Annotated in this window: 102 protein-coding genes, 4 pseudogenes and 1 riboswitch (1 of these 107 only partly in view); of the genes and pseudogenes, 52 read left to right on the top strand and 54 right to left on the bottom strand. The window is 66.8% G+C overall.

Annotation, left to right across the window (positions count from 1 at the left end; all coding sequences use genetic code 11):
- Together AB0H61_RS12095 and AB0H61_RS12100 are read left to right on the top strand one after the other, a co-directional pair.
- Nucleotides 1-1315: the 3' end of an FAD-binding and (Fe-S)-binding domain-containing protein gene (locus AB0H61_RS12095; protein WP_357303173.1), read on the top strand. It extends 1496 nt beyond the left edge of the window; 1315 of the gene's 2811 nt are visible here — the last part of the coding sequence; its start codon lies beyond the left edge, outside the window; its stop codon occupies nt 1313-1315.
- A gap of 388 nt (nt 1316-1703) precedes the next feature.
- Nucleotides 1704-2651, top strand: coding sequence for a DNA-3-methyladenine glycosylase 2 family protein (locus AB0H61_RS12100; protein ID WP_357302463.1), 948 nt, complete (start codon nt 1704-1706; stop codon nt 2649-2651).
- Between the two features lie 28 nt (nt 2652-2679).
- On the opposite strand, the gene AB0H61_RS12105 is transcribed toward AB0H61_RS12100, so the two are convergent.
- Together AB0H61_RS12105 and AB0H61_RS12110 are read right to left on the bottom strand one after the other, a co-directional pair.
- Complete coding sequence (locus tag AB0H61_RS12105; protein ID WP_357302465.1) at nt 2680-2886, bottom strand: hypothetical protein; 207 nt, start codon at nt 2884-2886, stop codon at nt 2680-2682.
- The gene (locus tag AB0H61_RS12110; protein WP_357302467.1) at nt 2886-3167 is read right to left on the bottom strand and encodes a hypothetical protein; all 282 of its coding nucleotides are present in this window, start codon (nt 3165-3167) and stop codon (nt 2886-2888) included. The genes AB0H61_RS12105 and AB0H61_RS12110 overlap by 1 nt, the downstream gene beginning before the upstream one ends.
- Before the next feature lie 472 nt (nt 3168-3639).
- Between AB0H61_RS12110 and AB0H61_RS12115 the strand changes: the two genes are divergently transcribed.
- The 4 genes from AB0H61_RS12115 to AB0H61_RS12130 all read left to right on the top strand — a co-directional run bounded on the left by AB0H61_RS12115 (nt 3640) and on the right by AB0H61_RS12130 (nt 5353).
- Entirely contained in the window at nt 3640-4542 is a 903-nt protein-coding gene (locus AB0H61_RS12115; protein ID WP_357303175.1) for a helix-turn-helix transcriptional regulator, read from the top strand.
- Nucleotides 4539-4745 carry a DUF397 domain-containing protein gene (locus tag AB0H61_RS12120; RefSeq protein ID WP_357302470.1) on the top strand — a complete coding sequence of 69 codons (207 nt, stop codon included), beginning with the start codon at nt 4539-4541 and terminating at the stop codon, nt 4743-4745. Before AB0H61_RS12115 ends, AB0H61_RS12120 begins: the two co-directional genes overlap by 4 nt.
- Nucleotides 4746-4779: 34 nt before the next feature.
- Entirely contained in the window at nt 4780-5001 is a 222-nt protein-coding gene (locus AB0H61_RS12125; RefSeq protein ID WP_357302473.1) for a DUF397 domain-containing protein, read from the top strand.
- A 154-nt stretch (nt 5002-5155) separates the two neighbouring features.
- Nucleotides 5156-5353, top strand: coding sequence for a hypothetical protein (locus AB0H61_RS12130; protein ID WP_357302475.1), 198 nt, complete (start codon nt 5156-5158; stop codon nt 5351-5353).
- 81 nt (nt 5354-5434) lie between these two features.
- Here AB0H61_RS12130 and AB0H61_RS12135 read toward each other — a convergent pair whose 3' ends face one another.
- The 5 genes from AB0H61_RS12135 to AB0H61_RS12155 form a co-directional block, all read right to left on the bottom strand.
- Nucleotides 5435-6181, bottom strand: a complete 747-nt coding sequence (locus AB0H61_RS12135) for a succinate dehydrogenase/fumarate reductase iron-sulfur subunit (RefSeq protein ID WP_357302478.1) — start codon at nt 6179-6181, stop codon at nt 5435-5437.
- 2 nt (nt 6182-6183) lie between these two features.
- On the bottom strand, nt 6184-8124 hold the full coding sequence (locus tag AB0H61_RS12140; protein ID WP_357302481.1) for a fumarate reductase/succinate dehydrogenase flavoprotein subunit: 1941 nt from the start codon (nt 8122-8124) through the stop codon (nt 6184-6186).
- 29 nt (nt 8125-8153) lie between these two features.
- Nucleotides 8154-9023: a hypothetical protein gene (locus AB0H61_RS12145; RefSeq protein WP_357302484.1), complete on the bottom strand. Its 870-nt coding sequence runs from the start codon at nt 9021-9023 to the stop codon at nt 8154-8156.
- A 448-nt stretch (nt 9024-9471) separates the two neighbouring features.
- On the bottom strand, nt 9472-9759 hold the full coding sequence (locus tag AB0H61_RS12150; protein WP_357302487.1) for a hypothetical protein: 288 nt from the start codon (nt 9757-9759) through the stop codon (nt 9472-9474).
- Between the two features lie 303 nt (nt 9760-10062).
- Complete coding sequence (locus AB0H61_RS12155; RefSeq protein ID WP_357302489.1) at nt 10063-11022, bottom strand: alpha/beta hydrolase; 960 nt, start codon at nt 11020-11022, stop codon at nt 10063-10065.
- A gap of 398 nt (nt 11023-11420) precedes the next feature.
- Here AB0H61_RS12155 and AB0H61_RS12160 point away from each other — a divergent pair, with 398 nt between their 5' ends.
- Nucleotides 11421-11915: an SMI1/KNR4 family protein gene (locus tag AB0H61_RS12160; RefSeq protein ID WP_357302491.1), complete on the top strand. Its 495-nt coding sequence runs from the start codon at nt 11421-11423 to the stop codon at nt 11913-11915.
- Nucleotides 11916-12045: 130 nt separating this feature from the next.
- Here AB0H61_RS12160 and AB0H61_RS12165 read toward each other — a convergent pair whose 3' ends face one another.
- Both AB0H61_RS12165 and AB0H61_RS12170 read right to left on the bottom strand, forming a co-directional pair.
- Nucleotides 12046-13995 (bottom strand): acyl-CoA dehydrogenase family protein, encoded by a 1950-nt coding sequence (locus AB0H61_RS12165; protein ID WP_357303177.1) that lies wholly within the window; start codon nt 13993-13995, stop codon nt 12046-12048.
- Nucleotides 13996-14144: 149 nt separating this feature from the next.
- Nucleotides 14145-15326: an AAA family ATPase gene (locus tag AB0H61_RS12170; RefSeq protein WP_357302495.1), complete on the bottom strand. Its 1182-nt coding sequence runs from the start codon at nt 15324-15326 to the stop codon at nt 14145-14147.
- Nucleotides 15327-15472: 146 nt separating this feature from the next.
- Between AB0H61_RS12170 and AB0H61_RS12175 the strand changes: the two genes are divergently transcribed.
- The 3 genes from AB0H61_RS12175 (at nt 15473) to AB0H61_RS12185 (ending at nt 17172) form a co-directional block, all read left to right on the top strand.
- A complete protein-coding gene (locus tag AB0H61_RS12175) occupies nt 15473-15730 on the top strand; it encodes a hypothetical protein (RefSeq protein WP_357302497.1) in 258 nt (85 codons plus the stop codon).
- 203 nt (nt 15731-15933) lie between these two features.
- Nucleotides 15934-16104: riboswitch (cyclic di-AMP (ydaO/yuaA leader) on the top strand.
- Between the two features lie 15 nt (nt 16105-16119).
- A complete protein-coding gene (locus AB0H61_RS12180; protein ID WP_357302500.1) occupies nt 16120-16761 on the top strand; it encodes a C40 family peptidase in 642 nt (213 codons plus the stop codon).
- Nucleotides 16762-16764: 3 nt separating this feature from the next.
- Entirely contained in the window at nt 16765-17172 is a 408-nt protein-coding gene (locus AB0H61_RS12185; protein ID WP_357302503.1) for an RNA-binding S4 domain-containing protein, read from the top strand.
- Nucleotides 17173-17179: 7 nt separating this feature from the next.
- Here AB0H61_RS12185 and AB0H61_RS12190 read toward each other — a convergent pair whose 3' ends face one another.
- The 3 genes from AB0H61_RS12190 to AB0H61_RS12200 are packed head-to-tail and all read right to left on the bottom strand — an operon-like array spanning nt 17180 to nt 24365.
- Nucleotides 17180-18952 carry a fatty acyl-AMP ligase gene (locus tag AB0H61_RS12190; protein ID WP_357302506.1) on the bottom strand — a complete coding sequence of 591 codons (1773 nt, stop codon included), beginning with the start codon at nt 18950-18952 and terminating at the stop codon, nt 17180-17182.
- Nucleotides 18949-24084, bottom strand: coding sequence for an SDR family NAD(P)-dependent oxidoreductase (locus AB0H61_RS12195; RefSeq protein ID WP_357302509.1), 5136 nt, complete (start codon nt 24082-24084; stop codon nt 18949-18951). Before AB0H61_RS12195 ends, AB0H61_RS12190 begins: the two co-directional genes overlap by 4 nt.
- Complete coding sequence (locus AB0H61_RS12200; RefSeq protein WP_357302512.1) at nt 24081-24365, bottom strand: acyl carrier protein; 285 nt, start codon at nt 24363-24365, stop codon at nt 24081-24083. The genes AB0H61_RS12195 and AB0H61_RS12200 overlap by 4 nt, the downstream gene beginning before the upstream one ends.
- A gap of 128 nt (nt 24366-24493) precedes the next feature.
- Here AB0H61_RS12200 and AB0H61_RS12205 point away from each other — a divergent pair, with 128 nt between their 5' ends.
- Together AB0H61_RS12205 and AB0H61_RS12210 are read left to right on the top strand one after the other, a co-directional pair.
- A complete protein-coding gene (locus AB0H61_RS12205) occupies nt 24494-25456 on the top strand; it encodes an MBL fold metallo-hydrolase (RefSeq protein WP_357302515.1) in 963 nt (320 codons plus the stop codon).
- 49 nt (nt 25457-25505) lie between these two features.
- Nucleotides 25506-28193 (top strand): LuxR C-terminal-related transcriptional regulator, encoded by a 2688-nt coding sequence (locus tag AB0H61_RS12210; RefSeq protein WP_357302518.1) that lies wholly within the window; start codon nt 25506-25508, stop codon nt 28191-28193.
- A 14-nt stretch (nt 28194-28207) separates the two neighbouring features.
- Here the strand turns inward: AB0H61_RS12210 and AB0H61_RS12215 are convergent, their stop codons facing one another.
- Nucleotides 28208-29299, bottom strand: coding sequence for an RNA ligase (ATP) (locus tag AB0H61_RS12215; protein WP_357302521.1), 1092 nt, complete (start codon nt 29297-29299; stop codon nt 28208-28210).
- Between the two features lie 380 nt (nt 29300-29679).
- Between AB0H61_RS12215 and AB0H61_RS12220 the strand changes: the two genes are divergently transcribed.
- Nucleotides 29680-30297 (top strand): TetR/AcrR family transcriptional regulator, encoded by a 618-nt coding sequence (locus AB0H61_RS12220; RefSeq protein WP_357302524.1) that lies wholly within the window; start codon nt 29680-29682, stop codon nt 30295-30297.
- A gap of 115 nt (nt 30298-30412) precedes the next feature.
- On the opposite strand, the gene AB0H61_RS12225 is transcribed toward AB0H61_RS12220, so the two are convergent.
- The gene (locus tag AB0H61_RS12225) at nt 30413-31018 is read right to left on the bottom strand and encodes a cysteine hydrolase (RefSeq protein ID WP_357302526.1); all 606 of its coding nucleotides are present in this window, start codon (nt 31016-31018) and stop codon (nt 30413-30415) included.
- A 76-nt stretch (nt 31019-31094) separates the two neighbouring features.
- Nucleotides 31095-32666, bottom strand: coding sequence for a fatty-acid--CoA ligase FadD5 (gene fadD5 / locus AB0H61_RS12230; protein WP_357302529.1), 1572 nt, complete (start codon nt 32664-32666; stop codon nt 31095-31097).
- A gap of 379 nt (nt 32667-33045) precedes the next feature.
- Between fadD5 and AB0H61_RS12235 the strand changes: the two genes are divergently transcribed.
- The gene (locus tag AB0H61_RS12235; protein ID WP_357302532.1) at nt 33046-34023 is read left to right on the top strand and encodes a nitronate monooxygenase family protein; all 978 of its coding nucleotides are present in this window, start codon (nt 33046-33048) and stop codon (nt 34021-34023) included.
- A 61-nt stretch (nt 34024-34084) separates the two neighbouring features.
- Here the strand turns inward: AB0H61_RS12235 and AB0H61_RS12240 are convergent, their stop codons facing one another.
- Nucleotides 34085-36457, bottom strand: a complete 2373-nt coding sequence (locus tag AB0H61_RS12240; RefSeq protein ID WP_357302535.1) for a lysylphosphatidylglycerol synthase transmembrane domain-containing protein — start codon at nt 36455-36457, stop codon at nt 34085-34087.
- Between the two features lie 144 nt (nt 36458-36601).
- Nucleotides 36602-38023, bottom strand: a complete 1422-nt coding sequence (locus tag AB0H61_RS12245) for a PLP-dependent aminotransferase family protein (protein WP_357302538.1) — start codon at nt 38021-38023, stop codon at nt 36602-36604.
- Nucleotides 38024-38086: 63 nt separating this feature from the next.
- On the opposite strand from AB0H61_RS12245, the gene AB0H61_RS12250 reads away from it, so the two are divergent.
- Entirely contained in the window at nt 38087-38422 is a 336-nt protein-coding gene (locus AB0H61_RS12250; protein ID WP_357302540.1) for a cupin domain-containing protein, read from the top strand.
- A gap of 80 nt (nt 38423-38502) precedes the next feature.
- Entirely contained in the window at nt 38503-39363 is an 861-nt protein-coding gene (locus tag AB0H61_RS12255; RefSeq protein ID WP_357302543.1) for an SDR family NAD(P)-dependent oxidoreductase, read from the top strand.
- 37 nt (nt 39364-39400) lie between these two features.
- On the opposite strand, the gene AB0H61_RS12260 is transcribed toward AB0H61_RS12255, so the two are convergent.
- Nucleotides 39401-40189 carry a 2OG-Fe(II) oxygenase gene (locus AB0H61_RS12260; protein ID WP_357302545.1) on the bottom strand — a complete coding sequence of 263 codons (789 nt, stop codon included), beginning with the start codon at nt 40187-40189 and terminating at the stop codon, nt 39401-39403.
- 112 nt (nt 40190-40301) lie between these two features.
- The gene (locus AB0H61_RS12265; RefSeq protein WP_357302547.1) at nt 40302-41459 is read right to left on the bottom strand and encodes a lipase family protein; all 1158 of its coding nucleotides are present in this window, start codon (nt 41457-41459) and stop codon (nt 40302-40304) included.
- 226 nt (nt 41460-41685) lie between these two features.
- Between AB0H61_RS12265 and AB0H61_RS12270 the strand changes: the two genes are divergently transcribed.
- Both AB0H61_RS12270 and AB0H61_RS12275 read left to right on the top strand, forming a co-directional pair.
- Nucleotides 41686-41934, top strand: a complete 249-nt coding sequence (locus tag AB0H61_RS12270; RefSeq protein ID WP_357302549.1) for a hypothetical protein — start codon at nt 41686-41688, stop codon at nt 41932-41934.
- 40 nt (nt 41935-41974) lie between these two features.
- Complete coding sequence (locus tag AB0H61_RS12275) at nt 41975-42574, top strand: GDSL-type esterase/lipase family protein (RefSeq protein ID WP_357302551.1); 600 nt, start codon at nt 41975-41977, stop codon at nt 42572-42574.
- A 60-nt stretch (nt 42575-42634) separates the two neighbouring features.
- Here AB0H61_RS12275 and AB0H61_RS12280 read toward each other — a convergent pair whose 3' ends face one another.
- Nucleotides 42635-44119, bottom strand: a complete 1485-nt coding sequence (locus AB0H61_RS12280; protein WP_357302553.1) for an AarF/ABC1/UbiB kinase family protein — start codon at nt 44117-44119, stop codon at nt 42635-42637.
- 107 nt (nt 44120-44226) lie between these two features.
- On the opposite strand from AB0H61_RS12280, the gene AB0H61_RS12285 reads away from it, so the two are divergent.
- Nucleotides 44227-45000, top strand: a complete 774-nt coding sequence (locus tag AB0H61_RS12285; protein WP_357302555.1) for a GntR family transcriptional regulator — start codon at nt 44227-44229, stop codon at nt 44998-45000.
- A 220-nt stretch (nt 45001-45220) separates the two neighbouring features.
- Here the strand turns inward: AB0H61_RS12285 and AB0H61_RS12290 are convergent, their stop codons facing one another.
- From AB0H61_RS12290 to AB0H61_RS12300, 3 genes are all read right to left on the bottom strand, one after another.
- Nucleotides 45221-46342, bottom strand: a complete 1122-nt coding sequence (locus AB0H61_RS12290; protein ID WP_357302557.1) for a nitronate monooxygenase family protein — start codon at nt 46340-46342, stop codon at nt 45221-45223.
- A 271-nt stretch (nt 46343-46613) separates the two neighbouring features.
- Nucleotides 46614-47969, bottom strand: coding sequence for a wax ester/triacylglycerol synthase family O-acyltransferase (locus AB0H61_RS12295; protein WP_357302559.1), 1356 nt, complete (start codon nt 47967-47969; stop codon nt 46614-46616).
- A 134-nt stretch (nt 47970-48103) separates the two neighbouring features.
- Complete coding sequence (locus tag AB0H61_RS12300; protein WP_357302562.1) at nt 48104-48727, bottom strand: class I SAM-dependent methyltransferase; 624 nt, start codon at nt 48725-48727, stop codon at nt 48104-48106.
- A 257-nt stretch (nt 48728-48984) separates the two neighbouring features.
- On the opposite strand from AB0H61_RS12300, the gene AB0H61_RS12305 reads away from it, so the two are divergent.
- Entirely contained in the window at nt 48985-51723 is a 2739-nt protein-coding gene (locus AB0H61_RS12305; RefSeq protein WP_357302564.1) for an IPT/TIG domain-containing protein, read from the top strand.
- Nucleotides 51724-51726: 3 nt separating this feature from the next.
- On the opposite strand, the gene AB0H61_RS12310 is transcribed toward AB0H61_RS12305, so the two are convergent.
- Nucleotides 51727-52611, bottom strand: coding sequence for a DMT family transporter (locus AB0H61_RS12310; RefSeq protein ID WP_357302566.1), 885 nt, complete (start codon nt 52609-52611; stop codon nt 51727-51729).
- Nucleotides 52612-52736: 125 nt separating this feature from the next.
- A complete protein-coding gene (locus AB0H61_RS12315; RefSeq protein ID WP_357302568.1) occupies nt 52737-53459 on the bottom strand; it encodes a haloacid dehalogenase type II in 723 nt (240 codons plus the stop codon).
- Between the two features lie 257 nt (nt 53460-53716).
- Here AB0H61_RS12315 and AB0H61_RS12320 point away from each other — a divergent pair, with 257 nt between their 5' ends.
- Both AB0H61_RS12320 and AB0H61_RS12325 read left to right on the top strand, forming a co-directional pair.
- Nucleotides 53717-54280, top strand: a complete 564-nt coding sequence (locus tag AB0H61_RS12320) for a dihydrofolate reductase family protein (RefSeq protein WP_357302571.1) — start codon at nt 53717-53719, stop codon at nt 54278-54280.
- A 143-nt stretch (nt 54281-54423) separates the two neighbouring features.
- Nucleotides 54424-54756 carry a hypothetical protein gene (locus AB0H61_RS12325; protein WP_357302574.1) on the top strand — a complete coding sequence of 111 codons (333 nt, stop codon included), beginning with the start codon at nt 54424-54426 and terminating at the stop codon, nt 54754-54756.
- Between the two features lie 94 nt (nt 54757-54850).
- On the opposite strand, the gene AB0H61_RS12330 is transcribed toward AB0H61_RS12325, so the two are convergent.
- Nucleotides 54851-55207, bottom strand: a complete 357-nt coding sequence (locus AB0H61_RS12330; protein WP_357302577.1) for a helix-turn-helix domain-containing protein — start codon at nt 55205-55207, stop codon at nt 54851-54853.
- Between the two features lie 99 nt (nt 55208-55306).
- Here AB0H61_RS12330 and AB0H61_RS12335 point away from each other — a divergent pair, with 99 nt between their 5' ends.
- Nucleotides 55307-56170, top strand: a complete 864-nt coding sequence (locus tag AB0H61_RS12335; RefSeq protein WP_357302580.1) for an NAD(P)-binding domain-containing protein — start codon at nt 55307-55309, stop codon at nt 56168-56170.
- A gap of 81 nt (nt 56171-56251) precedes the next feature.
- Here the strand turns inward: AB0H61_RS12335 and AB0H61_RS12340 are convergent.
- Nucleotides 56252-57064 (bottom strand): annotated as a pseudogene (locus AB0H61_RS12340) (hypothetical protein); the annotation flags it as partial.
- Between AB0H61_RS12340 and AB0H61_RS12345 the strand changes: the two are divergent.
- Complete coding sequence (locus tag AB0H61_RS12345; RefSeq protein WP_357302582.1) at nt 56952-57878, top strand: LysR family transcriptional regulator; 927 nt, start codon at nt 56952-56954, stop codon at nt 57876-57878. The pseudogene AB0H61_RS12340 and the gene AB0H61_RS12345 sit on opposite strands and share 113 nt — an antisense overlap.
- An 82-nt stretch (nt 57879-57960) precedes the next feature.
- Here AB0H61_RS12345 and AB0H61_RS12350 read toward each other — a convergent pair whose 3' ends face one another.
- Nucleotides 57961-58548, bottom strand: coding sequence for a TetR/AcrR family transcriptional regulator (locus AB0H61_RS12350; protein ID WP_357302584.1), 588 nt, complete (start codon nt 58546-58548; stop codon nt 57961-57963).
- A gap of 156 nt (nt 58549-58704) precedes the next feature.
- Here AB0H61_RS12350 and AB0H61_RS12355 point away from each other — a divergent pair, with 156 nt between their 5' ends.
- Entirely contained in the window at nt 58705-59745 is a 1041-nt protein-coding gene (locus AB0H61_RS12355; RefSeq protein ID WP_357302586.1) for an aldo/keto reductase, read from the top strand.
- A 58-nt stretch (nt 59746-59803) separates the two neighbouring features.
- Here AB0H61_RS12355 and AB0H61_RS12360 read toward each other — a convergent pair whose 3' ends face one another.
- Nucleotides 59804-60724 (bottom strand): DUF2306 domain-containing protein, encoded by a 921-nt coding sequence (locus AB0H61_RS12360; RefSeq protein ID WP_357302589.1) that lies wholly within the window; start codon nt 60722-60724, stop codon nt 59804-59806.
- Between the two features lie 828 nt (nt 60725-61552).
- Here AB0H61_RS12360 and AB0H61_RS12365 point away from each other — a divergent pair.
- Nucleotides 61553-61875, top strand: a pseudogene (locus tag AB0H61_RS12365) (DUF664 domain-containing protein).
- A gap of 242 nt (nt 61876-62117) precedes the next feature.
- Nucleotides 62118-62633 (top strand): annotated as a pseudogene (locus tag AB0H61_RS12370) (alpha/beta fold hydrolase); the annotation flags it as partial.
- A gap of 95 nt (nt 62634-62728) precedes the next feature.
- On the opposite strand, the gene moaA reads toward AB0H61_RS12370, so the two are convergent.
- From moaA to AB0H61_RS12385, 3 genes are read right to left on the bottom strand one after another with little or no spacing between them, the layout of a single operon-like run.
- Nucleotides 62729-63703 carry a GTP 3',8-cyclase MoaA gene (gene moaA / locus AB0H61_RS12375; protein WP_357302592.1) on the bottom strand — a complete coding sequence of 325 codons (975 nt, stop codon included), beginning with the start codon at nt 63701-63703 and terminating at the stop codon, nt 62729-62731.
- Complete coding sequence (gene fdxA, locus AB0H61_RS12380; protein ID WP_357302593.1) at nt 63703-64017, bottom strand: ferredoxin; 315 nt, start codon at nt 64015-64017, stop codon at nt 63703-63705. The genes moaA and fdxA overlap by 1 nt, the downstream gene beginning before the upstream one ends.
- Before the next feature lie 27 nt (nt 64018-64044).
- Nucleotides 64045-66339 carry a molybdopterin-dependent oxidoreductase gene (locus AB0H61_RS12385; RefSeq protein WP_357302596.1) on the bottom strand — a complete coding sequence of 765 codons (2295 nt, stop codon included), beginning with the start codon at nt 66337-66339 and terminating at the stop codon, nt 64045-64047.
- A 296-nt stretch (nt 66340-66635) separates the two neighbouring features.
- Here AB0H61_RS12385 and AB0H61_RS12390 point away from each other — a divergent pair, with 296 nt between their 5' ends.
- On the top strand, nt 66636-67280 hold the full coding sequence (locus AB0H61_RS12390; protein WP_357302598.1) for a helix-turn-helix domain-containing protein: 645 nt from the start codon (nt 66636-66638) through the stop codon (nt 67278-67280).
- A 52-nt stretch (nt 67281-67332) separates the two neighbouring features.
- Here AB0H61_RS12390 and AB0H61_RS12395 read toward each other — a convergent pair whose 3' ends face one another.
- Nucleotides 67333-68295, bottom strand: coding sequence for a LysR family transcriptional regulator (locus tag AB0H61_RS12395; RefSeq protein WP_357302601.1), 963 nt, complete (start codon nt 68293-68295; stop codon nt 67333-67335).
- 105 nt (nt 68296-68400) lie between these two features.
- On the opposite strand from AB0H61_RS12395, the gene AB0H61_RS12400 reads away from it, so the two are divergent.
- Both AB0H61_RS12400 and AB0H61_RS12405 read left to right on the top strand, forming a co-directional pair.
- Nucleotides 68401-69294, top strand: coding sequence for an NAD(P)H-binding protein (locus AB0H61_RS12400; RefSeq protein ID WP_357302604.1), 894 nt, complete (start codon nt 68401-68403; stop codon nt 69292-69294).
- Between the two features lie 65 nt (nt 69295-69359).
- Nucleotides 69360-69725, top strand: a complete 366-nt coding sequence (locus AB0H61_RS12405; RefSeq protein WP_357302606.1) for a darcynin family protein — start codon at nt 69360-69362, stop codon at nt 69723-69725.
- A 125-nt stretch (nt 69726-69850) separates the two neighbouring features.
- Here the strand turns inward: AB0H61_RS12405 and AB0H61_RS12410 are convergent, their stop codons facing one another.
- Nucleotides 69851-70147 (bottom strand): hypothetical protein, encoded by a 297-nt coding sequence (locus AB0H61_RS12410; protein ID WP_357302609.1) that lies wholly within the window; start codon nt 70145-70147, stop codon nt 69851-69853.
- Here AB0H61_RS12410 and AB0H61_RS12415 point away from each other — a divergent pair.
- The 3 genes from AB0H61_RS12415 (at nt 70140) to AB0H61_RS12425 (ending at nt 72481) form a co-directional block, all read left to right on the top strand.
- The gene (locus tag AB0H61_RS12415) at nt 70140-70523 is read left to right on the top strand and encodes a hypothetical protein (protein ID WP_357302612.1); all 384 of its coding nucleotides are present in this window, start codon (nt 70140-70142) and stop codon (nt 70521-70523) included. The genes AB0H61_RS12410 and AB0H61_RS12415 overlap by 8 nt on opposite strands.
- Nucleotides 70524-70673: 150 nt before the next feature.
- The gene (locus AB0H61_RS12420; RefSeq protein ID WP_357302615.1) at nt 70674-71858 is read left to right on the top strand and encodes an FAD-dependent oxidoreductase; all 1185 of its coding nucleotides are present in this window, start codon (nt 70674-70676) and stop codon (nt 71856-71858) included.
- Between the two features lie 107 nt (nt 71859-71965).
- On the top strand, nt 71966-72481 hold the full coding sequence (locus tag AB0H61_RS12425; protein WP_357302618.1) for a hypothetical protein: 516 nt from the start codon (nt 71966-71968) through the stop codon (nt 72479-72481).
- 76 nt (nt 72482-72557) lie between these two features.
- Here the strand turns inward: AB0H61_RS12425 and AB0H61_RS12430 are convergent, their stop codons facing one another.
- Nucleotides 72558-73841, bottom strand: coding sequence for an MFS transporter (locus AB0H61_RS12430; RefSeq protein WP_357302621.1), 1284 nt, complete (start codon nt 73839-73841; stop codon nt 72558-72560).
- A 131-nt stretch (nt 73842-73972) separates the two neighbouring features.
- Between AB0H61_RS12430 and AB0H61_RS12435 the strand changes: the two genes are divergently transcribed.
- Complete coding sequence (locus AB0H61_RS12435; RefSeq protein WP_357302623.1) at nt 73973-74932, top strand: LysR family transcriptional regulator; 960 nt, start codon at nt 73973-73975, stop codon at nt 74930-74932.
- Nucleotides 74933-74949: 17 nt separating this feature from the next.
- Here the strand turns inward: AB0H61_RS12435 and dnaB are convergent, their stop codons facing one another.
- The 5 genes from dnaB to rpsF all read right to left on the bottom strand — a co-directional run bounded on the left by dnaB (nt 74950) and on the right by rpsF (nt 79981).
- Nucleotides 74950-77583, bottom strand: a complete 2634-nt coding sequence (gene dnaB / locus AB0H61_RS12440; RefSeq protein ID WP_357302626.1) for a replicative DNA helicase — start codon at nt 77581-77583, stop codon at nt 74950-74952.
- A 674-nt stretch (nt 77584-78257) separates the two neighbouring features.
- Nucleotides 78258-78710 (bottom strand): 50S ribosomal protein L9, encoded by a 453-nt coding sequence (gene rplI / locus AB0H61_RS12445; RefSeq protein ID WP_357302628.1) that lies wholly within the window; start codon nt 78708-78710, stop codon nt 78258-78260.
- 17 nt (nt 78711-78727) lie between these two features.
- Nucleotides 78728-78979, bottom strand: coding sequence for a 30S ribosomal protein S18 (gene rpsR, locus AB0H61_RS12450; protein ID WP_067786801.1), 252 nt, complete (start codon nt 78977-78979; stop codon nt 78728-78730).
- 88 nt (nt 78980-79067) lie between these two features.
- Complete coding sequence (locus AB0H61_RS12455) at nt 79068-79601, bottom strand: single-stranded DNA-binding protein (RefSeq protein WP_357302631.1); 534 nt, start codon at nt 79599-79601, stop codon at nt 79068-79070.
- A gap of 92 nt (nt 79602-79693) precedes the next feature.
- Entirely contained in the window at nt 79694-79981 is a 288-nt protein-coding gene (gene rpsF, locus AB0H61_RS12460) for a 30S ribosomal protein S6 (protein ID WP_109523030.1), read from the bottom strand.
- 182 nt (nt 79982-80163) lie between these two features.
- Between rpsF and AB0H61_RS12465 the strand changes: the two genes are divergently transcribed.
- Together AB0H61_RS12465 and AB0H61_RS12470 are read left to right on the top strand one after the other, a co-directional pair.
- A complete protein-coding gene (locus AB0H61_RS12465) occupies nt 80164-81543 on the top strand; it encodes a hypothetical protein (RefSeq protein ID WP_357302634.1) in 1380 nt (459 codons plus the stop codon).
- 55 nt (nt 81544-81598) lie between these two features.
- A complete protein-coding gene (locus AB0H61_RS12470; protein WP_357302636.1) occupies nt 81599-82561 on the top strand; it encodes a DUF389 domain-containing protein in 963 nt (320 codons plus the stop codon).
- A gap of 113 nt (nt 82562-82674) precedes the next feature.
- Here AB0H61_RS12470 and AB0H61_RS12475 read toward each other — a convergent pair whose 3' ends face one another.
- On the bottom strand, nt 82675-83454 hold the full coding sequence (locus tag AB0H61_RS12475) for an SDR family NAD(P)-dependent oxidoreductase (protein ID WP_357302639.1): 780 nt from the start codon (nt 83452-83454) through the stop codon (nt 82675-82677).
- 261 nt (nt 83455-83715) lie between these two features.
- Here AB0H61_RS12475 and AB0H61_RS12480 point away from each other — a divergent pair, with 261 nt between their 5' ends.
- Nucleotides 83716-84546, top strand: a complete 831-nt coding sequence (locus AB0H61_RS12480; protein ID WP_357302642.1) for a helix-turn-helix transcriptional regulator — start codon at nt 83716-83718, stop codon at nt 84544-84546.
- 198 nt (nt 84547-84744) lie between these two features.
- Here the strand turns inward: AB0H61_RS12480 and AB0H61_RS12485 are convergent, their stop codons facing one another.
- From AB0H61_RS12485 to AB0H61_RS12495, 3 genes are all read right to left on the bottom strand, one after another.
- Complete coding sequence (locus AB0H61_RS12485; protein ID WP_357302644.1) at nt 84745-85359, bottom strand: Tellurium resistance; 615 nt, start codon at nt 85357-85359, stop codon at nt 84745-84747.
- Nucleotides 85360-85468: 109 nt separating this feature from the next.
- Nucleotides 85469-86578: a DUF475 domain-containing protein gene (locus tag AB0H61_RS12490; RefSeq protein WP_357302647.1), complete on the bottom strand. Its 1110-nt coding sequence runs from the start codon at nt 86576-86578 to the stop codon at nt 85469-85471.
- A 129-nt stretch (nt 86579-86707) separates the two neighbouring features.
- A complete protein-coding gene (locus AB0H61_RS12495; RefSeq protein ID WP_357302649.1) occupies nt 86708-87283 on the bottom strand; it encodes a TerD family protein in 576 nt (191 codons plus the stop codon).
- Between the two features lie 145 nt (nt 87284-87428).
- On the opposite strand from AB0H61_RS12495, the gene AB0H61_RS12500 reads away from it, so the two are divergent.
- Genes AB0H61_RS12500 through AB0H61_RS12525 form a run of 6 tightly spaced genes read left to right on the top strand, consistent with a single transcriptional unit; the run spans nt 87429 to nt 93714 of the window.
- Nucleotides 87429-88646 carry a hypothetical protein gene (locus AB0H61_RS12500; protein ID WP_357302652.1) on the top strand — a complete coding sequence of 406 codons (1218 nt, stop codon included), beginning with the start codon at nt 87429-87431 and terminating at the stop codon, nt 88644-88646.
- A 13-nt stretch (nt 88647-88659) separates the two neighbouring features.
- A complete protein-coding gene (locus AB0H61_RS12505) occupies nt 88660-89871 on the top strand; it encodes an HpcH/HpaI aldolase/citrate lyase family protein (RefSeq protein WP_357302655.1) in 1212 nt (403 codons plus the stop codon).
- On the top strand, nt 89868-91391 hold the full coding sequence (locus AB0H61_RS12510) for a phosphoribosyltransferase family protein (protein ID WP_357302658.1): 1524 nt from the start codon (nt 89868-89870) through the stop codon (nt 91389-91391). The genes AB0H61_RS12505 and AB0H61_RS12510 overlap by 4 nt, the downstream gene beginning before the upstream one ends.
- A gap of 45 nt (nt 91392-91436) precedes the next feature.
- A complete protein-coding gene (locus tag AB0H61_RS12515; RefSeq protein WP_357303179.1) occupies nt 91437-92561 on the top strand; it encodes a cysteine protease StiP family protein in 1125 nt (374 codons plus the stop codon).
- A gap of 3 nt (nt 92562-92564) precedes the next feature.
- Nucleotides 92565-93404 carry an HAD family hydrolase gene (locus AB0H61_RS12520; protein ID WP_357302661.1) on the top strand — a complete coding sequence of 280 codons (840 nt, stop codon included), beginning with the start codon at nt 92565-92567 and terminating at the stop codon, nt 93402-93404.
- A 55-nt stretch (nt 93405-93459) separates the two neighbouring features.
- Entirely contained in the window at nt 93460-93714 is a 255-nt protein-coding gene (locus AB0H61_RS12525) for a hypothetical protein (protein WP_357302663.1), read from the top strand.
- Here the strand turns inward: AB0H61_RS12525 and AB0H61_RS12530 are convergent.
- The 5 genes from AB0H61_RS12530 to AB0H61_RS12550 all read right to left on the bottom strand — a co-directional run bounded on the left by AB0H61_RS12530 (nt 93701) and on the right by AB0H61_RS12550 (nt 98525).
- A complete protein-coding gene (locus AB0H61_RS12530; protein WP_357302666.1) occupies nt 93701-94753 on the bottom strand; it encodes an alpha/beta hydrolase family protein in 1053 nt (350 codons plus the stop codon). The two genes, AB0H61_RS12525 and AB0H61_RS12530, sit on opposite strands and share 14 nt — an antisense overlap.
- 122 nt (nt 94754-94875) lie before the next feature.
- Nucleotides 94876-96384 carry a hypothetical protein gene (locus AB0H61_RS12535; RefSeq protein WP_357302669.1) on the bottom strand — a complete coding sequence of 503 codons (1509 nt, stop codon included), beginning with the start codon at nt 96382-96384 and terminating at the stop codon, nt 94876-94878.
- A gap of 43 nt (nt 96385-96427) precedes the next feature.
- The gene (locus AB0H61_RS12540; RefSeq protein WP_357302670.1) at nt 96428-97192 is read right to left on the bottom strand and encodes an AIM24 family protein; all 765 of its coding nucleotides are present in this window, start codon (nt 97190-97192) and stop codon (nt 96428-96430) included.
- Nucleotides 97193-97195: 3 nt separating this feature from the next.
- Complete coding sequence (locus AB0H61_RS12545) at nt 97196-97891, bottom strand: AIM24 family protein (RefSeq protein ID WP_357302673.1); 696 nt, start codon at nt 97889-97891, stop codon at nt 97196-97198.
- A gap of 10 nt (nt 97892-97901) precedes the next feature.
- A complete protein-coding gene (locus AB0H61_RS12550; protein ID WP_357302676.1) occupies nt 97902-98525 on the bottom strand; it encodes an AIM24 family protein in 624 nt (207 codons plus the stop codon).
- Nucleotides 98526-98778: 253 nt separating this feature from the next.
- On the opposite strand from AB0H61_RS12550, the gene AB0H61_RS12555 reads away from it, so the two are divergent.
- Entirely contained in the window at nt 98779-100101 is a 1323-nt protein-coding gene (locus AB0H61_RS12555; protein ID WP_357302679.1) for a TerD family protein, read from the top strand.
- A gap of 26 nt (nt 100102-100127) precedes the next feature.
- Nucleotides 100128-101696 (top strand): TerD family protein, encoded by a 1569-nt coding sequence (locus tag AB0H61_RS12560; protein WP_357303182.1) that lies wholly within the window; start codon nt 100128-100130, stop codon nt 101694-101696.
- A gap of 4 nt (nt 101697-101700) precedes the next feature.
- On the opposite strand, the gene AB0H61_RS12565 is transcribed toward AB0H61_RS12560, so the two are convergent.
- The 3 genes from AB0H61_RS12565 to AB0H61_RS12575 all read right to left on the bottom strand — a co-directional run bounded on the left by AB0H61_RS12565 (nt 101701) and on the right by AB0H61_RS12575 (nt 106887).
- A complete protein-coding gene (locus AB0H61_RS12565; RefSeq protein ID WP_357303185.1) occupies nt 101701-103401 on the bottom strand; it encodes a glycosyltransferase 87 family protein in 1701 nt (566 codons plus the stop codon).
- Nucleotides 103402-103520: 119 nt separating this feature from the next.
- Nucleotides 103521-105710, bottom strand: a complete 2190-nt coding sequence (locus AB0H61_RS12570; protein ID WP_357303188.1) for a transglycosylase domain-containing protein — start codon at nt 105708-105710, stop codon at nt 103521-103523.
- A 757-nt stretch (nt 105711-106467) separates the two neighbouring features.
- Nucleotides 106468-106887, bottom strand: a complete 420-nt coding sequence (locus tag AB0H61_RS12575; protein WP_357302682.1) for a DUF5318 domain-containing protein — start codon at nt 106885-106887, stop codon at nt 106468-106470.
- Between the two features lie 194 nt (nt 106888-107081).
- On the opposite strand from AB0H61_RS12575, the pseudogene AB0H61_RS12580 reads away from it, so the two are divergent.
- From AB0H61_RS12580 to AB0H61_RS12595, 4 genes and pseudogenes are all read left to right on the top strand, one after another.
- Nucleotides 107082-107270 (top strand): annotated as a pseudogene (locus AB0H61_RS12580) (DUF1707 domain-containing protein); the annotation flags it as partial.
- Nucleotides 107271-107318: 48 nt separating this feature from the next.
- Nucleotides 107319-107717 (top strand): DUF1707 domain-containing protein, encoded by a 399-nt coding sequence (locus AB0H61_RS12585; protein WP_357303190.1) that lies wholly within the window; start codon nt 107319-107321, stop codon nt 107715-107717.
- Nucleotides 107718-107841: 124 nt separating this feature from the next.
- Nucleotides 107842-108399 (top strand): PadR family transcriptional regulator, encoded by a 558-nt coding sequence (locus tag AB0H61_RS12590; RefSeq protein ID WP_357302685.1) that lies wholly within the window; start codon nt 107842-107844, stop codon nt 108397-108399.
- Nucleotides 108392-109489: an inositol-3-phosphate synthase gene (locus AB0H61_RS12595; protein ID WP_357302687.1), complete on the top strand. Its 1098-nt coding sequence runs from the start codon at nt 108392-108394 to the stop codon at nt 109487-109489. Before AB0H61_RS12590 ends, AB0H61_RS12595 begins: the two co-directional genes overlap by 8 nt.
- A gap of 165 nt (nt 109490-109654) precedes the next feature.
- On the opposite strand, the gene AB0H61_RS12600 is transcribed toward AB0H61_RS12595, so the two are convergent.
- Nucleotides 109655-110167, bottom strand: coding sequence for a TIGR04338 family metallohydrolase (locus AB0H61_RS12600; protein ID WP_357302689.1), 513 nt, complete (start codon nt 110165-110167; stop codon nt 109655-109657).
- 10 nt (nt 110168-110177) lie between these two features.
- Entirely contained in the window at nt 110178-111023 is an 846-nt protein-coding gene (locus AB0H61_RS12605) for a DUF2786 domain-containing protein (RefSeq protein WP_357302692.1), read from the bottom strand.
- Between the two features lie 171 nt (nt 111024-111194).
- On the opposite strand from AB0H61_RS12605, the gene AB0H61_RS12610 reads away from it, so the two are divergent.
- The 3 genes from AB0H61_RS12610 (at nt 111195) to AB0H61_RS12620 (ending at nt 114542) form a co-directional block, all read left to right on the top strand.
- Nucleotides 111195-112496 carry an ABC transporter substrate-binding protein gene (locus AB0H61_RS12610; protein WP_357302694.1) on the top strand — a complete coding sequence of 434 codons (1302 nt, stop codon included), beginning with the start codon at nt 111195-111197 and terminating at the stop codon, nt 112494-112496.
- A 140-nt stretch (nt 112497-112636) separates the two neighbouring features.
- The gene (locus AB0H61_RS12615; protein WP_357303191.1) at nt 112637-113569 is read left to right on the top strand and encodes a sugar ABC transporter permease; all 933 of its coding nucleotides are present in this window, start codon (nt 112637-112639) and stop codon (nt 113567-113569) included.
- 70 nt (nt 113570-113639) lie between these two features.
- Complete coding sequence (locus tag AB0H61_RS12620; protein WP_357302696.1) at nt 113640-114542, top strand: carbohydrate ABC transporter permease; 903 nt, start codon at nt 113640-113642, stop codon at nt 114540-114542.
- Nucleotides 114543-114794 lie beyond the last annotated feature (252 nt).

Consider the following 114794-nt stretch of genomic DNA (forward strand, 5'->3'; position numbering starts at 1 on the left):
GCGAATTCCGGTCGTCGGCTTCGCCTTTCCGCATGACGACGGGGACCTCGGTACCGCGGTGCACCGTTGCGTGGGCGTGGGAAAGTGCCGCGCCGATACCCGCGCCACCGGTGGCTTCATGTGCCCGTCGTATCTCGCCACCGCGGATGAGAAGGACAGCACGCGCGGCCGGGCCCGGGTGCTCCAGGAGGTGGTGCGCGGCGCGCTCCCCTGGTCCTCGGACGCGGTGTCGGAATCCCTGGATCTGTGCCTGTCCTGCAAAGCATGTCGCTCCGACTGCCCGGCGGGCGTGGATGTGGCGACCTATAAGTCCGAGGCCCTGTACCGCCGCTATCGAGGCCGCCCGCGCCCGATCGACCACTACACACTGGGCTGGTTGCCCCGCTGGTTGGCGTCGGCGACCCGGATGCCACGCGCGGCCAACGCGTTGGCGCGAATCGGCTGGCTGCGTCGAATCGGGCTGCGTGCGGCGGGGGTCGACCCGCGGCGTGCGGTACCGCGGCTGGCTGAGCGGAGTTTCCGTGCGCGATGGCGCGATCGCGCGAAGAATGCGGCGGCACAACCGAACCCGTCGCGGCCACCGACGGTATCCGCCGCGGGTGATGGCGATGCGGCTCCAGAGGTGATGCTGTGGATCGATACGTTCACCAACGCATTCGATCCCGAGATCGCGCTGGCCGCCGTGCGGTTGATGGAATCGCTCGGCTATCGGGTACTGGTGCCTCGGCGGCGCGTGTGCTGCGGGTTGACCTGGATCAGCACGGGCCAGCTGGACGGTGCTCGGGCCCGGCTGCGCGCGACGCTCGACGCGCTGGACGAACACGTCCGAGGTGGCGGCCTCGTGGTCGGGCTGGAGCCGTCGTGTACCGCCGTCCTGCGCGCGGATCTGCCGGAGCTATTGCCCGACGATCCCCGATCGGGACCCACCGCCGCCGCCGTGCGCACCCTCGCGGAGTTCCTCCTCGCGCAACCCGACTGGCGCCCGCCCGCGCGGCCGGGTACCTCGGTGGTGGTCCAGCCGCATTGCCATCAGCATGCCGTACTCGGCTTCGATGCTGATCGCCAGATATTAGCTGATATGTCCGTTAATGTGACAGAGGTCACCGGTTGTTGCGGATTGGCCGGAAATTTCGGAATGCAATCCAGCCATTACGACATTTCGATCGCGGTGGCGGAGAATGGTTTATTACCCGCGCTCCGAGCCGCCGAATCGGGGGCGACGTTGATTGCCGACGGTTTCTCATGTCGTACTCAAGCGGCCCAGCTGGCGGCCTGTGGCAGCCGACATCTCGCCCAATTCCTCTTGGGCGAGTAGGGCTTTGGTTCGAGTCGGAGATGCGGTGACGCACCTGCCGCGGAGGTCGCGGCGAGTGCGCAATGGTCTCAGCTGCCGAAGGGCAGGGTGCCGGGCGGGATCTGGTAACCCGAACTACCGGCGGAAACGCCGCCCCATGCGCTGAGCAGCCAGTTGAGCACAGTGGTGATCATTCACAACCTCCATGGTGTCGATTGCCAGCCATTCGCTGATCGCATCGAATCGTCAGAACAATATCGCCATATTTACTTATCGCGTTACAAATTAGCGCAGAACTGCTGTTATATCGAATCCGTATCGAATAGTCGGGGCGTATTGCCCTGTGACGGCACAACGGAAGAGGCCAGGTCCGCGCAGCCATCGCGGACGGGGCGAGCACAATGGTCGAGTGCGAGAGCAGGCGGTAGACCCGGATACATGCCGCACCGGTCCGGCGCGGACGGTGACGGCGGACCGGCCGATCGATCTCGCGCCCACCCTTGCTCCGTTGCGCCGCGGTAGCGGTGACCCCTGCTACCAGGTGACCGCGGACGGCGCGCACTGGCGGGCGTCGCGCCTGCCCTCCGGGCCGGTGACCTATCGGCTCACCCAGGTGGGTCCGTGCGCGGTGGACGCGCGCGCCTGGGGTCCCGGCGCGGTCGAATTCCTGGACGGCCTCCGGCACATGCTCTGCCTGGACGAAGATCTGTCCGGTTTCACACCCGAGCACCCCAAGATCGCCGACGCCCACCGCCGCTTCCCCGGCCTGCGCATGCTGCGCACCGGTCTGGTTTTCGAGGCGCTGGTGCCCGCCGTGCTGGAACAGAAGGTGCACACCGTCTCGGCCAGGGCATCCTGGCGAAAACTGGTGCGCAAGTTCGGCACCCCCGCTCCCGGCCCCGCGCCCGCGGGTCTGCTGCTCCCGCCGGAGGCCGAGACCTGGCGCCGGATCCCGTCCTGGACCTTCCATTCGGCCAATGTCGGTCCCGAACGCGCGCAAACCATTGTGCGAGCCGCCCGCGTCGCCGACGCCCTGGAGCGCACCGCCGCCCACGACCCCGCCGAGGCCGCACGCCGCTTGCGCACCGTGCCCGGTATCGGCGTGTGGACCGCCGCCGAGATAGCTCAGCGTGCGTTCGGGGACGCGGACGCCCTCTCCGTCGGCGACTACCACCTCGCCGCCGTCGTCGGCTGGACCCTGCTCGGCCACCCCATCGACGACGACGCCATGGTCGAATACCTGGAACCCCTTCGCCCCCACCGCTACCGAACGATCCGCCTACTGGAGATCAGCGGCCACGCCCATAAACCGAAATTCGGCCCCCGCACCCCCCTGACCGACCACACCTGGCACTGAGCGCGCGGTGTGGGGCCGCGGGGGCGGGTCAGAGTCGCTCTGCTTGATCATCCAGAACACATTTGCCCGCCTCGACGAGAGTCGTACGGGCTCGGCGGCGGACCAGGCAGCGGTCGACGGTGCAGTCGAGGTGCAATTGCATTGCCGCATGCGCCTGTTCGGTGGTCATCACGCCGGGGTCGTTGCCGCAGGCCAGAAGTGAGGCGACGGGCATATTCAGATTCGTCAACTGCATCAGGCGACCCCCACCCGGGTCCGGGTGGAGCGCGAACCTCGTCGGTATGGCCGTTCATCCCACGGAGCCTGATGGATGGCCATGCCGACCGCCTCGAGTGCGGTCAGTCCCACCTCGTCGGCGAATTCCCCGACCGAGTTCAGCAGTGTCGGCACAACTTCGGCAACCTGCATGGCGGCCACCGCTTGCGCACAGGTGAGGGTGCGCCCCGGCAGGTAGGAAACCACCCAGCTCTCCAGCCCGACGCTGCGGGCCCGATGTGGGGTCAGATCGCTGGTCATCAAGGACGACGCTATGACATGTACAGCCATGATTCCTCGTTCCTGCGTGCGATTCGTGCGGCGCTCGTGCGGCGCCCGGTTGGCGGCGGCGTGCGTGACCATGGAGGGCGCCGCCCCGTCGAATACTGTGCGTGCCCGAAGGTTTCGCACCGGGGAGGGGATCGGCTCTGATGACTCCGGGCACATTCTCAGCACACCATCTGAAACAACGCCGGGTAACGTCCTTGATGGATATCCAAAGGATTTCGCGCGAATTCCCAGCACGAAAACCAGTCGGGAGGGGAGGATTCTCCATAGTGGATGAAGTAGCCAATCGCCCTTGAAGAGACTATTGCCCAAGCGAAGTGACCGGGGAACCGAGCTTGTGGGACCGCCGTACTGTCGCTTGCGCGAGCCCGAGCACAGAACGGAGCGTGCTGTGTCAGCGAGCCCGGCCGAAACCTCAGCAAGTTCGGAGCGAGCCACCGGAGATGTGGAGCGCCCACTACCCGCTTCCGAAAGCGTCGCGTCCACCTTACCCCGTCGTCAACTGGGCAGGTACCTGCGCGATTGGCGCACCCAGGCCGGGCTCACCATCGCCGAGGCATCGCGGCTGATGGAGTGGGGAGCCAGCACCTTGCAACGGCTGGAAAAGGGTCAGGCGGACCGCATTCGGACCATCGACATCCAAGAACTCTGCCGCATCTACGGCATTCCCGATAACCTCGCCGACGGACTGAAGGGCCTTGCCCAACAGGCCGCGGTCAAGAGCTGGTGGCACGCCTACGGTGATCTGATCCCGGAAAACTTCGATGTCTATGTGGGTCTTGAAGCCTCGGCCCAGCAACTGACCTCGTATCAATCGGAACTGGTTCTCGGGCAATTGCAGACCGCGGACTACGCCAGGGCACTGAATCGCCTTGGCTATCCCGATGATTCCGATATCGAGCTGGAGCGCAGGGTTCAACTACGACTACAACGCCAAACGTTGACCACCAGGAAGTCCGCGCCCGCGGCCGTCGACGTGGTGTTGCACGAGTCCGTCCTGCACCGGATCGTCGGTGGCGCGAAAGTGATGGCGGCGCAGCTACGTCACCTTGCCGACATCGGTACCAAATCGAATGTGACTGTGCGTATTCTGCCGTTCGCGGCCGGCATACCCCTCGGAGACCCAACGGGACCGTTCACCATTCTGGAGTTCGGCACCGACAGCAAGGGGAAGCCGGTAGAGCCGCCGGTGGTGTACGTCGAAGGCTTCACCGGAGATCTCTACCTCGAAAGACCGGCCGATGTTCAGCGGTACCTTCAGGCACACGAATGCCTCCAGCGCGCTGCGCTGGATATCCAAACCAGTAGACATCTGCTGCGGCAGGTAGCGAAGGAGTTTGCGGTATGAGCATGGATCTGACCGGGGCGCAGTGGTTCAAGAGCACCCGCAGCGGTGCGAGCAAGGACTGTGTGGAGGTCGCCTTCCTGAACGGCGGCCACGTCGGCGTTCGGGACAGCAAGAACCCCGGCGGCCCGGCGTTGGTCTTCACCCCGGTGGAGTGGGACAGCTTCACCACCGTCGTCGCGGGCGGCGCGTTCAATCGATCCTGAATCGCGTTGCGCGGGTACAAGAGGAGTCATCTCGATGAGCATCAAGGGCGGCACGAATATCGACCTGTCCGGAGCGACCTGGCGGAAGGCGGGCGACGGCCCGGGTCGCGACAGTGTGGAGGTCGCACTGCTACCCGACGGACACGTCGGCCTACGTGACGGCAAGAACCCCGACGGCCATGTACTGATCTTCACCCCCGGTGAATGGGCCGCCTTCACCGCGGGCGTCCAGGACGGCGAATTCGATCGTCCATGATTCGGGAGACCCGGACCGGCGTGACGATGCCGCCGGTCCGAGGGCTTGTGCGACCGGGCTTCGTGATCGAATCTGCTCCGAAAGATCACGAAACAGTGCAGATTCGACAACGGATCCGTGTTTACCTCGACTAACAGCGGGTAGACCACTTCATGTGGACCGTGGGTTGAAGAATTCCCCACCCCGGTACAAGAAACTGCGGCCTGGCGATTGGGTGGAATGGCTGATCGTCGCGCTGCTGTTCGCGGTGTCATCGATCGGCGTCTACGTGCTCACCAGCTCGTTGTTGCCGGCTTTGTTCGTCGGAGTGCTGGTGTGGGCGGTCGCCACCGGTGTGGTGGCGATGTTGTGATCGGGTGCGCCGACCGGCCGGGTTTCCGAACCCGGCCGGTTGTCGTACGTCGCTGGTCGCGGTGCCTGGTCGTGGCTCGTCTCAGCGCCGAAAGAGCTTGTTGCCCAACCAGACCAGCGGATCGTATTTCTGATCCGCCACCCGTTCCTTCATCGGGATCAGGGCATTGTCGGTGATCTTGATGTGTTCGGGGCAGACCTCGGTGCAGCACTTGGTGATGTTGCACAGTCCGAGCCCATGCTCCTCCTGCGCGAGATCACGTCGGTCGGCCACATCGAGCGGATGCATTTCCAGCTCGGCGATCCGCATGAGGAAGCGCGGACCGGCGAAGGACTCCTTATTGTCCTCGTGATCGCGAACCACGTGACAGGTGTCCTGGCACAGGAAGCATTCGATGCACTTGCGGAACTCCTGCGAGCGCTCCACATCGACCTGCTGCATCCGGTAATCGCCCGGCTTCAGATCATCGGGTGGCGTGAAAGACGGTATCTCCCGCGCCTTCTGGTAGTTGAACGACACATCCGTCACCAGATCCCGGATCACCGGGAAGGTGCGCATCGGCGTGACGGTGATCAGTTCGTCCGGCCGGAAGGTCGACATCCGGGTCATGCAGAGCAGCCGCGGCCGCCCGTTCACCTCCGCCGAACAGGAACCGCACTTACCCGCCTTGCAGTTCCAGCGCACCGCGAGATCGGGCGCCTGGGTGGCCTGCAGCCGGTGGATGATATCGAGGACGACCTCGCCTTCATTCACCGCGACGGTGAAGTCCTCGAGTTCGCCACCGTCTTGATCACCGCGCCACACGCGGAATTTGGCGTCGTAACCCATTGCTACGCCTCACCTTCCGTGGCAGATACCGATCCGGCCGGATGGGTCGCCAGTTCGGCCTGGTTGTAATACTTCTCGAGTTCGGACAGGTCGAACAGCGCGAGCAGATCATCGCGCATCGGCGTCTGGTCCTCGGGAGTGACCCGCACCGCGGGCACCGGGTTGCCGGCGTCGGCGGGGTCGATAGAGCACACCAGCAACTTGTTACGCCATCCCGGATCCATCGCGGGGAAGTCGTCGCGGGTGTGTCCGCCGCGGCTTTCGGTACGCAGCAGCGCCGCCTGCGCCACGCACTCGCTGACCAGCAACATATTTCGCAGATCGAGGGCGAGGTGCCAGCCCGGATTGAACTGCCGATGTCCCTCGACCAGCACGTCCGCGAAGCGTTCTCGCAGTGCGGCGAGTCGTTCGATGGCCTGTTCGAGTTCGTGTTCCTTGCGGATGATGCCGACCAGGTCGTTCATCGCCTGCTGCAGATCGGTATGCAGGGTGTACGGGTTCTCTCCGGCGTCCTCGGCAGGCGGATCGAAGGGGGCCACCGCATCCTTCGCGGCCCGCGCGATATCGGCATCGGAGATTTCGGGCCGCGCCGCGAGCTGCTCGACATAGGTCGAAGCGCCGAGTCCGGCCCGCCTGCCGAAGACCAGCAGATCCGACAGCGAGTTGCCGCCCAGCCGATTCGAACCGTGCATACCGCCGGAACATTCACCCGCCGCGAACAGCCCGGGCACCGTGGCCGCACCGGTATCCGGATCGACTTCGATACCGCCCATCACGTAGTGACAGGTCGGTCCGACCTCCATCGGCTCCTTCGTAATGTCCACGTCCGCGAGCTCTTTGAACTGGTGGTACATCGAAGGCAAACGCTTGCGGATCTCCTCGGCGGGCAGCCGCGAGGCGATGTCCAGGTATACACCGCCGTGCGGGGTGCCGCGCCCTTCCTTCACCTCCGAGTTGATCGCGCGGGCCACCTCGTCGCGGGGCAGCAGGTCCGGTGTGCGGCGCGCGGAATCGTTGTCGCGCAGCCACTGATCGGCCTCGGCCTCGGTTTCCGCATACTGCCCCTTGAAGACCGCGGGGATGTACTCGAACATGAACCGTTTGTCTTCGGTGTTCTTCAGCACCCCGCCGTCACCGCGCACACCCTCGGTGACCAGGATGCCCTTCACGCTGGGCGGCCAGACCATGCCGGTCGGATGGAACTGGAGGAATTCCATATTGATCAGCGTGGCCCCGGCGCGCAGCGCCAGCGCATGTCCGTCGCCGGTGTACTCCCACGAGTTGGAGGTCACCTTGTAGGACTTGCCGACGCCGCCGGTGGCCAGCACCACGGCCGGGGTTTCGAAGAGTACGAACTTTCCCGATTCGCGCCAGTAGCCGAAGGCCCCGGAGATCCGGTCACCGTCCTTGAGCAGTTCGGTGATCGTGCACTCCGCGAAAACCTTGATGCGCGACTCGTAATCCCCGGTCTCGGCGAAATCCTCCTGCTGCAGCGAAACGATCTTCTGCTGCATGGTGCGGATGATCTCCAGCCCGGTGCGGTCGCCGACGTGCGCGAGCCGCGGGTAGGTGTGGCCACCGAAATTGCGCTGGCTGATGCGGCCGTCGGCGGTCCGATCGAAGAGCGCCCCGTAGGATTCCAGCTCCCACACCCGATCGGGTGCCTCCTGGGCATGCAGCTCGGCCATGCGCCAGTTGTTGAGGAATTTGCCACCCCGCATGGTGTCCTTGAAATGGGTTTGCCAACTATCCTTTTCATTGGCGTTTCCCATCGAGGCGGCGCAGCCGCCCTCGGCCATTACGGTATGCGCCTTGCCGAACAACGACTTGCACACCACCGCGACGGACAGGCCATGCTCCCTGGCCTCGATTACCGCGCGCAGTCCGGCGCCTCCGGCACCGATGACGACGACGTCGTATTTGTGCCGTTCCACTTCTGGCATTGCCGCGAATTCTCCTCCAGTTGTGGCGGTCAGTTGATGAACCGCAGGTCCGAAATCGTTTTGCTGGCAACCAACATCACGTAGAAGTCGGTGAGCACGAGGGTGCCGAGCGTGGTCCACGCCAGCGCCATATGACGGGTGTTGAGCTTGGAGACCTGGGTCCAGAACCAATACCGCACCGGGTGGGCGGAGAAGTGCTTGAGCTTGCCGCCCATGATGTGCCTGCACGAATGGCAGGACAGCGTGTAGGCCCAGAGCAGGATCACATTGCCGAGCAGGACGATATTGCCGAGGCCGAATCCGAATCCGCCGTCCTTGCCGTGGAAGGCATCGATCGCGTCATAGGTATTGATCAGCGAAACCAGCAGCGCCACATAGAAGAAGTAGCGGTGCGCATTCTGGATGATCAGCGGCATCCGACTCTCGCCGGAGTACTTGCCGTGCGGTTCGGCAACCGCGCAGGCCGGCGGGGAGAGCCAGAACGCGCGGTAGTAGGCCTTGCGGTAGTAGTAGCAGGTCAGCCGGAAACCGAGCAGGAACGGCAGCACCAGGAAGCCGAGCGGCAGGATCGCCGGGATATGACCGAACCAGGCGCCGAAATGGCGTGCGCCCTCGACGCAGTCGGTGCTCACGCACGGCGAGTAGAACGGCGTCAGGTAGTGGTAGTCATCGACCCAATATGCCGTTCGCACATACGATCTGATCGTCGCATAGATGACGAAGGCGGCGAGCCCGACCGCGGTGACGAGCGGCGGAATCCACCACCGGTCGGTGCGCAGTGTGCGCTCGGTGATTCGGGCCCTGGTCTTACTGAAGACGCCGGTCCCCGTCTGCGGGGCGGCGGTCGGTGCGGCACTCACGGGCGGGATGCCTCGCTGATCTGCTGTGCGGGTGGTCATCGTTACCTCCGCAATCGAATGTGATGCTGAGCACCATACGACACGTCGGCTATCGATTGAGCGGGGTCCCGGCAATCCCGGGCCGCTGGAAAGCCCGTGATTTACGCCACATTCGGCGGGACGTGCGCGTATCCATTCGGGATAGCGGACAAAGCCGCGACATTCGAACTCGACTAAAACAGAACATCATTCGAGTGAAGTCGCGGAAAACAAAACCTGAGGTTCGGATTCGCGCTCGACGAGATCGGTCCGATCGTGATCGGCGGACGCCGGCCCGTGGTCGAAGCGCCGCGGGGGCGTCCACGGGTCCGGGTGTCACGCGAGTCCGGTAGACAACCGATTCGATCTCGGCGTCGGCCAGGTCGATGGTGGCCGGTATCCGGGCGGCGGTCCACATCCTGCCCGGTCCCCGGCCGGGCAGGATCCCGGCCGGGCAGGGGTGATGGCGCTACTTGGTCCGCGGGCGGGAGTGGAAACCTAGGCCCTCGTCCTGAGCGCCCATCCATGCCGCCTCGTCGGATTTGCTGTCCGGGACATAGATGGTGTCCTGCGCCCTGCGGGTGATCTCCGGCGGCGGCGACTGCTCGAATTCGTCGGCATCGATGACGAGCCGCTCGAGGTCGTTTTCCAGCCGTCGCACGGTATTCGCGTCGCCGTAGTGAGACCGCAGTGCGCCGATGGATTGCCGGAGCTGGCCGACCGCGTAGCGGAGTTCCGCAATTTCGCTGCGTGTCATCGTTACCTCCTGTGTTCCTTGGCGGATATGCGATCCCGGGCTTGTGCGGCTTGTCAGAGCACCAGCCCTGGACCGCGCATTACCGAGTCGTGTGACCCACCACACAACGTGATCTACAACACAGTACAGAAAGAATTCGGATCAAGCTCGTCCGATCCCGGACCCGGTAGTTTGCCCGAAGGTTGCCTCCCCCCTTGCAGGCGCTTATCCAGCGTGCGCCCCCGCCCCCGACCCGCAACCGCGGCGGCGCCGCCGACCCGATCGGATCGGCGGCGTGTGTCGAACCGCGTGGCCGGACCTCGGTCAACCCGTCGCGGCGTAGCCCTGGCCCGCCGTTGCCGCGCACACCCGATTGGCCAGCGCGACGATCGAAAGTGCGACCTCCTCGGCGCGCTCCAGGATTACGCTGTGGCCCGCACCGTCCACCCGGACCAGTTCGGAGCCTGCCAGTTGGGAGGCCAGGACGACCGAATGGGCATAGGGCACCACGATGTCGGCCGACCCGGCCAGTACCAGTGCGGGAATGCTGCCGAGCCGGTGCAGGGTCGCGGTCTCGTCGAAGGTGATCAACGAGGCCAGGAAGCTGGACATGGTCAGCAGCGGGGTCTCGTTCAGCATGGCGGTCGCGAGCGCGGCCATGCGTGGATTCACCTTCCTGGTGCCGAACTGCGCTTCGCGCACGATGGGCTCGAAGATCCGCCGGGACAGCTGCTTCGATGCCTGCATCATCCGGGGTGCGCGCATCACCGCCACCTGGAGTGAGGTCACCGCGTACCGGTGCAGGAAGCGACCGAGTCCGACCTCGGTAATGCCGTTGGCCGCGCCCGCGATCAGGCCGACCCCGACGACGCGGGTGCCGATCGTCGCGGGGAACAGCCGGGCGTAGGCGAGTACCACCATCGCCCCCATCGAATGTCCGACCAGGATTATCGGCCCGGTCGGCGTGACGGTCCGCAAGACTGTGTCGAGGTCGTGGCTCAGCTGGTCGATCGTGTAGGTGGACGGATCGGCCATACCCGATTCGCCATGGCCACGATGGTCGTAGAACACCATCCTGGTGTCGGTGCCCCACTGTCTCAGCAACTGATCGCGCAGGTAGGACCAGGATTCGGTGCGCAGGCAGTGTCCGTGTACGAACACGACGGTGAGGGGCGCTCGGTCGGCGCCGAAGGTACGGACCGAGATCGGAATACCGTCATCGGCCGTCACCGTAATGCGATGGCCGTCGTAGTCGGCGGCCCGGCGGGCGATGGTCGGGGACATGATTTCTCCTGTGGCAGTACACCCGATACGGAGCACTCTTGTCCGGTTGTCGAGATGTATTTCCGCCGCGTTAACCGCCCATACCAGGCGTTATGCACATGTTGTGTAACCGACGCCGCCGATCGATCTTGCCGCTGAACCGTGACGTCACTCGACCGGTAAATCTAAGGAACTGTAGGTCAGGCCCTAGATTCCGCTAGATCTTCATGATCAGTCAGCCGACCACCCTTCTATCGGCCGATCGAGCAGATTCCGTAGAGACCACTAGATTCCGTTATCGAATGGTCACCGCCACTCCTATCGGAACCGTCCGTCTCTATAGCGGATATTCAAGACTCACAAATACTTCCCGACCGCCACCCCTCCTCAGCGCTGACGAATCGGGGCAGGGTGGAGGTATGGGTTTCATGGCGGACTTGGTCGAGCCGTTGATCCGGCAGGGCTGGGTGACAGCGGACGCGGTGCAGGGGTGCACCGAGGAGGAGCTGGCAGCGCTGATGGAGGCGCAGGGGGTGGTGGCTCTTCCGGGGTCCTACCGGGAGTTCATGGGATTCACCGGCCGGGCGCCGTACTGGCTGGCGCGCAGCGAATGGGACTACGAGTGGCTGCTGGAGGCCAAGCAGATTGCCCGCCAGATCGTCGTGGAGGACTACAAGGGGGATTTCGCGCCCTTCGAGGATGCCTTCGTCTTCCAGACGCATTATGGGTACGAGTTCTACTACTTCCGGGCCGAGGATCTCACCGACCCGGATCCGCACTTCTGGATCCACTCCGCAACGAAGCCCGTGCAGGAAAGCGAGACGTCCTTCGCGACGTGGCTCCAGGAGTTGGCGGACTACCTTCCCCACGCCATCGAGCTTCGGCGTTGGCTGCACCGCAGTAGCCGTGCGTGAGCTACGACGACTCATCAAAGCTGGACCGAAAGGGGCGGAACGGATGCCTCGCCCGGGCATCCTCTTCGCCCGCCGCGCGCAGCCCGGTCGGTTCCGCCAGAAGTTCGACGGGACCGACCGGGCTCCGACGCTAGGTGTGGGCGCGGGTGGAGGGGAGGAAGGGGCGCAGGAGGTTCGGTTCGGTGGACGGGCCGATCTGCCATTCGGCGATCCAGGGGCCGGTGCCTTCGCTGGGGTCGAAGACGCCCTCTTCCAGCCAGGTGTAGCGGCCGTCGAGGACGCCGCGGGTGATGCTGCGATCGTCGTCGTCGGTGTTCTCCCAGAGGGAGTCGAAGAGTTTGCGGACCCGCAGGCGGGACTGGTGGCAGAAGGCGTCGGCGAGTTCGGTGGCGGCGGGGGCTTCGGGGGCGCCCGCGGTGCGCAGGGCTTGGGTGCGGACACAGACGGCGGACATGGCGAACAGTTCGGCGGCGATGTCGACGATGCGGCCGAGGAAGTTCTGGCGGTATTCCAGACCGGCCTGCCAGCGGGCCATGGCGTACATCAGGGCGCGGGCCTGTTTGCGGGAGCTGCGTTCGACGAAGCGCAAATGCCGTGCCAGCGGGCCGAATTCGGCGAAGGTGGCGGGGACCGTGCCCGCGCCGACGGCGAGTTGCGGGAACCACTTGGCGTAGAAGCCGCCCGCGCCGACGGCCGCCTTGGCCTTGTCCTTGAATTCGGCGTTGCGGTCGACCAGCGCTCCCGCCGCGGACATATGGGCGTCGGCCATCTCGCGGGCGACGAGCAGCCGCATGATTTCGCTGGAGCCCTCGAAGATGCGGTTGATCCGCAGATCCCGCACCAGCTGCTCCGCCGCGACGGCGCGTTCGCCGCGTGCGGCGAGGGAGGCGGCGGTCTCGTAGCCGCGGCCGCCGCGGATCTGCACCAGTTCGTCGGCGATCCGGCAGCTCATTTCGCTGGCCCAGAGCTTGGCCAGCGCCGCCTCGATGCGGATGTCGTTGCGTCCCTCGTCGCACATGGTGGCGGACAGATCCAGTGCCGCCTCGAGCGCGTAGGTGGTGGCGGCGATGAAGGAGATCTTCTCGCCGACCGCGGCGTGCTCACCCACCGGTCGCCCCCACTGCACGCGGGCGCCGCTCCACTCCCTGGCGATCTTGAGCGACCACTTGGACGCGGCGGTGCACAGGGCGGGGATCGCGAGGCGGCCCGCGTTCAGCGTCGTCAGGGCGATCTTGAGTCCGTCGCCCTCACGGCCGATGAGGTTGCGCTTGGGTACCCGCACGTTATGCATCCGGGTGACGCCGTTCTCGATACCGCGCAGCCCCATGAACGCATTGCGGCGTTCCACCGTGATCCCCGCCGAATCCGCCTCCACCACGAAGGCCGAGATTCCGCCCCGATGGCCCTCGCTCTTGGGGACCCGAGCCATCACCACCAGCAGTTCGGCGACCACGCCATTCGTGGTCCACAGCTTCACACCGTTCAGTTCGTAGGCCTCCCCGTCCTCGGTGGGAGTCGCGGTGCTGGCCATCCGGGCCGGGTCGGAACCGACGTCGGGTTCGGTGAGCAGGAACGCGCTGACCGCCCCCGCCGCGCACCGGGGTAGGAATTCGGCCTTCTGCTCGGTGGTGCCCGCCAATTTCAGCGGTTCGGGCACGCCGATGGACTGATGCGCGGAGAGCAGGACGCCGAGGCTCGGATGCGCCGAGCCGACCAGCATCAGTGCCCGGTTGTAGCCGACCTGGGAAAGTCCCTGTCCGCCATAGGATTCCGGGATCTTCAGTCCGAAGCAGCCGAGTTCGGCGAGGCCCTTCACGTACTCGTCCGGGATGCGGCCCTCCGCCTCGATCACACTGCCGTCGATGGATTCGCAGAACGGCCGCAGCCTGGCCAGGTAGGCCGCGGTCTTGACGGCGTCCTCGGCATCGGGTTGCGGATAGGGGTGGATCAGATCGAGCCGGAATCGTCCGAGAAACATCTCCTTGGCGAACGATGGTTTGGCCCAGCTGGTTTCGCGGGATTCCTCGACTAGTGCGCGTGCCTGTTCTTCGGTGGCGTCGACTTTCGCGGCAGTCGCCATGATGTCCTCCTCGGACGTGATCGGCATCACATCCGAGTGTAGAAGAAAAGTTACCCGCCGGTAGATGTCTTGGTAGACGGATTTCTATCAATCTCTAATGATCTTGATATACAGGCAAATACTCGGCAACGGTCGAGGTGGCGGTTCCCTCAGACGCTCCGCAGGTAGCGGCCGAAATGCGGCACGGTGAATCCGATGGTCCCGCGCTCGGCCGAGTAGATCAGCCCCTTCTTGATCAGTCCGTCCCTGGCGGGCGACAGTGATGCGGGTTTGCGGCCGAGTTCGCTGGCCACCGCGGAAGTGGCCACCGGTCCGTCATCGCCCGACAGGTCGGCCATTGCGCGCATGTATTCACGTTCCGCCGGAGTAGCCCGTTCATAGCGCGACCCGAAGAACCCGACCGCCAACTCCTCCTCCGCACTCGGCGACGCTACCTCGACATCCTCGGCGGTAATGGGGCTCTCCGGTGCCTGATCCCAGGCGGCCTTCCCGTATGCCTGTACGAAATATGGGTAACCATCAGCCTTTTCGTACAACGCGTCCAGCGCCGCGTCGGTGAACTTCACCTCCTCGCGCTGTGCGGGCGCGATGAGGGCCCGATTCGCGGAATCCCGGTCCAGCCGGTCGATGCGGTGGTAACTGAAAAGACGCTCCGAATAGCTCTTCGACGCCGACAGCACGGCGGGCAGATGCGGCAGGCCCGCCCCGACGACGATCAACGGCGCGGCGTCCTGACTCAATTCGTGGCAGGCGCCGCAGATGGCGGAGATATCGGCGGGTCCGAGATCCTGCATTTCATCGATGAATATGGCGATGCCGACCCCGATATCGCTGGCCAGGCCCGCCGCCTCCTTGAGCAGTTCCACGAGGTCGATTTCGATATCGCCGGAATCGGCGCGGCCGGAGACCGCGGGCACATCGATTCCGGGTTGCCAGCGTTCGCGCATGCCCTTGTCGGCGGTGGCGCGCAGGGCGAAGGCCTTGAGGATGCCGAGGAAGTCGTCGACGCGCTCCGGGTTCCGGTGCGACATCGCGATGGCGCGGGCGGCCATATGCAGTGCCGAGGAGAGCGGGCGGCGCAACTCCTGATCCGGTCGCGCCTCGATCTTGCCGGTGCCCCAGCCGCGGGAGATGGCGGCCGAGCGAAGCTGATTGAGCAGGACCGTCTTACCGACGCCGCGCAAACCGGTCAGCATGACGCTGCGTTCCGGCCTGCCGCGCGCGATCCGTTCCAGCACGATGTCGAAGGCGGTGAGTTGCTTATCGCGCCCGGCCAGTTCGGGTGGGCGCTGTCCGGCTCCGGGAGCATACGGATTCCGCACGGGGTCCATGCCCGAATACCGTAGCGCGTTATGGCCGGGGAATCTGGGGCAATCTACGGCATGTCATAGACACGGGTATTTGCGCTTGCTATCGCCTCGGAAGTCTTTACGCTTGGTGCCGTTCGGTGTCCGGCGACTGGAACGACAGGGGTGTCATGTCCGAGGAATCCGCTCCCCACACGACCGCCGAGGTGGTCGAGTCCTGGAACGTTCCGGACGGCGCCACCCAGGCGGGGTTGATCCGGTCCAACATCCTGGTCGCGATCGAGCAGGGCTACGACGATCCGCAGCTGGTCGCGGACCTCGCGGTGGGTCCGCTGGTGATGGCGCTCGGCAAACTCGAGATCGGTCTGGCGGACGCGCACCGGCGGATCGCCGAACTCGAGCGCGCGCTCGCCGATCGAGACGGGTAGTCGCGTACTCGCTTCGATAACGCCTGTCTAAGAGCCGATATCGAATCGTGATCTGTCTGCCGTTCGCGCATCGCGGCCGCATGTCCAGTGATTTTTCACAACCGCACGAAAACCCTGGTCTGTGGGCTGGACAACACCGCGTCCGCGCCGTAATCTTCTCGTGACTTAGTGGAGTCTGTCGCTTCGTCCAGAGAAACGGCGCCACTGAGTCACCGCCTAATCGGTTGTCGGGCCATCCAGTTCCGGCTGCCGTGCCGGGGACCCACAGGTTCGTCTGGGGTGAATCCGCAACGGTCTCATCGGCCGGCGCGGTAGGGCCGATCTTCCCGGCCCGAACCCGTCAGCTAACTCGGTCGGCGGGAGAGCAGGAAGATCGGAGATTCAGGTCGGTGGGTAAACACAGCTTGCAGCGGGAATCTCGGTTGCCGAATTCCGTCAAGGGTGCGCTCGTGATGGGTGCAGTGGCCGCAACCGGTGCCATGCCCGCGGTCCCCGCGATGGCAGCGACCATCAGTATCCCCGGTATCGGAGACTTCGACGTCCCGCAGGAGTTCGAGGCGCCGGTCAAGGAACTCAACACGCAGCTGCAGCAGGCGCTCGCCGCGCAGCCCGCGATCCCGCCCTCCTCGCTGGGCACGCTGCCGCAGGGTAACTTCGAGTTCCCCAACCTGCTCCAGGACAACTCGCCCGCAACGAAGGCGCTCGACGCGGCCAAGACCAAGGTGGGGGCCCAGTACTCCTGGGGCGCCGCCGGTCCGTTCAGCTTCGACTGCTCCGGACTCGTGCAGTGGGCCTACCGTCAGGCCGGAGTCGAGCTGCCCCGCACCAGCTTCGAGCAGTCGCATGTGGGCGCCCCGGTTGCCTTCAAAGACCTGAAGCCCGGTGACATCGTCATCACGAATGGCGGCGGCCACGTCGGCATGTACGCGGGTGATGGCAAGCTTCTGAATGCCGTCCAGTCGGGCCAGCCGGTGTCGTACACCCCGCTGCGCCCCGACATGGTGGTGACCGCGCGCCGCATCGCCGCCTAACGAGTGGCCCCCGCCGAACAGGCTGCCGCGACCCAGGCCCGCGTCGATTCGTGGACCTGGTCGGTACGCCTGTTCAAGACGAGATCCGCAGCCGCCGAGGCTTGCCGGGGTGGGCACGTCCGCGTCAATGGCGCCGCGGCGAAACCCGCCCAACAGGTTCGGCACGGCGATGAGGTCCGTATTCGCGTCGGCGGTGTCGAGCGGATCGTGATCGTGGAGCGGATCGTCACCAAGCGCGTCAGCGCGACGATCGCGGCCCAATGCCTGATCGATCGCAGCCCGCCGCCGCCGTCACGTGAAATTCTCGCGACCATGCCGCGCCGCGACCGTGGCTCCGGGCGGCCCACCAAACGCGAACGCCGCGAGACCGACCGCCTGCTCGGGCGGGATACGCCGCCGACGGAGTCGTAGCTTTTCCTCACGACCTCGGTGGTGCGGGCGGCTGTTTGCCGATGGCGGCCAGGTGGGGCAGTCGCCCCGAGCCGTACAACGCACGGCACTCCCCGCGGCGTAGCTTTCCGCTCGAGGTCTTCGGGATCCGGCCGGGCGCCACCAATATCACCGAGCCGGGCATCACCTCGTGCGCGCCCGCGACGGCGGTGCGGATGCGGCGCGCGATATCCGTCAACTCCGCCGCGTCGGGGGTATTCGTGATGTTCAGTTCGGCGACCACGACCAGATCTTCGCGTCGGCCGTCGTCGTGACCGAATGCGGCCACATGCCCGGCGCGTACCTCGGGGGCGGCGGCCGCGGCCGTCGATTCGATATCGGATGGATAGTGGTTGCGTCCGTCGACGACGATCAGATCCTTGCGTCGGCCCGCGATGTACAGCTGGCCCTCGTGCCAGAAGCCGAGATCGCCGGTGCGCAGCCAACGTCCGGGCCGGGCGCCGAGAGTGGCGCCGAAGGATTCGCCGGTGGCGACCGGATTCTCGTAATAGCCCGCCCCGACATTCGGGCCCGCCACCCAGACCTCCCCGACACGGCCGGGCGCCACCTCGACGCGATCGACCGGATCCACCACCGCCACCCGCTGTCCGGCGGGGCCGCCGCAACCGACCAGCGCGACACCCGAGGCGTCCGATGCGTCCTCGGGCAGTACGACGGCCCGGTTCGCGGCCAGTTCGGAGCGGTCGAAACGGAGCGCGACCGGTTCGTCGTCCTGGCGGCCGATGGTCACCGTCAGGGTCGCCTCGGCCAGGCCGAAGCCGGGGGTATGCGCGTGGTGACGGAAACCGTACTCGGTGAATGTCGCGGTGAATTCCGGCAGCGCGTCGGCGCGAATCGGTTCCGCGCCGTTGAGCAGCGCATCCAGTGCGGAGAGGTCCAGGCCGTCGCGTTCCCGTGCGGTGGTGGCCGAGACCGCGAGGGATAAACCGAAATTGGGACAGCCGGTCGTGCCGGCGCCGTAATCGCTGCACGCTCGCAGCCAGCGGATGGGTCGCTTCACGAATTCGGCGGGAGCCATGGTGACACCGTGCACGCCCGAATACAGCGGGAGCGACAAGGCCAGCACCAGCCCCATATCGTGGAAGAACGGCAGCCACGTGACGATCGGCTTGTGCCGCACGGCGGGCACCGCGTCCCACAGCTGCGACAGGGCCGCGACGAGATTGGCGTGGGTGATACAGACGCCCGCGGGGGTTTTGGTAGACCCGGAGGTGTATTGCAGGTAGGCGAGTTCGGTGGCCGAGGTGTCGATGATCGGTTCCGGGCCGGGATCGCCGAGTGCGGTGATATCCGGCGGCAGCGACAGCACGCGCCCGAGCTCCGCGCCGAATGTCGCGCCGGTGGCGGTGTCCCGCGCGGAGACCAGGCCGAGTGTGGGGCGGGCGTCGGCCAGCACGCTCGCCGAACGCTGCGCGTTCCGGCCACCGGATGCCGGAAACAGCGGCACCGCCACGCGATCGCTGTACAGACAGGCCAGGAACGCGACGACGTAGTCGAGGCCGTGATCACAGAGGATTGCGACCCGGTCCCCCGGTTCGCTCTCGATGCGCAGCTGCCGTGCCAGCGCACCGGCGGCGCGGTGCAGCTGCGCGTAGGTCAGCGTGACCGGTGTGCATTCCGATCCGCGATAACGCAATTCGGTGAAGGCGGGCTCCTCCGCGCGCGTGCGGGCCCATGCGGCGACCCGCGTAGCCAGCCCGTCGCGGCGGGATGCGGTGGGCTCGGGGTTCGGTGCGGTCACGATGCGGCACCGGAGTTCGCGGCGGCGACCCGTTCGGCCAGGACAGCGCCGAGGGCGGCGACGGTGGGGTGCTGGAAGAGTTCGGCGGTCGAGATCGCGATCTTCAGCCGGGATTCGAGATTGCGCCGCAACTCGATCGCCAGCAGTGAGCTCAGGCCCAGTTCGTTGAAGTCCGCTGTCGGCTCGATGGATTCGGCGGGCAGGTCGACGGTGGCGGCCAGTACCCGGCGGATCGTCGCGGTGAGCGGTTCGGCGGTGTGGTGCGCGATCGGGGCGGGGGCCGCGACGGTCGCGGCGGAGGCAGCCTCTGGCGTGTCCGGTCGAGTCGAATCAGGCTGTGGCGCCAGCAGATTCCGCAATCGGGCCGCGACCGGGGACATATCTGCGGTCGGGGTATAGTCCACCGCGAGCAGGTAGGAGTCCGGGTGGCGCAGCGCCTGGGCGAGCAATTCCGCGCCCCGGAGCGAATCGAAGGCGGCGATTCCGGCACGGCGCAGATGTATCGCGCCGCCCGCCGCCTCGGCAAGGCCGGATTCCCATACGCCCCAGCCGATACTGAGGATCCGGCGCCCCGGTTCCGAATCGGCCAGCGCGTCCATCGCGGCGTTGGCCGCCGCATAGGCGGACTGACCGGGTGCGCCGAGCGCACCGGTCGCGGAGGAGAACAGCAGCAGGAAGTCGGTCGGATCGTCGGCGGTGAGCGCGATGAGATCGGCCGCCGCGGTGACCTTCGGCGCCAGCATCCGCGTCAACAGGGCGGCGTCGACCGTATCGAATGCCGCATCCTCGAGTGTCCCGGCCGCGTGCACCACGCCGCGGATGATGGAGCCGCATTCGCGAATATCGCTGAGCGCGTTGGCCAGATCGCTGCGATCGGCGGCGTCGCAGCGGACCACCACGATCCGGTCCTCCAGCCCGTCGAGCAGCGGCGGCACCGGCCGCGGCGACCGGGTGAGCACCACCACGTCGTGCGCCCCCGCGTCGAGCAGCCAACGCACTGCCACCGCGCCGAGTGCGCCGAGTCCGCCGGTGACCACGTAGGTGCCGTGCGAATCGATCGACGGCGGCGTGCCGCGGGCAGCGGTGGTGGTGAATCTCCGGGTGGCGATATCGCCCGCGGTGAGCCGGACCTCGTCCGGGAGCTCCTCGTCCGGCCCGGCTGTGATGACACCGGCGAGCAGCGCGGTGCTGTCGGCGTCGTCGTCGGCCCATACCAACCGGATCGGGCGGCCCGACTCAAGTTGCAGCGATCGGATCAATCCCGCGATCGCGTGCGGGACCACCGCGCCGCGCGGTGACACCGCCGGAAGCACCATCGTCAAAGAGGCGGTGACGTCGCTGGATTGCACCAGTTGCAGGAGTCCGAGCATGCGACCGAGCGACCCGGCGGGATCGCCGCCGACCGCCGCATCGGACGGCCATACCACCACCACCGCGGTGTGTGCGGCCGCACGACGGAAGAGGACGGAGGCGAGGACCGCGGCGGCCTCGTCCGGCTCACGCGCGACGCGTTCGGTGGGCACCCTGTCCTCCAGGGCGCGCGCCAGGCGCACCGCGGCGGGGGATTCCCCGATGACCAGTGCGCGCTGTGCGATACCGGGTCGCGCCTCGGTGCCGGGATGCCCGATCGAGTCCGGGTGCAACGGCTGCCAGGTTTCGCGGCGGAATATCGTCGGCGCACCGAGCAGCGGCGTATCGCCGATCGACTTCGCGGCGTCCCCCCGGGAACCTCTGTCCGTGAACCGGATACGCACGCCCGTCAGCGCCAGTACGGGCGCGCCGTGCTGGTCGGTGCCGACGATATCGCCGATCAGCCCGTGCGCGGAGCGCTCCCGGATCAGTGCGTGCCCCTCGAGTACGACACGTCCCGGCTCGGTGGACAGCCACGCGGATTCGATGCCGATCGGCAATGGGACCACATTGTCGGGCAGGTCGTCGTAGCAGGCGGCGGCCAGCAGATGCAGACAACCGTCCAGGGTCGCGGTGTTATGCAATTCGGCGTCCTCGAAGATGCCGAGCGCCCGCCCCGGCCCGGCGGCGATCCGGCGCAGCGGCCGGAATCGCGGCCCGTATTCCAGCTCCCTGCTCCGCAATTGGGCGTAGAAGTAGCCCGCCTCCAGGCTGTGCATCCGGTGGCGGACGGCTCGATTGGCATCGGCCGTACGCATCCACGAGACGATATCCGCGGGCACGGGATCCCCGGCGGGTTGTGCCGAGGCAAGCACCCCGGCGTCGTCGGCCTGCACCCGCAGCGTGGATCCGCTGTCGTACCTGCGATAGCCGATTCGGGGCAGCGCGCTGACCTCGGTCAGCTCATGTACGACGAAATCGCGGATGACGGTGGCGGATTCGGTGCGGGCCAGATGCAGCAGCCTGCGCAGCCAATAAACCGCGGGTACCGTCGCCACCCCGCGCACCACGTGGTCGTCGAGCGCATCCGGAACGAATCCGGGTGCGCCGGAATCCGGATCAGCCGGGGCGAGCAGCGCGAACCGCTGTCGCCGCCAGTGCCGCTGGGACACCGATCCGGTGTAGGGGCCGAGCGCCGACCAGTCGAGCGTCCTGCCCTCGGTGTAGAGCCGCGCGAGGCAGGTGAGCAGGCCCGCGGCCTCGTCCGCACGGGTCGTTGCCGGATGCGCCGATTCCCGGAAGTCCGCGTACTCGCGGACCGCGGGGATCAGCACCGGATGCGGTGCGATCTCCACCACGGTCGCCAGGCCGTCGGCCGCGGCGCGATCCAATGCGGCGGCGAGTTCGACCGTGCCCGAGGCATTCTCGGCCCAGTAGTCGGCGTGCAATACCGCCGCGTCGATGACCGCGCCACGGCGCGTGGTGGAGTAGAGCGGGGTGTGCGGCGGCCGCGGCGCGAGTTCGCCGAGTGCGGCGACGAACTCCGGAAGCACCGCCGCGACCTGCGGGCTGTGTGCCGCGAAATCCACGGCTATGCGCTGGGCGAAGATATTGCGACGCTTGGCTCGCCGCACCACGGTATCGATATAGCGCGGCGTTCCGGAGACCACGACCGAGCGGGGACCGTTCACCGCGGCGATGCTCACCTGCGTCCGCATCGGCTCGACCAATTGCGCCGCCGCCTCGGGCGCGGCCTCCAGCAGCGCCATGGCGCCCTGACCATCCAAAGTGGCGAGCAAACGACTTCGCTGCACCACAATGCGCGCCGCATCCGGCAGCGTGAGCCCGCCGCTCGCCACGGCGCCCGCGATCTCACCCAGGCTGTGCCCCACGACCGCGTCCGGGCGCACCCCCCAGGATGCGAGCAATTCGGTGAGCGCGATCTGGTAGGCGAATATCGCGGGCTGTACGAGTTCGGTCGCGGCACGTCCGTTACCGCTCACCGCGAATCCCGTGCGGGGAGTCCAGATTCGGGGTCCGCCCGCCGCGACTATCGCATCCGCCGCCACGGTCACCGCGTGCGCGAACACCGGGTAGCGAGCCGCCAGCGCTCGGCCCATCTTCGGATATTGACCGCCCTGCCCCGAGAACAGGAACAACACGCCGCCGCGACGACGGGTCGAGCTCGGACCGGTGATGCCCGCATCGGAGTCTCCCCGCGCGAGGGCACGCAACCGGTCGCGTGCCTCGTCGCGATCGTATGCGAGCACGGTTGCCCGCGCCGTCTCCGGAATCAACCGTGCCGTGGCGGCGGCGACCCGGTGCAATGCTGATTCGCCGGGCGAGAGATCCGCATTTTCGCGTGTCACGACGGCCGAATAGTGGACAGCCGGGTCGGCATCGGCGGACTCGAACCCTTCGGCCAGTTCTGCCGCCCGCGCGCGCAGTTCGGTGAGATCGCGCCCGGTGAGCGGAAACAGCGCGGGCGGTTCCGCGCCGCGGACGTTCGCGGGCGCGGCCGGACCACGCAACACCACGTGGGCATTGGTCCCACCGAATCCGAAGGAACTCACCCCCGCGTGCCGCTGGGCGATCGGTGTGGCGCTCCAGTCGACCGGTTCGGTCGGCACCCGCAACCCGTGTTCCTCCAATTTCAACAGCGGATTCTCGCTGCGGAAGTTGATGGTCGGGGCAATGACCCCGTGGTGGATGGACAGCGCCGTCTTGATCAACCCGGTGACGCCCGCCGCCGCCTCCAAATGACCGAGGTTGGATTTCACCGACCCGATCCACGTCGGTGCGTCCGCGGCGTCGGATCCGGCGAGTACCGCGGCGAGCGCACCGACCTCCACGGCATCGCCCAATGCGGTTCCGGTGCCATGGCATTCGATGTATCCGCTGGTCTGCGGGTCGAGCCCGGCGCGTGACCAGGCCGTGCGCAGGGTCTCGCGCTGGGCGCGGCCGTTCGGCGCGTAGAGACCGTTGGAGCGGCCGTCCGAACCGACCGCCGCCCCGGCGATCTCGGCGTATACGCGTTCGCCCGCGCGCACCGCGTCCGCGGTGCGCCGCAACACGATCACCCCGCAGCCGTCGCTGCGGGTGTAACCGTCGGCCGCCGCGTCGAACGGCTTGCAGCGCCCGTCCTCCGCCAGGAATCCGCTCTCCGCCAGATAGTCCGAGGTATGCGGCAGCAGCGTGAGATTGACCCCGCCGACGATCGCGAACGGCACGGTCTCATCGGCGAGCAGCCGCAACGCCACATCGACCGCCGCCAGCGAGGAGGAACAGGCGCTGTCCACCACCAGACTCGGGCCGTGCAGGTCGAGCACGTAGGAAAGCCGATTCGCGATGATACTCAGCGCCGAACCGGTGACCGCGTACGGCGCGTCCATGCCGCCCGCGCCGAGCACCGTGATGCCGTGGTCGTAGCCGCAGGCGCCGAACACGACGGCACCACCGGAACCGCGTACCCGGTAGCCGATTCCGGCGTCATCGATGGCCTCGACCGCCACCTCCAGTGCGAGCCGCTGCTGCGGATCCATGAGCGCGGCCTCGCGTCCGGAGATCGCGAACCACTCGTTGTCGAACCGATCGATATCGGGCAGATAGCCGGCGCGCCTGGTCACCGCGCGCCCCACGGGTGGGTCACCGGTGGCGTCACGGCCTGCGAGCAGCAGACTCCAGAACTCCGGCACGGTGTCGGCGCCCGGTACCCGGCAACCCATTCCGACAATCGAGACCGGCGGGTGCGACGGCGGGGGCGCGGGGTCGGCGGCCGTCATTGCATCGTGAGATGCTCGACAAGCTGTTCGATATCGGGGTGGTCGAAGATGGCGGTGAGCGTGATCTCGACACCCATCGCATCCTCTAGTTGCGCGGTTAGGCGGGCGAGTTGGATCGAACTCAGTCCGAGATCGCTGAACGGCACACCGGTGCCGACTGTCTCGGGCGCTACGCCGAGCAGTTCGGCGACCGCGGTGACGGCGGCAGCGAGTAGCGCCGACCGTCGACCCTGTCCGCTTCCGTTCACATCACCGTGCCCATTCGGCAGACTGGGCCGCATCGCGTCCTCCCTTCCCGTCTCCCGGCGACCGCGGCCCGGGACGGTACCCCCGCGATTATGCCGTAGTTAAGGCGCGGTTTGCGCTGTCCTCCTGGTTTTTCAGGGGTCTTGGCCCTACGGTGACTTCCGTGCCCGAAACCGACCCGCGTGCCGAGCGGACGCCGACGCTGCCGACCGTGCTCCGCTGCTGCGCCGCGCTGGCCGCGACGCCGGCCCGGCTGCTGCGCCCGCGCCGTCCGGACACCCGGCTACTGTCCGAATTGACCGTGGCTCCGCTTCCACCGGCGACCGTGACGGTGGGGCTCACCGTGCTGACCCAAGGTGAGATGAAGGCGCCGGAAACCATCGTCGCCGAAGGGGTGCGCAGTCTCCGGGAAATGCCGCTGACCATGGCGGCGTTCCTGATTCGGCATCCGAAGGCCAGATTCCTGGTGGATCCGGCACTGTGCGCCCATGTGCACGACCGGGTGCTGACCGAGCTGCCGTTCCCGGTGCGGCTGCTGGTGGCGCCGGACAAACCGGTGCGCGGTTTGGCCGACGCGCTGGCGGGTCATGCGCTCACCGGCGCGGATATCGACTTCGTCGTCACGACGCACCTGCATTGGGATCACGTCTCCGGTCTGCTGGAACTGCCGGATTCGGTGCCGGTGCGGCTGCCCACCGCCGAGCACACCTGGGCCATGGGTGGTGCGCACGCGCCGGTCGGAGTGGCGCGGGGCCCGTTGCGCGAGCGCACCTTCGACCGTTTCGAACTCGACGGTCCACCGGTGCTGACCTTCCCGCGCAGTAAGGATCTGTTCGGTGACGGCTCGGTAGTGCTGGTCGATCTGGCCGGGCACACACCCGGCAGCATCGGCGTGCTGCTCGCGGTGGACGATGGCACCCGGGTACTGCTGGCGGGTGACGCGGTGTGGAGCAAACTGCAGATCGAATTGCTGCGTGAGAAGGCACCGATGCCGGGTGTGCTCTTCGACACCGACCGGGATTCCGCCTTCGCCACCATTCACCGCCTGCACGCGCTGCCGGAGGGTATCGAGGTCATAGCGGGTCACGATCACGCGGCCGTCACGGCTCGGGCGGCGCGTCACTAGGTGGGCGATTCGTTTGCTGTTTGGCGACCGGCGGCTTAGGTTGGCCCCTATGCTGTACGGCCGTTCGAAAGAAGTACAGCGGCTCAATGCCTTGCTATACGGCGCGCGGATGTCCCGAAGCGGTGCCGTCATAGTCGTTTCGCATCCCGGCGGTGGCAAATCCGCACTGCTCGAGCATGCCGAGAAATTGGCGGGCGGCGGCTGGCGTGTATTGCGCTGCACCGGAATCGAAAGCGAATCCGAACTCCCCTTCGCGGGTCTGCACCTGCTGCTCAGCCCGGCCTTGGACCGCTTGGACGCGCTGCCGGGACCGCAGCGGGATGCGCTGCGCGGTGCGCTCGGGTTGAGCGCGGTCGATCAGGTCGATCGGTTCCTGGTCGGTGTGGCGACATTGACCTTGCTTGCCGAACTCTCGGCGGACGGCCCGGTGCTGTGCCTCATCGATGACGCCCAATGGCTGGATCGGCCCTCGGCCGACGCGCTGCTGTTCGCCGCACGCAGACTCGGCGCCGACTCGATCGCCATGCTGTTCGCGGGCCGCCCCGAGTTCGCGGCGGCCGGTCTACCGGAAATGCCACTGAATCCGTTGGCGCCCACCGATGCGCGGGCGCTGCTGGCCGATCGTTGGCCCGATCTGGCGCCCGAGATCCGAGACCGGGTGCTGCTCGAGGCGGCCGGAAATCCGCTCGCGGTGGTCGAATTGCCGCGCATGCACACCGAAACCCAGCCGCCACTCGGCCCGATTCCGCTCCCCCATCGGCTCCAGGCCGGATATCAGGAACATATGGCCGAGCTGCCCGAGGCGACGCGGCTGGCGCTGCTGGTGTGCGCGGCCGAGGAAACCGGCGACCTCGATCTGGTGCTCCGGGTGCTCGCCCGGCTCGGTCACTCGGCCGCCGCGCTCGCCGCCGCCGAAGACTCCAATATGGTGCAGGTATCGACGCAAACGGTGGAATTCCGGCATCCGCTCAAACGCGCCGCCGCCTACCAAATGGCGCCGTTCACCCAGCGGATCGCCGTGCATGCCGCGATCGCCGATATGCTGCACGACGATCCGGACCGGCGGGCCTGGCATTTGGCCGCGGCCACGACCGGGCCGGACGAGACGGTCGCCGCCGCACTCGACCAGGCCGCCGAACATGCCCGTGGCCGTGCGGGTTACGCGACAGCCGCGACGGCGCTGGAGCGGGCCGCCCATCTCACCCCGGATCCGGCCGCCAGAGCGAGCAGGCTGGTGCGTGCGGTCGAAACCGCGGTGGAGGCGGGCCGCACGGAGCGGGCGCTGCGGCTGGCACAGGTCGCGGAACGACTCATCCTGCAGCCCGGTGATCGCGCCCGGCTGCGCGGGGCGCGGGCCCACGTCGAGTTCGAACACGGCTCGCTGCGCAAGTCATACGACCTGTTGCTCGCGGCGGCCCAGGACGCGGCGGCGGTGGCGCCGGACCTGGCCATGCAGCATCTGCTGCTGGCGGGTCGGGTGTCGTGGACCGCGGGCGACCTCGACGGCGTCATCCGAGCGCATGCCAAATTGGCGGAGCTGCTCCCCGATCTGCATGCCATCGTGCTCGCCAACGGATTGGACGCGCCGTTGCGCCTGCATTCCGGGGACCGGGCGGCCGCGGTCGTCGATATTCGCGCGAATCTGGAACTCAGCCGGTCGATTCCGGTCGAACAGCTGACCTTGCGACTCAACTTCGTGCTGCAGATCATGCTGATCGGTGACCTCGAACAGGCCCGCGACATCCTGACCGAACTCGCCGACGAGGTCCGCGCGCGCGGCATGGTCGGCTACCTGCCCGCGGTGATCTGCACGCTGGGCACCGCCGAATTGGTGCTCGGCCGCTTCCGCGAGGCGGCGGCCGCCGCGACCGAGGCGCTGCGGATCGCCGTCGACGTGGGGCAGCCGGCGCGGATCGCCCAGGCGGAGTCGAATCTGGCCTATATCGCCGCCGTGCGCGGCGATGCCGACCGATGCCGCGAACTCGCCGAACGCAATCTGCGCCAGACACCTGGCGAGCAGAACTGTATCGATACCACGCATTGCGAGTGGGCACTGGCGATGCTCGATATGGGTGCGGGCCGTTACGAATTGGCGCTGGACCGCCTGGACGCTCACTACCATCTTCCGCTCGCCGCCCGCGGCCAGTGGATCGAGCTGCTCTCCGATCTGGTCGAACTCGCCGCCCGGCTGCGCCGACCCGAGCGCGCCGCCGAGGCCATGGCCGAAATCGCCGAGTGGGCGGAGGCGATCGCCACACCGTGGGCCGACGGGATGGCGCTACGCTGCCGCGGTCTGCTCGAAGGCGATGGCGAAATGCTCGCCGAATCCGTGAAACTGCTTGCCGCGGAGGGTCGCTGGTTCCAGTACGCGCGCAGCGGGTTGCTCTACGGAGAATGGCTGCGCCGCGAACGCCGGACCGGTGAGGCCAGGGTGCAACTGCGCAAGGCCATGGAAATCTTCGACCGGCTCGGTGCGGCGCCCTGGGCCGAGCATGCCCGCACCGAGTTGCGCGCCGCCGGGGAGGGCGCCGTGCCGGAGGTGGCCACCGATGCGGCCGCCCGGCTCACCCCGCAGGAGTTCCAGGTGGTTCGCCTGGCCGCGGCGGGTGCGACCAATAAAGAGATCGGCGCACAGCTGTTCCTGAGTCCGAAAACCGTTGGTCACCACCTGTATCGGGCCTTCCCGAAGCTCGGCGTGGCGAACCGGGTGGAGCTGGCCCGGCTCGACCTGACCTGAGCCCGCTCACCGCCCTACTCGTACTCGGTGCCACCGTCCCTCAGCAGGTAGGCGTTCGAGACGATCTTGCCGATGGCGCGCCCGCCGAGTACGTCCGAGCGCCGCTCGGTCGCCGGGCGCACCACCAGGCCCTCCCGGATATTGGCCGCGGTGCCGGTGACGGTCTCGGTGCCCTCCGCCAGGCGCAGCAGCAGCTCGGAATCGTACGGACCCTCGTACAGCACCGGTACCCGCGGCACGGCGATGCCGAGATCGGCGAGTGCGGCGCCGATTTCGGCATGGTCGAGCCAGCGCAGTGGCTCCGGCGCCGGATCGACCGCGATATCGAACAGTGCGTACCCGAGCGTCTCGTCACGGGCGGCCGCGGCCCCGTAGTGCAGGTCCTGGACGCCCGCGCCGTACACCTCGCCGAAGAACCCGACCCGCGCGAGGTCGAAGGCCTCGGCCAGCTTGCGGGCCGCCTCGATCAGTCCGAATCGATGCACCGCCCGCCAGTACAGGTTGTCGTCGGTGGGTACCAGCGCCAGCGACTGACCGCCGACCCCCTTGGACGACACATGAACTCGATCGCCGTCGCGCAGATAGGTCAGCAGGCAGGCACTGCCGTGGATCTTCTCGGTGGCGACGACCGGCTCATCGGGTGCGAAGATATCCGGGTACCGCTTGATGTTCTCCACGTCGATCCAGCGGATCAGCTCCGGCGCGGACTCCATCTGCCCTGACATCGACACGGGAACCGTCGGCACCCATTTGGTGATTGCGAGCAGTTCGGCGAAATCGGTGCGCTCGGCCGCGGCCGATGCCAGCTCCACACCCGCCAATGCCCGTGGCAGACAGACGATTCCCTGCGAGACCTCGCCACGCAACCGCACGGTCTTCACCCGATTGTGTTCGGGTCCGGCCAGCTTCCCGGCCAGTCCGATCTCCTCGATCAGCGCCTCCGGCAGGATTGCCTGCTCCGGGATGTACAGCGCGTAGTCGCCGGTGACGAACTGTCCTTTGGCGATCACGGCGCGGTACAGCCCCACCTGCGCCAGCTCCAGCCGGTCGGCATTCGGGTGCGGGTGAACGATCAACTCTTCGACGGTGACTTGCAGTGTTGCCATAGGAATCCCCTCCTGGTGATCGCGCAAGGGTACGGTGCGTTGACCCCGCCGGTCGAAGGCTTTTCCGACAGCCGATATCGAGTGCGGCCTCACCGGTCCGCACGCCACTCGCCGCCACCAGCGCGGTGTTCAGGGCCCTGGAGCGACCGGCGAGGAAGACGGATTTCAAGATCCGATATCCACGCGGTTTGGTGATCAGGACGCCGGTTTCCGCGTCCGCGGTCGAATTCGTGGCGCTGGACTGTTGTTTGTTTCCGGTCATGTGTTCATGATCTGTGGGGTACTACCAGCTCGACCAGGAGCAAAGTGACGGAAAGCGTTCCCTTCGGAACAGCTCCGGGCACTTTGTCCGGAGGACCTATGCATTCGGGAACAACACGATGAACCAGAGCACGGACCGCCGCGTCCGGCGCACCAGAAACCTGCTGCACCAGGCGTTGATCGAACTCATGCTGGAACGTGGCTACGAGCGAATCTCGGTCAGCGACATCCTGGAACGCGCCGATGTCGGCCGCTCCACCTTCTACGCCCACTTCCGCGACAAGGACGACCTGCTGCTGGTCAGCAGCACCGAATACCTGCGCGCGACCATCATGGCGGCCCGTCCCGATCCGGAAGATCCCGCGGCACCGGCCATGTCGGCTCCGCTGGCCCCGGTGTACACCCTGTTCGGGCTCGCCGCCGAGAATCCGGAGGTCTACCGCGCCCTACTCGGCCGCAAGGCCAACGCGGTACTGCTGCGCGCCACCCGCGGCATGGTCGCCAAGATCCTTGCCGAACGCCTCGCCGACACCTTCGACGTCGACGAGGACGATCTCGCGGCGCCCATCACCTTCCTGTCCTGGGGTGTCGTCGGCTTGCTCGGCATGATCGCCGACGCCGATCCGCCTCTCACGGCGGCCGACGCGTACCGGCAACTCGAGGAGTTGGTGGCCCCCGGTCTGGACGATCTGGTGCGTCGTCACGATAAGGACCCCCTCAGCCGTCCGGCGGGCTGACGGGGTCTTCGTTCGGCGTGACCGGTCAGGGTTGCCGCGCGGGCGGAGTCCGGTCGAAGCGGATGTGCGGCGTGGTGGCCGGGCTGCCACGCACCGGCCGTCGGCCGCTCTCGGATCAGTGGTGGCTCAGCAATTCCAGCGCGGCTTCCGCGGTCAGACCACCCGCGGTGACGAGTTCGAGGTTGGTCAGCGATGCCGCATGTGCGTCGTCGGTCGCCGCCGCGACACAATCGGTGACGGTATGCACCGTGAAGCCGAGATCGGTGCCGTGCCTCGCGGTCTGTTCCACCGTGAGATTGGTGGCGACCCCGGTGAGCAATAGGGTGTCGATGCCGCGATCGGCGAGCCACTCGACGATTTTCCCGCCCGCCAGTCCGGAGAGCCGCTGATTGTCGAAGACCTCGGTGGGCTGCGCATCCATCTCCGGAATGAGCTGGGCACCGGTGGATTCCGGACGGAAGTCGGTTTGCGCCGCACCCACCGATCGCATGAACCCGGTATTGCGGACCAGCTCACCTTCGCCGATCGGGATGGTGAAACGGGTGAAGAGCAGCGGCGTACCGGTTTTCGCGGCCGTCTCGTGGAACTCGGCCGCGCGCGGCACCACCCCGCTCGACGCGACGGGTCCGGCCAGCATCGGCCCGAAGAAACCCTCGGGCCGAATGACATTCACCTGCCAGTGCAGTGCGAGCACGGCGACACGAATGCGTGGGATCCCCATCGGGTGATCCTGACGCATTCGTGCCGCCCGCGTACCCGTTTTCAGTGACCCAGTTCACAGAAACGGGGATCGGTGGCTAGGACGAGTAATCCTTGCGCAGCTGCACTTTCACGACCTTGCCGCTGGCGTTGCGCGGCAGCTCGGCCACCACCACCAGGTCCTTGGGGTGCTTGTAGCGGGCCAGATTCTCGTTCAGGAAGGGCTCGAGGTCCGCGATGGTGAGCTCTGCGTCCGGATCGACCAGCGCGACCACCGCGACCGGCACCTCGCCCCACTTCTCGTGCGTCCGCCCGATCACCGCGGCCTCACGAATCTTCGGATGCGCGAAGAGCACGTTCTCCACCTCGGCGCAGTAGATGTTCTCGCCGCCGGAGATGATCATGTCCTTCTTGCGGTCGACGACGTAGATGAAGCCGTCCTCGTCCTGACGCACCAGGTCGCCGGAGTGGAACCAGCCGCCCGCGAACGCCTCCGCGGTGGCCTCCGGCTTATTCCAGTAGCCCTGCATCAAGGTCGGTCCGCGGTAGACGATTTCGCCGATTTCGCCGGGCGCGACATCGTTCATCTCGTCGTCGACGATGCGGGTCTGGATGGTCGGGATGGGCTTGCCGACCGAACCGAGCTTGCGGATCGCGTCCTTACCCTCCAGCACACAGGTGATGGGTGACATCTCGGTCTGGCCGAATACCGCGACATTGAAGGCGGTGGGGAAGCATTCGGCCATTGCCCGCAGCACCGTATCGGATGCCGGCGCGGCGCCCCAGCTCAGCGCCTCGAGGGCGAGTTTGCGCTCCTTGACGGTCGGCTCGGCGCAGATGAGCTGCCACTGCGCGGGCACGCAGAACGCGGTGGTGGCCTGTTCGGCCTCCAGCGCGTCGAGGAACTCGGTGGCGTCGAAGGCGCCGAGCGGATGCAGGACGGTTTTGGCGCCGAGCATGAAATACGGTGCGAGACTTCCGAGTCCGGCGATATGGAACAGCGGTGAGGTGCAGAAGCCCACCGCGTCCTGTTCGATGGCCAGCGCCCGGATGCAGGTGAGGGCCTGCGCGTTCATATTCGCGTGCGAAAGCACCGCGCCCTTCGGGCTACCGGTGGTGCCCGAGGTGTACATGATCAGGCTCGGGGTGCCCTCGGGGATGTCGAGCGGCGCATGCGGCTCGCCGCCCTCGGCCAGCAGCTCGTCGAAGCCGAGCATGCCGTCACCGGAGGCGCCGCCGATGACGACGCAGGTCTCCAGGGCGGGCGACTGTGCCCGAACGGCGGCGGCCAGCGGCGCCAGCACCTTGTCGGTCACGATCGCCTTCGCGCCGCTGTCGCCGACGATATAGGCGACCTCGGGCGGGGTGAGCCGGAAGTTGACGGGGACCGCGATGGCGCCGAGCGCATTGATACCGAAGACCGTCTCGAGGTATTCGGGGTAGTTCAGCGCGAGGATCAGTACCCGGTCGCCGAAGCCGACACCGCGGCGGGCGAGCGCGTCGGCGAATTTGAGCGACCGTTCGTTGAGCTGCTGCCAGGTGGTGTCGACGCCACGGAATCGCACGGCGACCGCGTCCGGGCGCATCTGCGCGTGGGTCGCGAGCTGGTTGTTCCAGTGGTTGCGCCGCGATCTGATCGGCTCGTCGAGCGCCTGTACACCAGTGGTCATGCCACGAACTCCTTGGCTGTGTTGTCTCGGGCGAGCTGCGAGCAGTCGCTGCGGGACCGCCACCTGCGTACACAGGGATGTCCGACAGTGTTGGCGGGCTGAACTGAGACGAGAATAACAACTAACTTATCTCATGGGCAAGAGATCAAGAGATGAATCATCGTTAATCGACTCAGTGGCTCGATTGCCTTCGAAAATCGGCACCTAGCTGGGTATTTAAGACTGTAATCGGTTCTATAACGAGACTGCGTGACGTCTTAAGGTCGTCGACACATGCGAATCCCGGCTCACTTACTGCTTGTGAGAGAGACGATTCTCATGTCACCATCATGGCGACAGGGCGGACTGGCACGCCCGCGCGAGAAATAGGAGAAGCGCAATGCTGCGTACCAGGTTCACCGAGACCTTCGGGGTGGAACACCCCATCGTGCAGGGCGGCATGATGTGGGTCGGCCGGGCGGAGCTCGTCGCGGCCGTCGCCAACGCGGGCGGGCTCGGCTTCATCACCGCCCTCACCCAGCCCACCCCCGACGATCTGCGCCAGGAGATCGCGCGCACCCGGGAACTGACCGATAAACCGTTCGGCGTCAATGTCACCATCCTGCCGTCGATCAACCCGCCGCCCTACGCCGAATATGTGCAGGCCATCATCGACAGCGGCGTCAAGATCGTCGAGACGGCCGGGTCCAATCCGGAACCCTTCCTGCCGTACTACAGGGACGCGGGCATCAAGGTGCTGCACAAATGCACCAGCGTCCGGCATGCGCTCAAGGCGCAGCGGATCGGTGTCGACGGCGTCAGCATCGACGGCTTCGAATGCGCGGGTCACCCGGGCGAGGACGATATCCCCGGCCTGATCCTGATCCCCGCCGCCGCACGGGTTCTCGACATCCCGATGATCGCTTCCGGCGGCATCGCCGACGCCCGCGGCCTGGTCGCCGCCCTCGCACTGGGCGCCGACGGCGTCAATATGGGCACCCGCTTCCTGTGCACCCGGGAATCCTCCATCGACCAGAAGGTCAAGGAGCAGATCGTCGCCAATAGCGAACTCGACACCCAGTTGATCTTCCGCACCATGCGCAATACCGCCCGGGTCGCGGATAACGAGATCAGCCGCAAGGTCGTCGAAATCGAGAAGGCGGGAGGCACATTCGAGGACGTCCGCGAACTCGTCGCCGGCGCCCGTGGCCGCCGCGTCTTCGAGGACGGCGATCTCGATGCGGGCATCTGGTCCGCGGGCCTTGCCCAGGGCCTGATCCACGACATCCCCGGCTGCGCCGAGCTCATCGACCGGATGGTGCGAGAGGCGGAGGAACTGATCACCGCGCGTCTCGCCGAGGCCGTCGTCGTCGGCTGATCCGCCGAGCGCGGGAGCCCTGGGTCCGTGGTGGCTCAGGGCTCTTCCGCGTTGCGCGGCGCTAGATCATGTTCTTTCCGGTGAGCCAGCGCATGGTGAACCAGCCGCAGAAGACGGGCAGCCAGCAGGTGAGGACCCGGTAGAGCAGTACTGCGGGGACCGCGATGGTAGCGGGGAGCCCGAAGGCGGCGAGGCCACCGATGAGGGCGGCCTCGACGGCGCCGACACCGCCGGGGGTTGGGGCCGCGGAGGCGAGGGTGCCGCCGATCATCGTGACAATGGTGACGGTGACGAAATTCGTTCCGCCGCCGAAGGCCTCGACGCTGGCCCACAGCGCGCCCGCCTGGCCGAGAGTGATGACCGCGCAGCCGAGGACGATGGTGGCGAATCGTTTGGGGTCGCGCGCCAGCTGACTCAGTTCGCCCAGCACCTCCTGCAACTGCGGCCGTACCGAGGTATTCAGCCAGCGGCGCAGTTTCGGTACGAACATGAAGGTGCCGACGATGCCGACCGCGACACCGGCGGCCAGGTAGAACACCATGGCGTCGGGGACGAAATGCGATAGATTCGCCGAGGTCCCGGCCACGATGCTGAACATCAACAGCAGGCTCAGGTGGGTGATGATCTGCACCGCCTGCTGCAGCGCCACCGCGGCGGTGGCGCGCACCGCGCCGAGCCCGCCCTTCTGCAGGAATCGCACACTCAGCGCCAAGCCGCCGACCCGGGCCGGGGTGGTGGTCGCGGCGAAGGTATTGGCAACCTGCATGATCACCAGATTCTTGAAGCCGACCAGTCCGGAGGCGCAGGCCCACAGTGCCGCGGCCGCACCGACATACGTCAGCGACGAGACCGCGAGCCCGAGCAGCGCCCACCACCAGTTCGCGGTCCTGAGCTGGGTGAAGAAGGTCGGCACCGCACTGATGAACGGGTAGGCGACGTAGACCAGGCCGATGAGCAGCACCAGCTGAATGATCTGGTTGCGGGAGAACCGGGTGATCTGATCGGCCTCGATCCTGTCCTGCCCGGTCTGCTTGCGCACCTCGTCGCGCGTCTGGGAAACCACCGCGCCCCAATCGGATACCGACTTGCGAATACCGGAGGGCATGGCGGATTTGGTGAGCCGACGCGAGGCAAGTAGCACCGTCTGCTGCCCGAGGGCCGTGATGGCGGCCTTCACCGCGGGTTCTTTGCCGTAGATGGCCGAGGTCGAGACCAGCAACTGCGCGATATCGGACTGGATCTGGGTATCGGAGGCGCCGAATTCGGCACTGCCGAATCCGCCGAACAGGGTGCTGTCGCCCTCGACCCGGATCTCGACAGGTCGCAGATCGCCATGCGAAATCTGGCTTTTGTGCAGCAGATCGAGCGCCGTCCAGACCCCGGGCAGCACCGACTCGGAAAGTTCGGCGATGGCTTTGCCGCGCGGTGTGGTGTGCGCGTACAGCATCCAGCCGCGATCGAGTGCGGTAACGGCGGTGGCGGTCTCGCCCGCGAGACCGAGATCGTCCGCGGCGATCGTCATCAGCGCACGATGCTCGACAGCCCGGTGCATGGAACCGTGCAGGGCCGCGGTTTCACTGCTGCGGAAGGTGAGCCAGCGCCACAGCATGCGCAGCGCACCCCAGCTGCGCTGATTCTTGCCGTACAGCTCGATCATCAGTTCCCGCTCGGGTCCCGCCACCGCGGCGGCCAGCGTCAGCGGTCCGGGTCCCGCGGGCCGCACCACCGTGAGCGCGTCGACCGTATGCCCGCGCCCGGCCAGCACCCGCACGGCGGCGTCCAGCGGAACCTCCAGCGCCGGGGTGCCGACCACCCACACAATGACAGCGCCGACCAGCCACCCGACCGCCAGACCGAACATCGCCCTGGCGGGCACCACGGTGCTGACCACCAGGTGGATCGGTGCGAAGGCGAGCAGCAGGAACCACAGCCAACGCCGCGGCCGCGTCGGCAGCCACGGGCTGGAGACGGTGAGCACCGCGGCGAGCATGGCGATCCACCGCGGATCGTCCAGGAACTGGGAGAGGAAGGTATCGAGCCGATCCGGTACCTGGAGATGCCATTTCGGCGCGGAAAGGCCGGTGCCGGTGATGGACAGCAGCAGGAGCGCGACCAGTCCGGCCGCCGCGTATCCGGCCAGCAGTTTCCACTGCCTGCCGATGATCAGCTCGATCAGGATCGCGAAGGGCAGGATCAGGATCGCGACGCCGTAGACGAGGTACACCAGATTCGATTGATCCGGCGTGAGGAAGCCGACGATATCGGAGACCGAACGCTCCAGGGCCAGCCATTCCGGTCGGGTGATGACCGAAGCCGCGATGACCACGGCCAGCCACAGCGCCGCGAGTACGACACGGACGATGTCTGTGGTCCGCCGGATCAGCGGTTGTAGCAGGCTGCCCGTGACCGGGATGTCCCGCCCGTCGACTCGCATGTCGTATCGGCACTTTCGGATCGAGTTGGAGCTATACCGGCCACCCGTGTCGTGCGTTTCGTGAGTATGCAGCAGGTCGCCGTGACCGATCGGACCAACACGCCGCCGCGGTTCGACGTCGTGCGGTGCCGCTTCGGCCGGTGATCAGACTGCCAGAGGCGGCGCCGATACGGCCGGGCGGGCCGGTGCGCGGTAGTCGTTCCAGGCCGCGGCTAGGCGCTGTACGGCCGTGCTCAGCACCTCCGGCGGATGCAGGAAGTGCAGACGCAGCCGGTCGGTACTACCGCCCGCGGCGTCCATGCCGCCGCCGGGCAGCACCACCACCCGGTGCCGCAACGCGGCCTGCGCGAACGAGGTCCCGTCGCCGCGCGGCAGCCGTACCCAGAGCGAATGCCCACCGGTCACCGGCGCGACCTCCCAGTCCGGCAGTAGCCGAGCCAGTTCCTCGCGCAGCAGATCGTGCTGAGCCCGGCGCACAGGTGCGGCGGCCGCGCGCAGTCCGTCCAGATTCGTCAGCAGATCCGCGGCGGCCAGCTGCGCGGGCAGATTGCCGCCGAGATCGTGCACCGCGCGCAGCCGCGCCAGCCGGGCCACGATCGCGCTCGACGCACGCACCCAGCCGACGCGCAGACCGCCCCAGGCGACCTTGCTGAGCGAGCCGACGGTGAGCACGGAGTCGCCGAAGGCGGCCAGCGGAGGCGGGGTTTCCGTACCGGAGAACCCCGATTCGGCCCGCACCTCGTCATCGATGAGCGGAACATCGGCGGCGGCGGCCGCCTCGGCCAGCGCCCGCCGTTGCAGGGTGGACAGCACCGAACCGGTCGGATTCTGGAAAGTCGGTACCGCGTAGGCCAGGGCGGGCCGCGCCGCACGGATGGCGGCGGCGAATCCGGGCAGCCCGGGCGGCAGGGTCCGCGGCACGGCCGCGGCCTCCCGAAAGGCTTCCAGGGCACCCGGATATGTCGGCGCCTCGAGCAGCACCCGGTCCCCGGGGCGCAGGAAGGCGCGGGCCAGCAGCGAAAGGGCCTGCTGCCCACCGGTGGTCACCAGAATCTGCTCGGGCCCGGTCGCCAGGCCGCGGCGTTCGTAATACGCGGCGACGGCGCGACGCAGGTCCGGGTGCCCGCCGGGGTGGTAGCCGATGTCACCGGTGGTGGCGGCGAGCGCGGGGAGGATGCGCGTGTAGGCCTCGATCAGCTGCGGCGGTGGCGCGTCGGGTGCGGCGCAGGCCAGTCCGATCACATCGGAGCGCGGCTCGAGCAGATCGAGCAGTACCGGCGCGCCCGTGGTGTCGGGTGTGTCGGCCGGTGGTCCGGCGACCCGGGTGCCGCTGCCCTGGCGTCGCACGATCCTGCCCTCGGTGTGCAGCAGGTCGTAGGCCGCGACCACGGTGCCGCGCCCAACCGCCAGCGTCCCGGCCAGTGCGCGGTCCGGCGGCAGTCGGGTGCCCGGCGGCAGTTCCCCGTCATCGATGAGTTCGCGCAGCCGCGCCGCGAGCAGCGCGTAGAGCGGACCGCGCCCCGCCGACCACCGTCCGAGTCGCTCCGCCACATTGATTGGATCCATAGCCGAACCAATTCTGCCGGATTGGACCTGTATCGGTCATCGAGCCCGATCGACGATGAACGCATGACAGAAACGACGACTCCGCCGACTTCGATTCTCGCCGCCATCGCGGGTCTGCCCGGACCCTTTCAGCAGCACGAACTGGCGCGGGTCAACGACGCCGTGGTCCGGGTCGCCCAGCTGCACGGCGAATTTCCCTGGCACCACCACGACGAGGACGAGCTGTTCCTGTGCTGGGACGGCGCACTGCGGATCGAATTGGCGGGGCAGCCGCCGGTCCGGCTGGGGCCCGGCGATATCTATGTGATCCCCCGCGGCGTGCGGCACCGCCCGGTCGCCGACGAGCCCGCGCACGTCCTGTTGATCGAGCGTCCGGAGACGAAGCAGTACGGCAACTAGCGCCGCGCGGCGGCCTTGCCGAATCCGGTCGATGTGATATCGATCGGACCGGGACTGGGCGACCGAGGGAGACAGCGGCAGTGCGAGACAGGGATCTAGCGGACAAGACCATCGTGGTGACCGGCGCGAGCTCCGGCATCGGCGCCGTGGCGGCGGCCGAGCTGACCGCGCGCGGCGCCACGGTGGCGGTGGTCGGCCGTTCGCCGGAACGTACGGCGGAGGTGGCGCGCCGAGCCGGCGCCGAGGCATTTCTGGCCGACTTCGGCCGCCTCGACGAGGTGCGCGCACTCGCCGATCGGTTGCTGGACCGCTATCCGCGGATCGATGTGCTGGCCAATAACGCGGGCGGGTCGTGGGCGAAACGGACCGCGACCGACGACGGCAACGAATTGACCTTCCAGGTCAATCATCTCGCACCGTTCCTGCTGACCGGACTGCTGCTGGACCGGCTGTTGCAGGCGCCGCGGCCGCGGGTGATCAATACCTCGAGCATGACCTACCGGACGGCGAAGCTGGATCCGGAGACGGCCAACGCGACGACCGGTTCGTTCAGCATGCTCGGCGCCTACAGTGCCTCCAAATTGGCGAATATCCTGTTCACCAGGGAACTGGCGCGCCGCACCGCGGGCACCGGATTGGTCACCGCGGCATTCCACCCGGGCGCGGTCGCCACCCACGTCTACGACAACATTCCTTTCGGCGTCGGACTTTTCGTGCGCTCGCCGTTGTCGCGACCGTTCTTCATCCGGCCCGATAAGGGCGCGCAGCCGCTGGTGCATCTAGTGGCGACGCCGGATGGCGAGGCGATCAACGGCCGTTACTTCCACCGTATGAAGGAAGAGCGGCCGCGCAACAAGCAGGCGTTGGACGACGAACTCGCGCAACGGCTCTGGGAGTTCTCGGAGCAGATCACCGGGGTATCGACCCGGCCGGTGGACTGACCGAGGGAGCGGGCAGGCCCGGCGTCCCTCGGACCCTTCACCAGCGGGCTATGCCCTCTCCTCCCCAACGCCGCGACACGTCCTCCATCGGACGGTGCAGCCACATCACCACGCTGTTGCGCGCGGCCTTGTTATTACCGGCGAAGGTATGCCACGAGCGCGGCGTGCATTCGAACAGCACCAGCGAATTGTCCAGCGGCGGCACGATCAACGCGGGTACCGGATCGTTACCCGCGATATCCGCGAAGAGCGCGGTCTCACCGCCGTCACCCACCTGCCAGCCGGGGTTGCCCAGATAGAACATCACCGCCACCGAACGCGCCATTTCCCTGGCGCCGACGCCGGGCGCCCTCGCGCCGGTCTTCAGATCGACTTCGGGGTCGGCCATGCGCACTTCCCCCGGGCCGGGCGCGGTACCCCCGAACCACGCCGGGGCGAGATCGTTGTGCGGCCACCCCGCAATGCCGCCCGGCGGATGGTGGTGCACCGAGCCCTCGATATCACCGCTTGCCGAAACCCCGGCCACCCCGGCGATCAGGTCGTGCCATTCCGGTGTGGTGAACAGCGCCAGCGGCCCGTCCCGCAGCTGGTCGAGCCCGAGTCCGACCGCGCTGTAGTTATCGGCCACCGGGTCGAACGCCTCGGGACGTTCGCTGCGCACCCGCGCCAATTCGTCGGCCAGCCGCTGATAGAACTCGGCGACGAATACATCGCGTGCGTACACGTGCGGAAACGGTCTGGCGCGCCGGATCCAGCGCCGATGGGCGAACAACTCCGTGAACCACACCGGTGGTGCGGGCGCCGGATTCGCCAATACCCCTGTCAAGATCAACTCCCTCCCGGTCGAACACCGCGATCCTATTGGGTCGGAGTGTCCGGATTCGAGCCGCCGACCGATATTTATGGTGAACCCCCGGCATCGTCGTACTCGACGCCGATCAATCCACGGCTGCGGCGAGGAATGCGCGGACGTCGGCGGCGGCGATCGGGATGATGCTGTCGTGCCCGGCGTCGTAGCTGTGGAAATCTACTGCGACTCCGTGCAACAGCAGGCCGGTGAGCAGGGTGAAAACGAGGGGGTAGGGCAGGATTTCGTCGCGCGTTCCGTGACCGAGGAACAGCGGGCCGTGGTAGCCCGCTACCGGCAGCCGCAGGTAGTCCTGGAATGGTGCGGTCAGCTCGCCGAGTGGTTGTGCGACCAGCTCGCCGATCGAGAGGTTCGCGGTCTGCTCGTCGAGCTGTGGGCTGCACAGGGTTTCGGCGAGCGCCACGGTGCGGCGGCCGAGGTCGGTGAGGTGACTGTCGACGTCCAGGTCGGGTCGCAGGTCGCGGAATCCGGCGATGGCCATCACGAATAGCGATGCCGGGGCCGGGATCCGCGGCATCTGCGGGCCGATGAGGCCGACGAGCGCATCGATCTGGGGCGGTGCGCTGGTGGCGACCGTGCCGCGGTAATCGAGTTCGGGTGCGTACCTCTCGGCCCTCGGCGCGGTGTTCAATGCCGCGTGCGCGCCCTGTGAATGCCCTTGGGCCAGCCAGACCGAGCCGATCGCGGGATACAGCCCTCGTGCCGCGCGGACGATGTCGATCATGGCGTGCGCCTCGCCGCCGCTGTCGAGGTAGTTCGGCAAACCCTCGGTGCCGAGCCCGATGTAGTCGCTCGCGACCACCGCGAAGCCGTCGGCCAGCAGGTCGGCGAGATAGGACGACTCCGGCGCTGGCCGCCCAACGACGGTGGGCGCGCACTGGTCACCCAGACCGTTGGAGCCGTGCCCCCAGGAGATCGTCGGCCAGCCGCCGGGCGGGGGCGTGCCTTCGGGGACGAAGATCGCTCCGGAGCTCAGTCGCGGACGATCACGCGAATCCGCGGTCCAGTAGGTGACTTTCGTCGATGCCGCCGCTCCAGGTAGTCCCTGGGATGCGGGCAGCGGTTCCGTGGCGACGACGGCGCCGGGCGCCGACGGAGCTTCGGCTGTCGCGGTCACCGGCAGGGCGACCAGTGCCAGCGCCGACGCGAGCGCGGTGGCGAGTCGACGGGTCGGCCAGCGGCGAAGGATTCGGTAGCGTCGTCCGAAAGTGCTTGGGGTAGCGGGCATTACCTGATCTCCGATCCATCGAGTGAGTGAGGTACGCCGACGCCGGATATATCAAAGACGAAGCCACCGACTGTTACTCGGTGATACGGGGACCGCAGCCCGACTACCGAATCAACGGCGGCGGCGATCTGTCAGCGATCTGCCAGTGTGCTATCAGCGGCGACGGTCATTGTCTTTCTTGTCAGCCGGAGAAACGAACTCCGGCACCAACACAAGGAGAAGAACAATGTCGTACAACAACCTCTCGGACCTGGTCGGCGCCCGCATGGACATCGCCCGCGCGAAGGCCGATCAGCGGATGGCCGCGGCGGAGGCGGCACAGCAGCGGGCCGGCCTGCGCATCGAGGAGGCCGAGGGTTTCGTCCGGCCGACCAAGCAGGAGATCGCGCAGGTGCGGGTCGAGGCGCGGGCGCTGGGCAAGCAGCTGGCCGACGAACTGCGGGCGCGCGGCGCCTCGCTGAAGGCCGGGCGATAAACCGTGGCCGCCGCACGGCGATCGGTGCCAGGATGGCGAGGTGGGTCGTGATCTTCGTATCTGCTTGGTCGGGGATTCCTTCGTCGCCGGGGTCGGCGACGCCCGATGCCTGGGTTGGGCCGGTCGGCTCGGCGCGCTCGCCCATGCGGAAGGGTTGCCACTGACCGCCTACAACCTGGGTGTGCGCCGTCAGACCTCGGCGGATATCCTCGGTCGCTGGCTCCCGGAATGCGAGCAGCGGCTGACCTCCGGAACCGATGCCAGGGTGGTGCTGTCGTTCGGGGTCAACGACAGCACGCACGAGGACGGCGTCGCGCGGGTGGCGCTCGAGGAGTCGGCGGCCAACCTGACGAAGCTGCTCGGGCAGGCCGCCGAACGTGGCTGGCCGGTACTGATGGTCGGGCCGCCGCCGGTGGACGACCTCGCGCAGAATGCCCGCACCGCCGAACTCGACGCCCGCTTCGCCGAATGCTGCGCCAACGCGGGCGTGCCCTATGTCCGGGTGCACCGGGCGCTGCGCGAGAGTGCGGTGTGGATGCGCGAGGTCCGCGCGGGTGATGGCGCCCACCCCGGCGCCGACGGCTACGACGTGTTGGCCGAGCTGATCGCGCCGCACTGGCGGGAGTGGCTGGGCCGCTGAATTATTGCGCGGAAAGTTCTGTCTGAGACGATTAGTTCTCGCTGCGACAGCGGGCCGTGCTCACCCGGGCGAGGGGCGCCGCGCATCCGTCTGCGCGCGCCGCTGGCGAACCGCGGTCAGATCCACCGGGCGGTCGCCGTCGTGATCCAGCTTGTCGAACACCTCCGCGAGCGCCGGTACCGCGCGGACGATCTCGTCTCGGTATCGCCCCTCGGTCTCGAGCTGTGTCAACGCGCCGATCAATGTGAGCGACGACCGCGCGAACGGCGTGAAATACGCGGGCATGGTGCACTCACGCGCCACATTCGACAGCCGAGGTTTCGTCGCGCGCCGCACCTGCGTGCGCAACCACGGCGTAGTCATCCGAAAAGTCGCGTGGCGCAAGGGTTCACTGCACGGCAGGACCGCGGCGAACAGCGCATCCACATCGAAGGTCCGATCGGATTGCACGAATCCGTGCCGCCGGGTCGCGGCCGCCAGGTCCAGCGGACCGCCTTCGAAGATCGCGCGGCAATAGTCCAGCGCCAACTCCTCGAAACCCGCGGGCGGCCAGGCGGTGCACGCGCCGAAATCCACGACGCCGAGCCGCCCGTCCGGCAGTACGCGGAAGTTGCCGGGGTGCGGGTCGCCGTACAGCAGGTCGGTCCTTGCGCAGCCGTCGACCACGAAGCGCAGCATGAGCATTCCGACCCGGTCGCGTTCGCGTTGATCGCCCCCGGCGACGATGCGCGGCACCGGGGTGCCGTCGAGCCACTCGGTGATGACGACATCGCCGCGCTGTGCGACGACATCCGGGACACGGATCTCGGGATCATCGGCATAGGCGGCCGCGAAGGCGCGTTGATAAGCGGCCTCCGCGCGATAGTCGAGTTCCTCCATCACGCAGTCGCAGATCGCCTCGGTCACGGCCTTGACGTCGGCCCCCGGCACGAAAACGGCGGCCAGTCCGGACATGCGCCGCAATTGGTCGAGATCGCTGATCACCGATTCGCGGGCGCCCGGATACATCACCTTGACCGCGACGTCCCTACCGTCGTGCCACACCGCGCGGTGCACCTGTCCGATGGAGGCCGCCGCGGCGCGGTGCTCGTCGAATTCCCGGAACTGCGAACGCCAGTCATTGCCCATATTGGCGGCCATGGCCGCGCGCACGGTCGAGGGCAGCATCGCGGGCGCGGAATCCTGGAGTTGCCCGAGTGCGATCTTGTAGGGCTCAGCCAGATCCGGCGGCAGCGCCAGTTCGTAAATGGCAAGCAGCTGACCGAGTTTGGTGGCGCAACCCTTCAGTTCGCCGAGCACCTCGAAAATGTGCTGTGCGGTACGCAATTGGATGTCGCGATGCACCGCATCCGCCGAGCGGCCGAGTGCGCGCTTGCCGACACCCATGGCCTGACGGCCCGCGAAGGCCACCGGGAGCGCGGCTAGTTTGGCATTGCGAACAGCGCTGCGCACCGGGAGTTTGTCACTGGGCCGAGCGCGGAAGATGCGAGGGCGTCCACCTGCCGGTTCCTCGTCCGGCTGACCGAATCCCCGTCGAATGGTCATGAATCACCTCACACTGTGCGCGGATCAGTGTTACACAGGTGCAGTCTGACATAAGACGGCCTAGACTGTCTGGGACGTATACCGAACAAGTTCGAAAGGTGGCATCGATGGGATCCCAAACGGTAGTCGCCGACGTGGCCGATGAATTGGCGCGCCGGGTTGCCGCAGGGGAATATCAACCAGGGGATTTGATGCCTTCGGTCCGCCAGGTGGCCGAGGAATTCGACATGAACCGCGCGACCGCGCAGCTGACTCTCGGGCGGCTGGAGTCGTACGGATTCGTCGAAGCACGCCGGGGTAAGGGGTTCACCATCCGTGACGTCCGGGAGGCGGGCGGCATCGATGTGTACCGGCACCTGTTTCGTTTCTCGATCCCGATGCCGGAGATCGCCATCGAGATGTTTCGCGACATCGTCGAGGTGGAGCGCGGCATCGTGATGGAGGCGCTGCTCGCCTACACCGGGAGCGCGCAGGAGATCGATCCGGCCGAACTGAAATCCGCCATCGACGAGTTGGAATCGCTGGCCCGGCTGGAGGTTCCGGATTTCCGGCAGATTCTGGCCATCGAGGTCACCTTGGTGCGCCGGCTGCTCACCACGCTCGGGCTCAGCATGCAACGCGCCATTCTGAACTCCATCGGGGAAATGGTGCTCGAGGTGCCCGAGGCGGTCGCCGCGTTCTTCGCGGGCGCCGCGGACCTGCATGTCCTGGTCTGGCGGGCGCTGGTGGCGGTGTGGGAATCCGGTTCCGGCCCGTCCGATGCGCAGTTGGCGCTGTTCGAGGACCTGTTCGGGATGTACCACGAGAAGGTGGTGGCCAAGTTCGAGGAGCTACTCGGCGCGGTCGACGCGGCAGCGGAGACGCACGCGGCGACCGCCTGATACGCGGCCCGATCGGATCGGAACTCGATGCGGCCCGGACATCTGTCCGGGCCGCGTTGCGTTATGTGCTCGTTCCTCCCCCGGATCCGGCCGATCAGTGCGCCGATAACTGTCTGAGACGAAATCCGGGCGTCCGGCAGCAGGTGGTCGAGATGTCCGACGCCCAGAACGAACAGCGCCCCACCGACGGTCCCGTCGGCGGGGCGCTCGGCGGTCGAGTTCAGGCCCCGTTGAGCTTGTTCAGGCGCTCGCAGGACTCCACGTACTCCTGGATCAGCCGGTTGACCACATCGGCGGAGCGCTCGATCTTGTTCATCATGCCGACCACCTGGCCGACCGGGTTGAAGTTCACGTCCTTCGCGGCCTCCGGATAGCGGTGTCCGCGCTTGACGCCGTCGAGGGCCACCATCATCTGTAGCGGCATGGGCAGCGGGTCGGGGGTCTCCGCCGACTCCCATGCCTCGGTCCAGTCGTTCTTCAGCATCCGGCATGGCTTACCGGTCCACGAGCGTGAGCGCACGGTGTCGTGGCTGGAGGCGTCGATGTAGGTCTGCATCTGGGCGGGCGGCACATTCGCCTCTTCGACGGTGAGCCACAGCGAACCGGTCCAGGCGCCCGCCGCGCCCATGGCCATGGCGGCGGCGACCTGGCGGCCGTTGCCGATGCCACCCGCGGCCAGCATCGGCATATCGCCGATCGCGTCGACCACCTGCGGCCACAGCACCATCGAGGAGATCTCGCCGCAGTGCCCGCCGCCTTCGGTGCCCTGACAGACAACGAAATCCAGGCCCGCGGCCTTGTGGTTGAGCGCATGCTTCACCGAACCGCACAACGCGCCGATGAGTCGGCCCGAGCTCTGGATCTGCTCGACCACCTCCGGTGGTGGGGTGCCGAGCGCGTTGGCGACCAGCTTGGCCTTGGGGTGGCGCAGGATCACCTCGATCTGCGGCGCGACCGTGGTGGCGGTCCAGCCGAGCAGTTGGTTGTGGTGTTCTTCCTCGGGCAGCTGCGGGACGCCGTGGTCGGCAAGGATCTTCTCGGCGAAGTCGCGGTGGCCCTGCGGAACCAGTTCCGCCAGTTTGGCTTCCAGCTCCTCGGGGCTGAGGCCGTCGATGCCCTTGCCCTCGTATTTGGAGGGGATGACCAGGTCGACGCCGTAGACGCCGTGCACATGCTCGTCGAGCCACGCCAGCTCGACCTCCAGTTGCTCGGCGGTGAAGCCGACCGCGCCGAGTACGCCCAGACCGCCGGCATTGCTGACCGCGGCCGCCACATCGCGGCAATGGGTGAAGGCGAAAATGGGGAACTCGATCCCCAGCCGGTCGCAGATTTCGGTACGCATGGGTGCTGGTCTCCCTTACTGGCTCCGCCGCCGCGAAGCGCGGGCCGAGAATGCTCTAGAACGAGTTACATAGTTGCCTCGCCGTGTTCCAGTCGATCGAGGCGCGTGGCCGCTCGGTCCAGCCGAATGGGCCGCATACCGCGAGTATCGCCGTGGCGCGGCAGCGGCCTCATCGACTGGTGAGTACACCATATTTCGACAGTAACACGTTCTAGTTTTCTCGGGACAGTGCTTCTTCCCGGCACATGACGAAACGGGAGGCGGGCCCGGCCTAGATTGCTTCTTCCAGCTCGACCAGCGCGTTCTCCAAGTGGCCGAGAAGGCGGGCCAGGTGCGGGACGGCGCGGCGGCAGCCGACGATGCCGAAATCGAGGTTGTCGCCATTGGTGGTGAGGGTGATGTTGGCGGCCTGACCGTCGAACGGAATCGACATGGGGTAGCTGGCGTCGAGGCGCGCGCCGTTCCAGTACATGGGTTCGCGCGGTCCCGGCACATTCGAGATGACGATATTGAACGGCGGATTCGTCACCGAGGTGAGCGCGGGAAGCAGCGACAGCGAGACCGGGCTCAGTGTCAACGCGGACAGCGCCATCGCCTGGGTACTCGACAGCGACTGATAGATCGCCTTGTTGCGGCGCATGGATTCGCTGATGGCGCCGAGTCGGGCGAGTGGATCGGTGACATCGGTGGCGAGGTTGCAGAGAATGGCGCAGATCTTGTTGCCGCCCGCTTCGTCGTCGTCCTCGGCCCGCAGCGACATCGGAACCATCGCGATCAGTGGCTTATCCGGCAGCGCGTCCCGCTCGAGCAGATAGTCGCGCAGAGCGCCCGCCGACATGGCGAGCACCACGTCGTTCACGGTCGAGCCGGTGGCCTTCTTCACCTGCTTGATCCGCTCCAGTGGCCAGGACCGGACCGCGACCCGCCGGGCCCCGCCGATGTTCACGTTGAACATGGTGCGCGGCGCCTCGAACGGCATGGTCAACTGCTGCCGCAGCAGCGCCGTGCGGGCCGCGCGGATGAGTGCGGGCGTCGAAGTGGCCGCGGACAACAGGTTTCGCGCCGCGGAACCGAGGGCGGAGCCGCTCGGCGCGTCCGGCCGCTGGCGTGCGGTGTGCGGCAGATTCCACGGCACCCTGGCAGCGCAGGAGGTCACGTCGGTGGTGAGGGTGCGCTGCATGAGCCGCTGCGCCGCGACGCCGTCGATCAGCGCGTGGTGCATCTTGGAGTACAGCGCGAAGCGCCCGTCGTTCAGCCCCTCGATGAGGTGGAACTCCCACAGCGGCCGATGTCGATCCAGCAGGGTGCTGTGCAGCCGGGAGGCCAGATCGAGCAGCTGCTCCGGCTTTCCGGGTGCGGGCAGGGCCTCGCGTCGCACGTGGTAGGCGAGCTCGATATCGGATTCCCGTGTCCAACCCAACTGCGGTGCGCCGAGCCAGGTGGCCGGGCGCTTGCGGAATGTGGGCTGAAAGTCGTTGTTCTGCAACACCTTGTCGTAGGTGCGCCGCCCGAAATCGGGGTCGGCGTCCTCGGGTGGTTCGAACAGCTGGAGTCCACCCACGTGCATGGGGTGCTCCCGCGACTCGGCCAGCAGGAATAGGGCATCGATCGGCGAAACGAACTCCATTGATAGTCGCCCCCTGACGACAGTGGTGAAGTTTGGAACGGTGAATCGACCACATTGTCGGGTGGGCACGCACAGCTATGAATCTTCTGCGACCTCACAAACTTACCCGCACCCTCGGTGCGTTGTGTGTCGAATCAACGATCCTTCGTTACCAGCAGGTATGCCTGCTCGAACCGCTCACCCGGCCGTGGTTTCCGGACCATTCGGCACACCTCGGTGAATCCGTCCGCCCGCAATAAAGCGGCAAGCCGTTGCGGCGGCCAACGATAGGCGCGAATCACCCTGTGGTCGAAGGCTTCCACCGCGTCCGTGGTCTCGATCGCCTGGAAAGCCAGCAGTGCGTGCCCTCCCGGACGGAGTACCCGCGCGAACTCGGCCGACACATCCGGAATCCGATCCGGCGGCAGGTGGATGATCGAATACCACGCCACCAGGCCCGCGAGCGCACCGTCGGCAAGATCGAGCCGCTCCATCGAACCCTCGTCGAACCGCAACCCCGGATACGCGCGCCGGGCCAGCGTGATCATCCGCGCCGACAGGTCGATGCCGAACGCGTCCAGGCCGAGTGAGGCCAGATAGTCGGTAATCCGCCCCGGCCCACATCCCACGTCCGCCACCGGCCCGGATTCGTTGTCCCGCAGCGATTCCGCGAATAGGTCGAGCATCGCCCGGTCGAACGGATTCGCCGCGAGATCGTCCTTGACGAATTCGACGTAGAGCTCGGCGATTTCGTCGTACGCGGTGCCGACATCGGTCATGCGGTGCACCGCGTGCCGAGGTGGATGCGGGACGCGTCCGGCTGGTGCAAGACGAAACTCCTGTCGATCGGGGACTGCTGTCCGAGGGTAGCTACGCACCGACCCGGGCGGATCAGCAATCGGTTACTACCTGCGGAAACAGGTAGTCAGCTACTCGCGCCGCCGCGGTGGCGGCGGACAAGGATCGGTGCTGCGTCGATGCGACGTGGCGCGCTCGGCACCCGCGCGCTCGGCGTGGTGTGGCAAAGGAGATCGTGATGAATTTCGTCGCAACGTTCATCCGCGGATCGATCGACCGGGTCGCCGGATACCTGCGCGGGCTGCTCGGTCGGCTCTGGCCCGGACGGACCCCGCATATCGACTCGGTCGCCCCAGCGCGAACCTATCCGGGCAGCGTGGTGGACATTATGGGCGCCGGTTTCACGCCGACACTCGACGGCAATACCGTGACCATCGGAGGGCATCCGGCCCGGGTGATACGCGCGGCGACCGACACGCTCCAGGCGATCGTCAGCATGGACGCCCAGGACGGTCCCATTACCGTGGATACCGGCGCCGCCATCCTGCTCAGCCCGGTGGATTTCCGGGCCGAGCCGTATCCGCTGCCCGACAGCGGGGAGGATGGTCCGCCCGCCTATTTCGAGGGCGTGCCCGGCCTGCGGCAGGCCGATGTGGCGCCGACCGGGACGCGGCGGGTGCTGTTGGTATTGGTGCATCCGACCGATGTGGTGCCGCCCGACCCGGCCGTCGCGCGCACCGCCGTGGAGACCATCTGGGCGGATGTGCACACCTACTACGACCAGATCAGCTTCAACGACCTTGATCTGCGTATCGAGTTGACCAGCACCTGGGCCGCGCTGCTGAAGGATCGTCTCTACTACATCGATCCCGCCGCGACGGTGGAGAACATCAAAGAGGCAGTGCTGCCGCAACTGTGGGCGGAAGCGGTGCGCATCGCGGCGTTCGACCGCAAGAACCCGAACGACTTCGACATCATGGGAGTCGTCATATATCTCGATGGCGCCTTCATCCGAGCCTGGGGCGGTTTCGCCCAGCAGAACTTCAGCTACTTCGATGTCGCCACCGGCACGAAGATCAACTTCACGGCGAACCATGTGATCAACCTGCTCGCGATCCAGGAATCAGCCGACTGGGGTCGCTGTGCGCACGAGGCGGGCCACTGTTTCGTCTCCGCGCCATCCTTCCGGGACGGCACGATCGGCACCGCGACGCTGGGCGAAGACGTCTATGAGTCCGACCTCGTCGATTCCGGCGCGGCCACCGCGCGGGAATTCGACATGATGGGCAGCCACGACCATCACCCGCTGTTCTCCGCGTATCACATGGAAAAACTCGGGTACTACGCCCCGAGCGAGATCCTGGAACTGCCCTGGGATCGCAACGAGTTCAGCGAGGACCACGACGTGGTGGCGCACGGGCTGACAAAGGCACTCGCCGCGGGACAATATCGGCTGATCAAAATCAAGGTGGCGGACGGACTGTTCTACTACGTCGAGGTGCGTCAGCGCCCCGGCACGACCACCCAGATCTTCGACGACAACATCCCGATCGGCGCCGGCGCCAATCAGGGCGGGGTGATCGTGACCAAGGTGCTCATGGACACGATGAACAACAACCAGCAGACCCGATTCATCACCCTGCTCGGTAACCCGAGCGCGGTAATGACCAACGGACAGAGCGCCATTGATCCGGCACGGACACTGAATATCAGCGTGGTGAACGACAATGTCACCGCCCAGCCGCAGGTGTGCACGGTGCGCGTCGCCTGGGCGCAAGGCATTGCGAACGATCCGGCCGGTGCCTTCGATCTGAGCGTGGAACCCTGGAACAGCAACTACGAATCCCCCGATATCTGGGTCGACCGGCCACCGTTCGGCATGTTCGACAATCCCATCGACGCCGAGGGCAGGCCGACGGGCAATGGCGACAAGCCGAAGCTGATGAAGATCAACGAATTCACCACCAGGGTGCACAACCAGGGCACCGTCGACGCCGCGAATGTGCTGGTGACCTTCTACGCCGTAACTCCGGTCGGCGTCGGCGACAACGGCAACTGGACGCCGCTGCAAACGGTCACGATCGCGAATGTGGGCAAGAACAGTTTCGTCGACGCCAAGACCAACTGGGTTCCGGTGGTGGGACAGCACAGCTGCCTCAAGGTGTTCGTCAGCCCGCAGCTGGGCGAGATCACCGGCGGCAATAACTCGGCGCAGGAGAATGTGACCGAATTCGAGGCCGCCTCGTCGATTCCCGAGCCGCAGGTGGTGCCGGTGGCGGTGCGTAATCCGCGCGAGGAGGCCACCCTCGTCTATGTGTCATTGCAGAACGTGCCCGCGGGCTATGCGGTGCAGTTCCCGCATCAGTGGATGATGATGGAGCCACTGGAGGAACGCATTGTCGAGCTGGTGGTGGTGCCGACCCTCGGCATCGAGGCCTATGAATCCGCGGGTGCGCGACCACAGGGCGGGCGCACGGAACGAAGCGCGGCCGTGCGGGTGGTCGGCACCATTCCGCGGTCCTACGTCGAAGAGGAGACGGCGGGCCGGGTGGTCGGATCCCGCGCGTTCCCCATCGGCGGCGTTCTCACGCGGGTGACCCCGAAACACCATTCCGAGATAAAGCTCAAGCCCGACGGCCGCTACGACGAGAAGCATCCGTTCCTCGGCGTGCGCGGAGTCGTCGCCCCGGCGAAATCCGGGCAGGCGGTCACCGTCTACCTGACCGATCCGAACGGCAAAGAGCGTGCGGCACAGGTCGATACCGATACGGCCGGGGAATTCCGCGCACTCTTCGATCTGACCGCCACACCGACACTCGCGGCCAGGGCCTGGCCACCGGCCGGGGTGGCACTGCCCGCGCCCAGCGGGGAGATCGCGCCGGTGCCTGGGGTCTACAAGGCCCAGGCCTTCCTGGTCAATGCGGCCGACCTCGCCGAGTCGGCGTCCGATATCGTGCCGATCACCAAGAGTTTCTGAGCCTCAGGACGCGGTAGGGGTCAGTTCCCCCGCCACGGCGGTCTTGGCGCGCGCGGTGCCGAGGATGGAGCCGAGGATGACCAGCGGGAAGCCGATGGCCATGCCCGCGGTCAGTGGTTCGTTCAGCGCGGTTACACCGAGCAGGATCGCCACCGCCGGATTGATGTAGGTGATGACAGTGGCCCGCGCCGGTCCGACCTCCCCGATCAGGGCGAAGAACACCAGGAACGCGACCGCCGTGCAGATCACCGCGAGCCCGAGTACTGACCATGCCGCATCGGCGGTGAAGCGGGTCGGCCATCGCAACGCCACGAACGGGGCGTAGATGAGGGTGGCCAGCACCAGCGAGGCCGTGACCACGCCCAGGGGCGGCAGGTCGGCCAGGGACCGGTTGATGATGATCGGTCCGAGCGCATAGCCAATGGTGGTCAGTCCGATCGCGCCGATCGCGGCCGGATCGGACAGGTCGACGTCGAGTCCGACCAGCGCGGCCACCCCGGCGAATCCGATGATGAGACCGAGAATCCTTCGCTGATCGAACTTTTCGTGCCCGAGTCGGCTCATGATCAGCACCGCGATCAACGGCACGGCCGCGATCAGCAGCCCGACGGTCGAACTGTTCAAGGTGGTTTCCGCGTACCCGATCAGCAACCACGGCCCGGTGATCTCGACCAGGGTGTACAGCAGCAAGGGACGCCACCGGCGCAGAACCGGCGTCAATGCCTTGGCGTACAGCGCGATCGGTAACAGGAGCAACCCGCCGATCAGTGTCCGCCCGAACGCCACCACCATCGGATCGAGGTCTTCCACCGCGATCCGGATCATGGCGTAGGGCACTCCCCAGATCAGGCCCATCGCCAGAAACAGCACCCACCCGCGTCTGGTCATCGGGCCCGCCCCGAATCCACCACTAGATTCACCATGATTCGACTCGCTTTCGATCCCAGTGGAGCGTAGCGAATGATCGGGCGGAGCGTAGCGAATGATCGGATGATCCGACACTTCTGGACGGGTCAGCAGCCCAGCTGATCGGCCAGGTCGAGGAAGTCGCAGGCGTTGATATCGAACTCGTCCTCGTAAGCGACGTCCACCGTCCCGTATGCGCCGAATTCGAGCGGCCTGGCGACGAAGGCCGTCCGGAAGCCGAGGGCCGCGGCGGCCCTGATGTCGTATTTGTGGCTGGCGACCATCATGATCTCCGAGGGCGCGAGCCCGAGATAGGTTGCGGCCATTCGATATACGATGGGATCGGGTTTGAACGCGCCTGCCATCTCCGCGGTGAAGATCGCATCCCACGGCATCCCGCCGCGTCTCGAAATGCGCACCACGGCGGCGACATCCGCATTCGACAGCGTCGCGAGCGTGTACCGCGTCTTCAATCGAGTCAAGCCGGGAACCGTATCCGGCCACGGCACCAGCCGCTGCCAGGCCAGCGCGAGATCCTCGCGTTCGGCCTCGGTCAGGTCGGTCACGCCGAATTCCGGCAGCAGTCGTTCGAGCGCGTCGCGGTACACCGAGTGCACGGTGGTCCAGTTGTCGCGGTCCACCGTCGCCGCCCGCAGTGCGCTGAAATACTCACCACGCCAACGATCGACGAAGCCGACCCAGTCGACTCCGGGATGTCGCCCGGCGCTGATCCGCTCGGCCTCCGCGCACACCACGGAATGGAAATCCGTCGCCGTTCCCTGCACGTCGAACAGTAACGCCTTCGGCGCGATCGGCCCCTGATCGGTCACGTACCGCATCCAATCACAGCGCATATCAGTTGGGCATGAGGGTGAAGAAGGCCGCGTAGAAGACGATCCAGGCGCCGAGAACCAGGGCGAGCTCGAGCGGGAAGGGGCGGTTATGGGTCGACGATCTTCGCCGCACCATGCGCGGCAGACGCCGGCCCGGAGAGAAACCGTAAACATTCCGAAAACCGGTTCCCGGAAGCTGAATGCACACCAGCACAGCGGGTCACACCGACCCGATACCGAAAGGAACCACCCCGATGCGCAAGCTGAAGCTCCAGGTCCAGACCACCGTCGACGGCTACATGTCCGGCCCGAATGGCGAGATGGACTGGATGACCTTCCCCTGGACCGATGACATCACCGCCTACATCGGCGCACTCACCGAGCCGGTCGACACCATCGTCCTCGGCCGCAAGCTCGCCGAGGGTTTCATCCCGACCTGGGCGTCCGGCCCCGAGGGTGAGGATCAGGAATCCATCGACTGGATGAACAACACCCCGAAGGTCGTCATCAGCAACAGCCTCACCGAATCCCCGTGGGACAACGCAACCGTCGCGGGTGGCGACCTCGCGGAGATCATCGGCAAGCTGAAGTCCCTGCCCGGCGGCGACATCATCGTCTACGGCGGCGGCACCCTCGTGCAGAACCTCCTCGCCGCGAACCTGATCGATGACCTCCATCTCTTCGTCAACCCCACCGCCATCGGCGCGGGTCTCCCGGTTTTCGCCGCGACCGGCGTCGACCAGTCGCTCCAACTGGCCGCCGCCACCCCGTTCGACTGCGGCATCACCGCCCTGCACTACCAGCCGAAGGATTCCTGAGCCTCGGCGATCCGACAGGCTCTCGCCTCCATGGGTGTCGCTGTCGGCGCGGTATCGGCGTGCTGTCAGCGGCGGTGGGCATCGTTGCGTTTATGCCGGGAAGTACCCGGGAACGAAACCGAAAGTCACCGGAGAGGTTCGCGATGAACACCACCACTACCGCCGAGATCCTGCACCGCCAGCTTGTTCTGCCCGTCCGCGCGGTGCGTGCGGGTCTGAACGCGTCCGGCCGCCGCGATACCCCCACGGCCGTGCGCCATGCCGAGAAGATCCCCCCGCTCCTCGACGTGGCCGCCGACTGTGTCACCGCCGCGCGTCACCGTGTCGAGAAGACCGCCGCGCGAATGGAGCGCGGCGCCGACAACGAGTGGCCGGACGTCACCGCCGCCTGCCGCAAGGCGGTCGCCGACACGCTGGCGAATGTGGACGGCGTCCACGAGGCTCTGACCAAAGCGGCCCGATCCCTGGACCGCTGAACCGAACGGGGGCGTGGCAGCCGCCGATCACGGCGATGCGCGCCCCCGAACGTCGTGCCGCACAACGCTTCGTCGCTCGACCGACCCTCGAAGATCACCGGCCTCGGCTGGAAGGGACGGCGTCGTCATCCATGAGGTGTTCGCGGCCCCACGCTTCCAGGGGGAGCAGGGCGCTGTTGAGCTGCTCACCCAGCGGGGTCAGGGAGTATTCGACACGTGGCGGCACTTCGTCGTACACCTCGCGATGGATGATCCCGTCGGCCTCGAGTTCGCGCAGTTGTGTGGTGAGGACCTTCTCGGTGACGCCTTGTACCTGGCGGCGCAGTTCACCGAAGCGGTGCGGGCGTTCGCTCAGGGGCCACAGGATCAGCATCTTCCACTTGCCGTTCAGTACCGACAGTGTCGCGTCGAGCCCGCACGTGTACGCGCCCGGTCTGCGTGTGATCGGCACGACTACCCCTTCCGCCTGCCTGTTCGCTTACCCGGATGTACGTACCCACTTCCATGTACGTACTCGACGGGCCCGGATGCCACGCCAAGACTAACCGTCATGTCCGCTCACTCGAACAAAGCGCTCACCGTCCTGGGTCTCGGCGATATGGGCTCGGCCCTGACCCGCTCGTGGCTCGCAGCCGGGTACGCCGTCACCGTGTGGAACCGCAGTCCCCGACCGGCCCCGGTAGGAGCGACGGTCGCCGCCACCGCCGCCGAAGCCACCACCGGGAACCCCCTCGTCGTCGCGTGCCTACTCGACGACGCTTCGGTTCGCGCAACCCTCGACGGCGTCGACCTCACCGGTCGCGATATCGTCAACCTGACCACCAGCACCCCCGCCGAAGCCCGTGCACTATCCGAGTGGATCACCGCCCGCGGCGGACGTTTCCTCGACGGCGGGATCATGGCCGTCCCGTCGATGATCGGCGCCGCCGACTCGGGCGCGTACGTGTTCTACAGCGGTTCGACCGAGCTGTACGAGGCCCACGCCGAGACATTGGCCGTGCCCGCCGGCGTCACCTACGTCGGTGCGGACGCCGGATTCGCGGCTCTGTACGACATAGCCCTGCTCAGCGCGATGTGGGGCATGTTCGCCGGAGCCGCGCACGCTTTCGCCCTGATCGGTAAGGAGGACATCTCACCGGTGGAGTTCGCGCCACTCATGGTCGCCTACCAGCAGGCGATGGCGGGGTACTCGTACGGCACCGCCGCGCAGCTGGTGAGCGGTGACTACACCGAGGGTGTGGAGTCGAATCTGGCGATGATGGTCACGACGAACGCGACGCTGTTGCGCACCGCCGCCGAGCAGGGGGTCAGTGCCGAACTGCTCACGCCCTTCATGGCATTGATGCAGCGCCGGGTCGCCGAGGGCGGCGGGAACGAGTCGAATACCGGCGTCGTAGACCTCCTGCGACGCTAGCCCTGGTTTCGCGGCTCGAAGTCGAGGTTCGGGCGCGGCGGCATGGCGCGGCAGCAGGAACGGCGTGCCGAGGAGCAGAACCCCGGCCAGAGCAATGGCTGCACGCGGGCTGGTGAATTGTGCCAGGAGACCCCACGATACGGTGATGACCGCGATGCTGAGGCTGCTGGTGATCGACCACGCGGCGAGGACCCGGGCATGGTGATCGGTATCGGTGTTGTTCAACCGATAGGCGGCGAAGACGGGATTGAAGATGCTCGCGCAGATGATCAGCCCGAACTCGGTGACCATCACGATCACAAGTCCGGCCAGGCCCGGCTGGATGAATGCCAGTCCGAGGGGCCAGCAGGCACGTAGTGTGCCGAAGACCCGCAGCACCGTCTTTTCGCCGTAGCGGGAAGTGATGCGGCGGGCCAGTCGTGACCCGATCAGGCCACCGATACACGGAACGGCGAACGCCAGCGCGTACTGCCAGACCGGGAACCGCAGGTCGCGAGCCCGGATGCCGACAAGGCCGCCACCTCCGCCGAACCGGCGTTCAGGACGGTGATGGCGACCACCGAAAATGCCCCGAACCCGATCCCGGTTCCATAGGCGCTGACCGCGTAGGCGGCCCACAACCACCCGAACGACCGACCCAGGTTCGCCCTCCGCCACATATTCGGCATCCACGTCACATCCTCTGTTGTCAGAGAGATCAAAGCCGGTTGACAGAGGCCGCCACCAACAACGAATCGAGCGGAGTGTCACAACTTTTCGTAGTGGGAGTAATTTTCCGCCCGTGGATCTCGATGCGGTTCGTACTTTCGTCGCGGTTGCCGAGACCGGCCAGTTCCAAGCCGCCGCCGATGATCTGCGAATCACCCAGCAGGCCGCCTCGAAACGAGTGGCCACCCTGGAGCGAGAACTCGGCGTTCAGCTTTTCGCGCGGATCGCCAGGGGCGTGCGGCTGACCGTCGACGGGCAAGCATTCCTCCCGCATGCGCGTGAACTACTGCGTGCGGCCGAACGCGCCACCGCGGCAGTGACACCGGGGCGCAGGGCCTTGCGGATCGACGTCGTGGCCCGCAGGATCGCACCCTCCACCATCCTGCACGCCTTCTACCAGCAACACCCCGATATCGAGCTCGATGTCGTCACCCTGATCAACGCCGACGCGGAGTCGGCGCTGGCCGAGGTCGGTGCGGGCGTCATCGACGCCACCTTCAGATCCCTACGAGGCCGCAAGGTTCCGAGCGGACTCCGGTCATCGCGCGTCATCGACGACCGACACCAACTGCTGGTCGGCCCACGGCACCCGTTGGCGAACGCCGAGACCGTGACGCCGGCCGAACTCACCGATCACCCCATCTGGATGCCCGGCATGTCCGACGCCGAACCAATCGGCTACTACAACGATCTGGCGACCGCGTTCGGACTCACCATCGATACGATCGGGCCGAGCTTCGGCATCGAAGCTCTCCTCGCCGAACTCGCGGACTCGACCCAACTCGCGACTTTTGTCGGCGAAGGCTCCCGATACCTCTGGCCGGAGAGCTACGACCTCCGCCGCATCCCCGTCGTCGAGCCGGCCCCGGTCTACCCACTCTCCGTGATCTGGCGAGCAGACAATCCGCACCCTGTCCTCGCGAACTTCCTCGAGTACCTCCACGCCAGGTACAAGACGACATCCAGCGACGACGTATGGGCCCCGGACTGGGCACGTTGAAACCGGACAGGTTTGTCTCACGCCGTGGCGGGCATTGATGACGTCGGTCGACCGGGAACGCCGCCGCGTGAGGGACTCGCGGCTAGTGGTGGCGCAGTCCTGCGATGAGAAGGTCGACCATGCGGCGTGCGTCGTAGCGGGGTGTGTTGCCCGCGCCGATACAGAGGTTGCCGACGCCGCGCATCAGTTCGTAGGCATCCGTTCCGGGGCGAATTTCGCCCGCCGTGGCAGCGGCATCGAGCAGCCGGGCGCATACGGGGACGAGCCGGTCGAGGAAGTAGGCGTGCAGCGTCTCGAAGGTGGGATTGTCGGACTGTAATGCCTCGGCGAGGCCGTGTTTGGTGACCAGGAAGTCGACGAAAAGATTGATCCACTGCGCCAGGGCGGCGTGCGGGGTGCTGCTGTTCGCCAGCAGCGTCGGACCGGCCTCGGCGCATGCCTCGACCTGGTGCCGGTACACGGCGACGATGAGATCGGCGCGTGTCGGGAAGTGGCGGTAGATCGTGCCGACCCCGACTCCGGCCTTGGCGGCGATATCGCGTACGGGCGTATCGACGCCGGACGCGAGGAAAGCCGCGGCAGCCGCGTCCAGCAGTGTCTTCTGGTTTCGCCGGGCGTCGGCCCGTTTTCGCGGGGTCGACGACTCCGATCCGCTGTCGATGTCGGCCACTGCGCCGCTACCTCCGTTACTCGCCTTGCCAAACGGAACCATGTTCCGTATGTTGATTATCGGAACACGGTTCCGCTTGTTCAGGATGCCAGAACAGCCGAGCCGCAACCAATTCACGCATCGCGAACTCGCCTCACCTCTCATGGAGGAACAGTCATGCAGTACCGCACTTTGGGCCGCACCGGCGTGCAGGTCAGCACCCTCGCGCTCGGCGCGATGAACTTCGGCCGGATCGGGCGCACCACCCAGGACGAGGCCACCGCCATGGTCGACGCCGCTCTGGAGGCCGGGATCAACCTCATCGACACCGCCGACTGGTACAGCGACGGCGAGTCCGAGGAGATGGTCGGCAAGGCCATCGCCGACCGCCGCGACGACATCGTGCTGGCCACCAAGGCGAATATGCCGATGGGTGCGGAGCGCAACCATCAAGGCAGTTCGCGCCGCTGGTTGGTCACCGAGTTGGATAACAGCCTGCGTCGGCTGGGCGTCGACCATGTTGATCTCTATCAGATCCACCGGTGGGATCCGAACACCAGTGACGAGGAGACACTCTCGGCCCTGACCGACCTGCAGCGCGCTGGAAAGATTCGCTACTTCGGTTCGTCGACATTCCCGGCGTACCGCATCGTGCAGGCCCAGTGGGCCGCTCGAGAACACCACCTGCGCCGGTACGTCACGGAACAGCCCAACTACTCGATCCTGCAGCGCGGCATCGAAACTCACGTGCTGCCGGTGACCGAGCAGTACGGACTCGGTGTGCTGGCGTGGAGCCCGTTGGCCTCGGGTTGGCTGTCGGGCGCGATCCGCGAAGGCAGGGAAATCGCCACCAGTCGGTCGACATTCATGCCGCAGCGCTTCGACACCACCATCCCCGCCAACCGGGCCAAAATGGATGCTGTCGAGCAACTGGCAAAGGTGGCCGACCAGGCCGGTTTGACCATGATCCAGCTCGCGCTCGGTTTCGTGACCGCGCATCCCGCCGTGACCAGCGCGCTCATCGGCCCGCGCACACTGGGCCACCTGCATTCTCAGCTCGCCGCCGCCGACACCGTGCTCGCCGCCGACGTGCTCGACGCGATCGACGGGATCGTCGCTCCCGGCGTCGACCTCGCCCCGGATGAGAAATACGACACGCCACCCGCCCTACTCGACCCGGCACTGCGACGTCGCTCCTCGCCGGTCACGGCGGCCTAGCAGTACTGACCTCCGGCCGGTCGAGCCATTCGTCGGCGCGAAATCCACAGCGCAGCGGCTACGGTGCGCCGACCGGACGGAGGGCGCCGGAGGCTTTGTCCGCGGGGCTCCGCCGCAACAAAGCGATCGGGAAGTAGCCCATGGACAGGGCAACCACCGGCGCCGCGAGCACCGCACAGTAGAACGCCATCGCCGCCGGCCAGAACAACGCGTAGGTGGCGAACAGGGCGAGACAGACAATCGGCGTGGCGAAGATCGCCGATTCGAGGATCGCCCAGTCCTTCGCCGCGTGATCCTCACCGGCCGCACGGGATCGAAGACGCAGGGCCATACACGCGAGCAGCAGGACCACAGTCTCGGTGGTCACCGCCGCGATGGGCAGGTCGACCCGATCGATGAGTTGTGCGCCGACAAGGATCGCGACGAGCAACCCGAGCGCACCCGCCATGCGCGCGCCCATGGCCACCGCGGGCTGGTCGAGAATCGTTGATCTCGTTGTGCCCTTGCCCGTGAAGTGACGCGCCGCAACGGTGGCGCCGAATACCGCGAGCGGCCCGGCTATGGCCGCTCCGATCATGAAATCGGCGTCGAAGCTTTCGCCGGATACGCCCAATAAGAGCGTAATCACGATCATCCGGATCATCGGGGCGGTCAACAGCATCGCGAACATGTAGGCCATAAACGCCTGGTGAAGACGAACTTGCTCATTGATGATCGCCAGAAACGCCAGCGCAGCACCTGCGAGCACGCATATCGCAAAGATCAGGAGGATGTTGTAGAAGGGCGGCCCGCTGGTCGTCTCCCCCGAGCCTGTCCGGAACAGGAAGGCTATTGCGGTGACCATGGAAGCCGCGACGACGATGAGCATCAATCGCCCCGAAAGACGGTGCACCATCGGCCAGTTCCGGCGCACCCGCTTCGAGAACTGTAGAACTCCGAAAAGAATCGCCAATCCCGCACCGGCCGTGTGCACCGCCATGATCCACCGGCTGCGCTCGTAGGTCGGCTGCTGGTGGTGAACCAGCGATCCCACCGTCGAGTCGGGGTTGAGACTCACCACGGCGGAGATGGAACGCAAGTACAGCTCCGGCGAATTCGCGGTGAAGTATTGCCCCATATATTCGATTGCCATCGGGGCGTAGATCAGGCATACCACACCGATCACCACCCATGCTGTCATGCCAACTGATTTCGAAGACATCTTCATGTGAACCCGCCTTGCCTCAATCGGAAGCTCACTCGATCGAGGGAGCTCGGCTGCTCAGCGACGACTCATTGCGACAGGAACTCACACCACGATCGCTCGACAATATCTCGACCTGCGAGTCGGCTGCCATTGAGCGACTACGGTTTTCGACCATCGGCGAGGCAGCATCGCCGATGGGACAACAGGGCCGGGGCCTCAATTGATGATCGCTGGCCATTTTCCCAGAGTTCAATCGCGATTTTCCGGTTTGAACAAAGAAACCTAACGTTTGGTTTCATGCGTTGAACGGTGGTGCCCGGGATGGTTTCGCCGACGCGGTGACGAGGGATAGGTCGCTGCGGCGATCTGTGCGAACGACCGGACGAGCGGGTGTGCGGTGGTGCCGCTCCAATAGGCGCACCAGATGACTGCGTTCACTGCTGGCTCGCGCCGTGAGCGATCGCTGGAGATCTGCCCGTAGCGCACGCCGCCTGGGGCCCACCGCGTCGCGCACGTTTCGGGTTCGCGGTCCGCGAGCCCATCTTGCTGGAACAGCAAGTTTTCGTGCCAGATCGTCGTGAGCCGAGCGAGACTGGGCGCCTCTCGACAGAAGGGGCCTCGATGAGCACCAGCGACACCCCGCCGCCCCGGACCGGAAGCGGCGAGATCGAAACACTGCGTGGGTTCCTCGACTACCTGCGGGCCTCGATCGCCGCGAAGGTCGACGGCGCCCCCGAACCGCAGGTCCGAACAGTCGCAGTGCCGTCGGGCACGAAATGCTCGACGGCTATACCGATCTGGGTGCACCGATCCCGCGGTCGCGGCCGGGACGCCCCGCTCCCAGCGTCCGCTGGGCGCTCATCCACATGATCGAGGAGACCGGCCGCCACGCGGGCCACGCGGACATCCTCCGCGAATTGATCGACGGCGCGACCGGGCGCTGACCCACTCAACGTCTCCCGGACAGGAACTTATGATCACGGCAGTCCGACCGTTGTCGCGCCGCTTCCCCCGATCCGCCCGTGCGATGGCGATCGTCACGCTTACCGCCCTGCTCACGGTCGGTACCGCAGCCTGCTCCACGCCGCCCGCCGCCGACGTTGCCCCCTACTCCATCGCAACCCACAGCGATCCGAAGTTCGAGAACACCTTCCGGCACGAGTTCACCGATATCGACGGCGTCCGTATGCATTACGTGACCGGCGGCAGCGGCACGCCGGTGGTGCTGATACACGGTTGGCCACAGACCTGGTACGGCTGGTGGCCGATCATGCCTGCACTCGCCGAGCATCACACCGTCTACGCCGTCGACCTCCCCGGGCTGGGTGACAGCACCGGCACACCGAGCGGCTACGACAAAGCCACCCTGGCGCGGTACGTACACACCCTGATCGCCGACCGGCTCGGGGTGCGTGACGCCCGCGTCGTCGGGCACGACTTCGGCGCCGCCGTGGTATTCCAGTACGCCGCCCAATTCCCCGCCGACACAGCCCGTCTCGGCTACCTCGACCTGCCGTTACCCGGGCCCGCGATCGATGCGTCCACGTACCGCTCGTTGAGCTGGCACATTGCCTCTCATTCCCAGCGACGGGTTCCCGAATCCATGGTCCGCGAGCCCATCTTGTTCCGCGAGTACCTGGCACTGTTCTATCCCCAGGTCTCGTTCGGCGGTACGGCATTCGGTGGCACCTCGGATCGATCCCCCTTCACCGACGCCGAGATCGACGAGTACGCACGGACTTACCGCAGGCCCGAGGTCCTGCCGGCGTCCATCGGTGGACGATCGACCCGGTCGAATCAGCCTCCGATGGCGCTCATGGGACGTGTAGGTTGCAGGAAGGTGGGGCTGTTGATGCCGTGTCCGGCTGCCTTCTGCCATAACGATTCTCGCCATCGGGCGGCAATGGCGTCATCCAAGGACTCGGGATCCTGGCCTGAATCTCGCAGCAGCGAGCGTAGATCGGTCTCCTCGTTGGCGAACAGGCAGTTGCGAACCATACCGTCCGCAGTCAGCCGAACGCGGTCGCAGTCTCCGCAGAAGGGCCGGGTGACCGACGCGATCAGTCCGACGGTGCCGGGCCCCCCGTCGACGAGCAACCGTTCGGCAGGGTCGTTGTTGCGTGGGCGCGGATCTGCGGTCAGTTGGAATCGCTGTCGGAGCCGAGACAGCACCTCATCGGCGGTGACCATTGCCGAACGGTCCCAACGATGACCGGCGTCCAGTGGCATCTGTTCGATGATCCGTAGCTCGAACCCTTCCGCCAGGCAGTACTCCAGGAGTTCGGGGGCTTGTTCGTCGTTGACTCCGCGGGTGAGTACCGCGTTGATCTTGATCGGGTGGATTCCCGCGGTGCGGGCAGCTATGAGTCCGTCGAGGACATCGGCGAGCCGGTCGCGGCGGGTGATCGCCGCATAAGTAGCTCGGTCGACGCTGTCGAGCGAGACGTTGATGCGATCCAATCCGGCTCGAGCCAGGGCGGTGGCTTTGCGGCTGAGCCCGAGACCGTTCGTGGTGATGGACAACCGCGGCCGGGGATCCAGTGCGGAGGCGTATGCCAACAGTTCGGGCAGGTCGCCGCGCAGCAGAGGCTCACCGCCGGTGAATCGAATCTCCTCGATGCCGAGTTTGTTGACCGCGACGCGTAGCAGCCGTTGCAGTTCGCTGGTGGAGAGCTGTTGTCGGGTGGGTAGCCAGTCGAGTCCCTCGGCGGGCATGCAGTACACGCACCGTAGGTTGCAGCGATCGGTGAGTGTGGGTGGCTGGGCTTTCATTACCGTGGCGGCAGCGTCGCCACGAACGCGGCGTCGTGGTCGTTCTTGCCGACTTTGGCCGCCCCGCCGGGGGATCCGAGGCTGTCGAAGAATTCGGCGTTGGCCCGGGTGTAGGGCGCCCATTCACCAGGTAGGTCGTCTTCGAAGAAGATGGCATCGACGGGGCAGGCCGGCTCGCACGCTCCGCAGTCGACGCATTCGTCGGGGTGGATATAGAGCATCCGGTTGCCCTCGTAGATGCAATCGACGGGGCATTCGTCGATGCAGGCTTTGTCGAGGACATCGATGCACGGTTCGGCCACTACATAGGTCATGTGATCTTCTCGATTCGGTAGAACTGCTCAGCCGACGGATCGGGGAGCGACGGGGCTGTGCTGCTGGGGCCTCGCGACCGACTCGATTCGGGCCGGCACGTTCTTGTGCCACGGAGTGCCGGAAATGGGGTCGCGTCGGCGGGCGTCGGTCAGCTGGTTCAAAGCGACACCGACGATGGGGCTTCCGTCGCCGAGGTGATCGAGCCCGAAACCGTTGGGAAGCGCGACGTGTCCGGCCTGCATGCGATCATCGATCTCGACCGTGGCCAGCGCGGATCCGCGCTGAGTCACGATTCGGGCAGGCGCGCCGTCGGCGAGCCCGAGTGCCGTGGCGTCGTGGCGGCTGATCCGGAGGGCGCCTTCGGTGTCGCGAAGCCGCCAGTTGTCGTCGTGGATGATCGTATTCGCGGTGAACGGGCGCCGCTGCCCCGCGGCGAGAACGACGGGGTACTCGTCGCTGGTCTGCACTGCCGAGGCAGGGTCGAGCGCATCGAGGATCCCGAGCAGCTCGGGTATCGCCAGCGGGAAGCGTTTGTCCTTGTGGGGCACGTAGTTCCACGCGTCGGCTGGTGCGTCTTCGGTGAAGACCACCCCTGATCGTCCTTCGATGATGGCATCGAACAGCGCGTCGGCGCTCGCATGTCCGGCGCGTCTCATCGCCTCGGGGTAGGTCCGCGCGGTGCGCTGAGCCAGCGCCCACAACACCGCCGCGGCGCGCGCGTTGCCGGGCAGAGTGGGACCGAGGGTTTCATAGAGCAGGAACGGAGCCATCGGCAACGTTTTCTTGGACAGCATGGCCAGGGCCGCGAAGGCCACCCGGTACGGGGTGCGGCCCCACTTCGCCGCGGCCCGCAGCACGGCCAGGGGCATGGCTTTCACCGCGCGTAGCTCCCTGGTCAGACGTGCGTAGATCTCCGGTTCGGGAAGTGTCCCCGGCAGTGGATCGAGGACGGGCGCGCGCAGATGAAACGAGTTACGGGGGAATTCGAAGTTGAAGAATGTCGCTTCGTACTTCTCGTACTGCGAAGCCGCCGGCAGGATGTAGTCCGCCAGTCGCCCGGTCTCGGTCAGCGTGACGTCGATGACGACAACGAACTCGAGCTCTGCCAAGGCCCGATGGAATGCTTTCGAATCTGCCAATGAGTGCGCCGGATTGGACGACTCGATCAACATCGCCCGGAACCGGTCGGGGTGATCGGTCACGATCTCTTCGGCGATGAGATTGCACGGCACCAGTCCTGCGGGCATCCGTGCGCCGGTAACCGGAGTGGTGCGGGTGCGAGTCGTGTAGTGAGCGAGCGGGAACATCCACGAATGAGGCTGCATCGCACCCTCTTTCGCGAAATTTCCGGTCACCAGCCAGATCAGCTTGTTCAGGTAGGAGATCAGTGTGCTGTTCGGGCCTTGCTGCACACCGAGGTCTTCGTAGGTCGACACACTCGACGCCGTACCGATCCGGCGGGCGGTCGCGCGGATGAGGTCTTCGTCCACGCCGCACACCGTGGCGTATTCGGCGATGTCGATCCGCCGCACAGACGCGGCTACCGCGTCGTAGTCGCGGGTGTGTTCGGTCAAGAAGGTGTGATCGACCAGGTCTTCCTGCACGAGGACCGCGACGATCGCCGACAGGCACCATGCGTCGGTTCCCGGCTTGACCTGTAGGTGGAACTCGGCGAGGTCCGCCGTTTCGGTGCGGATCGGGTCGATGACGATCAGGCTGCGGCCCGGATCCTTGCCGATTTCCTTAAGGACTGTGCGGGCGCGGGCGACGCCGTGGCTCTGGAAGGGGTTCTTGCCGATGAACACCGAGACTTCGGCGTGTTCGAAATCGCCGTGGGTGTGACCGCCGGTGACGTGCGCATCGACCCACGCCTCGCCCGTCTTTTCCTGTGCCAGCGGGTTGGAGCGGTACCGTGAACCCAGCGCCTTCAGTAGTGGTCCGCTGTAGGCGCCCCCGAGGTGGTTGCCCTGCCCGCCGCCGCCGTAAAAGAAGATCTTGTCGCCGCCATAAGCGTCGCGCACCGCGGCGAAGCGCTGGGCGACTTCACGAATCGCGGTATCCCAGTCCACGGGCGTGAACGAGCCATCGGCTTCCCGCCGCAACGGGGTGGTCAAGCGCCGGCCGCCGTTCTGATAGTGATCCAGACGCAACGCTTTGTTGCAGGTGTATCCGTGGGTGGAGACATGATCCTTATCTCCACGGATCTTGAGAAACGACCGTTCATTCTCCTCGGTCAGGATCTGCACGCCGCAGTTGTTCTCGCACAGGATGCATGCGGACTTGTGCCAGGTGCCGGTTTCCGTGCTCTTGGTTGGTGGCATTGCGCTGCTCATCTCGTGCTCAGTGGCGGATATCGGGCATCGACGCGACCTCCGTGGTCGGCCCCGCCTCCGACCCGGCGTCCCGGGACCGACCGCGAGGTGCCGAAGCCGAACGCCAGATCAGTAGCCGATGCACGGAAAATATCAGAGCGGGTGCTCTGTAAACAAATCAGAGCAATTGCTCTATTATCCGTCGGATGGTGATCCATTGAGTCTCGCAGGCTCATTGACCTGCGGAAATGTAACCAGTCCTACTGTCGCTCTTTGCAGAGCGAATGCTCTGTTAACCTTCGGTCATGCCCCGCGCACGCGTACACGACCTCGATCGCTTGATGGATGCTGCCGAGAAGATGGCTGTGGACTCCGGCCCAGCCGCGGTCACCGTCCGGGCGCTGTCGGAGGTCACATCGGTGTCCAACGGGGCGATCTACCACGCATTCGGATCCCGTGCCGGCCTGATGGGCCGGGTCTGGCTCAGGGCCGCGCAGCGGTTCCTGGCGTTGCAACGCGATGCTGTCGAACACGCACTGACCGCTGTCTCCTCACGAGACAGCCCCGTCGAGGCGGTTGTCGCGGCCGCCGACAGCCCCGCCGAGTTCTTGGTCCAGCACCCGATCTCCGGTCGGTTCCTTTTGACCGTTCAACGCGACGAACTTCTCGGTTCGAGCGAGATCCCGGACGATGTCGCCGACGAGCTGCGCAAACTCGATCGGACCCTCGTCGCGTTGCTCATCCAGCTATCGCGCGGCGTCTGGAATCGCAGCGACCGCGAGTCGGTGGCGATCATTCGCGATTGCGTCGTGGAACTACCGACCGCGCTGCTGCTGCGCGGCAAACGAAACCCTGATCCGGCGGTACGGGAACGACTCGCCGCCGCGGTACGTGCGGTGTTGGCAATCGCACCTCCCCCACCAACCAAGACCCCCACAGAAACGAAGTAATGCCTGTTTGTCATTCCTCAACGCGACTACGCGCTGCTCCAGCCCGCCGAGGTCATCCACCCTTCGCTGATGAGTGCTCCCTGGGCGTGCGAAGGATCCGGCGGACGGCGTTGCGGAGCCAGCGGTGGGCTCCGTCGGCTGTGTGTCGGGGGTGCCAGGCCATGCCGATGGTCAGTGGCGGCAGTGTCAGGGGGATGTCGAGCAGGTGCAGTCCGAGGGTGGTCGCGTCGTCGGTGAGGGGCGACGGGTCGGCGCCGGGGAGTGCGGCAGGTACGAGGCAGACGATATTGCTGCGGGCAGCGAGGGTCATGGCGGCCAGATGGCTGGGGAGGACGACGCTGACCCGCCGTTGGAGGTTCTGCTCGGCCAGCGCGATGTCGAGAGGGCCGGTGAACCGGCCACGGCGGCTGACCGCGACGTGTTGGGCGGCAGCGAGCCGGGCCGGGGTCAAGGGTTCTTCGGTGAGGTGGTGGCCGGGCCGGACGGCCGCCACCATACGCAGACTGACCAGTTCTTCGACCTGAGTTTCGGGATCTACGTGGTCGATGGATCCGATCTCCAGATCGATCCGGCCGTCGCGGAGTGCGGATCCGGCCTCCAACTCCTCGGCCCGGAATCGGAACGAGACCCCCGTCGCCTCCCGCTGGGCCAGTTGCAGCAGTCGGGGGGCCAGTGCCGCGCCGACCAGGTCGGCGGTCTGAAGGGTGAAGGTGCTGCTCAGACCGGCGGGGTCGACGCCCGTGCCGGGGCTGAGCAGTGCTCCGAGGCTGCGTACCACCGCGGCGGCTTCGTCGCGCAGGGCCTCGGCACGCGGGGTGGGGACCATGGCCTGTCCGGCCCGGACCAGGAGGGGGTCCTGGAGGATGCGGCGCAATCGGGCGAGGGTGCGGCTCATGGCGGCGGGCGAGGTGTGCAGGCGGGCGGCGGCGCGGGTGACGCTGTGCTCGGCCAGTAGGGCGTCCAGCGCGATGGCGAGATTGGCGTCGATGACCGGATCGGGGCTGTTCACCAGCATTATTCCATTTCAGTCAATGATTCAGTGCTGAGATTCCCATTGTGGCAACGCTTGGTTCTCCGCAGGATGACGGGTGTACCGATCCAACAGACCTGCGAGGCTTTCATGATCGTTATTACCGCTCCTACCGGGAACATCGGCCGTCCCCTGCTCACCCGGCTCCTGGAGGCCGCCCCCGCCGCGGGTGAGGAATTGCGGGTGATCGTGCGTGATCCCGCGCGGCTCCCGGACGCGGCGCGCGGACACGTCGAGGTGATCACCGGCTCGCACACAGACGCCAGGGTCCTCGACCGGGCCTTCGAGGGCGCGGACGCCGTCTTCTGGCTCGTCCCCCCGGACGCCTCCCAGACCCCGTACGACGGCTACAGCGGCTTCACCCGCCCCGCCGTGCAGGCGCTCGCCGCCCACGGTGTCCGCCATGTCGTCGGGGTCTCCGCGCTCGGCCGCGGTACCCCGGTCGCCGACCGCGCCGGCCTGGTCACCGCCTCCCTCGTCATGGACGACCTCATCGCCGGCACCGGCGTCGCCTACCGGGCCCTGGCCAACCCATCCTTCTTCGAGAATCTTTTGGAGGAGGCCGACTCGATCCGCGACAAGGGCATGTTCACCGACGTCGTCGACGCCGACCGCAAAGCCCCCCTCGTCGCTGTCGCCGACATCGCGGCCGTCGCCGCCGGGCTGCTGCTGGACCGCTCGTGGACCGGCACCGACAGCGTCCCCGTCCTCGGGCCGCAGGACCTGTCCCCCAACGACCTGGCCCGCATCATGACCGAACAGCTCGGCCGCCCCGTCCGCTACGAACGTCAGCCGCTCGACGAACTGCACACCACCCTCATCGGCTATGGCCTCAATGAGGCGTTCGTCCAGGGTGTCGTCGACATGAAGCGGGCCAAGGACCAGGGCCTCGACGCCGGAGTCGCCCGCACCCCGGATACCGCGTCCCCCACCAGCTTCGAGCAGTGGTGCGCCCAGACCCTCGCGCCCGCCGTCCGCTCCTGAGGCCCACCACCCGTCGCCCGAAACCTATGGTGCCCAGCGCACCAACACCTTTGGAGGAACCCCTGATGCCCGCCGAGCAAACCGAACCACCGGTCACGGCGTTCATACTCGTCAAAACCACACCGGAGTGGCTCGCCATGACCGTCCAGGAACGTGCGGACGCCTTCACCACCCAGGTCCTGCCCGCCATCGAGGCCAAGACCACCGGTGTCCGGTCACGCTTCTACGACACCGAGTTCTACTCCGCACGCGTCACTGACGTCTGGGTATGGGAAGCGGAAGACCACCACGCCTACCAGCTCCTCATCGACGCACTGCGCGAAACCCCGTTCTGGGATCGCTACTTCGAGGTCATCGACCTCCTCGTCGGCACCGAGAACGGCTACGCCCGAACCTACGGCCTCGAACCCGTCGCCACCATCACCACCTGAACCCCCGCGTGACCGGCCGATGTCAACCCGGCCGCAGGACATCGGCCGATGAGCTCGATGGCATTTCTTCAGTGCGGTGTTCAGGACGTGGCGGCCGTGGTTCCTCGGCCCCGGACCCCGGATCATCATGCGGTCTTACGGGTGGCGCGGCCGCCCTTCGACAGCTGCACCGGGAGTTTCACGTAGCGGCTCATCTTGGCGGCTACCGGCGGAGTGCCGCTGACCTGATCCTTGTAGATGACCGCGGCCTTGCCCGTGAGGTACCACCGGTTCGGGGTGTCATCGGCGTTGGTGAACTGGATGACCGCGTCCTTGCGGCCCAGGCTCACCGGCTGATGGAAGTAGCCGAAGCGCAACGGCTTCACCGTCTTTCCGCGCAGCAGCCGGGCGATGACGGTGGCGGTGTAGTCGGCGGTGACCACGCCGCTCTGTCAGGTGCCGTGGATCTGCCCCCAGGCCTGCCGCGATGGCGGTGGCGGCGGCCCGGTGGAATTCCACGCCGGTGCCCGCGAGCAGGTCCGGGATCTGGAAGTCGGTCAGTTCCTGGCCCGTGGCGACCTGGTGCATGCGCAGCCGCTCGGTGAAGCGGGGCGAGGGGTTCACGAGGGTGATGCGGGTGTTCAGCTTGCGGGTGTAGCGGGCCAGCCGAGCCGTGGCGATCAGGCCCGTGTAGCCGGCGCCGAGGACAACGATCTCATGGGCAGTGGTGGTGTTCATCGCTTGCTCCCTGGGGGCTCGTTCGTTGGGTCGGCCATGGGACAGGGCAGGCCCGGAGAACGTGACAATCCATTGCTGTGACCTGAGACACACAACATCGGCACGGGCACGGCATCCGAACACGGAGACCGCCTCCCGAGGGGTGGTGGCCTAGATCACAGTCCACGTCTGTCAGGTTTCGCGCCGCTGTCCGGTTCAGGAAGCGATCACCACCCAGACAGGAGTGAGACCATGACCCACCGAATCGTCGTTCTCGGCGCCGGATACACCGGAGCCAACGCCGCCGGTCGCCTCGCCAAGCGGCTGCACCCGGCCGATGTCGAAATCACCCTCGTCAACGCCGATCCCGAATTCGTCGAGCGGGTCCGCATGCACCAGCTGGCGACAGGTCAGGAGCTGAAGAGCCGCGTGCTGACCGACATCTTCGCGGATACGGGCGTGCGCGTGCAGCTGGCGCGGGTGACCGCGGTCGATACCGACCGCAAGGCGGTCGAGATCGACGCCGCCGATGGCTCCCGCGAGATCGCCTACGACACTCTCGTTTACGCCCTCGGCAGTGCCGCCGCCGACGGCGGTGTGCCCGGTGTGGCCGAGCACGCCTACAACATCGCAGGCAAGCAGTCCGCGCTGCGGGTGCGCGAGCGTCTGGCAAGCCTCGGCGAGGGTGCGACCGTGCTGGTCGTTGGTGGTGGTCTCACCGGAATCGAAGCCACCACCGAAATCGCCGAAGCCCGACCGGATCTCGAGGTCGCCCTCGTTGCTCGCGGCGGCCTCGGCGACTGGCTGAGCGAGAAGGCTCAACAGCATCTGCGCACAGCGTTCGGCCGGCTCGGCATCACCGTGCACGAGCACACCGATATCGACCGCGTCGAGCGGACCGGCGCGGTCACCACCGACGGCCGCACGATCCCGGCCCAAATGACCGTGTGGACAGCCGGTTTCGCCGTCCACCCGATCGCCGCGGCCACCACCCTGCGGGTGTCGGCGACGGGGCGGATCGTCGTCGATGACACCATGCGGTCGGTCTCGCACCCCGACGTCTACGCTGTCGGCGACGCCGCGCTGGCCCCCGGGGCGAACGGTGATCCGCTGCGCATGTCCTGCGCCTCGGGTGTCCCTACCGCCTATCAGGCCGCTGACGCCATCGCCGCACGCCTGACCGGCCGCGAGATTCCCCCCAATTCGATCGGCTACACCGCCCAGTGCATCAGCCTCGGCCGCCGCGACGCCATCGTGCAGTGGGTCACCCCTGATGATCAGCCCAAGCCCTCCGCTGTTACCGGCCGGGCGGCCGCGCGACTCAAGGAGTTCATCTGCAAGAGCGCGGTCTGGAGTGTCTCGCACCCGACTTCGATGCTCCCGTCCCGCCGCCGCCACATCACCACAGCCGAGCCGACCCGCGCCCTTACCGCGTGACGCCGCGCCCCCCTACCGGCGGTGTCGGACAGGACGATCCGACACCGCCGCGCGGGATGAGGCGGCGGTCAACGGCGAGCGATCCCCCGGTCGTACGCTGACCCATCGTGAACTACCTCGGATCTATCCGAAATCCCGTGCACGACGGGCTTTTCCTGGTGCTGTGTGATGCGGCGGCCAGGTTCGGCGGCTGGGATGTCCACGGCGACGAGCTCGCCGCTGAGGGCAGCACGCAACTGGTGCTCGACGGGTTGCGCGTCTACGTCGAGGAGGCCCACGGTCGCGGCCACCACGAGGTGCGCCGCAGCGATGACGGAACCCTCTGGATCTCACCACCGGTCGAGCCGGGCGTCCGCCCGATTCCGGAGGACGGCCTCGAACACGAGCCACGTACCGAAACCCAGCCGATGGGGCTGGTCGATGTGCCGAGCGGAACGCTGGTCCTCGCGCTCGCCTATCCGCCGCTCAATATGACGACCGCCGGTGACCACGCAGGCGTTACCCATGGGGAAGGTGAACGCCTCGACGTCGTGGTCGGCCCCGGCGTTTTGGTGATCACACGCGAGCGCACCGCCGTGGGCCAGACGGTAGCCCTGCGGTTCGCGCCGACGCAGGGTGCCTAGGGTCCCGGTAGTAGTCGCCGGAAATCCAACGAAGTTCGGGATATGCCCTGGCAGATGAAAGCTGTTGGCGGCCATTTCACTTGGCTTCATGTGAAACACCTGCTGCCTGTGGTTGGGCATGGGCTGTTGTTGCGACCGCAAGGTCGGTTGTCGGTACGGAACCATGGCGGCGGGGTAGCAGCAGCGGGCTGGCGAGGATCAGCAGTCCGGCGACCGTGATCGCCGTGCGTGGGCTGGTGGCGTCGGCGAGCAGTCCGCCGAGTGCGCTGAGAATGGCGATGGCGGCGCTGCTGCTGATCGACCAGGCCGACAGGGTGCGGGCCACATGGTCTTCGGGTGTGTGTTCGAGTCGATAGGTGGCCAGTACCGGGTTGTACAGGCTCATGCTGATGATGATCGCGAGCTCGACAGCGATCACCGTCGCGAGACCGGCGACACCGGGCTGGACGAACGCGAGGCCGATCAGCCAGACCGCGCGCAGCGTGCCGACTGTCCGGAGGACCCGGTGTTGGCCATACCGTTCCACGGCACGGCTGGCGAGGCGTGAGCCGATGAGTCCGCCGATGCAGGGGGCGGCGAAGGCGAGGCCGTACTGCCAGGGTGGGAATCCGAGCTGGCGCAGCAGAAGTACGGCCAACAGCGGCTCGGTGGCCATGATCAGACCATTGACGACCAGCTGGTTGACGTAGAGCGCCCGTAGGCCTGGATGGGCCAAGAGGTGCCGCCACCCATCGAGCAACTCGCTGGCCCGGAGCTGGCGCTTGTCGGTTCGCTGCGGTTGTTGTTCTCGGCCGCGAATCGCTGTGACCCCCAGCGCGGAGAGCAGGTAGCTCAGCGCGTCGGCCACCACGGTGGTGACCGGCCCGAACAGGCCGATCGCCGCCCCACCCAGTGGCGGCCCAACGGCGATGGAACTCCAGTTCGTGGACTCGAACCGCGCGTTGGCCACCAGCAGGTCGTCCGGCCGGATGAGAGCTTTGAGGTAGGCGCCGCTCGCCGCGCTGAAGGCGATCTTGGCCGCGGCGACCACGGCCGAGACGACCAGCAACTGGACGAAACCGAGCTGGCCGAAGGCGTAGGCGATCGGGATCGTCATCATGACCGCGAACCGGACCAGGTCCATGGTGATCATCACCGGTCGCTTGCGGCGGAACTCCACCCACGGCCCGAGCGGCAAGGCGATCAGGGCGCCCACTGCCGGCCCCACCGCTGACAGCGCGGACACCTGCATGGGGCTGGCATGCAACACCAGCACGGCGATCAGCGGTAACGCACCGAACCCCAGCCCGGAGCCGTAGGCGCTGACCGCGTAGGACGTCCACAGCCAACCGAATTGTCGGCCGAGGGATCGTCTGGTCACCAAGTTCCGTACCTCCCGCTTCGAACAACTCGCTGTTGATAGCTGTGATCAAAGCAAGGCCGAAGAGGCGGAATCAAACAACTGATCTGGCGGTGAGCCACAACCAGATGTTGTGCGAGTAGATTTGCTGCGTGGATCTCAACGCCGTGCGCACCTTCGTCGCCGCTGCGGACGCCGGCCAGTTCCAAGAAGCTGCCGCGGAGCTGTCGATCACCCAGCAAGCGGTCTCCAAGCGCATCGCGACTCTGGAGAAATACCTGGATGTGCGCTTGTTCGCCCGCACGGCCCGCGGGATCCAGCTCACCGTCGACGGCCAGGCATTCCTGCCCCACGCCCGTGAACTGCTCCGGGTCGCCGACCGGGCCGACGCCTCCGTGCGCCCTGGCCGGCGCGTGCTACGCGTCGATGTCGTTGCCCGGCGAGTCGTCACGGCAGTGCTCCTCCAGGACTTCCACCGCATGCATCCCGACATCGAACTGGACATCGTCACCCTCGATGCCGACCTCGACACAGCGATCGCCGCTGTCGAAGCCGGAACGATCGATGCCACCTTCCACGCCGTCCCCCCGCAGCAGCATCTGCCCACGGCGATCAGCACTGCCAGAGTGATCGACGAGCCGCACCAGCTGCTCGTCGGCCCTCGCCACCCGCTCGCCAACGCCCGCGCCGTCACGCCCGCGCAACTGGCCGGACACCGAATCTGGATGCCGGGCCTTCCCGCCCGCGGCGAGGTGGCCGACTACTACGCCGAACTCACCACCACCTTCGGATTCACCATCGACGTACTCGGCCCTGTCTTCGCAAAAGAGGCCCTGCTGGACGAGATCGCCGACTCATCGGACCTGGCGACCCTGATCGGCGAACGCTCGCGATATCTGTGGCCGGACAACTACGACCTGCGGCGCATACCGCTGCGCAACCCGACACCGGTCTACCCGATGTCGATAATCTGGCGCGACGACAATCCGCATCCCGCGCTCACTGAACTCCGCGACCACCTCCACACCAGACGTGGGGACGCACCCGACACCGAGGTCTGGATACCGAAATGGACGCAACGCAGCCCACGCGCCACGGCGACATTCAGCTGATCGGCAGTATCTCGGCGTCAGCCCCGGGCCATGTCCACGAACCGGCTGAGGTGCAGCTGGTGCGCGACGGTAATGGTGGCGGTGGGGCCGTTACGATGCTTGCCGACAATCAGGTCCGCCTCGCCGCCGCGCGGGTCGTCGCGTTCGAACGCGTCGGGACGGTGCAGCAGGATAACCATATCCGCGTCCTGTTCGAGCGATCCCGACTCGCGCAAATCGGACACCATCGGCCGCTTATCGGTTCGCTGTTCGGGACCACGGTTCAGCTGACTGATCGCGATAACCGGCACTTCGAGTTCCTTGGCCAGCAGCTTCAGGTTTCGCGAGAAATCCGAGACTTCCTGCTGCCGCGATTCGACCTTCTTACCCGAGGTCATCAGCTGGAGGTAGTCCACCACAACGAGTTTCAGGTCGTGGCGCTGTTTGAGGCGGCGCGCCTTGGCCCGGATTTCCATCATGGTGAGGTTCGGCGAGTCGTCGACGAATAGCGGCGCCTCACTGATCTCACTCATCCGCCGCGCCAGTTTCGTCCAGTCGTCATCGCTCATGCGACCGGACCGCATATCGCCGAGCTTGATCTTCGCCTCCGCGGAAAGCAGACGCATCACGATCTCGGTCCGGCTCATCTCCAGCGAGAAGATAACGCTGGCCAAGCCGTGTTTGATAGAGCAGCTGCGCATGAAATCCATACCCAGCGTGGAATTGTGCGTCGGAACCATCGAGCGGCCTGCCAGGTACAGGTGGTCGGCGTTGTCGACCTCGACGCAGCGTACGGGCACGCTGTCGACCCTGCGTACATCGGCGATGTAGCGCGAGTTCGACCGCACTGTGCTGCGACTCGCGCGGCGTTCCTTGTGCAGGAGGGACTTTCGATACAGCCCGAACACTTCGTCATCGGTGGCGAAGGTGACCGTGTACGCGATCGATGAGGCCTCGGATCGTCCGCGGACGCGTTTGGTCGAGACACCGCAGCGATAGCCGAGTCCGACGACCAGTTCCTGAAAATCCTGAGCCAGCCGTTCGTTGGTCACCGAGAACTGGACCGAACCGCCGTGCGTGACAGTGCCATCGGTGTCGAGCAGCCCCGCCAACAGCGCTCGGCGCTGAGCTTCCGAGCCCCGCAGGTACTCGACGGGGATGTGCTTACTTCCGAGTACACCGATCGTCCGCAGTCGCGCCTGCACACTGCCGATGCTGTTTCGGCATGCCTGGCACAGGCGCAGTCCGATGGAGGGGCCGCCACAATGCGGGCAGGTCGGTGCGGCGACCGGCGCGGAGCGGAAGCGTGCCTTGCCGCCGCAGGAACGGCCGCAGGTGCGCACCTCGCTCGTATGTGGGACGAATTCGCGGCCGCACACCACACATTCACGCGGTGCGATCGGCTCGTCTTCGGGGAGCACCAGGTGGTATCGGAGCCGAGCGGACTTGGAGGGAACCGCGATGATGCCCTCTCCTTCGATGCAGGCGATGATCTCCGGGTCTGCCGAGGTGAGTTGCGCGGCGGCCGAGGTGCCGTCGCCGAGCCAGGCGCCGAGGGTGTACGGCGGAATCAGCAGATCGCGGTCGGGCAGCTGCAGCGGCCGGGTATTGGTCACCGAGTGGTTGAGCCTGCGGTCGGAGGTATTGCAGCGCAGCGTGTTCGCGATCTCGACGGTCGTGCGCACTGTCGCGAAGGTGCGCTGGTTGCGGTAGCGCTTACGGCCCGCGGCGGCCTGCTGCGCGGAACGCCGGGACGCCCGGGTTTCGGTGAGCCACTGGTGCTGCTCATCGGCGACGAGGACGGTGCCGTCGGAGAATTCGACCTCGTAGCATGGGCGGTCCGTCATGACCTCGGTCGCGGCCACGACGCGGGTCGGGCGGCCGTGGGCGTCGAGCAGTTCGTCACCGACCCGAACCTCACCCATGGTGGTCCAACCGGTCGGGGTGGGCAGCGGGGTATCGAGCGCCAGGGCCTTACCAACACCGGGTCGGGCCGCGACGATGATCATCTGGCCAGGGTGCAGGCCGTTGGTGAGTTCGTCGAGTTCGGTGAAGCCGGTGGGCACGCCGAGGGAGATACCGCCGCGGGAGGCGATGGAGTCGATTTCGTCCATGGTGGGCTGGAGGAGGTCCTCCAGCGGCATGAAATCTTCGGTGGTGCGGCGCTCGGTGACCTCGTAGACCTCGGCTTGCGCGCGGTCGACGACCTCGGCGATGTCCTGGCCGTCGGCGCCCGCGTAGCCGTACTGGACGATGCGGGTGCCCGCCTCGACGAGGCGGCGCAGAATCGCCTTCTCGGCGACGATTTCGGCGTAGTAGCCGGCGTTGGCGGCGGTGGGGACGGTCTGGGTGAGGGTGACCAGGTAGGGCGGGCCGCCGATGCGTTTGAGCTCGCCCTTGCGATCCAAGCCCGCGGCGACGGTGACCGGGTCGGCGGGCTCGCCGCGACCGTACAGGTCGAGGATGGTGTCGTAGACGGCCTGATGGGCCGGACGATAGAAGTCGCCGGGGCGCAGCACTTCGACGACATCGGCGATGGCGTCCTTACTCAGCAGCATGCCGCCGAGTACGGACTGCTCGGCCGCCATATCGTGGGGTGGCTGCCTGCCGAAGTCTTCGCCGGGGGGTTCGGGCGGGTAATCCGTGTGCCCGCGGTCATCGGTGGCTGTCACCAGACTCGACCGTCCTCTCTAACCCCACGACCGGGTTTCACACTATCGATGAGTTGTTCTACTCCCGGGTACCGACACTTTTCGGCGCGTACGACCCACTGCGGCCGTTCATATCGGGGTTCTACCTGCGGTTCCAGCAAACCGCCCAGAATCCGGCGTTCCGGCGGTCGGAGCACGACAATGCGATGAACCTAGGCGACCCGACGGCGGGTCGCCAAACTGCACTGTGCACACAACTGTGGATAACTTGGGGACTGTTTACCCAACCGTGTGCACCCCCTGTGTACAACTTGGGGAAAACCCAGGCCATCTGGCTTAAACGTGCTGATAGATATTGGTTTCTAGATCTATCCACGTGTGGATTAATGAAGCCCCGGCGTGTCGGTCGAGTTGAACAGCCGGGCGTGTTGGATGAACGGCGCATGCACAGCATATGAGCTGCGTCACATTACGATCGGTTGGTTTTCCCGGTAATCCACAGGCCGAATAACCGGTGGTAGCGGGGGTGCCGAAATTCGCCCGATATGTCCCATGGCACGAATGAGCTCGAATGGCAAACATTCGGCTATTAGATGCGAGGGACATAAGGGCGCAGCCGAAGACCACCCCCGCGCGGAACACGGGAGTGGTCTTCGAATGGATATGCTGCGGACCGCCGGAGGCGATACCGGAAATCAGCTGGCGGCGACCTGCAGGTCGAACTTGGCCACCACGTCCGGGTGCAGGTGCACCACGACGCCGTGCTTACCGGTCGACTTGATGTGCGACTTCGGCAGCTCGATGCTGCGCTTGTCGACGACGGGGCCGCCCGCGGTCTTGATGGCCGCGGCAACGTCCGACTGGGTCACCGAGCCGAACAGCTTGCCGGTGCCCGCGGTCTTCACGGTCAGCGAGACCGACTCCAGGCCCTCGATGGCCTGCTTCAGCTCGTTGGCGTGATCGAGGTCGCGCACCTTCCGCGCGTCCTGCGCCCGGCGGATGCCCTCGACCTGCTTCTGGGCGCCACGGCTGGCGACGATGGCCAGGCCGCGCGGCAGCAGGTAGTTGCGGCCGTAGCCGTCCTTCACCTCGACGGTATCGCCGGGAGCACCGAGGTTGTCGACATCAGCAGTCAGAATCAGCTTCATTTGCGTGTCTCCCTTTCTCAGCGAGCCGTCGACACGTAAGGCAGCAGGGCCACCTCACGGGAGTTCTTCACGGCAACGGCGATATCGCGCTGGTGCTGCACGCAGTTGCCGGTGACGCGGCGGGCGCGGATCTTGCCGCGGTCGCTGACGTACTTGCGCAGCAGCGTCGTGTCCTTGTAATCGATCGAAACGGTACCGGACTTGGCTTCCTTGCAGAAAGCGCAGGCCTTCTTCTTCAGCACCTTTTCGCGCGCGGGCGCTTTAGGCATGGTCTATTACTCCGTAATCATTGATGGCTGACCATTTCGAACGACCGGCGTGCGGTCGCTACGGTCGGTCAGACCGATGTGAGCCGTATCAGAACGGCGGTTCGTCGTCTACGCGGCCGCCCCCGAAGGAGCCCGCCGCGGGCGCACTGCCCCAGGGATCGTCCTCGGCACCGCCGGAACGACCGCCACCACCACCGGAGGAGGCATTGAAATTGCCACCGCCGCCGCCGGAGCCGAATCCGCCGCCGCCACCGCCGCGATTGGCCTTGTTGACCTTCGCGGTGGCATAGCGCAGCGAGGGACCGACCTCGTCGACCTCGAGTTCCACGACCGTGCGCTTCTCACCCTCGCGGGTTTCGTAGGAGCGCTGCTTGAGCCGTCCGCTCACGATGACGCGAGCGCCTCGGGTCAGGCTTTCGGCGACATTTTCCGCAGCTTCGCGCCAGATGTTGCAGCGCAGGAACAGCGCTTCGCCGTCTTTCCATTCATTCGAATTACGGTCGAACACGCGGGGAGTCGATGCGACGGTGAAATTCGCCACCGCAGCGCCCGCGGGCGTGAATCGAAGCTCGGGGTCAGCCGTCAAATTTCCGATGACGGTGATGACCGTGTCGCCTGCCATGTGGTTCCTCCTGCTCGGTGTGCAGTCCGCCTTGCACTCGCTGTTGCGCTAGAGCCTAGAGACAGGCACCGACGCATACGAGGGCTGTAGAACTACTTGTCGTGGCGCAGAACCTTGGTGCGCAGCACCGACTCGTTCAGTCCCAGCTGGCGGTCGAGCTCGTTCACCGTGGCGGGGGTAGCGGTCAGATCGACCACCGCGTAGATGCCCTCGGCCTGCTTGCGGATCTCGTAGGCGAGCCGACGGCGGCCCCAGATGTCGACCTTGTCGACCTTGCCGCCCTCGGTCTTGACGACGCTCAGCATGTTGTCCAGCGACGGACCAACAGTGCGCTCGTCCAGGCTCGGGTCGAGGATAACCATCACTTCGTAATGACGCACGGACCAATCACCTCCTGTGGACTAGGAAACGGCCACGGACGGTCCGTGGCAGGAGGGTCGTTGCGTCAGCAACCCGACAAGGCTACATGACCAGGTCCTGAGCATCGAAATCGATCGGTCCGCGCGTCGGTTTCGCGGAGGAACACGTTCGCGGTTGCAGCCGGGCCGCTTAGGGTGGTCGCATGTCGACCGGACCTGCCGCCAGCGACCAGATCGCCGGCCGCCTATCGCGCCACACGGCGCTGGCTGTGGCGGTCCTGTTGCTGTGCGGGCTCACCCTGGCGTTCGCGTATGCGAATAAGGCGCGGTGCGCGGGTGGTCCCTTCTACGACAACGGCCGCAGCGCGGTCTTCGACGTGATCAAGGATTCGGATGTCTGCTACTCCGATATCCAGTTCCTGTGGCTCGGCCGCGATATCGATCGGCACGTCTTCCCGTATGTGGACGGCGGCATCACCGAGGATGGCGCCCTCACCGGCGGCGCGGTCGAATACCCGGTGCTCAGCGGCACGCTGATGTGGCTCGGCGCGTCCGGCGCCGACAATGACGCCGAATTCCTGCGGTACACGGCGTTGATTTTGGCGCCGTTCGCACTGCTGACCGTGTGGTTGCTGGTCCGGTTGGCCGGGCGTGCGGCGCTGCTGTGGGCGGCGGGCCCGCCGTTGGTGCTCTATGCCTTCCACAACTGGGAGCTCCCGGTCGTATGCACGGCGGTCGCGGCGGTCTACGTGCTGACCCTGTCCCGGTTTTCATTGCGTACCAGGGGGATGCTGGCGGCGGTACTGCTCGGTCTCGGTTTCTGCCTGAAGTTGTATCCCGGCATTTTCGTGCTGCCGTTGATGGCCTATGTGTGGACCGGTGGCCACGCCGCCGCCACGGCGCGCACCAGGGATATGCGCGGCGCGCTGCTGGCCGCCGCCGCGGCCGTCGGCACGGTGGTCGCGGTCAACCTGCCGTTCGCGCTGGCCGGGTACGAGGGTTGGCGCGCGTCGATCACCTTCCAGCAGTTGCGTCAGGCCGACATCACCACGAACTCCATCTGGTACTGGGGGTTGCGGCAGATGTTCGGGGAGGACGCCGACAGCGAATCCTCGTTCCAGAATGCGGTGACGATCGCCTCGCCGACCCTGGTGCTCGCCTCGTTCGCGCTCGCCATGTGGCTGGGGTGGAAGCGGTACACCGTGACGGGTGTCTTCCCCTGGGTGGGAGTGAGCGGCGCGATGCTGTGTGGATTCCTGGTGTTTCACAAGGTGCATTCCCCCCAGTACACGCTGTGGCTGATTCCGTTCCTGGTGCTGCTCGAAGTGCCGTGGCCGGTAATCGGGGGATATCTGCTCGCCGATGCCGCGATCGGCGTCGGCGTATTCCGCTACTTCTATTCGATCGTTTCCGGCACCTCGGTGGAGACGATGGAGAGCATTGTCCAGTTCGGTGTCTGGGGCCGCGCGATCCTGCTGGTGGCGCTGTTCTTCCTGTTCATACGCGCCGGATTGCGCGGGGCGCGCGCGGCACCGCCCGCGGTGCCGCGCGTCGAACCCGGCGAACTGGTTCCCGTCGCCTGAATGACACGATCGTGGTCCGCGCGTGGTTCGCGCTGTCACGCGGCAGACTGACGCCATGTTGCATATCCGGATCCTGGCGCCGGTCGCGATGACCGATGCCGTGATCGAGATTCTGAACGAAGAAGATGCGGTGAGCGGTCTCGCGGTGGTGCGCGGCTCGTCGCTGAAGCCGCCCGGTGATCTGGTGCTCGCGCATGTGGCCAGGGAGGCGGGCAATGATGTGATCACCCGGCTGCGGGCGCTCGGGGTGCATCGGGAGGGCAGCATCGAGATCGACGAGGTGCGAACCTGGTTGTCGCGCAGCGGATTCGACGCCGAGGTGCGGACGCCCGGCAGTAGCGCGGATGCCGTGGTGTGGGCCGATGTGGCACAGCGTTCGTATGAGGAAACCGAGCTGAACTGGACCTATCTCAGCTTCATGACGCTGGCCACGGTGATCGCGGCCATCGCGATCGTGCTGGATTCGCAGATCCTGGTCATCGGGGCCATGGTGCTCGGACCGGAATTCGGTGCCGTCGCCGCGCTGGGGGTGGCGCTGGTGCGTCGCCGGTTCGTGCTGTTCGGCCTCGCGATTCGCACGCTGGTACTCGGTTTCGTCGCCGCCATCGCGGTCACCTTCGTACTGGTGCTGGTCGGCCGGACATTGGGGTGGATCACGATGGACGACGTGATCGGGTCGCGGCCGGGTACCGCGTTCATCTATACCCCCGACAAGTGGTCGTTCATCGTCGCGGTGATCGCGGCCGCGGCCGGTGTACTCGCGCTGACCTCCTCCAAGGCGGGCGGGCTGACCGGTGTCTTCATATCGGTGACCACGGTGCCCGCCGCCGGAAATATCGCGCTCGGTGCGGCTTTCGGCGTCGGCTCCGCGATCTGGGGCAGCACCTTGCAGCTGTTGATCAACCTGACCGGCATGGCGTTGGCGGGCTGGGCCACCCTCGCGGTGCAGCAGGCGGTGTGGTCGCGCGTATCGGTCCGCCGGGCCAGGGCGCTGCACCGGCCGTATCGGATGCTGTGAGCCCGGGGCGGATCCGCGCTCAGCCGGTGGCGTGCCGCGCGCGGAAGGCCGCGCTCTCGGCGCGATTGCCGACGGCGAGACGGTGACCGCGCGGCAGTGGTTCGGCTGCGGCGTCAGTTGGCCCGGTAGCGGGAGGCGAGTTCGGGGCTCTGTCCGCCGAATACGGCGAGGTCGGCCTTGAAGACGGCGTCGAGCAGGCCGGTGTCTTCCACGCCGGGGGCGCAGACGACTTCGCCGAGTTCGAGGCCGCGCAGTCCGGCGGTGACGACCTCCTCGGCGGTCATGCGGGGCACGGCGCTCAGGTCGAGGCCTTGGCGCTGGTGGAATTCGGTGGCGACGATGCCGGGGCAGAGGACCTCGACCTGGATGCCGGTGCCTTCCAGTTCGGCGTTGAGCGTCTGGGACATGGCGACGAGGTGGGCCAGGGTGCCGGCGTAGACGGCCCGGCGGGGCATGACGGAACCGTGGGCGGGACCGCTGAAGGCGATCATCCCGGCCACGTTGATGATCTGTCCTTCGCCGCGTTCCTGCATGCCGGTGACGGCGGCGCGGGTGAGCATGGTGGGGGCGACGACCTTGACGTGGACGAGTTCGCGGGCCTTGTCGGCGGGCAGTTGGGCCAGCGGCATGTAGTGGGCGACGCCGGCGTTGTTGACGAGCATGGTCAGCGGCTCGCGGGCGCAGATCTCGGCAACGGTGTCGATGCCGGTGTCGGTGGACAGGTCGGCGGCGACGGTGCGGACCGTGACGTGGGGGTGGTCGGCGGCGAACTCGTCGAGGCGGTCCCTGCGGCGGCCGACGATGATCAGGTCGTTGCCGTGCGCAGCGAGGCGTTCGGCGAATGCCTTGCCGATGCCGGAGGTGGCGCCGGTGACGAGGGCGAGCTTGCTCATGCGTGCGTTCCTTTTCGGGTGTCGGCCGAGGTGGCCGGAGTAGGTGTGTTCGGTGCGGACTGCTCGGCGACGGCCTCAGGCGTTGAGGCGGTCCAGCAGCCGCGCGAGTCCTTGTGCTCCGGCCAGGCCACGCTCGGTGACTGTTCGTGCTTCTGTCATGCCTCCACGGTCGGCTTGAAATGCGTGAGCAGGGAGTAGACCCGTTTTCCTGGGAATGGCGGTACCAGGACAGGCAGCTTCGTGCTTGTGACAATCAACGACATGGCGACCACAGCACTCGGTGCGGCCTTGCGCCGCTGGCGCGATCACGTCTCGCCCCAGTCTGTCGGCCTACCCGCGGGCGGGCGCAGGCGCGCCGTCGGGCTGCGCCGCGAGGAACTGTCCCAGCTGGCCGGCATCTCCGCCGACTACATCATCCGGCTCGAACAGGGACGCGCCACCAATCCCTCACCCCAGGTCGTCGAAGCCCTGGCCCGCGCGCTGCGACTCACCCAGGAGGAACGCGCCCACCTCTTCCACTTGGCCGGCCTCGCCCCACCAGGCCCCGGCCGGGTTCCGCGGCACATCACCCCCGGCGTGCATCGCATGCTGGACCGGCTGACCGGCACACCTGTCGCCGTCTTCGACGCCGCCTGGACCCAGCTGCTCGCCAACCCCCTCTACACGGCACTCATAGGGGAATGGGACGGCAACGACCTCAACGCGGTCTGGCGCAACTTCCTCAACCCCCACAGCCGCATACGTCACAGCCCCGAATCCAAAGGCGCGCTCCAGGCAGCACAGGTCGCCGACCTGTCCCGCACCGCCAGCCGCTACCCCGACGACGAGTACCTGCACTCTCTCATCGCCGAACTACGCCGCCGCAGCGCCCACTTCGACAACCTTTGGCAATCAAGCGCCGTCGGCCAGCACCAAGCCACCCGCAAAACCATCGACCACCCGCACGTCGGCGCCCTGACCCTGGACTGCGATGTCCTCAGCGTCGTCGGCAGCGACCTGCGCATCATGGTCTACACAGCCCAACCCGGCACCGAAGACGCCGACCGCCTGGCGGTCCTGAGCGCCGTCGGGACACAGGCCCTCGTCGGATAACCGCCCGGCGAGCCCGCGCGGTGATGGGTGGGATGCCACGCGGGTCGGCAGACTGTTCTTCGCGACCACCGCGCTGCTCGCGTGGTCGTTCATCGACGAGCCGTTGCGGCCCTTGACCATTGCGGGCTTCGGGGTGGGCCTGATCTTCGCCTCCCGCAGGCCGATTCGGGTGGTGACCGTCGCGTCGCGCCGAATCGCCTACTTGGTCGTGCTGTGCCACTTCATGCCCCAGTGGTACGCCTCGTCGATATGGCGCTGGGTTCCGTTGATGTAGTGCACTTCCCGGTGCACCGTAATGCCGGGTCCTTGGTTCTGTAGCAGGGCGACCGCACAGGAGCGCGCACCGTCCACCGGGGAATCGAGGCGTACTTCGACCTGCGGGCCCTGGGTGGGGAACAGCGTGATCACGCCGTCGGCCGCGGCCCAATTCGGCACCCCGTCGTAGATGAACGCGAAGATCAGGATGCGCTTGAACAATTCGGGCCGCGCGAGATTGATATGCATGGTCTCGCCCGCGGTGTCCGCGCCGCTGCGGTCGTCGCCGTCCAGCCGGATATACGGCTCGGCGTCGAGTGCGCCGAAATTATTACCGACGGCCTGCACCACACCTTTGGCGCCGTCGGACAATTCGTACAGGCAGCCGAGATCGAGGTCGATGGGCTTGGACCGGCGAAAGAATCCGCGGGGACCACTGGACCAGTTCAGGTTCACCCGCATCACGCCTTGTTGCTCACCGGGTTTGGTGAGGTTGATGCTGGGTGTGGCCTTGGACAGGGTGACCTTGGCCAGGTTGACGCTGCCGGGCTGAGTCATCGGCGCGCTACCCCCCTCGTGAATGTTTTTGTGCCAGAAAGAAAGCGGCAGCGGCTCCGTCCGGAGACGGGGCCGCTGCCACCTCGAATTATCGCCTGCGTGCCGGAATTCAGCCTACCGGCGTCACCGCACGTTCGCTCTCGATCTCCTCCGCATCGCCCTCGCGACGGTTGCGCAGGATGCTGGTGATGAATGCCGCGCCGATGAACGCGACGCCGATCATACCGGTGATGAGTTCGTTGATGTGCACGCCGATCGAGACCAGCAGGATGACCGCCAGCGCGCCGATCGCCCAGTGCGCACCGTGCTCCAGGTAGACGTACTCCGAGAGCGTGCCCTTGCGCACCAGGTAGACGGTGATGGACCGGACGAACATCGCGCCGATCAGGCCGAGGCCCAAGGCGATGATGATCGGGTCCGAGGTGATGGCGAAGGCGCCGATCACACCGTCGAAGGAGAACGACGCGTCGAGCACCTCGAGGTACAGGAACAGGAAGAACGCCGCCTTGCCGGTGGCCTTGACCAGCTTCGACGGACCGCCCTCGGTTTCACCCGCCTCCTCGGTGTGGAACATCGAGCCGAGTCCGTCCACCGCGATGTAGGTGATCAAGCCGAGCATGCCCGCGACCATGACGGTGGCGCGGTCGTCCTCGGCGGCAATGAATTCCGCGGTCAGAACCAGGCCGGTACCCGCGACCACGACCGAGAGCATATCCAGCTTGCCCGCGGCCGCGAGCGGCCGTTCCAGCCAGCTGAGCCAGGTGATCTCGCGCTCTTCGAAGATGAAGTTCAGGAACAGCAGCGCCAGGAACATGCCGCCGAACGCCGCGATCTGCGGATGCGCGTCGGTGAGCAGGGTCTCATAGCTCGGGCTGCCGTCCGGGAAGTAGGGTGCGTCACCCTCGGGCGGGTTGAGTGCCAGGTCGAAGGCCGTCACCGGGTCCAGACCCGCGGTGATCCACACGATCGCGAGCGGAAACACCAGGCGCATACCGAAAACGGCGATCAGCACACCGATGGTGAGGAAGATCTTCTGCCAGAACTCGCTCATCCGCTCGAGCACGGTGGCGTTGATGACGGCATTGTCGAAGGACAGTGACACTTCGAGGATGCCGAGGATAGCGGCTAACGCGAGGGCGGTGGGCCCGCCGTACACAACTGCCACGACGAGAGACACCACCGTCACGACAATGGAGAAGCCGAAAATGCGCAGGACCACGCGGGGACCTTTCGTAGCTTGGGGAAGAATCGGCGAGATTGATACCAGCGTGGCCTTAGAACCGCCGGATGTCCAACGCGGGACAGGGGGCTCGTCGCCGAGCCCCCTGTCCCGCGGAGTGGTCGTCTGTCAGACGTTCACGCCGTAGTCGCGAGCGATGCCCGCGAGGCCGGAGGCGTAGCCCTGGCCGATGGCACGGAACTTCCACTCGGCCCCGTTGCGGTACAGCTCGCCGAAGACCATGGCGGTCTCGGTCGAGGCGTCCTCGCTGAGGTCGTAGCGGGCCAGCTCGGTGCCGTTGCTGCGGTCCACCACGCGGATGTAGGCGTTGCGCACCTGGCCGAAGGACTGCTGCCGGGTGTCGGCGTCGTAGATCGAGACCGGGAAGAAGATGCTCTCGATCGTCGGCGGGGTATTGGCCAGGTCGACGTTGATGACCTCGTCGTCGCCCTCGCCCTCACCGGTGGTGTTGTCGCCGATGTGCTCGATGGCGCCCTCGGGCGACTTGAGGTTGTTGAAGAACACGAAGTGCTGGTCCGACAGCACCTTCTTGTCGGCACCCGTGGCGATGGCGCTGGCGTCCAAGTCGAAGTCGGTTCCGGTGGTGGTCCGAACGTCCCACCCCAGGCCGACGGCTACAGCAGTCAGGTTCGGCGCCGCCTTGGTCAGCGAGACATTGCCGCCCTTGGACAAACTGACACCCATGCGGGATTCCCTTTCAATAGTCCGTCTGTGATTCCCAGCACGTCCGAATCGCCGGGTACGACTTACGACAGTAGTAGGTTTCGGCGAACTTGCGTAGGAACTGGGGTAACCCTCGGCGAACAGGAAGATCTCCTACCATCGGGGCGTGGCAGGCCGTAGGCGTGGCTGGTTCCGGTCCTCCGGGAACAGCGAATGGATTCAGCAGGCCCGGTCGCAGCTCGCGGACGCGTTCCTCGATATGGACCGGCGACAGAGCGTCGCGGACGCGGCGGTGCTCGCCTCCGACGAGGTGTTCCCCGAGCGCGGCTTCGGAGCGGCCTGGGAGCCGGTGCGCGGCCGGTGCTACGACGCGGCGGGCGCTTACCTGACGTTGACCGAGGAACTGGACGCCGCCGAGCGGAACAAGACCGAGGTGCCGCACGGCGAGGAGCGGACCGCGACGGTGACCCGCCAGCTGACCGACGCGGCCCGGGCGGTGGACGAGTTCTACCGCGGCAATCAGGCGCAGCTCGAGCATGCGGTCGCGGTGCGGCAGACGGTGCCGCAGCTGGCCGGGCAGGTCAAGGCGGCGGCCGCGGGCGTACGGGCGCGGGCCGCCGAGTCGGAGTACGCGGACTATCCGTCGGTGCGCCGCTGTGCGGCCCTCGTCGATGAGGCTCTCATCACACTCGAAGCCGCCGGACCCGGAGGTGCGGCGGGTGTCGTGCGGGCGGCCGCGAACCGTCTGGAGGCGGCGACCCGGGAACTGGCAGATGCCTTGGCGCAGGCACCATCTCGGCACGGGGCCGCGAGCACCGCGATAACCTCGGTAAACACCAGGTTGGCGGCCGTACGGAATCGCGCGGCGGGGGTGGCGCCCGCCTATTCTGCGATGCTGCGTGAGTTCAACGCTGCGAGTTCGGCGGATCTGACGAACAATGGTCGGGAAAGCCAGCGAGCCATCGATGCGGCGGACGTAGCCCTGGGCCGGGCGCGTGCGGCGTTGGCCGAGAACAACCCGGAGTCTGCACTTGAACTGACCACTTCCGCGCGGGGGAACCTAGCCGAGGCCGAACGACAGGTCGACGCCGTCACCAAACGGCTCGCGCTGCTACGTGAGGTCCGCGCGAATCCGCAAGACAAGGCCAAGGCCGTACGATTCCGGCTGCGGGACGCACAAATGCTCGCGGTGAGCCGCGGGCTCGTCGGCGAATGGGGATCTGTGCTCGACGCACAGTCGGACCGGATCGACCGAATTTCCGAAACACTGTCGGGGCGCCATCCCGACTACTGGGCCTATGTGACGGAACTGGATACCGTCACCGAATTCATAGCCGGGGTAGTGGATCGAATGAGAAAACAAGCAGGACCACGACGAGAATGAGGATGGGGCACCGATGACCGCAGGCATCGCCGTCCAGCAGGAGGTTTCCCTGCGGAAGCGACTGCCGCTGCGCCATTTTCGGCAGCTGCACGGCCCGGACGCGAGGCATTTGTTCTATAGGCAACCGGAACCCTTCGGCGATAATGCCGATCGGGAACTGTTGGCGTATGCGCTAGGCGCGACCCTCTATGCCCCGGCGACCCGGCCGGATCTCGCGGAGACGATCCGCAAACGGGCCGCCCGCGGGGTGTGCTCGATGGTGATCGACCTCGAGGACGCCGTCGCCGACCATGAGGTGGAACTCGCCAAACGGCAGGCGGTGGCGGTCCTGGATCTGCTGGCGACCAGCCCGGATCCGAATCCGCTGCTGTTCATCAGGGTGCGCGACGCGGACACCATCGGCGAGATCGTCGACCAGTTGGGACCGGGCGCGGCGGTGCTCGCCGGGTTCGTATTCCCCAAATTCGACAGCGCCTCCGGTCAGAAGTATCTGGACACGCTGGAGGACGCCGCGCAGAGACTGGACCGGCCGGTGTACGGCATGCCGGTGCTCGAATCGGCAACGCTGGTGCACCGGCAGACGCGGGATCACGAGTTGACCCAGATCGCCGCGCTGCTGGCCGAACACCGGGAGCGGGTGCTCGCGGTGCGGGTCGGCGCGACCGATATGTGCTCGACCTTCGGCATCCGCAGGGACCGTGACCTCACCATTTACGACGTGCGGGTGGTCGCCGACGTCATCGCGGACATCGTGAACTACCTCGGCCGCGCGGACGGTACCGGCTATGTGATCACCGGACCGGTCTGGGAGTACTTCGCCGACCATGAGCGGATGTTCCGGCCGTTGCTGCGCACCGCGCCGTTCGAGGAATCCGACGCGGTGCCGTTCCGGCGGTATCTGGTCTCGCGGGATCTGGACGGGCTGCTGCGCGAGATCACCCTGGACCGGGCCAACGGCATCCAGGGCAAAACCGTGATCCACCCCTCACATGTGGCGGCGGTGCACGCGCTGTCGGTGGTGACGCACGAGGAGTACTCGGACGCGTTGGACATCCTCCAGGTCGAGGTCGGTGGAGTGGCGGCCTCGGAGTACCGGAACAAGATGAACGAGATGCGACCGCATCGCAGCTGGGCACGGCAGACACTGCTGCGGGCGCGGGTGTTCGGGGTCGCGAACAAAGGAGTGTCGTTCGTGGATCTGCTGACGGCGTTGGTCCAGGTATGAGTTCGGTTGGAACACCTTGGGCTACACGGACATTCGGCATCGAACTGCACCACCTGCGGTCACACGGCACCGTCGTGGACAGCGTGCTGCCCGCCGAGCTGCCGATCGATACGTTGATCCAGCCGGGCCTGCGGCGCAATCCACGCCGGGCGCATCTGCTGGTCTCGACGGTGCTGGGCAAGCATCTGCCGACCGATCCGCGGGTGGTGCTCGACGCGGGCAATCGGCTCGGTGATCTGGTGCGCGCCGCGCTGGGTGATTCGGTGCGCGCGGCGCGGGGTGATTCGCCGCGCGCGGCGCAGGGTGAACCCGCGGTCGAAACCGGTGACCGGACAGGCGTTCCCGCCGTTGTGCTCGGATTCGCGGAAACCGCGACGGGACTCGGGCATACGGTGGCCACCCGTATCGGCGCGGATTGCTACCTGCACTCCACCCGGCGCGATGTTCCGGAGGCGGAGACACTCACCGGATTCGAGGAAGGGCATTCCCATGCCACCTCGCATCTGTTGCAGCCCGCGCCCGCGGGCATCTTCGTCAACGACCTGCCGTTGGTGCTGGTGGACGATGAGATTTCCACCGGTGCGACGGCCATCGACGCGGTGCGCGCGCTGCACGCGTTCGCGCCGAGGTCGCACTATGTGCTGGCCTCGCTCGTCGATATGCGCACCGAGGCCGATCGCGCCCGATTCGAGGCCGCCGCCGCCGAACTCGGCGCTCGCATCGACACGGTATGCCTGGCGTCCGGACAGGCCCTGCTGCCGGAAGGGCTGGTCGCCGCGGTGACCGCGCTCCCCGAGCCTGAGCTGAATCCTACAGCGCCGCAACGCGGTTCGGTTTCTCGCCTGGAGTTGCCCTGGCCGGATTCCGTTCCGGAGGGAGGCAGGCACGGCATCCTCGGCTCCGATGGCGACGCCTTCGAAGCCGCCCTCGGTGTGGCCACCGATATATTGCGGAACCGGCTCGTCGCGCAGGCACCGGGACGGCCCGCCATCGTGATCGGGCACGAGGAGCTGATGTACCTGCCGCTGCGGTTGGCCGCCGGGCTGGCCGACTCGGGAATCGCGACTCGGTTCCAGACCACCACCCGCTCCCCCGCCTATGTCCTGGATGAGCCGGGATATCCGCTGCGGCGCGGATTCCGTTTCACCGCACCGGAATCCGATGCCGAAGCGCCGCGCTACCTGTACAACGCGCACTGGGAAGGGGATCCGAGCGCCGAGTTCGCGACCTCGACCACACCGGACGGATACGGCGAGCCGGGTACCGGCGCCCTCGGCCCGGTACCGGTCGATCCGATCCTGGTCGTGGTGGTGGACGCACCCGCTGACACCGCCGAACTCGTCGCCGACGCCGGGCTCATCGATGTGCTCACCGCATCCGGCGCCGACGTTCTGGTGGCGGTGCTGCCGGGCGCGGACCCGCGCAAACTGCACGCCGAGCGCAGCGATCCGCTGCGTGGCGCCGTGCTCGAGCCCGTCGACGACGCCGGGGATTCCGCGAAGAACAGGCCGGTGGAGTAGCGAGCAATGCATCAATTCGACAATTCACCCGGGTCGGCGCTGGAACTGCCCGTCCCCCTGTACGGCCCGGAGTTCGGATCGTATGCGGCCGAGGAGGTTTCTTGGCTGCTCAAGGATCTCTCGGACGTCGACCTCGAGGCCGATGTGGCCGAGCGCGAGCGCCGGATCCAGGCGGGTGTCGCACATTACGCGGAATCGCTGCCGATCGAGTACCAGCCCGACAGCGCCTACCGCAGCCTGTTCGACGAGGTCCTGGCCGAGAGCGCCGAACGGTTGGCGCTCGCGGTGGCGACGGTGTCGGAACTGGTTGTCGCCGAACGAGGTGACGACATCGTGCTGGTATCGCTGGCCCGCGCGGGCACCCCGATCGGCATCTTGATGAAGCGCTGGCTGCGGTCGGGGCGCGACGCGGGGCTGCCGAGCCTCGAGGTGCCGCACTATGCCGTCTCCATCGTGCGCGATCGCGGCATCGACGCGGTCGCCTTGGATTACCTCGCGCGACACCATGATCCGGCGTCGATCGTCTTCGTGGACGGCTGGACCGGCAAGGGTGCGATCACTCGTGAACTCACCGAGGCGCTGGACGCGTATCACGCCGCCGGTGGCGCTCGCTTCAACGACGAACTCGCCGTACTCGCCGACCCCGGGCACTGCGTGCGCACCTACGGCACCCGCGACGACTTTCTCATTGCCTCGGCCTGCCTGAATTCGACGGTGTCCGGACTGATTTCGCGCACCGTGCTCAACGACACGCTGATCGGGCCCGGCGATTTCCACGGCGCCAAGTTCTATCGCGACCTGACCGGCGACGATGTGTCCGGCCGCCTGCTCGATAAGGTGAGCGCCGCATTCGATGCCGTGCGGCCGCGGGTGCCCGCCGAGGTGGCGGCGATCCGGGCGAGTGATCGGACCCCGAACTGGTCCGGCTGGGCCTCGGTCGAGAAGGTGCGCGAGGAGTACGGCATCGCCAGCGTGAACTTCGTGAAACCCGGTGTCGGCGAGACGACCAGGGTGCTGCTGCGCCGGGTGCCGTGGCGGGTTCTGGTGCGCGAAGCGGACGCTCCCGAGCATGCGCATCTGCGCCTGCTCGCCTCGGCGCGCGGCGTCCCGGTGGACGTCATCCCCGACCTGGCCTATTCGTGTATGGGATTGATCAAGGAAGTGCAGTAACCGATGCTCCTACGCAGTTCACGAAGACAAGCTCTGATCGCCACCGATCTGGACCGTACGATGATCTACTCGCGCAACGCGTTCAGCACCACCTCCGAGGTCGCGACCGTCTGCGTGGAGCATCTCGAGGGTGCGCCGCTGTCGTTCATGACGACCGCGGCCGCACTGCGGATGCAGTCCCTCACCGAGCCCGCCGCGGTCATCCCGACCACCACCCGCACCATCAAGCAATTCAATCGGATCCAGCTGCCCGGTGCGCCATGGCGTTACGCCATCACCAGCAACGGCGGCAACATCCTGGTCGACGGCGTACCCGATATGCGCTGGCGCATCGATATCGATGCCCAGGTGCGTGCGGGCGGCGCCACCCTCTCGGAGGTGAGTGCCGAACTGCGTTCCCGCATCGATGATTCGTGGGTCACCAAGTTCCGCATCGCCGATCACCTGTTCTGCTATCTGGTGGTCAAGCCCAAGGCCGTCCCCGAGGACTTCCTCGCCGAATGGGACGCGTGGTGCCGCGCCCGCGGTTGGTCCGCCTCACAGCAGGGTCGCAAGATCTACACCATGCCGCAGGCGGTGTGTAAGAGCTACGCCGTCGCCGAGGTGCGCCGCCGCCTGCTCGAATCCGGCGAACTCGCCTCCGGCGCGATGACCCTGGCGGCAGGGGACGGGGCACTGGACGCCGAAATGCTGCGCGCCGCCGACTGTGCCATCCGCCCCCGCCACGGCGAGCTCGAACAGTTGAACTGGACCAGCCCCAATCTGACGATCACCCGTGCCACCGGCATTCTGGCGGGGGAGGAGATCATCAACTGGTTCATCAAGGCGGCTCCCGGCGAATAGCGGCGCCGCCGCTCGCCGGGCCGGGCGACGCGGCGACGGTTACTTCCCCGGCGGCATGTTGCTTCCGGACGAGCGCGCACGCCAACTGGCCCTGGTCCGCTCGGAAGCCGTTGCGGCGGGACGTGATCCGGATGCCGTGGAATACACCCGATGGAGCTCGGTCGAACTGACCGTGGAGGCAGTCGAAGGCTATGCCGCACAGGGGGTTACCCGTCTAGTACTGGGCGCGACCGCGATCGATCGCGCCCAGCAGTTCGACGAAATGTCGGCCTTCGCCGAGCGTTTCGGACTGTCCGCTACGGTGCGCTGAACAGGCCCTGTTCCAGCACCGGCCAGGAGGACTTCAGGTCGTCCTGCCAGTAGCCCCAGGAGTGGGTGCCGCTGTTGCGGTAGACGAACTTCGCCGGGATGCCCAGTTGGTTGAGGCGATTGTTCATATTGTGGTTGGACCAGTTGACGCCGCCCTCGATGACCGCCCCGATGGCGACCACCTTGGGTGTCTCGGCGGGGGATTCCATCCGGAATTTGCCGCCCGCCTCGTCGAATTCGCCGGGGATGCCGTTGCCGGTGGAGAAGAACAGGTGGGTGCCGCGCAGCTTCTCGGCGTTGACCAGCGGGTCGTTGGCGGCCCAGAGCGGGCCGTCGGTGGGACCCCACATATTGCGGGTGTCGCCGCCGCCCCAGGTCTCCACGGTCAGCTTGACCATGGTCTGGCCGGCCGGGTCGCTGACCTGGGCGATGCCACTGTAGGTGGCGACGCTGCGGAACAGGCCGGGCTTGGCGATCGCGAAGTTGAGCACCGAGGTGCCCGTCATCGACAGGGCCGCAACCGCATTCACGCCATTGGTGCCGAGCGCGGCGTCGACCAGCGGCGGCAGTTCTTCGGTGGTGAAGGTCTGCCACTTGTTGACACCGAGGACCGGGTCGGGCGCGATCCAGTCGGTGTAGAAGCTCCACGCGCCGCCGATGACCTGCACGACGTTGATGTTCTTGGTCCCCAGGAACTCCAGCGCATCGGTATTGCGCTTCCACGAGGCATCGTCCTCGCCGCCGCCCGCACCGTTGAACAGGTACAGCGACGGCCGCGGTTCGGAGGTATCACTGGGCCGCAGTACGTCCACCGTAATGGTTTTGCCCATGGCCGCCGAGCGGACGTACAGCCGCACATTGCGGCTGTCCTTGACCTCGATCTTCTCGAGGTACGACCCATCCGGCGACTTCACCGATGTTTCCGTGACGCCGGGACTCGACACCGGCGCGGCCGGCGCGTGACCCGCCCCGATCCCGAGCGAAACCGCGCTCATCACCGCCGCAAGCGCGATTCTTCTCCTGGTTCGGTGGTGCGACATCCGCTCCCCCTCTGTTCTCTTTCGTGCGAGTAACAAAATGGTCCACGATCCTGATCGATGCCGATCCCGTCCGTGTTACTCGTCGATATTTCGGACCAATCCGGCGATCACCGGGACCGGTGTCAGTGGCCGTCGCGGAGCGAGATGAGGCCGCCGAGGGTGCCGACGAACGCGGTGCCGTCGGGGCCGAGCGCGATACCCGCGTAGTTGTTGTTGAAGCCGAATCCGACGCCGGACAGCCGTTTCCAGACCATCTCGCCGGTGCGGAAGTCGAGGGCGGTCCAGTACCACGGGTCGGTGGGCTGGGTGCCCTTCGTATACGTGTAGATGAGACCGGTGGCGAGGGAGAGTTTCGGCACGACGCTGGGGGCCGCCTCGGTGGTGTTGGTCCAGGCGAGGGTGCAGCCGGCGCCGTCGGGGTCGATATCCACCCGGGCGAAGCCGGGGACGGTGGTGTTGCCGAGCATGGTGGAGCGCGGGTTGGCATAGCCGTAGTTGTTCTCGACGATCAGCGAGCGGCCCGCGCCGATCAGGGAGTTCTCGGTGGCGCTGGCGCCGGGGGCGAAGACCGGGACGGCGCAGACCTCACGCCGGTCGACGTCGGGTTCGGTGCGGTAGACGACCACATTCATGGGGTCGGCGTTATCGGTGATGGCCACATAGCCGTCGGGTAGCACAGTGGGTGTGGTTCCGGTGCCGTCATCGACCTGACCCGGTTTGCGCTGACCGCTGTTGGCGTAGGTGACCCGCCAGGTGATCCGCGGTGCGTCGGCGGGGCCCGCGTCGAAGCGGAGCAGTTCCCGATTGGTCGCGATATAGACCTCACCCGCGTCGCCCACCGCGAAGGAATTCTCGATCTGGTCGTTCTCGCCCGAGCCGAGCCGGATGACCTGGGCCACACCGGTATCCGGGTCGAGCGTCCCGACGACGCCGTTGGCCTTCGCGACGAACCAGATCAGCCCGTCGGAATCGGGGAGGGCGGAGTTGAGCGTTTCACCCGGTTGCAGAACACCCGTCAGGTCGTAGTCACGCACCAGGGTGAAGCCGTCGGCGGCGGGGGTTTCGGCGAATATCTGGAGGTGCCCGGTGCCGGTGCCGACCACGGCGCGGTCTTCGTGATCGAGATAGAAGTAGCCGCCGCCGCCGAAGTTGTTGAAGCCCCCCGGTTTCAGCAGATCCAGTGGGCTGCGCCCGGGCAGTGGATGCTTACCGAGCACCGCCATGGTGTTCGGGTCGATGAGATAGAGGCCGGGCGCCATACCGAGACAGGTGGTGACGATCCGACCGGCCCGATCGAACGCGACCGAACCGCACTCGCTGCCGAGCAGCACCGAATTCACCTGGGTCGCAACGCCGAGCGGGCCGGGGCGGGTATAGGTATCGCTCATCCACCCGTCGTTGTGGATACCGGAGTCGCCGCTCGCCGCGAGGTACGGATGTGACGGAACCGGCGGTATCCCGATGATCGGCGCCGCGACAGCGGGCGTTCCGAGGAATGCGGGGATATCCGGTCCCGGGGGTACCGACGGAATCGGCATCGCCCCTGCCTGCCCCGTGGCAGGCACGGTGCAGGCGAGCGCGGCCGCGGCACAGGCCAGCTGCACGACCCGGGAGCGAAGCATGCGGAACACGAGTGCAGACGGTAGCCGCGGGGAGTACGAGCGGCGCCGCGGGCTATCCGTAATGCTGCTGCCCGCCGAGTTGCTGGGCGACCACGGCCTGGATGCGTTGCAGGCCGCCGACGGTCATACCGCTCTGCAACTGTCCCTCGATGGTGCGTACCAGCATGGCATCGCTCATGACCTTCTCGCTGGACTGGATCAAAACCGTTCCGGCGCCGGTGAAATCGAACTGGCGCTCCTCGCCGGAGTTCACGCCGAAGCGCGCCGCACCCGCCGCGAGGAAGCTCGACACCCACCGATGGTCGTAGTGATGGCTGGGGGAGGGGCAGTCGGCCCAGCCCACCAGCGATTCCGGATCCACCCGCAGCGGCGGTTCGGCGAACATCACCGGACCGTTGGAGGAGGCCAGGAATTTGCCGGTGCCGATCAGGGTGAGGAAGCCGGGGACGATGGACTGGTTCAGCGACAGCCCGGGCTCGAAGGCCAGCAGGTTGGCGGCGCGGATGGTGAGGTTGCCGTCCTCCAGGTCATAGGAATTGATGTTGTAGCCGCGGTCGCCGATGATCAGCTTGCCGTGCCCCTCCGCGACCACGTAGTCGCCGGTGAACAGCGGGGCGGAGAACTGTTGCGACACCATCTGCATCAGCCCGCCGTGCAGGCCGTGGGTGAGCATCTGGAAGTTCATCTGCCCGTAGTAGGCGATCATCGCGCCCTTGCGCATGAACCAGGGCTTGTTCAGGTCGATGCAGTAGGCGTACTCGTTTCCCGGGATGTTGTCGCTCTCGCCGAGATTCATCGGACTGAATACTTGAGACATGGCTCACAACTTCTCTTCGGAGGCCTGCACATAGACAACACCCTGTCCGACGCAATGCAATTGCATCGCCTCGCCGGAACCGCGACCCACCGCGTCGCGCCAGCTCAGGGCGGTTTTCAACTCGGTCTGCACATTGCCGTACGCGGCGACGAATGCCTGCGGATCGACCACGATCGGATTCGGTCCGCCCACCGGCAATTCCAGGAATCCGCCGTGCGCGAGCAGCACCGCCGCGCCCTGCCCGGAAAGCTGGGTGGTGAACATGCCCTGCCCGGTCAGCGCGCCGGACGCGGCGCCGCGCAGCGCGCCCATGATGCCGCCACCCCCGCCACCGCCGCCCGAACTCATGACCGAGACGATCGAACTCTGCAGTCCCGCGGTGTTGGCGAGCAGCCGCGACGCCTCGACGCGCAGCGCGGCGCCCGGCTGCATCTGCACCACATGCACTTCCAGCCCGGCGAAACCGTAGTGCACCTCGCCATTGCCCTGCGCCAGCATGGTGCTCTCGTGCTCGCCCGCCATCATCTGGCCCGCCATCCGCATCAGGCCGCCGCCGCCCATACTCTGCGCGCCCGGAATCTGGTGCGGGGAGAACGAAATATCACCGCTGTAGAAGAGCATCGCGCCGTTGCGGGCGACCACTCCGCCCGCCATACCGACGTTGACCTTGACGACCTTGCCGTTGACCTTCTCGAACATCGACCTGCCCTTACCGTTCCGCCGGTTGGATCAACACGACGCCCTGGCCCTCCCAGCGCAGCGAGAATGCCTCGCCCGCGTCCTGGCCGACCACGGTGCGCCACGACATGTCGGTCACGAACGACTGCTGCAGGTTGCCCTGCGCGGCGACGAACGCGTCGGGGTCGACGACCAGCGGATACTGCTGCGACACCTCGAGGTGGATCAGCGGCCCACCCGCCGAGAGCAGCGCCACCTGGCCCTGCCCGGAGACGGTGGTGGTGAAAAGGCCCGCACCCGTTGAGGCGCCGCGCACACCGGCGAACCGCACATCGGTGCGCAGGTTGCCCGCGAACGCGAGCAGCTGCTGGGATTCGACCTGCAGCGTGTCGCCGTTGAGGTTGACCACGGTGACGTTCTGGCCGTTGACCGCGAAGAAGACCCTGCCGTTGCCGCCGCATTCCATCAGCGACAGCTTTTCGCCGGTGGCGCGTCGCTTCAGGCCGGCGAGCACTCCGTCGCCGCCGCCGAAACCCGCGGCCTTGAACTGGATATTTCCTTCATAGGCGATCATCGAGCCGGAGATCGCGCGGACACTGGTTCCGGCGAGGTGCGCCTCGATCACCTTTTTCGACTGTTCGAACAGTTGCGCCATGGGGGAGTTTGCCTGCTGTCTCGTCCGGGAATGTGGGAGTTATCGCCACTTCCAACTGTGTTCCGCGGGAAGTTCCCGCACCCCGTAGATCGCGTAGCACCGCGCAGATGTGTCCCACCCGATCTCCCGTGTGTCGTCACACTAACCGATGCCGCGGCTCTAGTCCGTGTCGTCTCCGGCGTTTACTCCGGCCGCGCGGAGCCCGTTTCTCGTAGAGTGGCAGTCGAAAGCACCGACAAGCGAAGGGTCGACCTTGTCCGCATTACTCGCCAAGGGCCAGAACGGTCCGTTGGCCACCAATGACGTGGTGATCTCCGTCCAGCTCACGGCACCCGCGGATCTGTCCGCGCTCCTGGTGACCGAGCGGGGCAAGGTCCGATCCGACGCGGACTTCGTATTTTTCAATCAGCCCAATGGACCCGGCGTGAATCTGCAGCCCGCACCGGCCGGACAGGCCGCCTCGCTGGCCGTCTCGCTGAGCGCGGTGCCGCCGGATATCGATCAGATCCGGGCGGTGATCACCCTCGACGACGCCTCCAGCAGCTTCGGGCGGTTCGCGCCGCCGACCGCGGTGGTCTCGGATTCGGCCGGTAATCGGTTGTACGAGTATCAGATCGACGGGTTGCAGAGCGAGTCGATCGTCATCGCCCTCGAGCTGTACCGGCGACAGGGCGCGTGGAAGGTGCGCGCGGTCGGACAGGGATACGCGGGCGGATTCGCCGCGCTCGTCACCGACCACGGCGTGACCGTCGACGAGGCGCCCGCCACCGCGGCCGCGCCCGCCCCAACCCCGGCCCCGCCGCCCGTTCCGGCCCCGCCGCCGACCCAGCAGGCGCCGCAGTACGCGGCCACCGGCGCATACCCGCCGCCGGGACAGGGTTATCCGCCGCCGCCCGGCGCCGGCTACCCTCCGCCCGCATCCGGGCCGGGCTATCCGCCGCCCCCGCAGCAGGCCGCGCCACAGCCCACCGGCGAGGTGAGCCTGAGCAAGGACCGCCCGGTCAGCCTGCAGAAGGGGCAGAAGGTCACCCTCCGCAAGGAGGGCGGCACCGCGCTGACCTTCGTCAAGATGGGTCTCGGGTGGGATCCGGTGCAGAGCCGCGGCATGTTCGGGAACCGCACCGTCGATATCGACCTCGACGGGTCGGTCATCATGTTCGCCGATGCGAATCCGGCGGATTACGCCTACTACGGCCAGCTTTCGTCGAAGGACGGTTCGGTCCGCCACCAGGGTGACAACCTGACCGGTGAGGGCGAGGGTGACGACGAGGTGATCCTGGTCGATCTGACCCGGGTCCCGGCCCATATCAGCACGCTGATATTCATCGTGACCTCGTACAAGGGCCACACCTTCGAGCAGGTGCAGAATGCGTTCTGCCGCTTGGTCGACGGCACGAACAATGCGGAATTGGCCAGGTACACCCTCGCGGGCGGGATGCCGTTCACCGCGATGGCCATGGCGAAGGTCTACCGGGTCGGCGCCGACTGGAAAATGCAGGCCCTCGGCGAGGGCTTCCAGGCCAAGCATCCCGGTGAGGCGATTCCGCAGTTGGGCCGGTTCCTTTCGGCCAACTGAGGCCATACAGCAGGGTAGACAACGTGATGCAGCTGAAGGCCGGTCAGAATATGCCACTGGCCGCCGATGTCGTCCGATTCAGCGCGAAAGCCGGGGCTGCCCTGGATGTTTCCGCACTGGTGGTAGCGGAGAACTTGCGGGTCATCGAGCCCGGGGACTTCGTCTTCTACAACCAGCCCGCCACGCCCGGCGTCACGGTGACCGCGGAGGAGGTGACGATCACCCTCGCCCAGGTGCGCGCGGACGCCAAGGCGGTGCTGTTGGTGGTCAGCGCCGATCCGGCCGCGCCCGTCCCTTCCGGCGGGCTCGGCCCGGTGACCGCGTCGCTGGCCGGAAGCGATTCGGTCACGGCCGAATTCGCGATCACGCCGACGGCGGGGGAGACCGCGCTGATCTGCTTGGAGGTGTATCGGCGCGGCGCCGAGTGGAAGGTGCGTGCCGTCGGTCAGGGCTACGCGGGCGGTATGGCGGTGTTGTTGTCCGCGCACGGCGTCGAAGTGGACGGGCCGGTCGAGCCGTCGGCGCCCGTCGAATCGACGGGCCGCGACACCATCGCCGGACCGCGCCCGGGCGAGCATCCGACCGGGCCGGCGCCCGTAGAGGTGGCGCACGGCCTGGAACGGCTGTGGATGATCTTCGAGGACGCCGCCCGCTCGGCGGCCGCTCTCATCTCGGCCCGCGACTACGCGTCCAAGCGGCTGGACACCGAATTGTCCGCCGCGGTAGCGGATCCCGCGACCCGCAATACCCCGGCCGCGGGGGCCGCCCGCGAGGCCGCGCAGCGCCGCAGTGACGAATTGATCGCCTCCGCGGAGGGTAATCACCGGCGCGACACCGAACAACTGATGCGCGAGCTCGCCGATGCCGACCGGCAGTTGCCGCCCGCGCTGGCCTCTTGGCACTCACCCGCCTGGGACGGTCCGCCGAAGCCGAGCGACGGTATCCGGCTCGGTGAGCTCTACGCGATCGAACGCGGCCCGCTGCGCGTGCCGTACTGCGTCCCGGTGCCGCTGACCCGGCCGCTGTGGATCGATACCGAGCATTCCAGCGCGGTCGTCCCGGTGGTCGGCGCGCTGCTGGCCCGGCTGCTGGTCGCCGACCCAGGCCGGCGCACCAGCATCGATGTGATCGATCTGACCGGTGCGTTCGGCGGGCTACTCGCCCCGCTGGCCACGGTACTGAACGGTCCGGTGGTCACCGACCACGCCGATATCTCGCCCCGGCTACAGGCCCTCGCCGATGCCGCCGAACTCGCCGAAATGGCATACAGCAGCGGCAATTTCACACCGCCCGAGGTGCATCGAGTGCTGCTCGCGGCCGATTTCCCGCACGGCTACCAGGCCTCGGACGCACTGCGCATCGGTTCCCTGATCGCCCGCGGCGACCTGATCGGGCTCTCCATTGTGATCGTGGGCAGCGACGAATCGGAGTCCGACGACAGCACGGTGGCCATGCTGTCGCAATCGTGCAGGCACCTGCCGACGGTCGACGACACCCCGCTGTTCGATCCGTGGACCGCGAGCGCGTGGCAACTGGAATTGGATCTGCTGCCGCGGGATCCGGACCGTCAGGCCCGCCTGCTGCGCTCCGAGTGACGAATCAGCCCGTGCGAGCCGGGGCTGCCTTGGGCCGCAACGGTTCCGGCAACCACGGCAGCAGCGGGTCCGGTGCGCGATCGACGATCCCGCCGCCCGGATCGTCGACGAAATCGCGGCGCACCAGATCCTCCTCGGGCCGATAGATCTGCCGCACGATCAGCCCGCACAGTGCCACCACGGCGAGGTCGCGCACGATCACCGTGCCGGTGAACCACTGCTCGGGCAGGCCCTTCCGGTCCAGGCCCAGGTAGTAGAACATGCGCGGTACCCACACCAGCGCGTCGATCGTCATCCAGGCCAACAGGATTCGCCGGTGCGGCAAGGCCAGTACGGCCAGCGGGACCAGCCACAGCGAGTACTGCGGGCTCCACACCTTATTCGTCAGCAGGAAGGCCGCGACGACCAGGAAGCACAGCGGGGCCAGCCGCGGCCGGCGCGGCGCGGTCAGCGCGATATAGCCGATCGCCAGGCAGGCCAGCACGAACAGCAGCAGCGAGACAATATTGAGGATGGCCGGGGCATCGCCGTGGGTCAGATAGCCGTCGAAGCCGGGCCAACCGGTGAACGACGTGATCACGTTGTAGACGGAGTCCGGGTCGGCGTGCCGGGTGGTGTTGAGACGGAAGAACTCCCGCCAACCCTCGGGGAAGAGCAGCGCGATCGGCAGGTTCACCGCCAGCCAGGTGCCCAGCGCCCCGGCGACCGTCACCGCCGCCGCGCCGAGCGGTCGCAGGCTCAGCAATCGGATGCGGTCCGGGATCTGTCGCAGCCAGGTCCGCACCGCGGGCACGCCGTCGATATCGCGCAGGCGCAGCAGCCCCGAACGGGTGCTCGGCACCCTCTGCATGGGATCGGTGCGCAGGCACAGCACCACGATCGGTCCGAGCAGGAGCAGCGGGTACAGCTTGGCCGCCCCGCCGAGTCCGAGCAGCACACCGGCAAGCACCGGCCGTCTGCGAGCCCAGGCGAGCATGCCGGTCGCGGCGAACGCCGTGGCCAGCGCGTCGAAATTGGTGAAGGCGTGCACCAGCACCAGCGGCGAACAGGCGATCAGCGCGGCATCCCAGACCCGTCGCCCGGCGAGCATCGCCGAGGCCCAGACCGTGATCAACCAGGCAAGGGCCAGGCCCACCGCGATCACATTGAAGTAGATGACCACCTGTAGTGCACCGGGCAGCGGCGCGGCGTCCCAGGTCTTGGCGATCTGCATGCCGAGGTACTGGTACAGGCCGGATAGCACCGGATATTCCATATACCGGGTCTCGGTGCCGCCGTCGGGCGTGTCCTCGGTCCACTGCTTCTTGTACGGGAAGGCACCCTCGTCCAATCGTTCGGCGCCGTAGAGCGGCACCGTGTCCGAGTAGCACATCGCGACGTACTGGCGGCCGTTGTTCCAGTCCAGCGTCGGCCTGCCATCGGGGCCGGGGGTCTGCTGGATGCAGCCCGCCTTACTCGCCCAGCCGAGGGCGAGGAAGATCAGCGCGAGCATGAACAGCACCCGCAGCGGCGTCCAGAATCGGACCCGGCCGATCAGCGCGTGATCACCGACCGGCCCGCCGACCACCGTGGACAGTTGCGCGGTCAGGGAATCGTTGCGGCTCGGCCGATCTCGTTCGTCGGCCGATCTCAGGTCCGGCGCGAGCGGAGCCGGTGAAATCGACTGTGCCCCGCCGGCCTGACCCCCACTGGACTGCGGCCCGATCCCGTACGTCCGCTCATCCACCAGTTGCTGATCGGTCACGGTATCCGAGCGTAATAGCCGCGCCCGGGTCTACTCCCCCCGCCGCCCGCAGACGGCCGGGGGGAGGTGCGGATCCGCGGCTAGCGACTGCGGGTCGGTCGGGGGTTGGTCGGTCCGTCGTCGTTGCTCTCGTTTCCGTTCGCATTGCCGTTCGGGCGGGAGCCGGACGGCTGGGCGCCACCGCTGGGTGCGATCGGCTGACCCGGCAGCGGACCGGTTTCCTCGCGCTGCTGCGGCTGCTGCTGCTGGGTCTGCGGATTGGGCTGCACGCCGGGCACCGGAATGGTGATGCCGGGCAGGATCTCGACCTGGGTCGGCGCGATCACCACCGGGGGCACGAATGCGGGCGCGGTCGAAGACGGCGGGGTGTACGGCGCGGTCCATTCGGGAACACCGGACTGGCCCTTGATCGGGGCCGGCTTCGGGAAGGTCTCGTTGGGGGTGCCCTTGAGGGCGCCGTCCATGGTGGACTTCCAGATATCGGACGCCAGACCGGAACCGTAGATCATGGCGCCGCCGTAGTTGCGCAGCGGCGAGTTGTCGACGCTGCCGACCCAGACCGCGGTGGACAGCGACGGGGTGTAGCCGACCATCCAGGTGTCCTTGTTCTCACCGGTGTCGCCGAGCTGCGCGGTACCGGTCTTGGATGCCGACTCCCGGCCGCCCGCCAGGTTGTGGTTGCGCGAATAGGCCGCGATCGGCTTCATCGCCGCGGTCGCGTTATCGGCGACCGCCGCCGACACCCGCTGCTCGCCCGCGACGTCACCGCGGTCGAGCAGCACCTGACCGTCCGCGGTCACGACCTTCTGGACGAAGTGCGGTGCGTGGTAGACGCCGGACGCGGCCAAGGTCGCGTACACCGAGGCCATATCCAGCGGCCGCGCCTGGTACTGGCCGAGCACGATGCCGTTGTTGGGACCCGAGCCGTCGGGCTCGCTGAGCGTTTGCGGCACACCGGGAAGGGAGTCCGGAATGCCCAGCTTGTGGCCCATATCGGCGATCTTCTGCGGGCCGTTGCCCATATCGATCTGCATTCGGTAGAAGCTGGTGTTCAGCGAACGCTTGAGTGCCTCGGCAATGGTGCACTGACCACACGCCTCGCCCTCGACGTTGGTGATCTTGATGCCGTTCACCGTGATCGGGGAGCTGTCGTACATCTGGGACAGCGGGATGCCCTGCTCCAGATTCGCGGCGAGACCGACCACCTTGAACGACGAACCGGTCTGCAGACCGGCATTGGCGAAGTCGTAGCCCTGACCGTCGCTGCCGCCGTAATAGGCGCGCACCGCGCCGGTGCGCGGATCGATCGACACCACGGCGGTCCGCAGCTGTTCCGGCTCGCCCTGCATCTTCGAGGTGGCGGCGTCGACCGCGGCCTGCTGCATCGTGGCATCGATGGTGGTGGTGATCTGCAGTCCGGAGGTATTGAGCTGTTGCTCGCTGATCCCCGCCGTCGAGAGCTCCTCGAGCACCTGGGTCTTGATCAGACCTTCCGGGCCGGAGTCCAGGGTCTTGTCCTGGGCCGCGGCGGCCGACACCACCTTCGGGTACTGCATGCCCTGCCGGTCGGTGGCCTTCAGATTGCCCCCCTCGACCATGCCGTCCAGCACGTAGTTCCACCGCGTTTTGGCGCCCTCGGGATTCTTCTCCGGATCGAGCAACGACGGGAGCTGGATGGTGGCGGCCAGCACCGCGCCCTCGGCGGGGGTCAGCTCGCTCACCGGCTTGTCGAAGTAGGACTTGGCGGCGGCATCGATGCCATAGGCGCCCCGGCCGAAGTAGATGGTGTTGAGGTAGGCCGCGAGAATCTCGTCCTTGCCCCACTGCCGCGCCATCTTCGCCGAGATGACCAGCTCGCGCATCTTTCGGGTCAGCGAGCGTTCGTCACCGACCAGCGCGTTCTTCACGTACTGCTGGGTGATGGTGGAACCACCGCCCGCGCTTTCCTTACCGAGCACATTGTCGCGGGCGGCGCGCACGAAGCCGGAGATGGAGAAGCCGGGGTTGGTGTAGAAGTCCCGGTCCTCGGCGGCGATCACCGCGTTGCGCACATGCGGCGGAATCTGGTCGATGGTCACCTCGGTGCGATTGCCCTGCGGCGGCACCACCTTGCTGAGCACGCTGGTGCCGTCGCTGGCGTAGATCACCGCGACCTGGTTCGTCTTCAGATCGCCGGGCTGGGGCACCGACACCGTGGAGTAGGCGACCAGGAAGACCGCGCTCGGTAGCACGATGGCCAGCGCCGTCAACACGTAGAGGGTGCGTCGCACGGCCTTCCAGGGGAACTTCCGCTGCTGGCCGGGACGACGCCTGCCCGGCCCGCCGGAACCGTCCCCACCGCCGCCGCCGCGACGTGGCGGCGGACCGGAGGGCGGCCCGCCCGCGGTCGCCCGGCGCTCACCGGTGGTCGCGCCATTGGGCCTGCGGGTCCGATCCGCGCCGGGTCGCGCGTCGACGCCGGGTCGTGCGTCCACGGCAGGCCGGGAACCCACGGCGGGCCGAGAGCCGGTGGCCGGGCCGGAGCGACGATTGCGCTCGGCGACCGCTTCGCTCAGCGAGCCGGGCCTGGCCGGAGGTTGGCCGGGCCGTTGGATCTTCTGGGTCGCCTGCGGACCGCCCGGTGCGCCGGGACCCGGCTGCGGACGGCCCTGCGGGCGCGGCGGCGGTGGGCCGGGGCGCTGCGGGGGCTGCGGACCGCGTGGCGGCGCGCCATTGGGACCGCCGTACGGCTGGCCACCTTGACGGGGGCCGCCGGGCGGCGGGGGCGGCGGACGGAAGCCCGGCGGCGGGGGCGCCTGGCGTCGATTCGGGTTCGGAGCCGGTTGTGAACTTCGCTGAGTGCGGCCGCCGTGCGGTTCATCGCCGTAGGGGGAAGTCTCGTAGGGCGAATTCACTGACAAGATCTCCATAACTCGTATCGGACTGCGTTGCTCGGTGCGTTCGTGGCCGTCGCCGCGACGGAGGCATGGTGACTCCGCATGTCATTACCCACCGGCAGAGCACCGGACGGGCAGGTGACCAGGCACTTCATTCGGCGGCGGTGCGCCGGTTCGCCCGGGTACCGGTGCGTCGGCGCGGGGGCGCCGGCGCGGTACCGAGCACATAGGACTGCACCAGATGATTCCAGCTGCAGCTCCGGCATACCTCGACGACATGGACCGAGAACTCCTCGCGAGTCTCGGCGAGGCGTAACAGCTCCTCGGGTGCGCGAGCCGAACCAGCCATCGGTCCAAGGCCGTCGCCGTAGACCCAGGATACGAGCGTCAGCTGTTCTTTCCGGCAGATAGGGCACGTAACCTCGCTCCCCCGGCCGTGAAACTTAGCCGCACGCAGGAGGTAGGGATTTGCATCACATACCTCGGCGACATCGACCCGGCCCGCATAGACGTCAGCCAGCAGCGACTTGCGCCGGAGCGCGTAGTCGACGACCTGCCGCTGATTTCGCACGAGAACCAGAGTAGCCGCGTCTGATTTGCGGCGCTGGCGGGACGCGTGTTCGCGGCCCTTTTCGGTCAGGCGGGCGGGCGGGGCGACCAGGCGTTTCGCAGGACTCGCGCAGCGCGAAGCGTTTTGGCATGGTCGCGTCGGCGATCGCCCGCGGTTGGCACGCTGACCAGGCGGTAGCCGATTACGATTCATCTGTGTCCACCACGGCTTCCGGGCGCATGCGAGCGCGTGACCTCGATCGTGCCCATGCGTCCGGTGTGCTGGATGCCGCCTACGCGGAAGGGCAACTCGGAGCCGACGAGTATCACGACCGGACCGCGAAGGCTGCCGCCGCGAAGACGCTGGGGGAGTTGGAAGATCTCGTCGCCGATCTGCAATCACCGACGGCGGTAACCGATCTCACCGAACAGCGGCCGCAGAAATCGCGAAATATGCTGCACCGCCGACGATTCTCCGGAAGTTATCCGGGACGCACCCGCGCCCGTGAGGTGGATCGCGCCGCAACGGTGCGGGTACTCGACGGCGCCAGGGCCGACGGGCAGCTCACCGCGGACGAACACGAGGCATTCACCGAGCTCGCGGCCGCGGCCAAGACACTCGGCGAGCTGACGGAACTGGTGTCGGACCTACAGCGCCGTGCCGATGCCGCCGCGGCGACCGCGTTCGCGTCGGCGCGGCTGGTTCCGGGGCGCCGTCGCGGCGACCGCGGTACTCGCGGCCGTGACGGGTTTCCTCGTGACCGGTCACGAGGACCCCGCGCCGCGGGCAAGTGCGATCGATCTGTCACCCTCGGCGGCGAGGTCCTCGACGTCCGTCCGCCCACCGAATAAACCCCCGCCACCAGCACGAACCGGTGTTATATCGGTGACGACTGTGCATAGATGTATCGCTCCGATATAGTGGAAAGTCGCATCCATTGGTTAGGTCTGTACACACGTCAGGGGGTGAAGCCCGATGCTCGAGCTGGCAATCCTCGGGCTGCTCCTCGAATCGCCCATGCACGGGTACGAGCTGCGCAAGCGGCTGACCGGCCTGCTCGGGGCGTTTCGGGCCTTCTCCTACGGTTCGCTCTATCCGACCCTGCGACGTATGCAGGCGGATGGACTGATCGCGGAGGAGCTGCCCGAAGGCGCGGTCACCCGCCGCGCCCGGCGGGTCTACCAGCTGACTCCGGTCGGCCGCGAGCGGTTCCACGAACTGCTCGCCGACACCGGACCGCAGAACTACACCGACGACGGCTTCGGCGTCCACCTGGCGTTCTTCAGCCGCACCCCCGCGGAAGCGCGGATGCGGATCCTGGAGGGCAGGCGGCGACAGGTCGAGGAGCGCCGAGAGGGATTGCGGGAGGCGATAAAGCGGGCCAGCGGGTCGCTGGACCGCTACACCCGCCAGCTCCACCAGCTCGGTCTGGAATCAAGCGAGCGCGAAGTGCGCTGGCTCAACGAGTTGATTGCGGCGGAGCAATCAACGAAGGCGGCACCACAGAAAGAGGGAAACATCGGCCATGAGTGATACCAATAAGGCTGGTAGCGCCACAGAAGTTCGCGTGGCCATTGTGGGCGTTGGCAACTGCGCCTCCTCCCTGGTCCAGGGTGTGCAGTACTACAAGGACGCGGACGAAACCTCGACCGTGCCCGGCCTGATGCACGTCAAGTTCGGCCCGTACCACGTCCGCGACGTCAAGTTCGTGGCCGCGTTCGACGTGGACGCCAAGAAGGTCGGCTTCGACCTCGCCGAGGCCATCTTCGCGAGCGAGAACAACACCATCAAGATCTCCGACGTGCCGCCGAGCGATGTGGTCGTGCAGCGTGGTCCGACGCTGGACGGCATCGGCAAGTACTACGCCCAGACCATCGAGCTGTCCGAGGCCGAGCCGGTCGACGTCGTCAAGGCGCTGAAGGACGCCCAGGTCGACGTGCTGGTTTCCTACCTGCCGGTGGGTTCGGAGGAGGCCGACAAGTTCTACGCCCAGTGCGCCATCGACGCGGGCGTCGCCTTCGTCAACGCGCTGCCGGTCTTCATCGCCTCCGACCCGGTCTGGGCGCAGAAGTTCGTCGACGCGGGCATCCCGATCGTCGGTGACGACATCAAGAGCCAGGTCGGCGCGACCATCACCCACCGCGTGATGGCCAAGCTGTTCGAGGACCGCGGCGTGCAGCTGGACCGCACCATGCAGCTCAACGTCGGCGGCAACATGGACTTCAAGAACATGCTCGAGCGCGAGCGTCTGGAGTCGAAGAAGATCTCCAAGACCCAGGCCGTCACCAGCAACCTGAAGAAGGAACTGGGCGCCAACGATGTGCACATCGGCCCGTCCGACCACGTCGGCTGGCTCGACGACCGCAAGTGGGCCTACGTGCGTCTCGAGGGTCGCGCCTTCGGCGACGTGCCGCTGAACCTGGAGTACAAGCTCGAGGTCTGGGACTCGCCGAACTCGGCGGGCATCATCATCGACGCGGTGCGCGCGGCGAAGATCGCCCTGGACCGCGGCATCGGCGGCCCGGTCATTCCGGCCTCGGCCTACCTGATGAAGTCCCCGCCCAAGCAGCTCGCCGACGATATCGCCCGGGAGCAGCTGGAAGCATTCATCATCGGTGCTTGATTTGTTGGCCGCTCGGCCGCGAACGGGTCGCTCGTAAGACTCGCTCCGGACGGGGCTGGGGTTCTGCGCAGGTGAGGGAAAGCCGGCCGGAGGGTTATCCTCCGGCCGGCTCTGCGGTATTCGACGGTCCGTTGCCCGCCGGACACAGGGGAAAGCTCAACCGCCTCATCCGAAGCGGACCCCGCAGCCGAGCAGGCTCGTCCGGAGGACCAGCGCGGCCTCCGGGCCAATGATTCCGTCGACCAATTCCAGGTAGCGCGTGCAGAATTCGGGTCCGTGCGGGGCCACCGATGCCGCCGCCGGTTCGAGGTGGTGCGCCAGTTCGTGCAATACCACCAGCTCCCGGAGCGCCCACGCGGTCCCGCCGGCATGTAAAGGCACCGCCAGGACCGCGTCGGCGGCCTCGTAGTGGGCCGCGGCCGCTCCGGCACGCGACCGGACCCGCACCGGGACCGAGGCTCTATCCCATTGCGCCCGAACCCAATTGAGTGCGAGCACCTTGTCAGCATAGGCCTGCACGGAGTCGACCGAGGCGAAACGGCGTTCGATCGGCAGGGTGATCTGCGAACCGTACAGCTCCACCGTGCGGCTGCCGTGTTCATTGGCGCGATCGAAGACCCCGCGCACCAACTGCTCGGCGTCATAGACCTTGGCGCGCTGCGCATCTCGCACACTCATCGCCGCCCCCTCAGCTGCCGTCGCCCTCCGTCAATTGTCCACGGGCCGCGCTGAGTTCCGGCGACATACCCAGTCGAGCGGCCTTACCCGCCCGGTCGCCCGCGCGCCGGGCCGCCGCCGAATGTCCCGCGGACGCCTGCGGTCCACGCCAGGTGCCGCGCGCCTCGGAGGTGCGGGAGTAGAAATCGGTGAGCTCGAGTTCCTTGTCGCGCAGTGCGAGCGCCGTGCCGGTGCCCGCCGCCTCCGGCGCCACCGCCTCGGCCTCGACCTCGGACTTCACCTCGGCGAGTCGACGCCCGATGCGCGCGGCGAAGGCCATCTGGAAATTCAGCCGCGCCGTCACCGGCGCGACCGGAGCCTGCACCCGGCGCTGCACCCGCCTGCCCCACTTCTTCTCGACGACGATCTTCTCCACCGTCGCCGAGCGATACTGACCGGATTTGATGTAGTGATCCGAGGCACGCACCATCTGCACCAGCAGGCTGGCGTAGAGCGCCTCGCAGGCGTCGATATCGGAGTCGAAGCCATACGCGTAGACCTGGGTCGAGGTCCGCGCAACATCGCAGCGCACATCATTGGCCGAGGCGATCGCGACGAACAACTGGACGTAGGTGCGCAGCCCCTTCTTCCCCGGCTCGCCGATCGGGATGATGCGCTGTATCGGCGTCGGCCTGCGCTCACGCCCGGCCACATGAGCACGAGCCACCGTGAGGTCGATCGAGGACCGGGTCGCGAGCCGCTGCGCCGCAGCGAGGAAGGCCTCCGCTTCGTGCTCGTTATCGGTGGATTCGGCCTTGCGCAGCAGCCCACCGATCCGCGTGAGCATCCGGTCGGGAACCGCATTCGGCGAAGTCATCGCCCCTCAGGGTAATGGGCGTCTCGGCGCACAGCCCCGCCCGGCCGAGCGTATGCGTCACCACAGAAAGGAAGGTGTAATCGGGCGTGCCAGGTGAACACGATGTATCTTGCCTTGTGCACCGGCAGGGTGTGCTGCCGCTCACGTCGTAACCAATGGAGTGTGTCCACGATGGCTTTGAAGAAGGTGTCGGCCCTACGTTCGTCGTTCGTACCGCGGGCCGCGCTGGCGGCCGCGTCGGTGGCGCTGCTGACGGCGACGTTCACCAGCGCCTGCTCCAGCGACAGCGGCGGCAACCCGACGAGCCAGAACCTGACCGGGCGCGGCCCGATCACCTACGTCGAGGGCAAGGACACCACCGAGACGGGTGTGGTCAAGCAGCTCATCGAGCGCTGGAACGCCTCGCATCCGGATGAGCAGGTGACGTTCAAGGAGCAGTCGAACGACGCCTCGCAGCAGTACGACGACCTGGTCGAGCACATGCGCTCCAAGCAGTCCGACTACGACGTGGTCGCCCTCGACGTGCCGTGGACCGCCGAATTCGCGGCCAAGGGCTGGATCCAGCCGCTGAAGGACTCCTTCGCCATCGACACCGCGACGCTGCTCTCCCCGCCGGTCGCCAGCGCCACCTACAACAACACCCTGTACGCGGCGCCCCGCAACACCAACGGCGGCCTGCTGTTCTACCGCAAGGATCTGGCGCCCAATCCGCCCAAGACCTGGGCCGAGATGCTGGGCCAGTGCCAGATCGCCAAGGACAACAACATCGGTTGCTACGCGGGCCAGTTCGCGCCCTACGAGGGCCTGACGGTGAACACCTCCGAGGTGATCAACGCCTTCGGCGGCACCTTCGTCGGCCCCGACGGCAAAACCCCCACGGTGAACAGCCCGCAGTCCAAGGCTGGTCTGAGCACACTGGTGAACGCCTACAAGAACGGTGAAATCCCGGAGGAGGCCATCACCTTCAAGGAGCCCGAGTCCAGCAACGCCTTCTCCCAGGGCAAGCTGATGTTCCTGCGCTCGTGGCCCTCCACCTTCGGTGATCTCGGTTCGGAATCCTCCTCGGTGCGGGACAAGTTCGGTGTCGCACCGCTGCCCGGCGAGAACGGTGTCGGCGCCTCCACCCTCGGCGGCTACAACGCCGCCATCAGCGCGTTCTCCAAGAACAAGGCCACCGCGCTCGACTTCCTGCGCTTCCTGATCGGCGAGGACGCCCAGCACATCATCGCCTCGGGCGCGCTGCCCTCGGTGCGGGCCTCGATGTACGACGACCCGGCGCTGATCGCGAAGATGCCGTACCTGCCCGCCCTCAAGGACTCGATCGCCAGCGCGGTGCCGCGCCCGGTCACCCCGTTCTACCCGGCGGTATCGAAAGCCATCCAGGACAACGCCTATGCTGCGCTCAAGGGAACCAAGTCCGTCGACGAGGCGATCACCGGAATGCAAAAGGGCATCGAGACGGCCGGATCGTAGAGCGGTTTGCACAGCAGCGGACCCGACCAACCCGTAGGAGAGAGATAACGGTGTCGGATCCTTCGGGAACGGCTACACGCATGCCGAACGACGAATTCCTGCCGCGCAAACGCGGTTTCGGCGCGAGCCTCGCGCTGGAAATGCGTAAATCCGGTAAGGCCTGGATGTTTGTCACCCCGGTGCTGATCGCGCTGGCGGTCGTCATCGGATATCCGGTGGTCCGGGCGCTATGGATGTCCTTCCAGAAGGACGCCGGGCTGGATCCTGCCACCGGCATGTTCGTCGAGGGCGGCAGCGCGGGCTTCTCCAACTACACGCACTGGCTGCTGCAGCAGTGTCAGGCGGGCGGCGTGACCGTGTCCTGCCCGACCGGCACCCTCGGCTCGCAGTTCTGGATGTCGGTCGGCGTCACGCTGTTCTTCACCGTGATCACCGTGGCGCTGGAGGCGAGTATCGGACTCGCCATGGCCATGGTGATGGGCAAGACCTTCCGCGGCCGGGCGCTGCTGCGCGCGGCGGTGCTGATCCCGTGGGCGATCCCGACCGCGGTGACGGCGCGGCTGTGGGAGTTCATGTTCCAATACGACGGCGTGGTCAACCGGGTGCTCGGCACCCACATTCTGTGGACCTCCGACGAGTGGCCGTCTCGATTCGCGGTGATCGTCGCCGACGTCTGGAAGACAACGCCGTTCATGGCGCTGCTGCTGCTGGCCGGTCTCCAGGTGATCCCCGGCGACGTCTACGAGGCCGCCAAGGTCGACGGCGCCTCGGCCTGGCAGCGGTTCACCCACATCACGCTCCCGCTCTTGAAGCCCGCACTGCTGGTCGCGGTGCTGTTCCGCACCATGGACGCACTGCGCATGTACGACCTGCCCGCGATCATGACGCTGGGCAACCCCTCCACCCGCACGGTGTCCATCCTGGTGGTCGACCAGGTGCGCCAGGGCCCCAATAGCGCAGCCGCCTTGTCCACCATCACCTTCCTGCTGATCTTCGCTGTCGCCTTCGTACTGGTGAAGATCTTGGGCGCCAATGCGGTTCGGACTCAGGAAGAACAACGGAGGGCCGGATGATCCACAATCGCGCAGCGATTATCCGACCCGACCGGGTGCGGGTGTCCCGCATGACATCGGAGGCGCACTGATGGCTACCCAGACGACGAATAAGCCCGCGACCCAGCCGACGAATAAGCCCGCGACCCAGCCGGTTCCGTGGACCAAACGGCTCGGCACCGTTCGCCTGTACCTGGGCGCGCTGATCGTGCTGGTGTGGGGCCTCGCCCCCTTCTACTGGATGGCGGTCACCGCCTTCCGCGACCCCGACTACACCTTCGACAACACCCCGTGGCCGACGCACGTCACGCTGGAGAACTTCCGCAACGCCTTCGACACCAGCCGCGGTAACGACTTCGGCAAGGCACTGGTCAACAGCGTCATCATCGGCTCGATCACCACCGTGCTCGCCCTGGTGATCGGTGTCTTCGCGGCCTACGCGCTGGCCCGGCTCACCTTCAAAGGCAAGTACGTGGTCTCGGGTCTGATCCTGAGCGCGTCGATGTTCCCGGTGGTCGTGCTGGTCACCCCGCTGTTCCAGCTGTTCACCAATCTCGGCTGGATCGGCGAGTACCAGGCGATGATCATCCCGAACATCTCGTTCGTGCTGCCGATGACCGTCTACATCCTGGCCTCGTTCTTCGCCGAATTGCCCTGGGAACTGGAAGAAGCCGCCCGCATCGACGGCGCGACGAAAATGCAGGCCTTCCGGTTGGTGATGCTGCCGCTGGCCGCGCCCGCCGTCTTCACCACCGCGATCCTGGCGTTCATCGCCGCGGTCAACGAGTACCTGCTGGCCCGGCTCCTCTCCAGCGACAAGACCGAACCCGTCACCGTTGCGATCGCCCGCTTCTCCGGTAACAATCCCCTGGTCCAGCCCTACGCCGCCATCATGGCCGCGGGCACCATGGTCACCATCCCCCTGGTCATCATGGTCCTGCTGTTCCAGCGCCGCATCATCTCCGGCCTCACCGCGGGTGGCGTCAAGAGCTGAGTTGTTGGCTGTGTTTTTGGCCGCGCGGGCGCGGCGTGTTCGCGGCCCTGGATGTCTCGCTGCCGAGCGGCCGAGACTTGCGACTTCGTCGCGTGCGCTTCGGCCACTCGGCAGCGAGACGGCCGCGAACGGGTCGCTCGTAAGACTCGCTCCGCGCGGGGCTGAGTAGGTCGGGACTGTGTCGCATGTGCTTGGGCTGCTCGGACGCGAGGCGGCCGGGAACGGTCGCTCGTAAGACTCGCTCCGCGCGGG

The sequence above is a fragment of the Nocardia sp. NPDC050710 genome, from assembly GCF_040654375.1.
GTDB lineage: Bacteria > Actinomycetota > Actinomycetes > Mycobacteriales > Mycobacteriaceae > Nocardia.

Bases quoted from the DNA above. Each gene is read 5' to 3' on its own strand.
- AB0H61_RS12105 (WP_357302465.1), bottom strand. From the start codon at position 2,886: ATGCAGTTGACGAATCTGAATATGCCCGTCGCCTCACTTCTGGCCTGC.
- AB0H61_RS12110 (WP_357302467.1), bottom strand. From the start codon at position 3,167: ATGACCAGCGATCTGACCCCACATCGGGCCCGCAGCGTCGGGCTGGAG.
- AB0H61_RS12120 (WP_357302470.1), top strand. From the start codon at position 4,539: ATGAGCATGGATCTGACCGGGGCGCAGTGGTTCAAGAGCACCCGCAGC.
- AB0H61_RS12125 (WP_357302473.1), top strand. From the start codon at position 4,780: ATGAGCATCAAGGGCGGCACGAATATCGACCTGTCCGGAGCGACCTGG.
- AB0H61_RS12135 (WP_357302478.1), bottom strand. From the start codon at position 6,181: ATGGGTTACGACGCCAAATTCCGCGTGTGGCGCGGTGATCAAGACGGT.
- AB0H61_RS12140 (WP_357302481.1), bottom strand. From the start codon at position 8,124: ATGCCAGAAGTGGAACGGCACAAATACGACGTCGTCGTCATCGGTGCC.
- AB0H61_RS12145 (WP_357302484.1), bottom strand. From the start codon at position 9,023: ATGACCACCCGCACAGCAGATCAGCGAGGCATCCCGCCCGTGAGTGCC.
- AB0H61_RS12150 (WP_357302487.1), bottom strand. From the start codon at position 9,759: ATGACACGCAGCGAAATTGCGGAACTCCGCTACGCGGTCGGCCAGCTC.
- AB0H61_RS12155 (WP_357302489.1), bottom strand. From the start codon at position 11,022: ATGTCCCCGACCATCGCCCGCCGGGCCGCCGACTACGACGGCCATCGC.
- AB0H61_RS12160 (WP_357302491.1), top strand. From the start codon at position 11,421: ATGGGTTTCATGGCGGACTTGGTCGAGCCGTTGATCCGGCAGGGCTGG.
- AB0H61_RS12165 (WP_357303177.1), bottom strand. From the start codon at position 13,995: ATGGCGACTGCCGCGAAAGTCGACGCCACCGAAGAACAGGCACGCGCA.
- AB0H61_RS12170 (WP_357302495.1), bottom strand. From the start codon at position 15,326: ATGGACCCCGTGCGGAATCCGTATGCTCCCGGAGCCGGACAGCGCCCA.
- AB0H61_RS12175 (WP_357302497.1), top strand. From the start codon at position 15,473: ATGTCCGAGGAATCCGCTCCCCACACGACCGCCGAGGTGGTCGAGTCC.
- AB0H61_RS12195 (WP_357302509.1), bottom strand. From the start codon at position 24,084: ATGACGGCCGCCGACCCCGCGCCCCCGCCGTCGCACCCGCCGGTCTCG.
- AB0H61_RS12200 (WP_357302512.1), bottom strand. From the start codon at position 24,365: ATGCGGCCCAGTCTGCCGAATGGGCACGGTGATGTGAACGGAAGCGGA.
- AB0H61_RS12210 (WP_357302518.1), top strand. From the start codon at position 25,506: ATGCTGTACGGCCGTTCGAAAGAAGTACAGCGGCTCAATGCCTTGCTA.
- AB0H61_RS12215 (WP_357302521.1), bottom strand. From the start codon at position 29,299: ATGGCAACACTGCAAGTCACCGTCGAAGAGTTGATCGTTCACCCGCAC.
- AB0H61_RS12220 (WP_357302524.1), top strand. From the start codon at position 29,680: ATGAACCAGAGCACGGACCGCCGCGTCCGGCGCACCAGAAACCTGCTG.
- AB0H61_RS12225 (WP_357302526.1), bottom strand. From the start codon at position 31,018: ATGGGGATCCCACGCATTCGTGTCGCCGTGCTCGCACTGCACTGGCAG.
- fadD5 (WP_357302529.1), bottom strand. From the start codon at position 32,666: ATGACCACTGGTGTACAGGCGCTCGACGAGCCGATCAGATCGCGGCGC.
- AB0H61_RS12235 (WP_357302532.1), top strand. From the start codon at position 33,046: ATGCTGCGTACCAGGTTCACCGAGACCTTCGGGGTGGAACACCCCATC.
- AB0H61_RS12240 (WP_357302535.1), bottom strand. From the start codon at position 36,457: ATGCGAGTCGACGGGCGGGACATCCCGGTCACGGGCAGCCTGCTACAA.
- AB0H61_RS12245 (WP_357302538.1), bottom strand. From the start codon at position 38,023: ATGGATCCAATCAATGTGGCGGAGCGACTCGGACGGTGGTCGGCGGGG.
- AB0H61_RS12250 (WP_357302540.1), top strand. From the start codon at position 38,087: ATGACAGAAACGACGACTCCGCCGACTTCGATTCTCGCCGCCATCGCG.
- AB0H61_RS12265 (WP_357302547.1), bottom strand. From the start codon at position 41,459: ATGCCCGCTACCCCAAGCACTTTCGGACGACGCTACCGAATCCTTCGC.
- AB0H61_RS12270 (WP_357302549.1), top strand. From the start codon at position 41,686: ATGTCGTACAACAACCTCTCGGACCTGGTCGGCGCCCGCATGGACATC.
- AB0H61_RS12280 (WP_357302553.1), bottom strand. From the start codon at position 44,119: ATGACCATTCGACGGGGATTCGGTCAGCCGGACGAGGAACCGGCAGGT.
- AB0H61_RS12285 (WP_357302555.1), top strand. From the start codon at position 44,227: ATGGGATCCCAAACGGTAGTCGCCGACGTGGCCGATGAATTGGCGCGC.
- AB0H61_RS12290 (WP_357302557.1), bottom strand. From the start codon at position 46,342: ATGCGTACCGAAATCTGCGACCGGCTGGGGATCGAGTTCCCCATTTTC.
- AB0H61_RS12295 (WP_357302559.1), bottom strand. From the start codon at position 47,969: ATGGAGTTCGTTTCGCCGATCGATGCCCTATTCCTGCTGGCCGAGTCG.
- AB0H61_RS12300 (WP_357302562.1), bottom strand. From the start codon at position 48,727: ATGACCGATGTCGGCACCGCGTACGACGAAATCGCCGAGCTCTACGTC.
- AB0H61_RS12305 (WP_357302564.1), top strand. From the start codon at position 48,985: ATGAATTTCGTCGCAACGTTCATCCGCGGATCGATCGACCGGGTCGCC.
- AB0H61_RS12310 (WP_357302566.1), bottom strand. From the start codon at position 52,611: ATGACCAGACGCGGGTGGGTGCTGTTTCTGGCGATGGGCCTGATCTGG.
- AB0H61_RS12320 (WP_357302571.1), top strand. From the start codon at position 53,717: ATGCGCAAGCTGAAGCTCCAGGTCCAGACCACCGTCGACGGCTACATG.
- AB0H61_RS12325 (WP_357302574.1), top strand. From the start codon at position 54,424: ATGAACACCACCACTACCGCCGAGATCCTGCACCGCCAGCTTGTTCTG.
- AB0H61_RS12335 (WP_357302580.1), top strand. From the start codon at position 55,307: ATGTCCGCTCACTCGAACAAAGCGCTCACCGTCCTGGGTCTCGGCGAT.
- AB0H61_RS12355 (WP_357302586.1), top strand. From the start codon at position 58,705: ATGCAGTACCGCACTTTGGGCCGCACCGGCGTGCAGGTCAGCACCCTC.
- AB0H61_RS12360 (WP_357302589.1), bottom strand. From the start codon at position 60,724: ATGGCGGTGCACACGGCCGGTGCGGGATTGGCGATTCTTTTCGGAGTT.
- moaA (WP_357302592.1), bottom strand. From the start codon at position 63,703: ATGAAAGCCCAGCCACCCACACTCACCGATCGCTGCAACCTACGGTGC.
- fdxA (WP_357302593.1), bottom strand. From the start codon at position 64,017: ATGACCTATGTAGTGGCCGAACCGTGCATCGATGTCCTCGACAAAGCC.
- AB0H61_RS12385 (WP_357302596.1), bottom strand. From the start codon at position 66,339: ATGCCACCAACCAAGAGCACGGAAACCGGCACCTGGCACAAGTCCGCA.
- AB0H61_RS12390 (WP_357302598.1), top strand. From the start codon at position 66,636: ATGCCCCGCGCACGCGTACACGACCTCGATCGCTTGATGGATGCTGCC.
- AB0H61_RS12395 (WP_357302601.1), bottom strand. From the start codon at position 68,295: ATGCTGGTGAACAGCCCCGATCCGGTCATCGACGCCAATCTCGCCATC.
- AB0H61_RS12400 (WP_357302604.1), top strand. From the start codon at position 68,401: ATGATCGTTATTACCGCTCCTACCGGGAACATCGGCCGTCCCCTGCTC.
- AB0H61_RS12405 (WP_357302606.1), top strand. From the start codon at position 69,360: ATGCCCGCCGAGCAAACCGAACCACCGGTCACGGCGTTCATACTCGTC.
- AB0H61_RS12420 (WP_357302615.1), top strand. From the start codon at position 70,674: ATGACCCACCGAATCGTCGTTCTCGGCGCCGGATACACCGGAGCCAAC.
- rplI (WP_357302628.1), bottom strand. From the start codon at position 78,710: ATGAAGCTGATTCTGACTGCTGATGTCGACAACCTCGGTGCTCCCGGC.
- rpsR (WP_067786801.1), bottom strand. From the start codon at position 78,979: ATGCCTAAAGCGCCCGCGCGCGAAAAGGTGCTGAAGAAGAAGGCCTGC.
- AB0H61_RS12455 (WP_357302631.1), bottom strand. From the start codon at position 79,601: ATGGCAGGCGACACGGTCATCACCGTCATCGGAAATTTGACGGCTGAC.
- AB0H61_RS12465 (WP_357302634.1), top strand. From the start codon at position 80,164: ATGTCGACCGGACCTGCCGCCAGCGACCAGATCGCCGGCCGCCTATCG.
- AB0H61_RS12470 (WP_357302636.1), top strand. From the start codon at position 81,599: ATGTTGCATATCCGGATCCTGGCGCCGGTCGCGATGACCGATGCCGTG.
- AB0H61_RS12475 (WP_357302639.1), bottom strand. From the start codon at position 83,454: ATGAGCAAGCTCGCCCTCGTCACCGGCGCCACCTCCGGCATCGGCAAG.
- AB0H61_RS12480 (WP_357302642.1), top strand. From the start codon at position 83,716: ATGGCGACCACAGCACTCGGTGCGGCCTTGCGCCGCTGGCGCGATCAC.
- AB0H61_RS12485 (WP_357302644.1), bottom strand. From the start codon at position 85,359: ATGACTCAGCCCGGCAGCGTCAACCTGGCCAAGGTCACCCTGTCCAAG.
- AB0H61_RS12495 (WP_357302649.1), bottom strand. From the start codon at position 87,283: ATGGGTGTCAGTTTGTCCAAGGGCGGCAATGTCTCGCTGACCAAGGCG.
- AB0H61_RS12505 (WP_357302655.1), top strand. From the start codon at position 88,660: ATGACCGCAGGCATCGCCGTCCAGCAGGAGGTTTCCCTGCGGAAGCGA.
- AB0H61_RS12510 (WP_357302658.1), top strand. From the start codon at position 89,868: ATGAGTTCGGTTGGAACACCTTGGGCTACACGGACATTCGGCATCGAA.
- AB0H61_RS12520 (WP_357302661.1), top strand. From the start codon at position 92,565: ATGCTCCTACGCAGTTCACGAAGACAAGCTCTGATCGCCACCGATCTG.
- AB0H61_RS12525 (WP_357302663.1), top strand. From the start codon at position 93,460: ATGTTGCTTCCGGACGAGCGCGCACGCCAACTGGCCCTGGTCCGCTCG.
- AB0H61_RS12530 (WP_357302666.1), bottom strand. From the start codon at position 94,753: ATGTCGCACCACCGAACCAGGAGAAGAATCGCGCTTGCGGCGGTGATG.
- AB0H61_RS12540 (WP_357302670.1), bottom strand. From the start codon at position 97,192: ATGTCTCAAGTATTCAGTCCGATGAATCTCGGCGAGAGCGACAACATC.
- AB0H61_RS12545 (WP_357302673.1), bottom strand. From the start codon at position 97,891: ATGTTCGAGAAGGTCAACGGCAAGGTCGTCAAGGTCAACGTCGGTATG.
- AB0H61_RS12550 (WP_357302676.1), bottom strand. From the start codon at position 98,525: ATGGCGCAACTGTTCGAACAGTCGAAAAAGGTGATCGAGGCGCACCTC.
- AB0H61_RS12560 (WP_357303182.1), top strand. From the start codon at position 100,128: ATGCAGCTGAAGGCCGGTCAGAATATGCCACTGGCCGCCGATGTCGTC.
- AB0H61_RS12585 (WP_357303190.1), top strand. From the start codon at position 107,319: ATGCTGCACCGCCGACGATTCTCCGGAAGTTATCCGGGACGCACCCGC.
- AB0H61_RS12590 (WP_357302685.1), top strand. From the start codon at position 107,842: ATGCTCGAGCTGGCAATCCTCGGGCTGCTCCTCGAATCGCCCATGCAC.
- AB0H61_RS12595 (WP_357302687.1), top strand. From the start codon at position 108,392: ATGAGTGATACCAATAAGGCTGGTAGCGCCACAGAAGTTCGCGTGGCC.
- AB0H61_RS12600 (WP_357302689.1), bottom strand. From the start codon at position 110,167: ATGAGTGTGCGAGATGCGCAGCGCGCCAAGGTCTATGACGCCGAGCAG.
- AB0H61_RS12605 (WP_357302692.1), bottom strand. From the start codon at position 111,023: ATGACTTCGCCGAATGCGGTTCCCGACCGGATGCTCACGCGGATCGGT.
- AB0H61_RS12610 (WP_357302694.1), top strand. From the start codon at position 111,195: ATGGCTTTGAAGAAGGTGTCGGCCCTACGTTCGTCGTTCGTACCGCGG.
- AB0H61_RS12615 (WP_357303191.1), top strand. From the start codon at position 112,637: ATGCGTAAATCCGGTAAGGCCTGGATGTTTGTCACCCCGGTGCTGATC.
- AB0H61_RS12620 (WP_357302696.1), top strand. From the start codon at position 113,640: ATGGCTACCCAGACGACGAATAAGCCCGCGACCCAGCCGACGAATAAG.